This is a genomic window from Nonomuraea sp. NPDC049624 (genome assembly GCF_040675255.1).
In the GTDB taxonomy this organism is placed as follows: domain Bacteria; phylum Actinomycetota; class Actinomycetes; order Streptosporangiales; family Streptosporangiaceae; genus Nonomuraea.
The window spans coordinates 565,328-677,694 of the sequence record NZ_JBFAOR010000002.1; the positions used below are offsets into that span (position 1 = coordinate 565,328).

The window sequence follows — 112,367 nt, forward strand, 5'->3', positions numbered from 1 at the left end:
ACGCCGAGGCGCGGGCGATCCGCCGGCGCGCCGCCGGGCGGGGGCTCACCGTCCGCTGTCTGACGCCCGAGCAGGTGGCCTACCCCGTCAACCTGGCCTCGCCGGACAGCCGGCTGCGGGCCGCGAGCGTCGCGATGTTCCGCCGGGCCGCCGAGCTGGCCGCCGAGCTGGGGGCCGAGCTGCTGCTGCTGACCCCGGGCCGGGGCTTCGAGGACGAGCCGGTCGCCGCCGCCTGGCGGCGCTCGGCCGACGCGATCGGCGAGATCTGCGCCTACGCCGGCACGCTCGGCGTGTCGTGCGTGCTGGAGGCGTTGCAGCGGGTGGAGTCCAACCTGGTCAACGACGCGCCCACGCTGGCCCGCATGATCGACGAGGTGGGCGCCCCGAACCTGGGCGCGGTGCTGGACACCGTGGCCATGGCGGCGGCCGGGGAGAGCGTGGACGACTACTTCGACGCCCTCGGCGACCGGGTCAGGCACGTGCACCTGATCGACGGCTCCCCCACCGGGCACCTGGCCTGGGGCGACGGCAAGCTGCCGCTGGCGGCTTACCTGGCCGCGCTGGACCGCAGGGGCTACCGGGGGGCCATGACGTTCGAGCTGTTCGGGGCCGGGGACTACGCCTTCGACCCGCGTCCCGTGGTGGAGCGCTGCCTGGCCTCCGTACAGGCAGCGCTCCCGGGAGCCTCATAGCCCGCCGGCGGCTCCGGGCATGACCAGCTGTCCCTTGAACCCGCCGGGATAGCTGTTCACCAGCCTGGCCCGGCCGGTGCGGACGTCCACCGCGTAGGCCCGGGTGCTGTTCCCGACCTCGACGGTGAGCGTGACCTCCGACGGGCTCTGCCAGATCGTGGTGCCGTCGATGCCCGCCCTCTTCGGCAGGCCCTTGACCGAGACCTTCCGCACGGTGCGGCCGGTCCTGGTGTCGAGCAGGGTGAGCCGGCGGGTCATGTACTCGGGCGGGACCTTCTTGCCGGGCGGGAACTCGAAGGCGGCCACCGTGCGGCCGTCCGGGGCGAGCTCGCTGAACATGATGAAGACGCCGTCGAAGCGCACCGGCCGGCCGCCGCCGGCGACCGGCATGAACAGCAGGTCGGTCTTGCGGTAGCGGACCAGCTCGGCGACGCCGTCCTTGATGGCGACCGGCTCGTACACGCCGGGGACGGACACCGTCGCGCCGGTCCGCACGTCGATCAGCAGGCCGGGGTCCTTGGTGCCCTCGCGCGGGTCGAAGGCCAGGTGGCGGCCGTCGTCGGAGACCACCAGCATGGAGCCCATGCCGAGGCGTTCCGCCGCCACCTTCGCGGCGGAGACCGTCTCAGCGCCGGTCACCATGTCCCGGACGACGTGCGCCCCCGCGTCCTTGTCGTAGTAGGCGAACATGCGCCCGTCGCGGCTGAGGGCGACGGGCACGCGGTCGTTCCTGGCGGTCGTCCCGAGCGCCTGGGGCACCCGGTACGTCGTGCCGTCGCCGGTGACCACCCGCCATTCGCTGTCCACGCAGCCGGGCGGCGCGCTCTTCCCCCTGGGAGGCAGGCAGCTCTGCCGGTAGGCGTGGCTGAGCGTCCCCACCTTCCCCGCGGGCAGGACAGGCACGGCCGCGGCCGCGGCCTGCGGCGCGGCGGCGGGCACCCGTCGCGGCCCGGCCACCAGCACGGTCGCCGTCACCCCGGCCAGCACCGCGATCGTCGCGGCGGCCGCCAGCGTCGCCGAGGCCCGGCGTCTGCGCCGGTACCCCGCCACCGCCAGGTCGGCCAGGTTCACCGGCGGCGCCTCCTCGGCGATGCCGTTCAGTGCGTCACGCAGTCTGGTCATCGGGCCGCCTCCTGAGCGGGTCGCGAGTCCACGAGGTCGGGGGCCAGCGCGCGCAGGCGCGCCAGCGCGTGATGGGTCTGGCTCTTCACCGTGCCGACCGCGCAGCCGAGCACGTCGGCGGTCTGGGCCTCGGTGAGGTCCTCCCAGAAGCGCAGGACGATCACCGCGCGCTGCTTGCGCGTCAGCTTGTCCAGCGCCTGGCGCAGCACGATCCGGTCGAGCGCGTCCTCGTCGTAGGTGACCGCGCGCTCGGGCGGGTCGGCGCTGGGCAGCTCGGGGTTCGGCCGGCGCCGCCACGAGATGTACTGGTTGACCAGCGCCTTACGCAGGTACGCCTCGGGATTGCCGTCCCGCGCCAGCTTGTGCCAGTGCCGGACGACCTTGACCAGCACGCTCTGGAGCAGGTCCTCGGCCAGGTGAGGGTCGCCCACGAGCAAATAGGCGGTCCGCATCAGCGCCTGTTGCCGGGCGATGACGAACTCGCGGAAGCCGTCATGAGCGTCCAATGTGATGATCTCCCTTCGCCCGTTCCCAACGCGACCGGCCGGGCGGAGGGTTGCAGGGTTCGTCCCAGAATTCCCTACGGCCTCACCGGGCGCGCTGGGCGGGACGGCGGCCCCAGGTGGCCCAGCGCCACAACCATTCCAGCGGGCCGAAGCGGTACCGGCGCAGCCAGAGGGTGGACCACACCCACTGCAGAGCCAGGATGACGGCGGCGATCCCCGCGATCGTGGACAGCGTCCAGCCCTCCGGCGGGCCGCCGGCCAGCTTGCCGAGGACCAGGACCAGGACGGTGGCGCTCAGGTAGTTCGTCAGCGCCATGCGGCCCAGCGGGGCGAAGACGGCCCGCAACACCGGCCGCAACGGCGTCCTCAGCAGGACGAGCAGGACGCACACGTACAGACCGGCCATGAGCAGCCCGGACGCGGCCATCGGCAGGGGCACGGGCGTGCTTCCGGCCTGCCACATGAGCGCCGGGACGGTGGCCGCGGCGAAGCCCAGGGCCAGCAGCGCCGGGACGCGGGTGGAGCTGTCGATCCGGTCGATCACGCCGTACCTGGTGAGGGCCGAGCCCAGCAGGAACAGGCCGGGCACCAGCATCGTGCCGCCGCCGAAGACGACCAGCGCCGCGACGACGAGCACGGCGGCCAGCCCGGCCACGGCCCAGCGCGGCAACCACGTCGAGGGCAGCAGCACCACCAGGCCGACGACCGCGTAGACGGTCAGGATGTCGCCGCGCCACAGCAGGAACATGTGCGCCAGGCCCATGCAGGCCAGCAGGAGGAGCCTGCGCAGCAGCAACGCCCGCGGGTGGGGCACGCGGGCGGCGGCCGAGTCGAGCAGCAGCGAGAAGCCGACGCCGAACAGCAGCGAGAAGATCGGGAAGAAGCGCTGCTCGACGAGCAGGCCCAGCCAGCGGGCGGTGTCGTCGAGCGTCGCGTGCTGCGCGGTGACCGGGTCGGTGCCGGCGTGCGAGATCGGCTGGACGTTGGCCAGCAGGATCCCGCACAGGGCGAAACCGCGCACGACGTCGAGCGCGATGATGCGCGACCGCCCGGGCGCGGCGGGGGGCGTGCGGTCCTGGGGCAGGGCGCGGGCGGGCCGCGGGTCGTCATAGGGCATGGAACCTCATCGTGCGGTGGGCGGCGGGGCGCGGGGAGGGTCCAAAGCAGGGTTCGGGCCGCGGCGACCGTACTTTCGGCCGGTGTGCCGGGCGGACCGGCCTCCCTAGCCTGGGTGCGTGAACGTGCGGAACCGGCCGGAGCTCGCCTGGCCCGACGGGCGGCGGGCCGCGGCCGTGGCGGCGGAGGCCGCGCTGGCGGTGGCGGCCGTCGCCGTGCTCGTCTTCTGGGCCGGTCTGATCGCCGGCAGCTGGGGCGGCGGCTACTGGGTGTTCGACTGCGCGGCGGGGGCGGCGGTGTGCGCGCTGGCCCTGGCGCGCCGCCTGTCCCCGGTGTGGACGGCCGTGGGCGGGCTGGTGATCGCGGCCGCGGCCGTCCTGGTCGCCGCGTGGGCCGGGCTGCCTAACGAGCCGGGACCGGCCATGGTGCTGGGCCTGTCCGTGCTGGTCGGGTCGGCGGTCAGGACGCTTCCCGCACGGTCCGCCTGCGCCGTCGCGGCCGGCGGGCTCGCGGTCGCCGCGGCGAGCGTGCCCGGCGCGCACAACGGGGCCACGGTGGGGCTCAACGTGGCCGGCTGGCTGGCCGCCCTGGGCGTCGGGGGCGGCCTGCGGCTGCTGGCGGCGCGCCGCCTGTCGGCCGCCGATCACGTCCGGCACGACGAGCGCCGCAGGCTGGCCAGGGAGCTGCACGACGTGGCCGCCCACCATCTGACCGGCATCGTCCTGCAGGCCCAGGCCGCCCGGCTGCTGGCCCGCAGGGGGTCGGGCCCGCTGGAGGAGTCGCTGGAGGACATCGAGGACGCCGGCGCCGGAGCCCTGGCCGCGCTGCGCCGCGTCGTGGGCCTGCTGCGCGACGCCGGTGACGACGTGCCGGGGCCGCCCGGCCGGCTCGCCGACCTGGTCGGCGGCTTCGACGGCCCGCCCGTGACCCTGCGCGTCCCCGGCGAGGCCGAGAACTGGCCGCCGGAGGTGACCAGCACCGTCTACCGGATCGTCCAGGAGTCGCTGACGAACGTCGCCCGCCACGCGGCCCGCGCCCGCATGGTCACCGTCGAGGTCACGGTCGAGGCCGCCGGGCGGGACGGCGCGGTCGTGGTCGAGGTCGCCGACGACGCGCCGCCCGCGCCGCCGTCCCGGGGCCGCGGCGGCTACGGCCTGCTCGGCATGCGCGAACGCGTCGAGGCCCTCGACGGCACCCTGCGCGCGGGCCCCCGGCCGGAGGGCGGCTGGTCGGTCCACGCGACCCTGCCACTCACGGGGCCACTCACGGGGCCACTCACGGGGCCGCTCGGGAGGCGGCGATGACGATCGGCGTGCTGCTGGCCGACGACCAGGCGATGGTCCGCCGGGGCCTGCGGCTGATCCTGGAGGACCAGCCCGACATCCGCGTGGTGGCCGAGGCCCGGGACGGCGCCGAGGCCGTGGAGCTGGCCCGGCGGGTACGCCCCGACGTCTGCCTGGTGGACATCCTCATGCCCGGCATGGACGGCATCGCGGTCACCCGCGCCCTGGCCGGCGCCGGCGTGCCCGACCCGCTGCCGGTGGTCGTGGTCACCACCTTCGACCTGGACGAGTACGTCTACGACGCACTGCGCTGCGGCGCGGCCGGGTTCGTGCTGAAGGACGCCGGCCCGGCCCTGCTCGCCGAGGCCGTACGGGCGGCCAGCACGGGGGACGCCCTGATCTCGCCGTCGATCACGCCGCGCCTGCTGGGCCGCCTGGCCAGGCGGGCGCCGCGCGCGGCGGGGGCGGTGCACCCGCTGTCGGAGCGGGAGACCGACGTGGTGCGCGCCGTGGCCGCCGGACGCACCAACCAGGAGATCGCCGCCGCCCTGCACATCTCGCTGAGCACCGTGAAGGGCCACATCTCGGCCATCCTCGACAAGCTGGGCGTACGCAACCGGGTCGAGATCATCGCGTGGGCCTGGGAGAACGGGGTGGCGGGCTAGGGACGTCCTCAGCGCGGCTCGTCGCCCAGCCGCACGCTCGCGCGGGCGATGTCGGCCAGCGTGATGTCGGCCAGCATCATCTCCTCGTGGTCGCGCAGCGCGCTCCACACCTCGGCGAGCGGGCTGGCCACGCCGGGATAGCCGCCGTGGTCGCCGCCCTCGGAGACGCCTTCGACGATCAGCACGATGTCGGCGAGGGTGATCTCGCCGGCGGGCCTGGCCAGCCAGTAGCCGCCGTCGGGGCCGCGCTGGCTGTGCAGCAGGCCCGCCCGGCGCAGCTGCAGCAGGATGTTGTCGAGGAACTTGCGGGGGATGCCCTGGGCCGTGGCGATCTTCTCGGCGGGCATGGGGCCCGGCGGCGCTGCGGCCAGCTCGGCCGCGGCGCGCAGGGCGTACTGGGTTCTGGCGGAGATCCGCATGACCGTCTACTGCTCAGGTGCTCACCTGGTGCAGGCCCCAGCGGCGGCGCAGCGCGTCGTCCGCCAGGCCGAAGACGCGGTCCACCACGATGCCGATGACCAGGATGACGATCATGGTCGCGAGCAGGCCGGGCGAGTCGGCCAGCTCGCGGGCGTAGTGGAGCTGCTCACCCAGCGAGGCCTGGTTGGCGATGATGACCAGCAGCTCACCGGCCATCAGCGAGCGCCAGGCGAACGCCCAGCCCTGCTTGAGCCCGGCCAGGAACGACGGCAGCGAGGCCGGCAGGATGACGTGCCGGTAGAGGGCGATCCGGCGGAAGCCGAGCATGTGCCCGGCGCGCAGCAGGATCGGCGGCGTGTAGTCCACTCCAGTGATCAGGCCGTTGGCGATGGACGGCGCCGCGCCCAGCACCACCACGAACAGGATCGCGCTCTCCGACAGCCCGAACAGCAGGATGGCCAGCGGGAACCAGGCGATGGACGGCATCGTCTGGAGGCCGGTGATCAGCGAGCCCGTGGCGCGGCGCAGCGGCCCGATCCGCGAGACCAGCGCGCCGACGACCAGTCCGACGGCGATCGCCAGGGCGAACCCGGTGACCGCGCGGCGCATGGTGACCGTCAGCGCGGTGTAGAACTCGGGGTCGCCGAGCCGGTGCCCGAGCTCGGCGAGCGTGGTGACCGGCCCGGCGAAGACGTACTCGGGCCACCAGCCCGCCCACACCACGGCCTGCCAGACGGCCAGCACGATGAGCACGGCCGTGGCGATCGGCCACAACCCCGCCCACAGCCGGGAGGCCGGGCCGGCGCGGTGGCCGGTGCCCAGCTCCAGCGCGTCGAGCCCGGCGAGCTGCTGGGCGTGGGTGTCCGTCGTGGTCATGCGGGCTCCTCCTGACGGGCGTGGCGCAGGACCTCCTGGCGGAGGCGGCCGGTGATCTCCCCCGCCAGCTCGGCCACCTCGCCCGAGTCGGTACGGCGGGGCCGCGGCAGCGCGACGGGGAAGTCCTCGACCACCCGCCCCGGCCGGCTGGACAGCAGCACGACCCGGTCGCCGAGCCGGACGGCCTCGCGCACGTTGTGGGTGACGAACAGGACCGACAGGCCGCGTTCCCGCCAGATGCGTTCGAGCTCGTCGTGCAGCAGGTCGCGGGTCATGGCGTCCAGGGCGCCGAAGGGCTCGTCCATCAGCAGCACGTCGGCGTCCTGGGCGAGCGCCCTGGCCAGGGCGACGCGCTGGCGCATGCCGCCGGACAGCTCGTGCGGCCGTTTCCTGCCGAACCCGCCCAGGTGGACGATGTCGAGGAACTCGGTGGCCCGGTCCCGGCGTTCCTGCTTGCTCACGCCCTTGGCGCGCAGCGCCATCTCGACGTTGGCCGAGACGGTCAGCCAGGGGAACAGCGCGGGTTCCTGGAACATGAGCGCGACGCGGGCGTCGTCCACGTCGATCCGGCCGGCCGTGGGCCGGTCGAGCCCGGCGACCAGCGACAGCAGCGTGCTCTTGCCGCAGCCGGACGCGCCGAGCAGGCAGACGAACTCGCCGGGCGCCACCGACAGCGAGACCTGGTCGAGGGCTTGCAGGGCCGTCCGGCCCTGACCGTAGAGCTTGGAGACGGCCTCCAGCCGGATCGCGGGGCTCTGCCCCTCGACCCGGCCGGTGACCTGCTCCGTGAGCGGAGCGGACATCGCGTGCGCCTCCTACTTGTCGGAGATGGTCTGCTGGCCCTTGGCGGCGAGGACCTCGTTGAGGACCTTGAGGTCGTAGATGCCGTTCAGGTCGACCGGGTCGAGGAGGCCGACCTTGGTCGCGTGCTCGGCGCTGCCCACCAGCGACGAGGCGATCGGGTCGTTGGTGAAGGTGATGTTCTTGAACGCGCTGTCCAGCACCTCGGGCTTGAGCGGCTTGCCGGTCAGCTTCTGCAGGGCGGCGTTGGCGGTCTGCGCGGCGCCGGCCGGGTCCTTGGCGATGACGTCGTTGGCCTCGACGTGCGCCTCGATCAGCTTCTTGAGCAGGTCGGGGTGCTCCTTGGCCCACGCCTGGCGGACGATCAGGTGGGTGATCACGAACTGCTTGTTCGGCCACAGGTCGCGCTCGTCGACCAGCACCTTGCCGCCGCTCTCCTTGATCAGGCGGCTGGCGAACGGCTCGGGCACCCAGGCGCCGTCGATGTCGCCGGTGGCGAAGGTCTGGATGGTCTGGGAGTTCTCCTGGGGCACGATCGAGACCTCGCCGCCGCCCTTGGTGTCGGTCTTGATGCCCTTCTCGGTCAGCCAGTAGCGCAGCGCGACGTCCTGGGTGTTGCCGAGCTGCGGGGTGGCGATCTTCTTGCCCTTGAGGTCCTCCACCGAGTTGATCCCGGGCTTGACCACGAGGAACACGCCGCCGGACGCCGCGCCGGCGACGATCTTGATGGCCTGGCCCTTGGACTTCGACCAGGCGTTGATGGCCGGGTTGGGGCCGACGTAGGTGGCGTCGATGGCGCCGGAGAACACGGCCTCGATCGCCGCCGGGCCGGCGTTGAACGTGCTGGTCTTGGGCGCGGCGCCGAGGTGCTTGGCGTAGATGCCCTTCTCCACGCCGACCAGGGCGGTGGCGTGGGTGATGTTGGGGAAGAAGCCCAGACGCACCTGCGTGGCGCCGGCTCCCCCGCTCTTCGCGCCGCTGTCCGCAGGGCTGCCGCTGCCCCCACAGGCGGCCGCCATGGTCGTGAGCGCCAGGGCGGCCAGGGTGGCCACCGTTACGCGAACCCTGCGAGCGTTCATCTCTTCTCCCTATTTCCCACTTATTTAGTGGCTTTAGAGTGTTTATAGGAGCAAGGGAGGGTGCTCGTCAATCCCACTCTGGGTCACAGACTCTTCACGAAAGGCAGCGGGCCGCGCTTCGGACGGTCGTCCGGGTCGAAGCGCGGGGTGTAGCCGCCGGCCAGGTACAGGGCGACGGCCTCGGGCTGGCGGGGGCCGGTGGTCAGGTGGATCCGCAGGTAGCCGCGGCGGGCGGCCTCGCGTTCCAGCTCCCGTACGACGACCGCGCCCAGGCCGCGCCTGCGGTGGCCGGGATGCGTCCACACCCGCTTCAGCTCGGCCGTCTCAGCGTCGTAGCGGCGGAACGCCCCGCCCGCCACGGTCTCGCCGCCCACCACCAGGACGAGGAAGGCCCCGTCCGGCGGCGTGAACTCCTCGGCCGGGTACCGGTTCAGCTCGTCGTTGGCGCCGTACCGGCTGGTGTACTCCAGCGCGAGGTCCGCCAGCAGCGGCCGGACGGCGGGATCGTCCGGCGCGACCAGGCGGACCTCGAAGGCGGGCGCGCTCAACCGCGCTGCCTCGGCAGGCCCGGCGGGTTGACCCTGGACTCGGGGACCGCCTCGTTGGCCAGCCCCCACCGGTCGAGCACCTGCCGGTACGTCCCGTTCCCGATCACCGCGGCCAGCGCGTCGTGCACCGGCCCGACCAGGCCGTTGCCCTTCTTCGTCATCGCCGCGATGAGCCCCTGCAGGCCCGGCCCGGCGCCCGAGGCGGTGCCCACGATCCTGGAGCCGCCGCTGACCGCGACGTTGTAGGCGATGGTCGGGTTGGGGCCGAAGTACGCCTGCACGTGCCCGGACTTCAGGGCGAGCAGCACGTCGCCGTACTTCTGGTAGTAGAGGATCTCGACCGGCTTCAGGCCGGCCTTCCGGTTCTGGGCGTCCCAGTCGAGCAGGATCTTCTCCTGGTTGGTGCCCGAGCCGACCGAGACCCGCAGCCCGGCCACGTCGGCGGGCCCGGCGATCCTCCTGATCGGGCTGGAGGCGGGAACCTGCCAGGCGAGCTGGTCGATCCGGTACGTCGCGAAGTCGTAGACGTCCTTGCGCTCCTCGGTGACGGTGACGTTGTTGAACACGGCCTCGTACTTGCCGGACTTGGCCCCCAGGAACAGGTTCTCCCAGGAGGAGCTCTCCGGCTCCAGCTCCAGGCCGAGCACGTCCGCCACGAGCTGGGCGAGGTCGGTCTCCACGCCGATCAGCGTGACGTCGTCACTGGCCGGGAAGACCAGCGGCGGCGAGCTCTGGACGCTGAAGCCGACGGTGAGCCGGCCGTCCCGCGCGATCTCGGCGGGCACCCGGGCGGCGATGCTCGCGACCTTGCCGGTGCGCACCCGTTTCTGGTCGGGACCGGTGTCGACGGCGCGGCCGGTGACCGCGCCGTCGGCAGCGGTCCCCTCGCCGGCTCTGGGGACGAGCGCGGGTTCGGCCGCGCAGGCGGTGGTGGTGACGGTGGCGGACAGGATCAGCAGGAGTGCAGGCACGGCGGTGAGACGCATGGGGGTTCCTTGTGATCAGAGGACCTTGCCGAGGAAGGCGCGGGTGCGCTCGTGGCGCGGGGCGTCGAGGACCTGCGCGGCCGGGCCGCGCTCGACGATGCGGCCCTCGTCCATGAACACGACGGTGTCGGCCACCTCCCGGGCGAAGCCGATCTCGTGCGTGACGACGATCATGGTCGTGCCGCTGCGGGCCAGGTCCTTCATGACCTCCAGCACCTCGCCGACGAGCTCCGGGTCGAGGGCGGAGGTGGGCTCGTCGAACAGCACCACCTTGGGCTCCAGGGCCAGCGCCCTGGCGATGGCGACGCGCTGCTGCTGGCCGCCGGAGAGCGTGCGGGGGTAGGCCGCCGCCTTGCCGGCCAGCCCGACCCGGTCGAGCAGGCGCGCGGTCAGCTCGGCCACCTCGGCGCGCGGCCGGCGCTGGGCCGACAGCGGGGCCTCGGCGATGTTCTGGCTGACGGTGAGGTGGGGGAAGAGGTTGAAGTTCTGGAAGACGAAGCCGATGCTGGTGCGCTGGCGGAGGATCTCGCGTTCGGGCAGCTCGTACAGGTGGTCGCCGGCGCGCCGGTAGCCCAGCAGCTCGCCGTCGACCGTGACCGTCCCGCGTTCCACCTTCTCCAGATGGTTGATCACGCGCAGCAGGGTGGACTTGCCCGAGCCGGACGGCCCGAGCACCACCGCCACCTCGCCCTGGCGTACGCGCAGGTCGATGCCCTTGAGCACGTGCAGCGCGCCGAAGCTCTTGTGCACGCCGGCCAGTTCCACCATCATGAGCGGCCCCTGCCGTAGTGGCGCTCCACGAAGTGCTGCCCGACCGAGAGCGTGGTGGTCAGGACGAGGTACCAGACGGTCGCGACCAGCAGCAGCGCCATCACCCTGCCGTTGCGGTTGTAGATCACCTGTACCTGGTAGAACAGCTCGGGCAGGGCCATGATGTAGACCACCGAGGTGCCCTTGACCAGGCTGACGATCTCGTTGCCGGCGTTCGGCACGATCGTCCGCATGGCCTGCGGCAGGATGATCCGGAAGAACCGGCGGGCCCTCGGCACGCCCAGCGCCGCCGCGGCCAGCCGCTGCCCCGGATCGACCGACAGCAGGCCGCCGCGGACGATCTCGGCGGCGTAGGCCGCCTGGTGCAGCGCGAGCCCGAGCGCGGCGGCGGTGACCGGCCCGATCAGGTCCATCGTGCCGACGTCGAAGAAGGCCGGCCCGAACGGCACCCCGAACGACAACCTCGGGTACAGCAGCGCCAGGTTGTACCAGAACAGCAGTTGCAGGATCAGCGGCACCGAGCGGAACAGCCACACGTACCCCCAGGCCACCGCGGCCAGCAGCCGGTTGGCCGACAGGCGCATGAGGGCGAGCAGGGTGCCGAGCGCGAACCCGAGCCCGATGCCCAGCGCGGTCAGCTCCAGCGTGAGCAGCACCGAGCGCAGGACGGAGGGCGCGAACAGGTACATGGCGACGACGTCCCACTCCCAGGCGGGGTTGGTGACCAGGGCGTTGGCCGCCATCGCCAGCAGCACCAGCACGCCGAGGGCGGCCACCGTCCGTAACGGGCGGCGGGCGGTCACGACCTTCGGCGCGGGCTCCTCCCGCCCGGCGGCGGGCACGGCCGCGGCCGTGTCACGCAGCGCCATGGCCCGCACGCACGTCGTCGCGGGCGGCTTTGTCGCGGGCGGCGTCGCGCCGGGCCACTTCCGCGCGGACCAGCGGGATGACGTGCCGGCCGAAGTCGACGGCGTCGTCCAGGATCGCGTAGCCGCGCGCCGAGAGGATCTCCACGCCCAGGTCGTAGTAGTCGAGCAGGGCCTGCGCGACCGTCTCCGGGGTGCCGACCAGGGCGGTGGAGTTGCCGGCGGCGCCGGTGGCCGCCGCGGTGGGCGTCCACAGGACGCGGTCGTGCCGCTCTCCCCTGGCGGCCACCTCCAGCAGCCGCAGCGACCCGGCGTTCTGCGGCGGGCCCACGGGACGCCGCCGCGGGTTCGCCCGGGACTGTCGTAGCTCGCCCAGGATCCGGTGCGCCTTCTCCCAGGCCAGCTCCTCGGTGGGCGCGATGATCGGCCGGAAGGCCACCTGGATGCGCGGCACGTCGGCCCGCCCGGCCGCGCGGGCCGCCTCCTTGACCGAGGCGATCTGCTGCGCGGTCTCGGCCAGCGGCTCGCCCCACAGGCAGTAGACGTCGGCCTCGGCCCCGCCGGCCGCGTACGCCGCGGGCGACGAGCCGCCGAAGGACACCTGCGGCCGCGGCCGCTGGACCGGGAAGACGTCGGAGACGAAGTCCCTGAAGGAGTAGTGGGCGCCCTCGTGGTCGAACGGCTCCCTGGAGGTCCACCCCTTCTTGACGATCCGGATGTACTCCCTGGTCCTGGCGTACCGCTCGTCCTTGGTCAGGAGGTCGCCCTCCCTGCCCTGCTCGTGGTCGTTGCCGCCGGTGATGAAGTGCACGGTCAGGCGGCCGTCGCTGATCTGGTCGAGCGTGGCGAAGGTCTTGAGGGCGTACGTCGGGTACGACACGTTCGGCCGGTGGGCCAGCAGGATCCCCAGGTCCTCGACCCGGCTCGCGACGTACGCGGCCACCTGGGCCGGGTCGGGCGAGCCTGAGCCGTAGGCGAACAGCACCCGGTCCCAGCCGTGCTCCTGGTGGGCCCGCGCGAGCCGGAGCGTGTACTGCTTGTCGAAGGAGGGGCCCGAGCGGGGCGAGGTCTCCGAGCCGTCGTTGGTGCCACCGATACCGAGGAACTCCACAGGCATGTCGCGGCCTTTCTGGCGTCGTGAACGCCTTTCACCCCAGCACGGCGATCCTATTCCGTCAAGCCCTACCAATTTAGTTGGTTTTTATCTACGGTGGAGGCGTACGGAAGGAAGGACACCATGCCATCCCTGACCATCACCCCCGTCGCCGGCCGTATAGGAGCCGAGATCACCGGAGTGCGGCTCGCGCCCGATCTGCACCCCGATGTCGTGGCCGAGCTCCGCCAGGCCCTCCTCACCCACAAAGTGATCTTCCTGCGCGGTCAGGAGCACCTCGACGAGCAGAGCCAGGTGGGCTTCGCCCGGCTGCTCGGCGAGCCGACCGCCGCCCACCCGACCGTGCCCGCGCTGCACGGCAACGCCCACATCCTGGACCTCGACTACAGCAACGGCCAGAAGGTCGACCGCTGGCACACCGACGTGACGTTCGTGGACCGGCCGCCGCTGGCCTCGGTGCTGCGCGCGGTCGTCGTGCCGGAGGCGGGCGGCGACACGTTGTGGGCCAACACCGTCAGCGCGTACCAGAACCTGCCCGCCGAGCTGCGCGACCTGCTCGACCGGCTGCGCGCCGTGCACACCAACCAGTACGACTACGTCCGCACGGCCACGATCGACGAGCGCGCCCGCGAGCACGCCGAGGTGTTCGCCTCCACCCTGTTCGAGACCGAGCACCCGGTCGTGCGCGTGCACCCGGAGACCGGCGAGCGCTCGATCCTGCTCGGCGACTTCGCCAAGCGGCTGAGCGGCCTGTCGGGGCACACCTCCGGGTCGATCATCCGGCTGGTCCAGGAGCACGTCACCGAGGTGGAGAACACCGTCCGCTGGCGCTGGTCGCCCGGTGACGTGGCGATCTGGGACAACCGGGCCACCCAGCACCGCGTGGTGCACGACTTCGGCGACCGTCCCCGCCGCCTGCACCGGGTCACGATCGCCGGGGACGTGCCGGTCGGCGTGGACGGCCGGACCAGCACCGCGCTGAGCGGCGACGCCGCGACCTACTCGCCGATCGCCGCCTGACCCTCCCCGGGGCTGCCCCGGCCACGAACGTCGCCGTGGCCGGGGCCTCGCGGATCGGCCGAAGCCAGTGCGGGCGGGGTTGGCTGGGCCCCGCCCGCACCTCCCATCCCCCACCTGAAAGGCACGCCCATGAGCACCGGCGAATCCCCCACTGGACGCGAGAGCCGCGTCGCGATCAACGAGGACTGGGCCGCCACGGCCGTCGGCCTGGTCCTGCTCGTCCTCGTCCTCACCGGCGTCATCCCCGTCGGGCTGGTGCCCTGATGAGCGCCGAGACCGTCACCGCCGACCGCGCGACCTGGCGAGGGACGGCGCTCGGCGTCCTGGTCGTCCTCGTGCTGGCCGCCGCGACCCGGTTCCTGGAGAAGGGCGTGCCCGGCTGGTTCCCGGACTCCGGGCTGGCCAAGGCCGTCGAGTTCCCGATCTACGCGATCGCCCTCGGGCTGCTCGGCAACGCGCTGCTGACCGCGGCCGGGCTGCGGGAGCGGCTGGCCGGCGGGTTCCGCACCGAGTTCTTCATCAAGACCGGCCTGGTGCTGCTCGGCGCGTCCATCAACCTCAAGGTGATCGTGACCGCCGCCGGGCCGGCCGTGCTCCAGGCGATCGTGCTGATCAGCACGGTGTTCCTGTTCACCTGGTGGCTCGGCGGGCGGCTCGGGCTCGACGACCGGCTGCGCGCGCTGCTGTCGTCGGCCGTGTCGATCTGCGGGGTCAGCGCGGCCATCGCGGCGGCGGGGGCCGTCCAGGCCAGGAAGGAGCAGCTGGCCTACAGCGCGAGCCTGGTGATCGCGTTCGCGCTGCCGTCGATCTTCATCCTGCCCGCCCTGGCCTCGGCGTTCGGGCTGCCGCCCGAGGTGGCGGGGGCCTGGATCGGCGGCAACATCGACACCACCGCCGCCGTCACCGCCGCCGGCACGATCGCGGGCGAGGACGCCCTGGCCATCGCCACGATCGTCAAGGTCACCCAGAACGCGCTCATCGGCGTCGTCGTGGTCGCGCTGACCGCCTGGTTCGCCTTCCGGGTCGAGCGGCGGGCGGACGCCGAGCGGCCGGGGGCGGCCGAGCTGTGGCGGCGTTTCCCGAAGTTCGTGCTCGGGTTCGTCGCCGCGTCCGTGATCGCCACCTGGTGGCTCACGACGGTCCCCGCCGGCGAGGGCAAGGCGGTCATCGGGGTCGCCAACGACCTGCGGACCTGGTTCCTGATCCTGGCGTTCGTCAGCATCGGGCTGGAGTTCCGGGTGGCGGCGCTGCGGGCGGCCGGCTGGCGGCCGGTCGTCGTGTTCGCCGCCGCGACGGTGGTGAACGTGGTCGTCGCCCTGGCCCTGGCGCTGGCCCTGTTCTCCGGCTTCACAGCCGGCTGATCGGGCCGTTCCCCTGGGTCCAGGCCGGAGTTCCGCCGAGGACAGGGGGTCCGGTCGGGCGGCGCGTTCAGCGCTGGGACAGGGCCTTGCCCGCGTGGGCGCGCACGTCGGCGTCGGTGTCGGCGAGCGCATCCCGCAGGGCGGCGGCCACGTCCGGCGCCGCCGCCCAGGGGGCCAGCGCGAGCACGGCGGCCTTGCGCACGTCGAGGTTGCCGTCCGACAGCGCCGCCACCAGCGGTGCCGCCGCCGTCCGCGGGCCGGCGGCGGCCAGGCAGCGCGCCGCCCCCACCCGCACCTCCCACGCCGGGTCGGCCAGCCCTCGTACGGCCTCCCGCTCCAGCGGCTCACCCACCGCGCCCGACGCCTCCAGCGCGGCGGCCCTGACCAGCGGGTCACCGTCCCCGGCCAACGTCGCCAGCGCCGCCGACGGCTTCCCGACCGCCCCGATGCCCTTGGCCACCCACACGCGCACCTCCCGGGAGGGATCGCCGGCCGCCCCGGCCAGCAGGACGGACTCGTCCAGCGAGACCAGCCCGCGGACGGCCGCGATCCGCACCCGGTGGTCGCCGTCGGCGAGTGCGGCCGCGAACACCGGTGTGCCGCCGAGCCGCAGCGCGCGCAGCACGTCCAGGACCGCGGCGCGGACCAGGGCGTCGCCGCCGGTCAGCGCTCCGGTCAGCGCGCGGCCCAGCTCCGGGGTGGCCGGCAGCACCTCGACCAGCTCCACCAGGCCGGTCGCGGCGGCCCTGCGCACGGTGCCGTGCGGGTCGGCGAGCGCGGCGGCCAGCGCGGCGCCGGTCCCGTCCGGCACGGTCTCGGTGAGGGTGGCGATGGCGGCCCTGCGCACCTTGGGGTCGGGGTCGGCGAGGTAGGGGGCGAGGTCTTCGGCGGACGGCTGCTCCTCGGCCAGCCGGTTCAGCTCCAGGATGCGCGGCGAACGGCCGACGGCGGCGTGGCCCTGACGTGCCCGCGGCGCCCGTCGCACAGCGGCGGTGGCCGCGACCTCCAGCGTCACCGGCTCGGCGGCGACGGGCGCGAACTCCTCGACGGGCACCAGGTAGGGCTCGACGGGCCGCTTGACGAACTCCGTCGCGCCGTCCGGGCGCCTGCGCACGTTGAGGTGGAACAGCCAGCCCGCGTCGTCGCGGCCGGGCCGGTCGGCGCGCTCGTGGTAGAGCCCCCACCGGCTCTCGGTCCGGGTCAGCGAGGCGCGCGCGGCCAGCTCCGCGCAGTCGCGGATGAAGTCCACCTCGACGCAGCGCATCAGCTCGTGCGGCGTCCGCCCGCCCATGGCGGCGATCTCCGCCCGCATGCGCTCGAACGACTCCAGCGCGATCTCCAGCTTCGCCCCCGTCTTGGGCGGGGCCACGTAGTCGTTGACGAAGCGGCGCAGCTTGTACTCCACCTGCTGCTGCGGCGGCCCGTCCGGGTTGCGCAGCGGCCGGTAGACCAGCTCGTGGGCGGCGGCCACCTGGTCCTGCGGCAGGGTCGCCCCGGGGGGCCCGTGGTGGGCGGCGGCGTGCTCCCCGGCCAGGTCGCCGAAGACGAACGCGCCGATCATGTAGTTGTGCGGCACGCAGGCCAGGTCGCCCGCCGCGTACAGGCCGGGGACGGTGGTCGCGCCGTGCTCGTCCACCCACACGCCCGACGCCGAGTGGCCGCCGCACAGGCCGATCTCCGAGATGTGCATCTCCACGTCGTGGGTGCGGTAGTCGTGGCCGCGCCCGGCGTGGAAGGTGCCGCGGGTGGGGCGCTCGGTCGAGTGCAGGATGCCCTCGATGGCGCTGACGGTCTCGTCGGGCAGGTGGGACAGCTTCAGGTAGATGGGCCCCCTGGCCGAGGCGATCTCGGCGGAGACCTCGGCCATCATCTGGCCCGACCAGTAGTCGGAGTCGACGAACCGCTCCCCCCGGTTGTTGACCTGGTACCCGCCGAACGGGTTGGCCACGTACGCGCAGGCCGGGCCGTTGTAGTCCTTGATCAGCGGATTGATCTGGAAACATTCGAGGCCGCTCAGCTCGGCGCCGGCGTGGTAGGCCATGGCGTAGCCGTCCCCGGCGTTGGCCGGGTTCTCGTAGGTGCCGTAGAGGTAGCCGCTGGCGGGCAGCCCGAGCCGGCCGCAGGCGCCGGTGGCCAGGATCACCGCTCCCGCGCTCACGGTGACGAACCGTCCGGAGCGGGTGTCGAACCCGGCCACGCCGACCGCCCGTCCCTGCGAGGTGAGCACCCTGACCGGCATGACCCGGTTCTCGATGCGCACCTTGTCGCGGATGTGCCGCTGCCGCAGCACCCGGTAGAGCACCTTCTTGACGTCCTTGCCCTCGGGCATCGGCAGGACGTAGCTGCCCGAGCGGTGGACCCGGCGCACGGCGTACTCGCCGTGCTCGTCCTTCTCGAACTTCACGCCGTAGCGTTCCAGGCGGCGGACCATGGCATGGCCCCTGGTCGCGGTCTGGTAGACGGTCCGCTGGTTGACGACGCCGTCGTTCGCCCTGGTGATCTCGGCGACGTAGTCCTCGGGGGTGGCCTTGCCGGGGATGACCGCGTTGTTGACGCCGTCCATGCCCATGGCCAGGGCGCCGCTGTGCCGTACGTGGGCCTTCTCCAGCAGCAGCACCCGCGCGCCGCGCTCGGCGGCGGTGATCGCGGCCATGGTGCCCGCGGTGCCGCCGCCGACGACGAGCACCTCGCACTCCAGGTGCAGGCGGTCCTCGATCGGGGAGATCTCCATTCACAACTCCTTGAGGATCTGGTCGCGCAGGGCCGCCCGGTCGGCGCCGGGCTCGCGGGGGCCGGGCACCTCGATCACCGCGCGCACGCCGCCGTGGCCGAGCACCACGACCCGGTCGGCGAGCAGCAGCGCCTCGTCCACGTCGTGGGTGACGAAGACGACCGTGGCGCGGGTGTCGCGCAGCACGTCGAGCAGGAGCGCCTGCATGCCGGCGCGGGTCTGGGCGTCGAGGGCGCCGAACGGCTCGTCCATGAGGACCGCGCGCGGCGTCCCGGCCAGGGCGCGGGCGAGCTGCACGCGCTGGCGCATGCCGCCGGACAGTTCGCGGGGAAGCCGGTCGCCGTGCCCGGCCAGGCCGACGCGGGCCAGCCACTCCTCCGCCGCCGCCCGCCGCTCGCGCCTGGGCAGCCCGCGGATGCGCAGCGGCAGCTCCACGTTGCGCCGGACGGTACGCCAGGGCAGCAGGGCGTCGTCCTGGAAGACCATCGAGCGGTCGGGCGAGGTGGCGGCGATCTCCGTCCCGCCGGCCACGATCCGGCCGGCGTACGGGCGCAGCAGCCCGGCCAGCGCCCGCAGCAGCGTGGACTTGCCCGACCCGGACGCGCCGACCACGACCAGCACCTCGCCCGGGCGCACGGCCAGGTCGACCTGGCGCAGGACCGGTTCGCGGGCGTACCCGAGCGACAGGGACTCCAGCGTGATGCCGAGCGTCATGATCCGCCTCCGCCGGCGCGCGGCAGCCACCGCGTCACCCTGCGCCCGGCCAGCTCGACGGCGGCCGAGGTGAGCCAGCCGAGCAGGCCGATGGTGACCATGCCGACGATGACCGCCGGGTAGTCGACGATCGTGTACGACATCCAGGTGCGGTAGCCGACGCCGAACTCCCCGGAGATCATCTCGGCCGAGATCACGCAGATCCACGCGACGCCCATGCCGACGGACAGCCCGCCGAAGACGCCGGGGAGCGCCCCGGGCAGCACGACGTTCACCAGCACGTGACGGCGCCGGCCGCCGAGCGTCCTGACCGCGTCCTCCCACAGGGTGGGCAGCGCCCGCACGGCGTGGCGGGTGCTCACCATGACCGGGAAGAAGGCGGCGGTGAACGTGATGAACACGATGCCCTGCTCGTCGGCCGGGAACAGCAGGATCGCCATGGGGACCAGCGCGATGGCCGGCACCGGACGGACGGCTTCGAGCAGCGGGCCGAGCACGTCGCCCGTCCTGGGCGACCTGGCCACCAGCACGCCGACGGCGACCCCGGCGACGGCGGCCAGGCCGAAGCCGGTGAGGATCCTGATCAGGCTCTGGAGGAGGTCCAGGTAGTAGGTGCGGGTGGCGAGCTGGCGGGCGGCCTGGGCGGCGATCTCGTCCAGGCTGGGCAGCCGGTCGAAGCGCAGCCACAGGCGGGCGTCGGTGACGGTGAGCACCTGCCACGTCGCCGCGGCCACCGCCACCGAGGCGGCCCTGACCGCCCACCGCGCCCCTCTCCCGCCCCACGGGCCGGGCTCCTTCCGGGGAACGGCGGCGCCCGGGGAGGCGCGCCCTTCGGCAGGCCCGCCCACGACGGCCGACGCGCCGGAACCGGCGGGCGAGGCGGCGGGCGGAGTGGCGGGTGGGGTTTCGGTGCTGGTCATCGGGGGTCGCCGGCCTTTCCGGCGGCCTTCAGGGCGGCCTCGTAGGTGACGGGCCGGGTCCTGGGATGGGCCTTGCGGTAGGCGTCGGCGCCGTCCTGGGTGGTGAACGGGAGCAGGCGGGCGGTGGGGGCGGCGGCCGGGTCCGCCAGCCACACCGACCGGTCGGCGAACCACCGGGTGCCGGTCGCCGCGTCCGGGACGTACGCCGCGCGCACCTTCCCTCCGGCCCCGGCGACCTGCCGGAGCAGGCACGTGGGCGTGGCCGCGGGACGGGTGTCCGGCTCGCCGGTCAGCCAGAGCTCGGAGGCCGTCCGCGGATCGCCGGCCGGGATGCCGCAGGCGGCGTCGTGCCCGGTGACGGCGGCCGGGTTGGCGGTCGAGGCCCGGTCGGCGTCGTAGGCGGGCCCGTACGCCTTGCGCAGGTAGCTGTCGTCGACGAAGGAGGCGACGTCCACGCCGGAGAAGTCGGGACTGATCCGCTTGAGGTAGGTCACGTCGTGCTCGTGCGCCGCCTGGAGCCGCTGCTTCAGCGTGACGTCGAAGGTGGCGATGCCGCCCCGCCCGTTGTAGAGGTAGACCACCTCGGGCGGGAGCCCGGTCGCGACGGCCACCGACTCGGCCGCCGCCAGCGGGTGTTCGTGCAGGTAGCGGGTGGCGTCGATCTGAGCTTTGAGGAAGGCGTCCACGACCTGCGGATGCTGCTCGGCGTACGCCTGCCGCACCACCACGCCGTGGAAGGTCGGCACGTCCAGCGCGGAGCCGTCGTACAGCAGGCGGCCCTTGCCCTGGAAGGCGAGCAGGCCGGGCCAGGCCACGAACTGGGCGTACCCCTGGACGCCGCCCGACTCCAGTTGCGCGGCCCCGACCGCGGGCGTGTGGTTGACCGTCTCCACGTCCGTGACGCCCGCCCGCTCCAGGGCCTGGACCAGCGTCCCGTGCCCGGCGGAGCCGACGCTGGCCGAGATCTTGGCCCCGGCCAGGTCGGCCAGCGTCCTGGCCTTGGACGCGGGCGGCACGAGCACCATGTTCAGCCCGCCGCGCAGGTTGTAGCCGGTGATGGAGACCAGCTCGGTACGCGCCTCCGGGACGGCCTGCGTGCGGGCGGCGTTGATCAGCAGCGGGTAGTCGCCCATCGAGCCGATGTCGATCTTCCCGGCGACCATCTTGGCGGTGATGGGCGCCCCGGTGTCGTAGTCCTGCCATTCGACCGCGTACCCCGGGCCGAGCCGCTTCTCCAGGTAGCCGAGCGAGCGCAGCAGCGTGCCCGCGGTCACGGTGTTGATGGTCTTGGACTGGTAGCCGACGACGATCCTGATCCGGTCCTCGCCGCCGGTCGCGCCGGAGACCGAGCAGCCGGCCGCCGTCAGCGCGACGGCCGTCAGCGCGGCCGCCGTCAGAGCCTTACGCAGCATCGCGCTTCCTTCACCGCAGCAGGTAGGGGATGTTGATGGTGACCGCGTCCACCGGGCACCTGGCCGCGCACGGCCCGCAGTACCAGCACTCGTCCACGTGCATGTACGCCTTGCCGGTCGCCTCGCTGATCGCCAGGGAGTCCAGCGGGCACGCCTCGACGCACAGGGTGCAGCCGTCGATGCACAGGGCCTCGTCGATCGTCACGGGGACCTCGACGCGCTGGTTGACCAGGGTCATGACCGTTCCTCCTCCGGGGTTCTGCGCAGGTGCCCGCGCATCGTGAGCCGGTCGCCGCGGAAGCGCACGAACTCCAGGTCCACGGGCCTGCCGTCGGCCAGGTGCGTGAGCCGTTCGACCATGAGCAGGGCGGCGCCGCGGGGCGTGCCGAGCGCGGCGGCGGTGTGGGGGTCGGCGTTGACGGCTTCGAGGGTGAGCTCGGCCACGCCGAGGGGCTGCCCGGCGATCCGCTCCAGCAGCACGAAGATGTCGTTGTTGACCAGGTCCGCGGTGAACAGCGGCTCGCCGGCGTCGCGGACGAGGTAGGTGAGGTCGAGCGAGAGCGGCAGGCCGTTGAGGCTGCGCAGCCGTTCGAGGTAGACGACCTGCTCGCCGGGGGCGAGGCCGAGCCGGCGGCTCACCGGGGCGGGCGGCTCGATGAGGGTCATCGTGCGGACCTGGTTGACGACCTGGCCGTGCTCGTGGAGGGTCTCGGCCAGGCCCAGCAGGCGGTGCAGGCCGTGCGGGTACTTCTCGGCCGCGACGGTCGTGCCGACGCCGGGGCAGCGCTCGACCAGCCCTTCCGCCCGGAGCAGGTCGAGCGCCTGGCGTACGGTGTTGCGCGAGGCGCCGAACTCGCGGGCGAGCGCCGCCTCCAGCGGGAGCTGGCCCTGGGGGAAGCTGCCCTGGATGATCTGTCTTCTCAGCAGGTCGGCGACCTGGCGGGCACGATCCGCCCGAGGCCGCCGATCGTCGAGCGCCACCGGTTCCATGCCTTCAACCTAGTTCGCAGGTAGGTAAAAGGGGATAACGGTGGGATTGCGCCACTCGCGCCGGGCCGGAACCCGGCGCTGACCTGCTACGCGACGGGCAGCTGGGCGGGATCCGCCACCCGGACGATCGAGCCGCTGATCTCCTGCGGGTTGCGGATCAGGTTGAGGATCGGGCACACCCGCTCGACCTCGGCGTGCAGCTCGGCCAGCTGCTCGTCGGAGGCGGGCGAGCCGATCTGCACCTCGTAGCGGAAGTTGTGCGGGTACACCGGGACGCCCTGGTCGCCCGGGAGCTGGGCCCTCGGGTCGTACTCGGCGCGGACGTCCACCTCCAGGGAGTCGATCGGCACCTCCAGCTCGGCCGCCTTGATCAGGAAGATGTGCGTCACGCAGCTCCCCAGGACGCCGGCCTGCAGCTCGGGCGAGCCGGGGCCGAGGTCGTAACCGGCGAAGTCGGGGCCGCTGTCGCTGATGATCTGGAAGTCCCTGATCCTGATGCGCCGGATCCCGCTGCGGCCCTCGGCCGTGACGTGGGCGTGCAGCGGCACCGGGCCGCCCGCCGGGGCCTCCCGGCGGGCCAGCAGGGCGGCGCGCTTGTGCGACAGGTACTCGCGAAGGGTGCTCATGGGTCTTTCTCTCTCGAACGGGGTTCAGCTCAGGGTCACGTGGCCGAGCGGGGTGTCGAGGACGGCCCGCAGCGCGGGCTCCGGCCCCTCGGCGACGTCGAGCGTCACGTCCAGGGCGGCCAGGTCGCGGCGGAGCGCGCCGGGGTCGGGGTGGACGGCGGCGAAGGAGACCAGGCCGAGCTGCGGCAGGTCCGTGGCGGCCGGGTGGGTGGTCGTCCCCCAGTCGATGAGGAAGGGCACCGGCCGGACCGCGGCCGGGTCCTCGCGCCGGGTGAGCCGCCACTCCAGCAGCTCGCCGGACGGGGTGCGCCGGGACAGCGGCTGCACGTCGCCGGGGTCGTAGCCGCGCTCGCGGGCCAGCTCCACGGTCTTGTCCAGGTCCTGCGGATGCACGGCCCAGGCGGCCAGGCGCGGCTCGGTCAGCGTCGCCAGCCCGAACGCCCGCGGCCGCACCTCCGACTCGGGGTCCGGCCCGATGATCTCCAGGTACGCGGTCGGCCCGAAGCGCACCAGGTAGTTCGCGGTGCCACCGGGATGGCTGCCGCCCCGGACGGGCCGCACGCCGGTGCGCGCGGCGAAGTCCTCGACCCCCGCGAGCAGGTCGGGAACGGCATAGACGAGGTGGTCGAGGTGACGGTCGGTCATCGGTGGTCCTCCGGTTCGCCGAGTGAGAGCATGAGCCGGTTCGCCCAGTTGAAGAAGGCGGCGGCGTGGATGGTGTCGCTGATCGCCAGGTCGTCCAGCCCGGCCGCGCGCAGCGCCGCGATGTGCTCGGGCCCGAACTCCACGGGCGTGGCGGCCAGCGCGACCGAGGCGTCGACGACCGCCCGCCAGGTGCCGTCCTGCGGCGCGTCCACCCCCTCGTCGAGCAGGCGCTGCACGTCCTGGGGGCGCTTGGAGTGGTGGGCGGCGAAGCGGGCGTGCACCGACGCGCAGAACACGCAGCCGTTGCGCCGCGAGGTCGCGGTCGCGGCCAGCTCGCGCTCGGCGCGCGGCAGCCCGCCGTCGGCGTTGTAGAAGATGTCGTTGTCGGTCTTGGTGCGCGCGTGCAGGATCTCGGGGTCGCGGGCCAGCAGCAGGAAGTACGGCGACGACGCCCGCGCCCGGTCCACCAGCGCCTCGTAGTGGGCCTCGGTCAGCTCCTCCGGCGCGAGCGGCGGCAGCCAGGGCCGCCAGCCGAGCTGTTCCTGGGTGAATCCGATGCTCACGCCGCCACCTCCGCGTTGAGCAGCCGCAACCCGCCGACCACCCGGACCTGGAAGGCGAGGAAGGCGACGAGCTGCGACAACGTCACCACGCCCGTCGGGCTCCAGCCCGCCGCGGCCAGCGCCTCCAGGGCCTGCCCGCTGGCCTCGCGGGGCCGGAACACCAGCAGGTGCGCGTGCTCGAACGCGGCGGTGAGCCGGACGCCCAGCTCGTCCGGGTTCCGGACCCGGTAGCGCAGGCCCTCGTCGCTCTCGGCGGCCAGCGGCGCGGGGTAGACGCCGTACGGGCCGGTGGTGGCGCCCGCCTCGACCTCGGCCTCGACGGTCTTCAGCAGGCCGGGGGCCAGGTCGGCGAGCCGGTCGGCGTAGAAGCCGGCGACGACGGCGTCGCGGTGCAGCCCGGTCACGAAGGCCGCGACGGCGTCGCGTTCGACGAGGGTGACCTCGCCCTCCTCGTCGGGCGTGAAGAGCGCGTCGAAGCCGCGCTGGGCGTGCTCGCGGGCGGCGGGCCGCAGGTCGCGCAGCTTGTCGAGGCGGGAGCCCGGTCTTATCCCGGCCAGGTGGTCGATGACGTCGTCGATCATGTGGAGCTCATTTCGGTGGAGGGGAGCCAGCCGAGCGCGGGTGCGACCTCGGTCGCCAGCAGCTCGGTCGAACGAAGGATCAGCGGGTGCGGCGGGTCCACCGAGTGCACCTGGAAGACCAGGTCGGTGACCCGTTCGAGAGTCGGATCGGCGCGCAGGCTGTCGATGACGTCCTGCGGGGTGCCCACGTGCACGTCGAAGGCGGCGATGCGGCTGTCGAGGTCGCCGCCGGGCAGCTCCCACGGCAGCCGCCCCCGCCCGAGCCCCCGCTCGGCCCAGCGCAGCGCCTCGGCCCGGCTGTCGGCCACGAACGCGGTCCGCGAGGCCACGATGCGCGGGACGACGCCCGCCGGCAGGTTCTCGTAGTAGGCGTCCACGATCGGCCGTTGCAGGTCGGCCAGCGTCGCCTGCGGGTCGTCGGCCGGCCGGGGCTGGGTGCGCGAGAGCATGAGCCCGTTGCCCGCGCGGCCGGCACGGGCTCCGCCGGAGGGCGAGAACGTCGCCTCCCAGATCGCGCCGGGCAGCCGGGGCGCCGGCGGGTAGAGCCGGTTGCCGCCGCCCAGGTCCTCCCCCGACCAGGCCCTGAGCAGGATCGACAGGTGCTCGGCGTACAGGGCGGCGCGGTCGCCGCTGTCGTGCCCGAACGGCCCGAACGACGACGGCGTCCCGCCGCTGCCGACCCCGATCTCCAGCCGCCCGCCGGTGAGCAGGTCGAGCACGGCGGCGTCCTCGGCCACCCGCACCGGGTGCTCCAGCGGCAGCGTGATGATGCCGGTGCCGAGCCGGATGCGGCTGGTCCGGGCCGCCACGTGGGCGAGGAACACCAGCGGCGCGGGCAGCCCGCCCTCCTCGCCGTCGAAGTGGTGCTGGGCCACCCAGGCGGTGTCGAACCCGAGCGACTCGGCGTGCGCGATCTGCTCGGCGGCCAGCCGGTAGCGCTCCGCCGCGGGCGCCTCGTCCAGGACCCGGGTGAAGAAGCCGAGCCTCATCGCACCGGCTCCGGGATGGCGGCGAGCAGCTCGCGGGTGTAGTCGTCGGCCGGGTCGGTGAAGACCCGCCGGGTGGATCCTGATTCCACGATGCGTCCTTTGTTCATGACGGAGACGGTGTGCGAGATCTGCCGCACCACCGCCAGGTCGTGCGAGATGAAGAGGTAGGTCAGGCCGAGGTCGCGCTGCAACTGGCCGAGCAGGTCGAGGATCTGCGCCTGGACCGTGACGTCGAGCGCCGAGACGGCCTCGTCCAGCACGAGCACCTCCGGGCCTGCGGCCAGCGCGCGGGCGATGGCCACCCGCTGCCGCTGGCCTCCCGACAGCTCGCGCGGCCGGCGCGACGACACGTCCGCGGGCAGCGCCACCCGGTCGAGGAGCTCGGCGACGCGGGCCCTGCGGGCGGCCCGGTCGCCGAGCCGGAAGTTGCGCAACGGCTCCTCCACGATGTCGGCGATCGACTGCCGCGGGTCCAGCGACCCGTACGGGTTCTGGTGCACGAGCTGGACGTGCCGGCGGAAGCCGCGGCCGTCGGGGGCCCCGGCGACGGTGACCGTGCCCGACGTGGGCTCGGCGAAGCGCACCACCATGCGCGCGGTGGTGGTCTTGCCGGACCCCGACTCCCCGACGAGCGCGTGCGTGGTGCCGCGCGGCACCTCGAACGAGACGCCGTCCACGGCCCGGAAGGCCCGCCGGCCCGACCGGAACTCCTTGACCAGGTCGCGCACCACGATCGCGGGCTCGGCGGCCACCGGCTCGCGGAAGGGGCGGGCCGACAGCGCGGGGGCGTCGTGCAGCAGCCGCCGGGTGTAGTCCGCGCCGGGCGCCGCCAGGATCTCCCTGGTCGGGCCCTGTTCCTCGACGCGGCCGTCCTTCATGACGACCAGCCGGTCCGAGCGGCTCGCGGCCACGCCGAGGTCGTGGGTGACCAGCAGCACGGCGGTGCCGAACTCGGCGCGCAGGTCGTCGATGAGGTCCAGGATGCGCCGCTGGACGGTGACGTCCAGCGCGCTGGTGGGCTCGTCGGCGATGATCAGCCGGGGTTCCAGCGCGACGGCGATGGCGATCAGCACGCGCTGGCGCATGCCGCCGGACAGCTCGTGCGGGTACTGGCGGGCCCGCGTCTCGGGGTCGGGCAGGCCGACGCGGGTGAGCAGCTCGACGACCCGGCGCCGCACGGCGGCCCGGTCGCCGCGCTTGTGGATGCGCAGCACCTCGGCGATCTGCGCCCCGACCGTCTTGACCGGGTCGAGCGAGTTGGACGGGTCCTGCGGGACCAGCCCGATCTGGGCCCCGCGGACGGACTCCATCCGCCGCGGCGACCAGGTCGCCAGGTCGTTCTCCCCCAGCAGGACGCTGCCGCGGTCGAGCGAGGCGTTGCGCGGCAGCAGGCCGATGATCGAGTGCGCGGTCGTGGTCTTGCCGGACCCCGACTCGCCGACGACCGCGACCACCTCGCCCGGCTCGACGGTGAAGGAGACGCCGTGGACGGCCGGGCGGCCGTCGTAGGAGACCGCGAGGTCGCGGACGTCGAGCAGGCTCACGAGGACTCCTTGGCGATGGACCGGCTGATCCGGCCGGCGGCGAGCACGACCGCGACCACCACGGCCCCGGGCAGCGTGGTCAGCCACCACGACGTGGCCAGGTAGTTGCGGCCCTCGGCGATGAGCAGCCCCCACTCGGGGGTCGGCGGCTCGGCGCCGTAGCCGAGGAAGCCGAGCGTCGAGATGGCCAGGATGGCCACGCCGAACTGCAGGGCGGCCAGCGCGACGACGGGTCCGAGCGAGTTGGGCAGCACGTGCCGCCACAACACGGCGGTGAACCGGCCGCCGCTGCCGAACGCGGCCTCGACGTAGTCGGTGCGGCGCACCCGGACGACCTCCGACCGCGACAACCGGGCGAACGCGGCGACCGAGCCGACGCCGACCGCGACGGCCACGTTCACCGTCCCGGGGCCGAGCAGGATGATCACGACCAGGGCCAGGAGCAGGCCGGGGACCGACAGCAGCACGTCCACGACCCGCATGACGGCGGCGTCGGGCACCCCGCCGAGCGAGCCGGCCAGCAGCCCGAGCAACGTGCCGAGCAGCAGGCCGACCGCGACGGCGACGAACGCCCCCGACAACGAGTGCACGGCCCCGTGCACCACCCGCGCGAACACGTCCCGCCCGACGGCGTCGGTGCCGAACAGGTGCTGCCCGCTCGGCGCCTGCAGCTTCTCGACCGGCACGCCGGCGATCGGGTCGTACCCGGTGAACAGCCCCGGGACGACCGCCCACAACAGCGCCACGGCGATCACCGTCCAGGACAGGATCAGGCCCGCCCTCACGACGCCGCCTTCAGCCGCGGGTCGAGCACCGGGAACAACACGTCCACCACCAAGTTGACCAGGACGAACACCGCCGCGGCGAGCACCACGACGGCCAGCATCACCGGCGTGTCCTGGGCGGTGACGGCCTGCTCGGTGAGCCGCCCGACGCCGTTGCGGCCGAAGACGGTCTCCGTCACGACCGAGCCCGCGATCAGCTCGCCGAACGTCAGGCCGGCCACGGTCAGCGTCGGCAGGACGGCGTTGCGCGCCACGTGCCGCCACAGGATCCACCAGCGGGTGGCGCCCTTGGCCGCGATCACCGGCACGAACGGCTGCGCGTACACCTGGTCGATGCCGCGCGCCAGCACCTGCGCGATGGGCGCCGAGATCGGCACGGCCAGCGTCACCACGGGCAGGACGAGCTGCTGCAGCTCGCCGCCCCCGATGACCGGCACCAGCCGCAGCCGGAAGGAGAAGACCTGGATCAGCAGGATGCCCAGCCAGAACGCCGGGACCGAGATGAACAGCGACGGCACCGACAGCAGCGCCCCGCGCAGCCACGACGTCCGGCTGTAGCTCGCCACGAACGCGATCACCACGGCGAGCAGCACCGCCAGGACGAACGCCGCCGAGGCCAGCCGGGCCGTCTCGGGCAACGCCTCGCCCAGGCGCTCGACCACCGGGGTGCCGGTGTCGATCGAGTAGCCGAAGCCGCCGGTCAGGAAGCCGGTCAGGGTGCGCAGGTACTCGCCGATCGGCGAGCCGCCGCTGTAGTACGCCCGGATGTCGGCGATCTGCTGCGGCGACAGGCCCAGCTCGGGGTTCTGGAACTTGATCAGGATCGAGTCGCCGGGCAGCAGCTGCAGCAGCACGTAGCTCGCGGTGAAGGCGGCCCACAACACGAGCACCGCCTGCCCGGCCCGCGTCAGGAGATACCTGGTCATTGCTGGGCCTTCCACGTCGAGTAGAACCACGGCCGGGCGACCGCCTCGAAGGCCACGCCCTTGACGTACGGCGCGCCGCCGTACACCTGGGGCTCCTCGAACAGGGGGATGGCGTAGCCCTGGTCGATCACGTACCGCTGGATCTCGCCGACCTTGGCGTTGCGCTTGGCGTTGTCGGGCTCGGCGGACTCCTCCTCCAGCAGGGTGTCGAGCTTCTTGTCCTTGGACAGGATGACGTCGCGGTTCTGGCTGTGGAAGTGGCTCTTGATCACGTCCTGGTCGGCGCGGCCGACCATGCTGTGCGCGACGGCGGTCTTCTCGGCGTCCTTGATGTCCACGGCCTGGGTGCCGGCGTCGGCGGGGCGGATCTCCAGCTGCACGCCGAGCTTGGCCCACTGCTGGCCGACGAGTTCGAGCGTCTGCTTGGACAGCGGCTGCGGGCCGGCGACGAAGACGCCCAGCCGCAGCTTGACGCCGTCCTTCTCGCGCACGCCGTCGGCGCCCCTGGTCCAGCCGGCCTTGTCGAGCAGCGCGTTGGCCTTGGCCGGGTCGTAGGCCAGGTCCTTGGACAGGTCGAGGTAGCCCTGGGCGAGGTGGCTGAGCACGGAGGTGGCCCGCGGGTAGCTCGCGGTGAACAGGGTGTCGACGACCTCCTTGACGTCGGTGCCCGCCTGCAGCGCCTTGCGCACGTCGAGGTCCTTCAGGATGCTGTTGGACGGCCGCAGGTACAGGCCGTTGTTCACGCCCCTGGTCGGCTCGGCGTAGATCTGGAAGCCGGCGTCCTTGACGGTCTTCTCGTCGTAGGCCTGGACGTAGCGCACGAAGTCGGCCTGGCCGGAGGTCAGCGCGCCGACCCGGACGTTGTCCTCGGGCGTCACGATGATCTTGATCTCGTCCAGGTACGCCCGCCCCTGGTGCTTCGACGACGGCGGCGCCCAGTTGTAGTCCTTGCGGGCGGCCAGGTCCACCTCCTTGTCGACGATCTGCTTCTTCAGCGTGAAGGGGCCCGAGCCGACGATGTTCTTCAGCTGGCACTGCTGCTCGTACGGCAGCGAGATCGTCTTCTTCGACACCAGCCCGGCCCCGATGACCGAGGTGCCCTGGAGGAAGCCGGGAGAGGGCTTCTTGAAGTGGAACCTCACGGTCAGCGGGTCGACGACCTCGCTGCGCTCGTAGTTGTTGACGAACTCGGCGACCGGCAGCTTGAGCTCGGTGTTCCCGAGGCCGTACACGTCGAAGTTGGCGGCGACGGCGGCGGCGTCGAGCGGGCTGCCGTCACTGAAGGTCACGCCCTGGCGCAGGTGGAAGGTGTACTCCGTGGCGTCGTCGTTCACCTCCCACTTGGTGGCGATCCAGGGCTCGATCTCCAGCGTCTGCGGGTTCTGCCAGGTCAGCTTGTCGGTGATCTGGTTGAGGATGCCGCCGTTGGGATAGAAGCCGGCGGCCGGCAGGTAGAGGCAGGTGGGCGGCTGGTGCTCCAGGTAGGTCAGCGTGCCGCCGTACACCGGCTGACCGCTGGACGGCGCCGCGCCGGCAGCACCCCCTTGGCCGCCACAGGCGCCGAGGAGCCCAACGACGGCGAGCATGACGGCTGCGGTGCGCAGGCTGGATGAGGACATGGGGGTACTGCCTTTCAGACAAAACATACCTAAAAAGTAGGAAAAGGCTACAGCATGCGCGCGACCGAAGCCACCAGGGGTTTCGGTCCGAACGTGACGCGGGCACGCCGGGCTCCGGAGCTCACGGGCGCGTCCGCGTCACGGGCCTTCGGGCTTACGGGCGTTGCCAGGCTTCGGCGAGCAGTTCGTAGGAGCGCACGCGGTCGGCGGGGTCGTGGGTGATGGTGGTGACCAGCAGCTCGTCTGCCTCGGTGACCCGGCGCAGCACGCGCAGCCCCTCGGCCACGGCCCGCGGCGTGCCGACGAACCGGGTGTCGATCCGGTCCTTGACCAGCTCGCGGTCGGCCTCGGTCCAGACGTGCCGGGCCGCCTCCTGCGGCGTCGGGTACGGCATCGCGCCCGCCCCCGTCCTGATGCTGCGCACCCACAACCCGTACGGCGAGGCCAGCTCACGCGCCCTGGCCTCGTCCTCGGCCACCACCGCGTCGGCCGACACGATCACGTACGGCTCGGCCAGCTCGTCCGACGGCTTGAACGCCTCGCGGTACGCCTCCACGGCCTCCAGCACACTCGACGGGCTGACGTGGTAGTTGGCCGCGAACGGCAACCCGCGCTCCCCCGCCACCCGGGCGCTCTGCCCGCCGCTGCTGCCCAGGATCCACACCTGGACGTCGGCCCCCTCGCCGGGCGTCACGTGCGCCTCGTGGGTGCCGCCGAGCAGGGCCAGCACCTCGTCGACCTGGTCGGCGAAGTCGGGCGTCACCGCTCCGGGCTGCTGGAGCAGGCTCGCCTGGAAGGCCAGGCGAGGGATCCTGGCCAGCCGCGACCAGTCGAAGGGCGGCGGGATGAGCAGCCCGTCCACCACCCTGGCCTCCTTGCTCGCGGGACGTGCGGGAGCCGGCTCGGCCCCGCGCCGTCCCGAGCGGCCGATGCCCAGATCGAGCCGGCCCGGATGCAGCGCGTCGATGATCCCGAACTCCTCGACCACGGACACCGGCGTCCGGTGGCCGAGCTGCACGGCTCCCGAGCCCACCCTGATCGTCGAGGTGGCCGCCGCCACCAGCCCGATCAGCACGGCGGGGGCCGAGCCGGCCACGCCCGGGGCGAAGTGGTGCTCGGCCAGCCAGTAACGGGCGTAGCCGAGCTCCTCCGCGCGCCGGGCGAGCTCGATCGTGTCGCGTAACGCCTGGCCCGCGGTGCCGCCCGAGCTGATGGGGGCCAGATCGAGAATGGACAGAGTCATAACGCGCTCCCCGGGAACGGACGGCTGGGGATCTCCGCGCGCAGCGCCGGCGCGATCTCGGTCTGGAACAGCTCCAGCGTCTGCCGGTGCTGCCCCGGCGTCAGGCCGTCGGCGTCGGCGGGGATGTGCATGACCTCGTGCCCGAAGCGCTTGTGGTAGCGCAGCACCTTGTCGATGATCTGCTGCGGGCTGCCGACCAGGATCGAGCCGCGTTCGATGGCGTCCTCCAGGGTGGGGAAGACCGGCTCCACGCCGGCCCGCCGGAACGTCTCCAGGCGGGCCTGGTAGATCGGCCGGTACTCGGCCAGCGCCCGTTGCGAGGTGCGGGCCGCGTAGTAGCCCGCGCTGCCCGCCCCGACCAGGGCGTCGGCGGGGTCGTGGCCGTGATGGGCCCAGCGTTCGCGGTAGTGGTCGATCAGCTCGGCGTAGGGCTCGATGGGGTTGGTGACGTTGGCCGAGAACAGCGGGTCGCCGTGGCGGGCGGCCAGCTCGACCGACTCCTTGCTGGTCGCGCTGCCGTGCCAGACCCTGATCGGCTGTTGCAGCGGGCGCGGCCAGGTCTCGGCGCCGGTCAGCGCGGGGCGGAAGCGGCCCTGCCAGGTGACCCGGTCCTCCCGCCACAGGCGGCGGAACAGCTCGTACGCCTCGCGGTTCCGCTCCCACTGGTCCGCGGCGGTGACGTGGAAGAGCCTGGCCTGCGCCGCGCCGTTGCCCTTGCCGACGATCAGTTCGAGCCGGCCGCCGGACAGGTGGTCGAGCGTGGCGTAGTCCTCGTAGGCGCGGACCGGGTCGAGCAGGCTCAGCGTGGTGACCGCGGTGAACAGCCTGATCCTGGACGTCCTGGCGGCGATGTGGCTGAGCACGACCGGGGGCGAGGAGGAGATGAAGGGCCGTTCGTGCCGCTCGCCCACGCCGAAGCCGTCGAAGCCCAGCTCCTCGAAGAGCACGGCGGTCTCGACGACCTCGCGGAACCGTTCCGTGGGTGACCGGCCGTCGCTGTGGACGATCAATGTGATGCCCAGAAATTTCATGACACCTCCGCGTACCTGCTCGCCGGGCGCGGCAGGCCGAGCAGCCCGCGTAACGTCCGGGCCTCGTACCCGCTCCTGAAGGCCCCGCGCCCGCGCAGCTCGGCCGTCAGCTCCCGGCTGATCCGCTCCAGGTCGTACGGCACCGCCCCCGGCCGCAGCCGGAAGCCCTCGATCCCGGCCCGCCGCCACTCCAGCAGCAGGCCGGCCAGCTCCCCCGCGGTCCCGGCGAAGATGGCCGCGTCGGAGGTCAGTTCGGCCCCGTCCAGCTCGTCGAGCCGCGCCTTGCGCCGGGCCGCGTCCGGGCCCAGGAAGACCAGCAGGTCGGCGAAGATCCGCAGGTCGCCGGAGAGTCCCCGGACCTCCTCGACGATCTCCCGCGCGTGCTCGGCCGAGCGCGGCGTGACGAAGACGACGTCGGCCGCGCCCGCCGCGAACTCGTACGGCAGCCGCGCGTGGGCCAGCGCGGCCACCACCGGCTGCCCCTGCGGCGACCTGGGCGTGATGGACGGCCCCCGCACCGAGAAGAACCCGCCCTCGAAGTCGATGTGGTGGAGTTTGCCGCGGTCGACGAACCGGCCGGTGGCCACGTCCCTGATCTCGGCGTCGTCCTCCCAGCTGTCCCAGAGCCGCCGGGCCACCTCCACGGCGTCGGCGGCCTCGGCGAACAGGGCGCGGACGTGCGGGTCGGCCGACAGGTCCACCCCGCCGGGCCGGTTCAGCACAACGTCGAGCGGGGCGAACCGGCGGCGGCCGAAGTGGGCCGCCTCGCTCGCCCGCGCCGAGACCTGCGGCCGCCAGCCCGCCCGGCCGCCGCTGACGTGGTCGAGCGTGGCGATGCCGATGGCCACGTGGAACGGCTCGGTGTGGGTGGTGGTGGCCGTCGGGACCAGGCCGATCCGGGTGGTCAGCGGCGCCAGCCGGGCCGCGAGCAGCACCGCGTCGAACCGGCCGCGCACCTGGTCGGTGCGGTCGTCGGGGCCGTCGGGCCGGGTGGACTGCAGGCCCAGGGCGTCCTCGAAGGTGACGAAGTCGAGCAGCCCGCGCTCGGCCTCGGCGACCAGCCCCGCCCAGTGACCGGCCGAGAAGAGCCGCGCGGCGGGGGCCGCCCGCCAGGCGGCGGGGTGCCAGCCGGCGCCGTCCAGCGCCACGGCCAGGTGCAGCGTCATGACAGCTCCAGGTGCTCGCGCAGGGTGGTCCCGGTGTACTCGGCGCGGAAGACGCCGCGTTCGCGCAGCGCCGGCACCACCCGGTCGACGAACTCGTCCAGGCCGCCGGGGGTCAGGTGCGGGACGAGGATGAAGCCGTCGGCGGCGCCGGCCTGCACGTGCTCGTCCATCTGCCGGGCCACGCCCTCCGGGGTGCCGACGAACGTCTGCCGCCCGGTGACCTCGATCACCAGCTCGCGGATGCTCAGCCCCTTCTCCGCGGCCAGCGCCCGCCATTTGGCCGCCACCGCGGCGCGGTCCTTGATCGGCACCCGTCCCTGGGAGACGCCCTGGGTCAGGTCCGGCTCGACGTCGGGGAACGGTCCATCGGGGTCGAAGGCTGACATGTCGCGCCCCCACACCTGCTCCAGGAACGCGATCGCGGTCTGCGGCCCGACCTGCTGCCGCCGGATCCTGGCCGCGTTCTCGGCGGCCTTCTCGTCGGTGTCGCCCAGCGCGAACGTCACGCCGGGCATGATCTTGAGCTGGTGCGGCTTCCGGCCGTACCGGGCCAGGCGGCCCTTGACGTCGGCGTAGAAGCGCCTGCCGTCCTCCAGCCTGCCGTGCGGGGTGAAGACCACGTCGGCGTGGGCAGCGGCGAACTCGCGGCCGTCGTCCGAGTCGCCGGCCTGGATGATCACCGGGTGGCCCTGCGGGGAGCGCGGCAGCGTGAACCGGCCCTCGACGGTGAAGTGCCTGCCCCGGTGGCTGACCGTGCCGATCGCGCCCTCCCGCAGGAAGCGGCCGGCGTCCTGGTCGGCGAGCACGGCGTCCGGCTGCCAGGAGTCCCACAACTCGCGCGACAGCCGGACGAACTCCTCGGCCCGCCGGTACCGGTCGGCGGGGTCGAGGAAGCCGCCGCGGCGGAAGTTCTCGCCGGTGAAGGCGTCGGAGGTGGTCACCACGTTCCAGGCGGCCCGGCCCTCGCTCAGGTGGTCGAGCGTGGACAGCCGCCTGGCCAGCTCGTACGGCTCGTTGAAGGTGGCGTTGACCGTGCCCGCGAGCCCGAGCCGCGAGGTCACCGCGGCCAGGGCGCTGAGCACGGTCAGCGCCTCGGGCCTGCCGACCACGTCCAGGTCGTGGATGCGGCCCTTGAGCTCGCGCAGCCGCAGCCCCTCGGCCAGGAAGAAGAAGTCGAACGTGCCGCGCTCGGCCGTCCTGGCGAGGTGGACGAACGAGGCGAAGTCGATCTGGCTGCCCGACCGGGGGTCGGCCCACACGGTGGTGTTGTTCACGCCGGGGAAGTGCGCGGCGAGGTGCACCTGCCTCTTGCGCGTCACCGGCCCCGCCCGTGCGGCGTGTCCCAGGCGGCGGGCAGGCCCTCGATGGTCTCGCCGAACGCCGGGCGCTGGTAGAGGTCGCGGGCGTAGCCCCAGAGGTGTTCGAAGTCGGGCAGCTCGCGCTCGCTGATGAGGTGCTCGCGGTTGTGCAGCGCGTCGAACCTGGCCAGCGTCACCCACAGCCGCACGTCCGACTCGGTGATCGTGTCGCCGGTCAGGAAGCGCTGCTCGGCCAGGCGTTCGTCCAGGCGTTCCAGGGCCGCGACGACGCGGTGGCGCTCCTCCTCGCGGGCGGCCTCGGTGCCGGCGGGGGCCACCCGGGTGACGCCGGTGTTGACGTCGTGGTAGATCCACGCGTTCAGCTTGTCGATCTCGGCGCGCAGGTGCTCGGGGTAGAGGTCGACCGAGGTGTCGGCCCACTTCTCGAACTGGGTGGCCAGGTCGATCGTGATGTCGGGGAAGTTGTTGCTGACGATCCTGCGCCGCGCCCTGTCCCAGAGCACGGGCACCGAGATGTGGCCCGGGTAGCCCTTCTCGGTGGCGTCGTAGGCCTGCTCCAGGAAGGCGAACCCGTTGACCGGGTCCGGGCCCCTGCGCTCCCTGAAGGCCCAGCCCCGGCCGTCGCGCTCGTCGTCCACGTACGACAGCGAGACGACGTCCTCCAGGCGCTTGAGCTTGCGGACGATCGCGACGCGCTGGGCGTAGGGGCAGGTCCAGGCGGCATAGACGTGGTAGCGGCCGGGCTCGGCGCGGTAGCCGCTGGTGCCGTCGGCGGTGACGCGGTCCTGGAAGGGGTAGATCGGGCGGTCCCAGCCGGCCGACAGGTGCAGGCGGCCGGGGCCGTAACGGCCGTAGGCGACGCGGTCGAGCGGGCCGGCGTAGACCGGCGTGCCGGTGGTGGCGGTCACAGGTTCTCCTGGTGGGGTAGGAAGCGGCCGAACCGGCCCTGGTGGTAGAGCAGCGGGCGGCCGGCGCTGTGCGTGGCCGCCTCGGCCACCAGGCCGACGACCAGCACGTGGTCGCCGACCTCGACGGTCTCGTACGGCAGGCAGATCAGGTGGGCGGAGACGTCCTGGAGCAGCGGCGCGCCCAGCGGCCCCGCCCGCCACCGCGTGGGCGCGGCGAACCTGTCCACCCCCTTGCGCGCGAACCGCGCCGCCAGCTCGGCCTGGTCGCTGGCCAGGATGTTGACCGCGAAGTGGTCGGCCCCCTGCAGCCACGGCCAGGTGGTGGAGGACTGGTCCACGTAGAACGAGACGAGCGGCGGGTCGAGGCTGACCGAGGAGAACGAGGTGGCGGTGAGCCCCACGGGGATGCCGTCGCTCTGCGCGGTGATCACCACCACTCCGCTGGCGTGCACGGCGAGCGCCTGACGGAACACGTCGGCGCCGACGGCCTGCTGGTCGGGCAGGGTGTCGGTCATGCGCCGGCCTCCGCTCGTGCGTACCGGCGGAGGGGTCTGATTGCGATCACGGAAAGGCTCCTCACGGGAGAGAGGGCGTGCTCACGCCGCTCCCGGCGGCCGGGCCGGGAGCGCCGGGAAGGGGGCACGCAAGGGGTTCGTCAGCGGAGGCGTGGACGGCGTCGGCCACGCTGGAGCGCTCAAAGGAAGGCGGGCGGCTGCTGGTCCGTGATCAACGACACTGGGCGCTGGCGACGTGGCCGAAGTCCACGTGCGGGCGCCTGGTCAGGAGAGTGCCCTGGCTCATGCCAACGACGCTAGGCCGCCGCGAGCCTCAAGTCAATATTCCCTACTGGTTTTAAAGGGAATACCTTATTGGGATGAATCGCGAAGTTTGGCGGGTGGCACCGGGATCGCCGGGAAAGGGTTGTCCGGCAGCAGGATGACCCGGCGCGCCTGCCGGGGCTGCATGGCGGCGTCGAGGTGGAGCAGGGCGGCCCCGATGCCGGCCGCGCCGACCATGTACCCGGTGTCCGCGCTCACCTCGCCCGGCCGCAGCCGCCGGTACGCCTGGTACCAGCGGAACCCCTGGCCGTCGTGGTTGTCGCCGCGCCCGATGAGGTGCCCGGCGAGCACCTGGGCCTGCGCGAGGCGGGTTTCGTCGCCGGTGGCCGCCCACAGGCCGACGAACAGTTCGAGCAGCCCGGCCGCGCCGCAACACTGGCAGGCCACGTTCCAGAAGCCGTCGGTCTGCCGGAGGGGGGCGCCGCTCTCGACGACGCCGTGCGCGAGCCGTTCGACCCAGTCGAGGTGGCCGGGGTCGCCGGTGACCCGGTGCAGCTCGTAGAACATCCGGGCCACGCCCGCCGAGCCCGAGCAGAAGCCCAGGTAGTGCAGCTCGCGCCCCTGCGGCACGTGGTGCGGGACGACGGCGCACCGGCCCGCCACCGCGCTCACCTCGCGCACGAAGCCCGCGCCACGGGCGGCCGCCTCCAGGAAACGCCGCTCGCCCGTGACGCCGTAGAGCCTGGCCAGCAGGAAGGCGGTGCCCGCCGTGCCGGACAGGAAGCCCGGGGTGACGGCGTCGAGGGGCAGGTCGGCGCAGTCGCCGAAACGATGGCCGGGCACGGCGAGCCCGGCGATGCGCTCGCCCGCCGCCACTGCCGTCTCCTCGTAGCCGCGCACGCCGAGCGCGGCGGCGGCCTGGAGCAGCCCCAGGACGATGCCGCCGTCGCCGCGCTGGGCGGGCTCGCGCGTCCAGCCGGGGCCGCCGTCCAGCGGGCGCGCGGCGCGCACGATCGCGTCGGCCACCGCGACGGCCTCCTCCTCGAAGACGCCGTCGCCGAAGGCCCAGCCGGCCTCGATCAGCGCGACGAGCGTGCCGGTCAGGCCGTGGTAGAGGGTCAGGTCGGGGCGTTCGCGCCAGGTGGCGGCCAGGTAGCGGGCGCCTCTGCGGGCATCGTCCAGGTACGCCTCGTGGCCGGTCGCGGCGGCCAGTTCCAGGAAGAACAGCACGATGCCGGCCGCGCCCGCGTACAGGGACGCGGAGTCGCCGGCGGCGGCCGACCTGCCACGGGGGTCGGGGTTGGCACGCCAGTGACGGCCTCTGCCGTCGTCGACGGCGGCGGTGCGGATCCAGCGGCCCGCCATGATCGCGGCGGTCAGCGGAGTCTCGGCGCGCTCACTCGGCGAGCGGGTCCGGTCCAAGCCCATACTCCATTCTCCCACACTTCCGGTAGGAAAATCGGCCTTTCCCTCAAGGGTTCGCCTCCATCATCGCGGGTAACGGAACGGTGACGTCGAGTATCGAACGGGGAGGGCGTCGTGAAGCGTCCCATCATCTGCGCCGCGATCCTGGCCCTGGGCGTCACGGGCTGCACGAACACCGGCTACGACACGGGGCAGCACCTGCCGCAGAACGAGGGCGCGAACGCCGACGCCAAGGGCGTCATGCACGTGCGCAACGCCCACCTGCGGGCCGCCGCCGGCCAGGCGGCCACCCCGGCCTCGCCCGCCGCCGAGCAGAACCTCTACGCCGTGCTGATCAACGACGGCCACAAGCCCGACCAGCTCCAGCGGATCACCGTCGACGGCGGCGGCTCGGTGCAGCTCTCCGGCGCCGCCGCCGACATCCGGCCCGGCCAGCCCGTGGGCGCGGGCGACCAGCCGCTCGGCACGGTCACCGGCGTACGCGGCACCACCGTGCCGATGACCTTCACCTTCCGCGACGCCGGGGCCGTGCGCGTGCTCGTGCCCGTGAAGCAGAACGCGACCCAGTCCCCCGCCCATTCGACCGGCCCCGCGGCCACTCCGGCGGCGCCGGGCCACGCGCCGCCGCACGCCCCCCGTCACCGGACCGGCCACTCAACCGGCCACTGAGGGCCGCAGGGCCGACAGCAGCCGGTCCAGCTCGGCGGCGATCAGCGGCAGGTCGGCGTCCGGGTCGGCGGAGCGGGCCAGCAGCATGCCGCCCTCGCAGACCGCGCCGAACACGAGCTGCGCGCGGGCGGGCACGTTCCCGCCCTCGATCCGCCCGCCGTCGGCGGCCCGGCGCAGGCCGCCGACCAGCACGCGCAGCAGGTGGTCGTACTCGATCGCGCGGGCGGTCTCCCAGCCCAGCACCGAGGGCGCGTCGAGCAGCACGATCTGCCGGAAGCCCGGGTCGAGGCAGTGCTCCAGGAAGGTGCGCAGGCCCCGGCGCAGCGCCGCCAGCGGGTCGTCCTCCTGGGCTCCGGCGTGCTCCAGGGCCGCCGCGACCTCGGCCAGCTCGCCGGTGAACGCCGCCCGGAACAGCGCCGGCTTGCCGCCGAAGTGGTGGTACGCGGCCCCCTTGGTCACCCCCGCGCGGGCGGCGACGGCGTCGATCGAGGTGTCGGCGTAGCCGTTCTCGCCGAACAGCCGGCGCGCGGCGCCCACCAGGCGCGCCGTCGTCTCGTCCGTGCGTTCTGCCTGGGTGCGGCGGCTCATTGACTTCCATACTCCTAGTACGTATGTTCGAATCGCGTACCAGAAGTATGGAACACGGAGGCCCATCATGTCCGCAGAACCCATCGCCGTCTACGGAGCAAGTGGTCATACCGGACGCCTGGTGGCGGCGGAATTACGCGCCCGCGGCCTGGAGGTGATCCTGGCCGGCCGCGACGCCGCCCGGCTCAAGGCCGTCTCCGACGAGCTCGGCGGAGCCCGCGTGCACGAGGCCCCGCTCGACGACACCGACGCCCTGCGGGCCCTCACCGCCGAGGCCGGCGTGCTGGTCCACTGCGCCGGGCCCTTCACCGACACCGGCCGGCCCGTGGCCCGCGCCGCGGCGGCGTCCGGCTGCCACTACGTCGACCACGCCCTTGAGCAGCACCACACCAAATGGATGTTCGACACCATGGCCGAGCCCGCCGCGGCCGCGGGCATCACGATGATCACGGCCATGAGCTTCTACGGCGGCATGGGCGACCTGCTGGCCGCGGCCGTGTCCGCCGGGCTGACCGGCATCGACCGGGTGACCAGCGCGTACGCCGTGTCCGGCTGGCGGCTGACGACCGGCGCGCGCAAGACCGCCGAGCTGCTGTTCGCCGACACCCGCCGCATCACCTTCAGCGACGGCGCCCAGCACATCGGGTACGTCGAGCCGCGCAACGCCGTCTTCCCGTTCCCGCCGCCGCTCGGCCCGCGCACGATGATCGCGCCGATCCCGTCGTCGGAGGTCGTCACCGTGCCCAGGCACGTGCCGGCCCGCTGGGTCGAGGCGCAGCTCACCGCGCACACCTTCGAGGAGGAGGGCGCGTTCACCGGCGAGGCCGCCGACCCGGAGACCAGGGCGGCCTCGGAGTTCACCGTGGCCGTCCAGGTCGTCACCGAGGACGGCGGCGCGGCCGGCCGGATCACCGGCCGCGACCTGTGGCGGCTCAGCGCGCTGGCCTCGGTCGAGGCCGCCGTGCGGCTGGCCGCCGGGCACGGGCCGGGGGCCGGCGTCTTCGCCCCGGCCGAGGCGTTCCCCGCCGAGCCGTTCCTGCGCGACCTCGAAGCGCTCGGACTGCTCCGGCTCACCCTGCCGGGAAGGAGCGGGCGATGATCCTGGTCACGGGCGCGGCCGGCGGCCCCCAGGGCGGCACCGGCAGACAGGTCGCCGAGCAGCTTCTCCAGCGCGACCAGGCCGTGCGCGCCTTCGTGCACTCCGACGACGAGCGCGCCGGCGAGCTGCGCAAGCTCGGCGCGGACGTCGTCGTCGGCGACCTGCGCGAGATCAGGGACGTGCGGCCCGCGATGCGCGGGGTGCGGCGGGCGTACTTCACCTATCCGGTGACGGCCGGGCTGCTCGACGCGACCAGCGCGTTCGCGGCGGCGGCCAGGGAGGAGGGGGTCGAGCGGGTGGTCGAGGTCTCCCAGCTCGACGCCCAGCCCGAGGCCGGCACGCCGCGCATGCGCCGCCACTGGCTGTCGGAGCAGGTCTTCGACTGGGCGGGGGTGGGCGCGGTGCACCTGCGCGCGGCGGTCTTCTTCGAGAACCTGGCCGTCGTGGCGGACGCGTACGGCGAGCTGGCCCTCCCGCTGGGCCCGCCGGACACGCTGATCCCGCTCGTCGCCGCCGCCGACGTGGCGCGGGTGGGCGCGGGCCTGCTGCTGGACCCGGCGCCGGCCGACCCGGTGTGCCTGGTGACGGGCCAGCTGGCGACGGCCGCCGAGGCCGCCGACGCCCTCGGCGTGCGCTACGCGGACCTGCCGCCCGAGGAGTGGGAGCGGCGGGCGCACGACCTGTACCGCGACCCGTACGCCGTCGAGCACCTGACGCACCTGTGGGCGATCTTCCGCTTCATCGGCTCCGGCGACCACCCGCTCTACCGGGTCACCGAGAGCATCGAGCGCGTCGGCGGGCGTCGTCCGGTGACCATCGGCGAGTTCGCCGCCGCCCGGCGCTGATCCCGTCCTGACCGGCCGCCTCCACCGGGCCGGTCAGCGCAGGCCCGCCAGCACGCCGCGGGCGACGGCCTCCCGCCCGGCCTCCTCCTCGGCCGCCGCCGCCTGCTCGGCCGCCACCCGTACGTCGTAGGCTGCGCGGGCCGTGGCGATCTCGCCCTGGTGCTCCTCGGTCCAGGTGACCAGGGCGCGGATGGTGGCGTGCAACGTGCCGCCGAGGGGCGTCAGCGCGTAGTCCACGCGGGGCGGCACGGTCGGATGGACGGTACGGCTCACCAGGCCGTCGCGCTCCAGGTGACGCAGGGTCCTGGTCAGCATGCGCTGGCTCACGCCGTCGATCATGCGGCGCAGCTCGGTGAAGCGCAGGCTGCGCCGGTCGAGCAGCGCGATCACCTGCAGCGACCACTTGTCGGCGATCCGGTCGAGGATCTGCCTGACCTCGCAGTCCTCCCGCTGGTCCCATTGCAGCACGTCGTAGTCGGTATCCCCGCAGTGACCGAGGGACATCGAAGTTCCGTCTTCCATGGCTCCTAATGGTGACCAAAAATGCTGCTGGTTACAAGAAGGAACCGACCATTGTGGAAGGAATGCACCATGTCTCCCTCATCTCCCACGAATGATCGCATGGGGGCACGCGCGTGGAGCGCGCTGTTCGTCCTGGCGGGGGCCGTCTTCCTGGAAGGCATCGACGTGGCCATGCTCAACGTGGCGCTGCCGTCGATCCGGGCCGACCTCGGCCTGTCCACCGGCACGCTCAGCGGCGTGGTCAGCGCGTACGTGCTGGGTTACGGCGGGTTCATGCTGCTGGGCGGCCGGGCCGCCGACCTGCTCGGCCACCGCCGCATGTTCCTGACCTGGCTGACGGTGTTCCTGCTCTTCTCCGGCCTGGGCGGCCTGGCGACCGAAGGGTGGATGTTGCTGGTCGCCCGGTTCGTCACGGGGGTCGCCGCCGCGTTCATGGCGCCCGCCGGGCTGGCGCTGGTCACCGGCACCTTCCCCGAGGGCCCGCAGCGCACCAAGGCGCTCGGCGTGTACGCCGGGACCGCGGCGGGCGGCTTCTCGCTCGGCCTGGTCGCCGGCGGCCTGCTGGCCTCGATCGGCTGGCGCTGGGTGTTCTTCGCCCCCGTGGTGTTGTCGGCGGTGATCCTGCTGGCCGCCGTCCCGCTGGTCAAGGACTCCGGCGAACGGGCGCGGGGCTCGTTCGACCTGGCCGGGGCGCTGACCATCACCGGCTCGATGTTGCTGCTCGTGTACGGCGTGGTCCGCCTGGAGGCGCCCGCGGACGGCTCCGGCGCCACCGTCGCGACGTTCGCCGCCGGGCTGCTGTTGCTCGCCCTGTTCGTGCTGATCGAACGCCGCTCGGCCAACCCGCTGGTCCGGCTGGACATCCTGCGCTCGGGCTCGCTCGTCCGGGCCAACCTGGGCGCGCTGCTGTTCCTGGCCTCGTTCGCCGGGTTCCAGTTCCTGGCCACGCTCTACCTGCAGGAGGTGCGCGGCTGGAGCACCCTGCAGACCGGCCTGGCCATGCTGGTGATCGGCATCGACACGGTCCTGGCCCCCACGCTCACGCCGCGCCTGGTCAACAGGTTCGGCAACGCCCGCGTGCTGTTCGCCGGGATCGTGCTGTCGGCGCTGGCGTACGCGCTGTTCCTGCCGGTCGGCCCGGACTGGACGTACGCCGCCATGCTGCCCACCATGCTCCTGCTCGGCCTGGCCTTCTCGCTGACCTACGGCCCGCTGACCATGGCCGCGACCGAGGGCGTGGCGGAGGACCGGCAGGGCCTGGCCGGCGGCATGCTCTACACGGCGATGCAGTTCGGCACCGCGCTCGGCCTGTCGGCGGTCACCGCCGTGAACGTGGCCGCGCTCGGCGGGGGCGCCGCGCCGACCCTGGACTCGCTGCGGATCGCCCTGGCCGTCCCGGTGGCCGCCGCGGTGGCGGCGGTGCTGGTGACCGCGTTCGGCCTGCGGGCCCGCGCCGCCGCCGCGCCCGTCGAGAGCCCGGTGCCCGAGGCCGTCGGCTAGGACGGGCTCGCTCCCGGCTCCTTCCGCACCCGGGAGAGCTTGTCGGGGTTCGCGACCGTGTAGATGTCGCGCACCTGCGACCCGTCGGAGGTCAGATCGACGACCATGACGGCGAACGGCGCGTTCTCCACGAACACCACCGCCGAGGGGTCCCCGTTGGTCTCCCGGTACTGGATGTCCAGCCCGTCCATCGGCTGGGCGGTGCGCGCGACGAGCAGCCGGGCCACCTTGTCGCGGCCCCGGACCGGACGCGGCCCGCCCACCGCGGACTTGCCGCCGCCGTCGGCCCACAGGGTCACCTCCGGCGCCAGCAGCTCCATCAGCGCGTCGAGGTCGCCGCCACGAACCGCTCGGTCACCTCCTGCTGGACGTGCGCGTCCACCCGGTAACGCGGGCGCCGGGCCTGGACGTGCTCCCGGGCCCGGTGCGCGAGCTGGCGTACGGCGGCGGCGCTGCGGCCGAGCATGCCGGCGATCTCGGTGTGCTGGAAGGCGAACACCTCGTGCAGGACGAACACGGCCCGCTCCAGCGGGGTCAGCGTCTCCAGCACCACCAGCAGGGCCAGCGACACCGACTCGCCCCGCACCACGTCCTCCGCCCCGTCGGCCGGCCCGTCAGCCGCGGTGACCAGCGGTTCGGGCAGCCACGGCCCGACGTAGGTCTCGCGGCGGCGGCGCAGCGCCGACTGGTGGGCGAGCGCCTGGTTGACGGCGATGCGCACCAGGTAGGCGCGCGGGTTGCCGATCTCGTCCGGGTTCCGCGACGACCAGGCCAGCCAGGTGTCCTGGAGCACGTCCTCGGTGTCGGAGACGCTGCCGAGCATGTTGTAGACGATGGAGAACAGCAGCTCCCTGTGGCCGCCGAAAACGTCCGTCATTCCAGGCATCATGTCCTTTGAGAGCCTTCGTGGCCCCCGGGTGTGACATGAGCTGCGTCACACCAGGTAACGCAGCCACAGGTACGGCGTCGCCAGCGCGACCGTCGTCGCGGTGACGATCAGACCGTACTTCGTGAACTGCCAGAAGCTGATCGGGGTGCCGTTGCGGGCGGCGATGCCGAGGATGACCACGTTCGCCGCCGCGCCCACGGCGGTGGCGTTGCCGCCCAGGTCGGCGCCGAGCGCCAGGGCCCACCACAACACCTGCGCCGGGCCCTCGCCGCCGTTGGCCTGGACGAGGTCGGCGACGATCGGGCTCATGGTGGCCACGTACGGGATGTTGTCGACGATGGCGGAAAGGCCCGCCGAGGCCCACAGCAGGACCATCGTGGTCAGCCCGAGCCGGCCGTGCGTGGCCTGCGCGGCGGCCTGGGAGACCTGGGCGATGACCCCGGTCTCCACCAGCGCCCCGACCATGACGAACAGCCCCGCGAAGAACACCAGTGTGGGCCACTCGACCTCGGCGATCGCCTCCTCGGTGGTCACCTTGGTGAGCGCCACCAGCACGCCCGCGCCGAGCAGCGCCACCACCGACGGCTCGTAGTGCAGCACGGGATGCAGCACGAACGCCGCCATCACCACCGCGAGCACGGTCAGCGACTGCCACAGCAGCCTGCGGTCGGCGATGGCCTCGCGCTCGTCGAGCGTCATGACCTCGGCCGCCAGCTCGGGGTCGTAGCGGAACGACCGGCGGAACATCACCCGGCACAGCCCGATGAACACCACGAGCAGCACCACGATCAGCGGCGCGAGGTGCGCGAGGAAGTCGTTGAAGGTCAGCCCGCCGCGGCTGGCGATGATGATGTTGGGCGGATCGCCGACCAGGGTGGCGGTGCCGCCGATGTTGGAGGCCATCGCCTCGGCGATGAGGAACGGCGCCACCGGCAGCGCCAGCCGCTCGCAGACCAGGAACGTCACCGGCGCGATCAGCAGCACGGTGGTCACGTTGTCCAGCAGCGCCGACGCGCCCGCGGTGATCAGGATCAGCAGCACCATGAGCCGGAACGGGCGCCCCCTGGCCCGTTTGGCGGCCCAGATGGCCAGGAACTCGAAGACGCCTGTCTGTTTCAGCACGCCGACGATGACCATCATGCCGAGCAGCAGGAAGATGACGTTCCAGTCGATGCCGGTGTGCTCGTCGAAGAAGGCCGCGCCGCCGTCGGTGGCGTGCAGCACCAGCATGATCCCCGCGCCGCCGAGCGCAGCGGCGACCCGGTGCACCTTCTCGGTGGCGATCAGCGTGTACGAGACGAGGAAGACGGCGACCGCCAGCCACGCGGTGACGGTCACGGCGGACCACCCGGGAAAGCCTTCAAGGAGAACTCCGAGATCGACGACAGAATCGCCGACCAGACTTCCCGGCACACCTCAGGACAACCTACCAACAGGCGCGGCCGGACGGGACCGGCGGACTGGCCGCCCGTACGGGGCCAGGCGCCGGTCGCGCCCGGTGGGTGGCTGGTCAGCCGACGGTGAACTGCCCCTTGAAGTCCGCGTGCAGCACGCTGCCGGACGAGCCCGACACGCACGTGCCCGAACCGCCGAGCAGGTAGGTGTCGAACCGGCCGGTGAACGCCTTGCCCCTGAACGGCCCGGACTGGATCGTCCCCGACACCTTGGCCGTGTCGCGCACGATCTCGACGATGCGCGCGCCGGCCTTGCTGGTCTGCCTGGTGCCGTTGACGGTCCAGTCGATGGTGACCGTGCCGGTGCCCGCGGGCGCGGCGCTCCCGGCGGCGGCGGCGCGGTCGCGGATGACGCCGTCGGACTGCCCCCAGCGCTCCCGGTCGTAGACCACGCGGTCGGCCAGGTTGCGGCCGTCGCGGTCGTGGATGACGCGGTCGGCCAGGTTGCGCTCGTCCTGGTCGTGGACGATGCGATCGGCCAGGCTGCGGCCCTCGCGGTTGTAGACGATGCGGTTGGGCAGGCTGCGGCCGTCGGCGTCGCGGTCGGTGAACACCCGGTCGAAGGCGTCGCCGTCGCCGGACAGGCGCCCCCTGGTGCTGGTCGTGGTACGTCCGCCGCAGGTCGGGGTCACGCCGTTGAAGCTGGCTCTGAGCCGGGCCGCCGTGACGCCCGTGCCGCCGTGGTCGACGCAGTTCCACGGCTCCCGGCGGCTGACGGAACGTTCCAGGCGCAGCAGCCGCTGCGCCCCGGGCAGGTACTGTGCCTGACCGGACACGGTGCAGGAGATCACGGCCGCGGCGTGCGCGGCCCCCGGGACGACGGCCGGAGCCAGGACGGTCAGCCCGGCCGCGGCCAGGGCGGGCAGTGACGTGGCGAGAGTAGGCATGAGACTGCTCCTTTTCGAGGCAGGACGGGTCGGCGCAGCGGGCCGACCTGTCACGACAGGACGGGTCGACGCGAGCCGCCGGCCGGGCCCGCCATCGCTCTCCGGTGTGAGAGGTCCCGATCTCGGACGCTACGAGGCGAACCGCAAACATCGCCCCAAATGGCCGCCCGTGGCGTCCCAGATGTACGGACTCACCCCTGCCTGTCCGCCTCGGCCCCTCCGGCAGCGCAGGCGGTCACAGGAGGTCGTGCGCGCGGGCGGCGGCGGCCGCCTGGGTACGGGTGGAGACCTCCAGCTTGGCCAGGATGTTGGAGACGTGTACGCTCACCGTCTTCTGCGCGATGAACAGCCGCCCGGCGATCTCCTTGTTGGTCAGCCCCTCGGCGACCAGCCGCAACACCTCGACCTCGCGCGCGGTGAGCCCGCCCTCGGCCTGCCCGCCGCCGAACCGGGCCCGCCTGCCGAACTCCAGCAGCGCGGCCTCCAGCGGCGCGGCCCGCAGCCGGCCGGCCGCCTCCTTGGCCAGGGACCACTCCTGCTGCGCCGCCTCCCGCTCGCCCGCCGCGAGCAGCGCCTCGGCCAGCCGCCAGCGCGCCCTGGCCACCTCGTAGACGAAGCCGAAGTCGAAGGCCGCGACCACCTTGCGCCACAGCGCGACGTCGAGCCGCCCGTGGAGGCGGTGCCAGTCGGCCTCCACGCGCAGCGCCCACGCCTGCCCCTCGGGGCCGAGGTGGCCGCCGTCGCCGGTCGGCCCTCTCGTCGCGGCGAACCGGGCGCGGGCCAGCAGGTCGTCGGCCCCCTCCGTGGTGCCCAGCTCGGCCATCGCCCACAGGCTGACGGCGGCCAGCCGCAGCGTGCCGGACTCGCCCTCGTCGAGCGTGGCCATGGCCGCGTGGGCGTGGTCGAGCGCGGCGGCCGGGTCGCCGTTCCACAGGGCGTGCTCGGCGGCCATGCCCCGCGACATGTACGTGGCCAGCGGGTCGTGCCAGAACGGGCGCAGCCACCCCAGCCGCGCCTCGACCGCGGGCAGCCCCCGCCCCACCTCGATGAACAGGGCGAAGGACGACAGGATGGCCTCCGACAACGTGCCCACCCGCGCGCCGAACCCGGCGGCCACCGCCTCCGCGGCGTCCCACTCGCCGGCGACGTAGTGGATGAGCAGGCGCAGGAAGCGCAGGTCGGTGCCGTAGGTGCTCCAGTTGAGGCCGGTGTGGACGGCCAGCTTGATGCCGTCGTCGGCGACCTCGGCGGCCTGGGCCAGCAGGCCCTGCTCGTAGAGGATGCGGGCGTGGTGGAAGCGGGCCCGCAGGTCCATCGCCAGGTCGCCGGTCTCCCGGGCGGAGGCGCTCTCGACCAGCGAGTGGGCGCGGGCGACGTCGCCCCGCAGCTCGACGTAGCTGGCCAGCGTGAGCAGCGCGCCCACCTCGGCGTCGGCGGCGCCGCAGGCGCGGGCCGTCTCCAGGGCGCGCGCGGTCAGCGGCTCGACCTCGCGGTGGCGCGGCGTCCACAGCAGCGTGCGGGCCTGCGTGGCGAGGGCACGGGCGAGGCTCGGCTCGTCTTCGGCGCTCTCCACCGCCCGCTCGGCCGCCGCGATCGCGCCGGGCGGGTCGTTGGTCTCGTAGAGGTAGTACGCCAGCCGCTCCTCGACCTCGGAGGTCGAGGGCAGCGCGCGCAGCCGGTGGATCGCCCGGTGGTTGTCGCCGCTGTCGGCCGCCGCGACGGCGCTGCGGAAGGCCAGCGCGACCCGGCTCTCGCCGGCCAGCCCGGCGGCGCCCTCGACGCGGTCCCACAGGCCGAGCGCCTGGTCGTAGTGGTTGTGCGCCTCGGCGGGCGCGCCCAGCTGCTCGGCCTCGCGGCCCGCCTGCGCCGAGGCGGCGAGCGCCCCGGCCAGGTCGTGGCTGGCGAGGTGGTGGTGGGCCAGCTCGGCGGGCGAGGTGAGCAGCCGGGCGAAGTCGGCGTGGAGCCGCGTGCGCTCGCCGGGCAGCAGGTCGGTGTAGACGGCCTCCTGCAGCAGGGCGTGGCGGAAGGCGTAGCCATGGCCGTGCACCTTGAGCAGGCCGCGCGAGACGATCTCCCTGACCGCCTCCTCGAACTCGGCCAGCGGCAGCCCCGCCACCTCGCGCAGCAGGTCGTCCTCCACCCGGCGGCCGGCCACCGCGGCGGCGCGCAGCACCCGCTGCCCGGCCTCGGACAGCACCTCGACCCGCGACAGCAGCAGGCTGGCCAGCCCGTCGGGCAGGCTGTCGCCCTCGGACATGGCGGCGAACAGCTCTTCGGCGTAGAACGGGTTGCCCTCGGCGCGCGAGACGATGAGCCCGAGTTCCTGCGCGCCGACCTGCCCCAGAGTGGTGACATAGTCCGACATTTCGCCGGATTCCAGCGGGCCGAGCTCCACGTTCGTCACCGACGGCAGCCGCTTCAGCTCGGCCAGCACCGCGCGCAGCGGATGGCGGCGGTGGAGGTCGTCGGTGCGGTAGGTGCCGGCCACGCAGACGCGCTCGCTCTGGAGCATGCGGCTGAGGAAGACCAGCAGGTCGCGGGTGGAACGGTCGGCCCAGTGGAGGTCTTCGATCACGAACAGCACCGGCTGGACGTCGGCCAGCAGCCCGAGCAGCGACCCGAACAGCCGCTGCTGGGTGAGCCCGGCCGACGGCGCCCCGCTCTCCCGGCCCGGCAGGAGCTGGCCCAGCATGGGATGGGCGGCGACGGCCTCGCGCACGCCGGGCTCGGCCCCGCGCAGCGCGTCGGCCAGCGGCAGGTAGGGCAGCGCGTCGCCCAGTTCGGCGCACTGGCCGACCATGACGTGGAAGCCGCGCTCGCGGGCCTCGGCGACCAGCTCACCGGCCAGGCGGGTCTTGCCGATCCCGGCGTCGCCGCCGACGAGCGCGACCCCGGCCGTGCCCTCGGCCGCGGACTCCAGCACACGCACGAGCTTGGACAGCTCGGCCGAGCGCCCGACGAGAAGACCGTTCACGCCAGCAAGTGTGCCACGCGCCTGTGACATTCCATTGGTCCGCCCGGCCGCCCCGGAATTGGCCCTCATCGTGCTGCCGGGCCCCCTCTACGCTGCTCTTTCGTGATCTCCTTGACGACTTTCGTGCTCTTCACGACGGCCTCGCTCGCCCTGGTGCTCGTCCCCGGCCCCAACCACCTCTACATCGCCGCCAGGGGCCTGGCCCAGGGCAGGGCCGCCGGGCTGGCCAGCGCGCTCGGCGTGGAGACCGGGACGCTGGTGCACATCGCCGCCGCCGCGGCCGGGCTCTCGTACGTGATCTCGCGGTCGGCGACGCTGTTCGCGGTCGTCAAGTGGGCCGGCGTGGCCTACCTCGTCTACCTCGGCGTGCGCGCCTTCACCGCCAAGCAGGCGCGGGCCGGGACGCCGCCCGTGCAGCCGCTGTCCAAGGTGTTCCTGGAAGGGGTCCTGGTCAACGTGCTCAACCCCAAGGTGGCGCTGTTCTTCGTGGCGTTCCTGCCGCACTTCGTGGACCCCGGCGCCGGCTCGCCGGCGTTGCAGATCGTCGTGTTCGGCCTGACGCTGCTGCTCCTGGGGTTCGTATCCGACGTCGTGTACGCCCTCACCGCCGGCACCCTCGGCACCCGCCTGACCAGGGGCGCCAAGGCCCTGCGGTACGTCAGCGGCGTCGTCTACCTGGGGCTCGGCGTGGCCATGGCGTTCGCCGGGAGAAAATGACCTATGGCGCCGAGGAAGCAGCAGGAGATCTTCGACGCGACGTTGTGGATGGTCGCGGAGAAGGGCTACGACGGGCTGACCGTCGAGGGGGTCGCCGAGCGCTCGGGGGTCAACAAGACGACGATCTACCGGTGGTGGCCGTCCAAGGCGGCGTTGCTGGGGGCCGCGCTGGTCGAGTCCGGCGTGCTGGCGTTCGAGCCGCCGGACACCGGGTCGTTCCGCGGCGACCTGGTGGCGCTGGTCGAGCAGATCGGGCGGCTGCTCACCGAGCCGCCCGGCAGCGACATCGCGGTCGCGGCGCTGGCCGCCGCCGTGCGCCATCCCGAGCTCGACGCCGGCCGGTTCTTCGCCGACCGGTTCGCGCGGGAACGCGTGGTGTTCGAACGCGCGGTGCGGCGGGGTGAGCTGAGCGCGTCGGCCGACCCGTTGCTGATCATGGATCTGCTGGGCGGGGCCGTGTGGATGCGCACGGTCTTCCGCGGCCTGCCGCTGCCCGGCGGCTTCGCCGAGAAGGCCGTCTCGGCCCTGCTCGACACCTTGTGAGCGGCTGCGCCCGGGGTGAGCGGGGCCGGGCGGGTCAGCCGGCGGCGGCCAGGGCGGCCGGGATGCGGTCGAGCACCGGGTGCGGCACCAGACCGTAGGCGTAGAAGTCGACCGCCAGCGCGCCCGCCGCCTTCGCGCCCCTGGCCTTGGCCACCAGGCGGTCGGTCGAGTCGCTGTCGGGGTAGCCGGGCCGCAGCACCGCCCGCACCTCGCGGTCCTTGCCCACCGACCGCAGGTAGGCGCCCACGTCGTCGGCCACCCGCGCCGCGTCCCGCGCGTACGCCAGCACGCCGAAGGCGGGCACCAGGTCGCCCAGCGCCACCAGGTCCACGCCGAGCTGCCAGGCGTCGTGGGCGGCCAGGCCCGGCGTCGGCAGGCCGTCCCGGTAGCCCTTCACCGCTCCGGTCGAGTCGATGAAGACCAGCCTGGAGCCCTCTTCCGCGACCGCCGACGACACCTCGGAGACCAGCGTGGTGACGGTCTCCGAGCGCGCCCGCGCGTACGCCACCACCTCGGGCCCGGCGTAGGCGGTGAGCGCCGCCCTGGTCACCTCGCCCTGCGCGGCCGGGTCGCCGTCGAAGACGCCGCCCACGATCCGCGCGCACTCCTCCCGCGCCACCTCGGCGTTCACGCCCAGGTCGGTGGCCCGGCGCATGCAGTAGTCGCAGAAGCAGAGCCCGAACAGGAACGTGTCCATGGGGCCGAGCTGCACGAAGGAGCGCTGCGGCTCGACCGGCGTGAAGTGCAGCGCCTCGGCGACCACGCTCTCGACGCCCAGCCGGGCCACCGCCCTGGCCAGCGCGACGGAGTATTCGCGCACGTCGGGATGGGCCGGGCACAGGTCGACGAGCGAGCCGCGGTCGCCGAAGCAGTCGCGCACGGTCACGTCGGGGTGCTCGTTGCCGAGCGTGGCGTTGCGCAGGAAGACCGTCCAGCCGTGGAGCTTCAGGCCGCGCCCGGCGCACGCCTCGCGCAGCCCGTCGAGGGCGTGGACGTGGCCGGGCACGGGAGCGAGCCGGAGCCCGTCGAACAGCTCGGCCGGCGGGGTGAAGTGCACGCCGTCGTGCCTGACGGTCAGCCGGGACAGTCCGTGCGGGGTGACGTCGCGCGCGCCGTGGTGGACGGCGCCGACCGTGACCCCGCCCACGCCGTACGCGCTGATCCTGTCGAGCACCCGCTCGACGCCCTCACCGTGCAGGTCCTCGGCGAAGACGTATACCGAACTGTCCACGTGCAGACCTTACGCGCTCTTGTGCGCGACGAAGTCGATCTCCACCAGGATGTTCATGAGCTGCGAGCCCACCGTCGTCCGCACCGGGTACGGCTGGGTGAAGTACGACTTGTACACCTCGTTGTAGGCGGCGAAGTCCTCCTTCACGTTCTGGAGGTGGACCGTCGACTTGACGACGTCGTCGAAGCCCAGGCCGTGGGCGGCGAGGATGGCCCCGAGGTTCTTCATCACCTGGTGGGTCTGGGTGGCCACGTCGTCGCCGACGATCTCGCCGGTGTGCGGGTCGAGCGGGCCCATGCCGGAGGTGAAGACGAAGTCGCCCACCACGAGCCCCTGGGAGTACGCCCCGACCGGCGCGGCGCCCTCGGTGGTCTTGAGCTCTTTCTTCACGGAATCTCCCTAGAAATCGGTGTGAATCGTGCCGACGACACGGTAATCCCGGTCCACCAACGGCAGCACGCGCCACTTGTCGAACGCGGTGCACGGATGTGAGATCCCGAAGGCCAGCAGGTCGCCCGGCTTGAGCCCGTCGGCCCGGACGACGGTGTGCTGGTCCTGCATCTTCGTGACCGTGACGCCGCTGCGGCGCGGCACCGGCAGGCCCTCGTCGTAGGGCGCGTCGCGCTTGCCCATGCCCACGATCGCGAGGCCCGGCTCCGGCGTGGACAACACGTGCGCCCACACCTCGAGAGCCGGCCGCAGCTCGCCCGCCATCCGGTTGAACGGCGTGCGCTCCCGGTAGTAGCCGTCGTCGTGGGTGACGTACGCGCCGCTGCGCAGCAGGATCCTGGCGTGCGTGGTGACCAGCTCGCGGCCGATCACGTCGAACCACTGGCTGCCGCCGATCGTCAGGATCGGGTTGCGCACGCGGACGTGCTCGACGGCCTCCTGCAGCCCGCCCAGGTACCGCCGCACCTCGTCGGCGCTCTTCAGCGCCCCTTCGTACCCGGCGACGCCGGCCAGCTCGACGCCGGGCGTCTCCTGCGCGTACGCGGCCACCTTCAGCAGCTCGTCGAGCGTGCGGCAGCCGGCTCGTCCGCCTTCGTGCCCGAGCTCCACCAGCACCCGGAACGGCCGGGTCGAGGCGTGCCGGGCCAGGATGTCCACCCCGGCCTCGGAGTCGACGAAGCTGAGGAAGACGAAGGCGGGGTCGCGGTCGAGCTCTCCGGCGGCCCAGGTCAGCCCGGCGGTGTCGACGACCTGGTTGGCCACCATGATCCGGTCGCCGCCGTAGCCGCGGGCGATCCTGGCCTGCCGGGTCGTGGCGACCGTCAGCCCCCAGGCGCCCGCTTCGAGCTGCATCGCGGAGATCTCTGGCGACATGTGCGTCTTGACGTGCGGGGCCAGCTCCATGCCGTGGTCGCGGGCGAAGGCCGCCATCGTGGCCACGTTGTGCTCCAGCGCGTCGCGGTGCACGATCATCAGCGGAAAGCCGAGCTCGCCGTCGAGGACGGACTGCCCAAGGATCACCTGCACGACACCCCCTTTTATCCGCGTCTGACCTTATCCCAGGCGGGATCAGCGTGATCGAAGCGCCCGTCCGGGGTTGGCCCCGGTCAGCTCGCCGCCGGTCAGCACCCGTACGCCGGAGACGAGCACGTCGTCCACGCCGTGCGCGGGGGTGCGCGGATCGGCGTACGTCGACCGGTCCGACACCGTGAGCGGGTCGAACACCACCAGGTCGGCGACGTGTCCGGGGCGTACCAGCCCGCGCCGGTCGAGCCCGAACCGCCGGGCCGGGTGGGAGGCCAGGTGCACGACCGCCTGCTCCCACGTCCAGTCGCCCAGCTCGCGGACGTGCCGGCCGAGGAACCTGGCGAAGGCCCCGAACCCGCGCGGATGCGGATGACCGCCCACGTAGATGCCGTCGGAGCCGCCGGTGTGGGCGGGATGGCGCAGGATCCGGCGTACGGACTCCTCACCCGCCGGGCCCTCGTCGGGACGCGCGGAGACGCACCCGGCCTCCAGCCGCGTCGCCACCAGCAGGTGGCGACAGAACGCGGCGGGCGTCATGCCGGCCCGCTCCGCGGCGTCCGGCAGGGCGAGCCCTTCGGCCCATTCCAGGCCGGGCGCGTGGGAGACGGTCAGCCGGGGGTAGACCTCGCCGAGCCCCGCCCACCAGTCGTCCAGCTCGGGCGAGGCGATCATCTCCAGCGCCGCGTCGGTGTCGGCGCCCGGCACGGACGGCGGCAGCACCACCATGGCCAGGATCGTGCTGCCGCGCAGGTAGGGATAGGTGTCGAAGGTGAGGTCGACGCCGTCGTCGTGCGCCCTGCCGACCAGCGGCAGCAGCACGTCGGCCGGCCCGTGCAGGTGGGAGACGTGCACGGCCGCGCCGGAACGGCCGGCGATGTCCACGACCTCCGCCATGCCGACCCCGGCGTTCGCGCCGTAGGCCCGCATGTGGGTGACGTACGGCAGGCCGCCGAGCGGCGCGCACAGGGCGGCCAGCTCGGCGGCGTCGGCGTACCGGCCCGGCAGGTACTCCAGCCCGCTGGACAGCCCGACCCCGCCCTCGGACAGGCCGCGCTCGACCCGCTCGACCATCGCGGCCAGCTCCGCCCGCGAGGCCGGCTCCGGCGAGGGTCCGAGCACGTCGTAGCGGATCGTGCCGTGCGGCAGCAGGTAGGCCGTGTTCAGCGCCACCGCGCGGTCGTAGCCGTCGAGCAGCTCGGCCACGCTCAGCGGCCCCTCGTGCAGGGCGCCGTTGACGGCGGCGAAGTAGCGGGAGGCGTAGGCGACGGTCTCCGCCGACCCCGGCGCGAAGGACAGACCATCCTGCCCCAGGACGAACGTGGTCACCCCCTGCCGCAACGCCGCGAGCTGCACGGCCGGGTCGAAGACGGCGGCGTCGCCGTGGGCGTGGCAGTCGACGAAGCCCGGCGCGACGAACCGGCCGGTCGCGTCGATCACCGTACCGGCCTGCGCGCCGCCCAGCCGACCGACCGCCGCGACCTCGTCGCCCGCGATGCCCACATCCGCCCGGTACGGCGGCGCGCCCGTGCCGTCGAGCACCCGGCCGCCGCTGATGACTACGTCGAACCTCACACCAAGATTCAATCAGAGCCGCGCGAGGACGCCGATGGGCACGTCGTCGAGCGGACGACGGGCCGCTCGGCCAGCAGGTCCCTGGCCCGCGCGCGGGCGAGGTTCCAGCCGTTCCACGGGTCGGCGCGGTCGAGCCCGTTGGCGCTGACCACGTCGGCCAGCACGCAACTGCGCTGCGGCTCGGGCAGCCGGTCGAGCGCGGGCACGGCCTCCGCGCCGAGGTCGCCCAGGTAGTCGGAGTCCATGTTGGTCACGCCGCGCACCTCGACCTGGGTCTGCGCGACCTGCAGATCGGGGTTCACCATCGCGAACGCCCCCAGGCCGAGCCCGGTGACCAGGACGATCGTGCGCGGCAGCCAGCCGGAGCCGCGGCCCGCCAGGCGTACCGCCCCGGCCAGCAGCACCAGCGCGAACAGCGCGCCCAGCCACCACACCGTCGCCTGCACCGAGATCCGCAGCCGCGACAGGCCGTAGGCGTCGGTGTAGAGGCTCATCCGGTGCAGGGCCGAGGCCAGCACCACCAGGGTCAGCCCGCACAGCACGCCCAGCATGACGGCCAGCAGCCAGCGCTCGCCGCGCTCGGTCCGCAGCAGCCCCCCGGCCACCGCGACGATGCCCAGCACGAACACGCTGACCACCACGAGCTGGAAGAACCCCTGCCTGGCGTACTCGGCGTAGGTCAGGCCCGCCGTCCGCAGCACCCAGCCGTCGCCGCCGAACAGCACCCTGATCTGGACCGCCACGAACGCCGAGAACAGCAGGTTCACCCCGACCAGCGGCACCAGCCACACGATCCTGCTCACGCCGAACTTGTGCTCAGGACCGACCGGGTCGATCACCGGCCGCAGCGCGACCAGCACCGTCGCGGCCAGCAGCACGGCGACGAACCCGAAGACGAAGATCCGCAAGGGCGCCGAGTCGGCCCAGGCTGGGGTGCTGGTCAGGCGCTCGACGTACGCGGCGAACACCGCGTCGGCCGAGGCGAACAGCAGCCCGAACACCAGCACCAGCACGGCCGTGATGCCGAGCCCCGCGAGCACCGGCAGGATCCGCCGCCTGGCGGTCAGCTTCCGCAACGGCCCGGCGAGGAACCACGGCACCGGGCCGAGCGCGAGCACCACGGACATGCCGCCCCTGATCACGCCCAGCCATCCCGCCCCCGCCCCGGACACCGCCAGCGCGCCCAGCCCGGCCCCTGCCATGAGCAGGACCGCGACCAGCCAGTCCGCGTCGCGCACGGCCGTCATGGAGATCAGCCAGTACGCCGTCATCCCGAACGCCAGCGTCCAGGGGGTCATCCTGCGCAGCACGGCCGGCAGCGCCGCCGCGCCGAGCACCATCGCGACGAGCACGATCCCCAGCCCGACCTGTGCGTCGGGCAGCGCCACGGCGGCGAACACGCCCGCGCCGGCGGCGGCCGGCAGCAGCCAGCGCGGCGGGGCCGGCAGCTCGGGCCTGGGGAAGAGCGGCGGCGGCACGTACACCTGCCCACCCCCGCCCCCACCCCAAGCCGCGGCCCGCCCCGCCACCGCCCCTTGGTAGGCGGCGCCCTGGTGTGCCGCGCCGCTCTGGTGCGCCGTGCCTTGGTAGGCGGCGCCCTGGTTGGGGGTAGCTTCGTGCGTGGTGGCCCGGTACGCGGCGCCCTGGTAGGCGGCCTGGTAGGCCGCCGCCCTGCGTACCGAGCTCGCGCCCAGCGCCATGCCGAGCGCGCCGCCCAGGGCGGTCACCATGACAAGGGTGACGAGCGCGAGGCCGTCGCCGACGGTCATCGAGACCAGCACGGCCGCGAACAGACCGCCCAGGAAGCCGACGATCATCCCGAGAACCCCGCCGCCGACCATCCTGGCCAGCCCCCCACCCCCCACCGCCGAAGGAACCGCACCCGCCGACGCGGGCTGCGCCGGACCGGCTCCCTGATACGCCCCGCCCCCCGCGGGCAGGCCGGACCCTGCGGAGATGCCAGGCCCTGTGGCGGTCCCAGGCCCTGTGGGGGCCCCTCTGAGGGTGCCGGACTCTGCGGGTACGCCGACCCCTCTGGAGGTGCCGGACGCCGCGGGCGGGCCTGGGTCCGTCGTTGCGGAAGCGGGCGGCGGCGTGTCCTCGGCCGAGGACGGGCGAGCCGGCGTTCCTGAGGCTGCCGTGCCCTCCCCTGCCGCGTTCTCCCCCGCCACCGCGCCCTGAGCCGCCATCGCGCCCTGATCGGCCGTGATGCCCTGCTCCACCGCCATCCCCGGGCCCTCCGTGATGCCCTGTCCCACCGTCGTGTCCGGACCCGCAGTCGTACCCTGGCCCGCCGTCGCGTCCTGGCCCGCCGTCGCGTCCTGGCCCGCCGTCGTGCCCTGGGCCGCCGTCGTGCCCTGGCCCGCCGGGGTGCTGAGGGGCGGGGTGGGGACGGCGTGGTCGTCGCCGGGCGCGTTGGGGGCGGTGGCTGGGGGGAGGGGGTCCCTCAGGTGGTCGGTGCGGCCTCGGTTCGCCCCCGTGTCGAACGGTGTGTCCGTCATCGTCGTCCTTCCTGGTAGATCGACGACCATGCGGCACCCCGCGCAGTCGTCGATGCGGATCGACCCCCCGTGCAGCTCCACGACCTCCTTGACGATCGCCAGCCCCAGCCCCGCGCCCCCGGAGTCGGCCGCGCGCCCCGCGTCCAGCCGGGAGAACCGTTCGAACACCCGACCCCGGGCCGCCTCCGGGATGCCCGGCCCCTGGTCGGCCACCACCAGCCGAGCCCCGTCCCGCTCCGCGCCGCACGCCACCGTCACCACGCCCTTGGGAGGGCTGTGCCGTACGGCGTTGTCCAGCAGGTTCGCCAGCACCTGCGCCAGCAGGTCGGGATCGGCCCGCACGCCCAGCCCGCCGGGCACCGACGCCTCGATCGTGACGTCCTCGCGGGCCAGCGACGCCTCCCGCACGGCCTGCTCGACCAGCGGCGCCAGCGCGACGGCCTCGGGCTCGATCAGCCGGACGCCGGAGTCGAGCCTGGACAGGTCGAGGAGCTGGGCCACCAGACGGCCGAGCCGTTCGGTCTGGGCGAGCGCGGTCCTCATGGTGACCGGGTCGGGCGCGGAGACGCCGTCCACGACGTTCTCCAGCACCGCGCGCAGGCCGGTGATGGGGGTGCGCAGCTCGTGGCTGACGTTCGCGACGAGCTCGCGCCGCTGCCGGTCCACCGCGCCGAGGTCGGCGGCCATTGCGTTGAACGCCCTGGCCAGCTCGCCCACCTCGTCCCGCGAGGTGGCGCTGACCCGCAGGCCGTAGCTGCCCTTGGCGATCGTCTGGGCGGCCCTGGCCATCTGACGCAGCGGCTTGGTCATGCCCATGGCCAGCACCTGAACCATGATCAACGCGAGGATGACCGCGACCACGATCCGGACGTCCCGGGTGAACCCGGCGTTCAGCCCGACTTCGTTCACCACGAACGCGGTGCCCACCGCCAGCACGATGACGATGCCGAGCTTGACCTTGATGCGGCCGAGGAAGTCGAGCGGTCTCATTGCCGGACCAGGGCGTAACCCACGCCGTGGACGGTGCGCACCACGTCGGAGCCGAGCTTGCGGCGCAGCGCCCGGACGTGGCTGTCCACGGTCCTGGTCGCGGCGGCCTCGGAGAAGCCCCACACGTCCGACAGCAGCCGCTCGCGCTCGAAGACCTGCCCGGGGCGCTCGGCCAGCCGCCGCAGCAGGTCGAACTCGGTCCTGGTGAGCTGGGCCTCGATCCCGCCCACGAACACCCGGCGCGCGGCCGTGTCGATCTCCACCTCGCCGACCCTGATCACCGTGTCCTCGACGGCGAGCTGGGCCGCCCGCTCGACCCGGCGCAGCAGCGCGTGGATCCTGGCCACCAGCTCGCGCATGCTGAACGGCTTGGCCAGGTAGTCGTCGGCCCCCACCCCCAGCCCGACCAGCACGTCGGTCTCCTCGCCGAGCGCGGTCAGCATGAGGACGGGCACCGGCCGCGCCGCCTGCATCCTGCGGCACACCTCAAGCCCGTCCAGACCGGGCAACAGCCGGTCGAGGATCACCAGATCGGGCTCCGCCTTCCCGTACTGGACGAGGGCGTCCTGCCCGTCGCCCGCCACCCGGACGTCGAAACCCTCGGCGGCCAGCCTGTTCCGCACGGCCAGGGCGATCGTCACATCGTCCTCGACCACGAGGACGCGCCGCTGCTCTGCCACGCACGAAAGCCTAGAAGTGCGCTGTGCAGACGACACTCCATAATTTGTGCACATCTGGTGCAGACTTGCGGCGTGAACACCGCTGGCTACCTCAGCCGTCTGGGCCTGTCCCACCTGATAGACGCCCCCGCGAGCGCCGAGGGCCTGCGCGCGCTGCACGTCGCGCACGTCGAGAAGGTCGCCTACGAGGCGCTGGAGATCTGGCTCGGCCGCCCCACCTCCCTCGATCCCGTCGAGTCCGCCGAGCGCATCATCAGGGGCCGCGGCGGCTACTGCTACCACCTGAACGGCGCCTTCTCCGAGCTGATCAGGAGCCTCGGTTACGACGTCACGAGGCACGTCGGCGGCGTGCAGAACCCCGGCAGCGAGCCCGGCGTCACCGGCAACCACCTCGTGCTGACCGTGCGCGGCCTGCCGAGCCACGACAACCCGGGCGGCGAGTGGCTGGCCGACCTCGGCCTCGGGGACGGCGTGCACGAGCCGCTGCCGCTGGTCGCGGGCGCGTACCGGCAGGGGCCGTTCACGTACGTCCTGCGGCCGTCGCAGGTCGCGCCCGGCGGATGGCGGTTCGACCATGACCCGAGCGGTTCGTTCGTAGGGATGGATTTCGAGCGGACCCCAACAGAGATGTCCGCCTTCGCTGATATGCACAACCATTTGTCGACGTCGCCGTCGTCGGGGTTCGTGCGCACCGCCGTCGTGCAGAGGCGCGACGCCTCGGGCGTGGACACGCTGCGCGGGCTCGTCCTGACCCGCGTCGGCGCCGGCAGCCACTCGATCACCCTGGACACGGCGCGCGACTACTACGCGGCGCTGGCCGACGTGTTCTCGCTGACCTTCGACGACCTGACCGACCAGGACGCGGAGCGGCTCTGGAGCAGGCTGCACGACGCCCACGAGGCGTGGCTGACCGGCCGGACCGCGTGATGGCCGGGCGGGCCGGGCGAGCGCTATCGTGCACTCGACATGGCTGAGACCAGGAAGCTGGCCGGGCGCTACCGGCTGCTCAACCCCCTGGGCGCGGGGTCCGTACGGCTGGCCTTCGACGAGACGGAACACCGCGACGTCGCGGTCAGGGAGCTGCGCATCCCGCCCGAGCTGCGCGAGTCCGCGCTGCACGAGGCGCGCCGGGCCGCGGGGCTGCGGCACGCCTCGATCGCCCGGGTGCTCGGCGTGCTGGTCGAGGACCGCGTGCCGTGGCTGGTCATGGAGTTCGTCTCGGGGGTGTCGCTGGAGCAGGCCGTACGCGCCCGGCAGCCGCTGCCCGTCGTCCAGGTGGCCAGGATGGGCGTCTGCGTGTTGTCGGCGCTGTCCGTGGCGCACGCGGCCGGGATCGTCCATGGGCAGGTCAGCCCCGGGAACGTGCTGCTGACCAGCACCGGGAGGGCGGTGCTCACCGGGTTCGGGGTGCCGAGCCTCAGCATGCGGCCCTCGGCCGACCTGTGGTCGCTGGCGGCCACGCTGCACTTCGCCGTCGAGGGCCGTCCGCCCGGCCAGGTGCCCGCCGAGGGCGCCGACCCGCTGCGGTCGCTGATCCGCGCCATGCTGCATCCCGCCGGGTCGCCGCCGGTGGAGGTGGTCCGCGAGACGCTGGAGCGGCTGGCTCTCGACCAGCCGCTCGACCAGGTCGTCCGCGCCCTTGGACCGCTCCCGCCCGCCGAGGTGGCCGAGATCGGGCTCGCCCTGCTCGACCAGCTCCAGGCCATGGGCGGCCGGCACGGGGCGGTGCAGCCGAGCGGCGTGCTCATCTCCGACCAGGGGCGGGCCACGCTGGTCGCGCCGCTGCGGTCGGGCACCGTCCCGGCGTACACGGCTCCGGAGGGGGTGGCGAGCCCGGCCGCCGACCTGTGGTCGCTGGGCGCCACCCTGTTCATGGCCGTGGAGGGGGTGCCGCCCGCGCCGGGGGCGTCGCTGGCGCGGGCCGGGGCGCTGGCTCCCGTCCTGGTGCGCCTCCTGTCGGGCAATCCGGCCGACCGTCCCGCCCCCGAAGTCCTCCGGCACGAGCTGCGGGCGGTCATGGGCCCGCGCCGGTGACCGGCGCGCCCGTCCTGCCGCGCCTCGCCGGCGCCCGCGCCCCCACGCGGGACGCCGGCCGGTGGTGGCCGGTCGTGCCCGCGGCCGTCGCCGCCGCGGCCGGGTTCTGGGGGTTGTCGGTGCCGTCGTTGTGGCGGGACGAGTCGGTCAGCGCGCTGGTCGCGCGCATGCCGTTCGGCGAGCTGCGCCGTTTCCTCGCCGACCTCGACGCCGTCCACGCCCTCTACTACCTGCTCCTGCGGCCCTTCGCCGCGCTTCCCTGGCCGCCGGAGATCGCCGTCCGCCTGCCCTCGGTGCTCGCCTTCACGGCCGCCGCGCTCGGGGTCGCGGCCCTGGGCCGCCGCCTGGCCGGCACCCCCGCCGGCCTGTACGCCGGTCTGCTGTACGCCCTCACCCCCATCGCCGCCCGGTACGCCCAGGAGGCCCGCTCGTACGCCCTGGTGAGCGCGGTCGCCGTGCTGGCCACGTGGCTCCTGGTCAAGCTGCTCGACCGTCCCGGCGCGGGGGTTTGCGCGGCCTACGGCGCGAGCGTGGCCCTGCTCGGCTGGCTGCACCTGTACGCCCTGCTGCTCGTCCCCGCCCACCTGCTCACCGCCTGGCTGCCCGCCCTCCGCCGCCCGCTCACGAACCCGATGCCCGCCGTCGTGCGGTCGGCGGTCGCGGTCGGCGCGGCGGGGGCGGCTCTCGTGCCGCTGCTCGTCCTGGCCGCCGGTCAGCGGGACGCCCAGGTGTTCTGGCTCAGGACCCCCGGCTGGGCCGAGCTGGCCGCCTTCCCCGGCGACGTCGCGGGGGCGGGCGCGGTCGTGCTGTTCGCCGCCGCTGTGTGGGGAGCCGTACGCGCCCCGGCCGTGGCGGTGTGGGCGGTGCTGCCGGTGGCGCTGTCGTTCGCGATCTCCCAGGTCCAGCCCGTCTACCATCCGCGTTACGTGCTCTTCGCGGTGCCGCTGCTGGCGTTGCTCGCCGGGATCGGCCTGGCCGGGGTGCGGTGGCGGGCCGTGCCGGTCGCCGTCCTGGTGTTGTTCGCCGTGCTCGTGTTCCCCGCGCAGGCGGCGATGAGGCAGCCCGCCGCCCGTCCCGACGACCTGCGTACGCTGGCCGCCACGCTGGCCGCGGAGGAACGTCCGGGCGACCGGGTGTTGTTCGTGCCGCAGCGCTTCCGGCTGTTCGTGGCCGTGTACGGCGCCCCGTACGACCGCCTGACGGACCTCACCCGCGCGCCCGGCGCGCCCGGCCCGCGCACCGCCGCCGAACTGGACGCGGCCCTCAAGGGCGTGGACCGGGTCTGGCTCATCTCCCCCAGGATCGGGACGAAGTACGCCGACGACGAGCGCTACCGCACCCTCAAAGGAACGCTCGTCCCAGGACAGACCCGCACATACGGCTCGATCCACCTCACCCTCTGGTCCCGCAACAATTGAGATACATCGCGTCATGGAACCTCAGGCACGGGTCCACTCGTTGGACGGGCGACGCAGAATGTGGGAGAGGCGGGGCGCGGGCTCCGCGTTCGGAGGAAGCCAGGGATGTCGCCAGTTCAGAAGTACGTCATCGGCGCAGGCGCCGCGGTTCTGCTCTCGCTGATCTTCTTGCCGGGCTGGATCACCCTGCTGGTGGTGCTCGGCGCGGTCGCGGCGCCGGTGGTCGGCTACCTCATGCTCGACCCGTCGCAGCGCGAGCGGCTCAAGCGGGCCCGCAGGCGCGGGATCGGCGGCTGAGGCCCGCGGGCCGCGGCGGGGGTCGTCAGGCCCTCGCCGCGCTCAGCTCCGACCGCACCCGGCTGTGCACCCTGCGCTCCACGTAGAACGACAGGAACGGGACCGTGCCGCCGAGCATGACCCCGAGCATGTACGGCCAGCTCCAGCGCGCCTTCATGCCCAGATTCATGACGGTGATGAGGTAGATCATGTAGAGGCCGCCGTGGATGGGCGCGACGATCTTCGACAGCTCGGCGGCGCCGAAGCCGTAGCGCAGCACCATCGCGACGCACAGGATGAGCAGCATGACGCCGACCACGTAGGCGAGCACCCGGAAGGGCTTGAGAGCCGATTCCACCGTTAACCTTCCAGAACCATCTCGGGGGACTTGTCGCGGTCCCGATCCGCCCGTACGGCGTCGCGTACGAAGTGGAACCACATGAAGACGGCGAATCCAGCGAAGATCCACCAGTTTGCGGCATAAGCCAGGTTACGCCAGGTCAGCGTGCCGCCGACCTCCGGCGGCCGGATCTTCACCTGCGTGAGCGAGCCGGACGGCGGCTGCGCCACCATGAAGCCGGTCCGCAGCTTCTGCCCGGCCCACAGGTTGATCAGCTCGCCGGTGGACACGGTCTGCACCTGACCCGGAGGCAGCCCCTCGGCCCGCCGCTGGACGCTGTCGGTGCCCTGCTGGCCCCGCAGCCGCCCGTGCACCGTGACCCGGCCCTGCGGCACGGCGGCGACGCCCGGATCGTCCGCGCCGGCCGCCCAGCCGCGCACGACCGGCATCAGCGTGCCGTCGTCGAGCCTGATCGGGGTGAGCACCCAGTAGCCGTGGCCGCGCGAGACGTTGCCGCCGGGCGCGTCGACGTCGGGCCGCCGGTCGGCGACCAGGAGCTGCCGGGCGGCCTCGTACGTGCCCTCGGCGGCGACCCTGCGGCCGACGGCCTCGCCGTCCATCTGCCCGCCCACCTGGGCCAGCGTGGCGACCCCCACGGGAGCCGGATCGACGGCCGCGTGCGGCTTGCCGGAGTCCTGGAACACGCCGAGCTGCCAGCGGCCGAGCAGGATGAAGGCGACGAGGACCCCGATCGTCAGCAGATGCAGCCCCACGACGCGGGGTGAGAGCAGGGTCCGGAGCATGCCTCAAAGCTATCCGCCGGGTGGAGTGGTCCCCTCATCAGCCCATGCCTATAGGTAGTGGCAAAGGGGTGCAAATGGACCATGTCATGGCGCTAGGCTGCTGGCCATGTCTGACCAGCATATCGATCCCGCGGGCAACACCCAGCAGTTCCGCGCCTTCGCACAGCGCCAGGAGCAGGAGGCCGCGGCGGCCCCCAAGAAGTCGCCGCTGGTGCCGATCCTCGCGGTCGCCGTGGCCGTCGTGATCATCGGCGTCGCCGCCTTCCTGCTGCTCCGCTAACACCCAACCGCATACGGTCACCCCACCCGCCCCGACGCCGTGGCGGGTCTTTGCCGTTTCCGCACATGCTGGACATACCGGCCAGTCGGTTTGGCGGGCTCATATCTGGACACCCCCTGGACCGGCAGCCAGCGGCTGACTACATTGGACAACATGTCCAATACACCGGACATCGAGCCGGTCAGGAGGTTCAGTGGCTGAGCCAGGAGTGGTGATCATCGGCACCGGCTTCGCCGGGATCGGCATGGCGATCAAGCTCAAGGAGGCGGGCTACCACGACTTCGTGATCCTGGAGAAGGCCGCCGACCTCGGAGGCACCTGGCGGGACAACACCTACCCCGGGTGCGCGTGCGACGTGCCGTCGCACATGTACTCCTACTCGTACGAGCTCAACCCCGGCTGGACGCGGATGTTCGCCCCGCAGGCCGAGATCCGGGACTACGTACGCACGTGCGCGGACAAGTACGGAGTGACCCCCCACATCCGCTACAACAAGCACGTCACGTCCCTGGAGTACGACGACGACCGCCGGAACTGGACGGTCACCACGGACGACGGCGCAACCATGCGGACGAACGCCATCGTTTCCGGCATCGGCGCCCTCCATATCCCGAAATTTCCGGAAATTGTGGGGAGGGAATCCTTCGCCGGCCCCTCCTTCCACTCCGCCGAATGGGACCACTCGGTCGACCTCACCGGCAAGCGCGTCGCCGTCGTCGGCACCGGCGCCTCCGCCGTCCAGTTCGTCCCCCAGCTCGCCCCCCGGGTGCGCGAGCTGACCGTCTTCCAGCGCACGCCGCCGTGGATCCATCCCAAGCCCGACTTCGCCTTCTCCCCCGCCGCCCGGCGCGTCCTGGCCCTGCCGGGCATGGCGCGGGCCCTGCGCGCGGCCGTCTACTGGGCGCTGGAGAGCCGGGCGCTCGGCTTCGCGGTGCACCCGCGCCTGATGAAGGCGCACGAGGCGCTGGCGCTCAGGCATCTGGCGGCGCAGGTGCCCGATCCGGGCCTGCGCCGCAGGCTGACGCCCGACTACACGATCGGCTGCAAGCGCGTGCTGATCTCCAGCGACTACTACCCGGCCCTGACCAGGCCGGACGTCACCCTCGTCACCGACGGCATCGCCGAGATCCGGCCCCGCTCGATCGTGACCGAGACCGGCGAGGAGCACCCGGCCGACGTGATCGTCTACGGCACCGGCTTCAAGGTCGTCGAGGCCCTCCACGAGCAGCGCATCACCGGCCGGAACGGCCTGAAGATCCAGGACGCCTGGCAGAACGGCATAGAGGCCTACCACGGCATCACCACCGCGGGCTTCCCGAACCTGTTCTTCCTGCTCGGCCCGAACACCGGCCTCGGGCACAACTCGGTCGTCTTCATGATCGAGTCGCAGGTCCGCTACGTCATCGAGTGCCTGCGCCTGCTCTCCAGGACCCAGGCCAGGGCGCTGGACGTCAGGAAGGACGCCCAGGACGCCTTCAACCGCCGGCTGCGCGCGCGCCTGGACCCGCTCGTGTGGAACGCGGGCGGCTGCCGCTCCTGGTATCTGGACGAGCACGGAGTGAACCGGACGATCTGGCCGGGCTTCACCTTCGAGTACTGGGCCCGTACGCGGAAGGTGCGGCCGGAGGCGTACGAGCTCATCTACTGAGGAGTCACCTGCGGCCCAGCGCCTTGAGCTGGACGGGGGTGAGCGCGGAGACGTTCTGGTCCACCGGCGCGTCGGCGTACTGGTGGATGGTCCAGGTCTTCCAGTCGGCGGGGGCGGTCACCTGGCCGGGGCCCTTGCCGTAGCGGGCCACCCACAGCGGGTACCGCTGGAGGCCGTGGCCGTACTCGTCAGGCGGTTCCGCCCGGCGGCATGGCGCGTCGCGATGCCCGTTACAACCCCGTGACCTGGGCAAACATTCCCTCATGCCGGAGTCAAGCCGAGACTCCCGGCGAGGGCGGCGGCCCGCGGGGGGCCGCCGCCGTGCGCGCTAGCGCGGGTTCACGACCAGGGCGCTGCCGCCGCCCCGCCGTACGGGCTCGGCGACGGCCTGGACCAGGCCGTGGCCGCGCAGTTCCAGCGCCGTGGCCGCGCCGATCTCCGGGTTCAGCACGAAGCCGTGGCCCTTGGCCTCCAGCTCGGTCCGGTACTTGTCGAGGAACGCCTGCTCGGCCTGCGTCTGGGCGGTGTTGCGCTGCGTGGCCCGCGGCGCGGCGAGCGCGTCGGGCAGGCTCATGCCGAATTCGTACCGGTTGACCAGGATCTGCAGCACGGTCGTGATGATCGTCGAGCCGCCCGGCGAGCCCGCGGCCAGCACCGGCCTGCCGTGGTCGAACACCAGCGTGGGCGCCATCGACGAGCGCGGCCGCTTGCCGGGGCCGGGCAGGTTGGGGTCGCCGGGGGCGGGGCCGAAGGTGAAGTCGGTCAGCTCGTTGTTGAGCAGCACGCCGCGGCCCGGCACCACGATGCCGTTGCCGCCGGTCGACTCGATGGTGAGGTTGTAGGCGACCACGTTGCCCCAGCGGTCGGCGACGACCAGGTGCGTGGTCTCCGGCCCCTCGTCCGCGATCGGGGTCGCGGTGCCGGTCGGGGTGGCGCAGGCGCCGTACGTGCCGTCGGGGCTGCCGGGGGCGACCGGGCTGGTCAGGGCCCGGTCGCCGATCAGGCAGGCGCGCTCCTTGGCGAACCCGTCGGACAGCAGCTCGCGCAGCGGCACGCCGGGGATGTCGCCGACGTAGGCGTTGCGGTCGGCGAAGGCCAGCCTGGACGCCTCCAGGTACTCGTGCAGGCCCACCTTGGGCAGGGCTTCGAGGATGTTGAGCGCCTCGCCGACGGTCGAGCCGCCCGAGGACGGCGGGGCCATGCCGTAGACGTCCATGCCGTTGTAGGAGATCTTGGTGGGCTCGCGCAGGAGGGCGCGGTAGTCCCGCAGGTCCGACAGCTCCATCAGGCCGGGCCTGACGTTGCGGGTGCTGCCGGGGGTGACCGGCGGCTTCTTCACCGTGGCCACGATCTCCGCGCCGAGCCCGCCGCCGTACAGCCAGCCGGGGCCGCGCCGGGCCAGTTCCCGGTACGTGTTCGCCAGCTCCGGGTTCTTGAACACCGAGCCGACCGGCGGCGGGGCGCCGTTCGGCAGGTAGAGCCGGGCCGTCGAGGCGATGTCCTTGAAGCGGCCGGCGTTCGCGGCGGTCTGGTCGTGGAACGTCTGGTCCACGACGAAGCCGCGGGAGGCCACCTCGATGGCGGGCTGGAGCGCCTGGCCGAGCGAGAGGGTGCCGAACCGGCGCAGGGCCAGGTCCCAGTGCGCCAGCGTGCCGGGCACGCCCGCCGACAGGCCGCTGGTGACGCCCTCGTCGAACGGGATGCCCTCGAAGCTGGACGCGGTCATCGCGCGCGGGGCGGTCTCGCGGCCGTCGATGGTGACGACCTTGCGCTGCCTGGCGTCGTACAACACCATGAAGCCGCCGCCGGTCAGGCCGGCCGAGTACGGCTCGGTCACCCCGAGCACGGCTCCGGCGGCCACGGCCGCGTCGACGGCGTTGCCCCCGCGTCTCAGCACGGAGATCGCGGCCTTGCTGGCGTCGAGGTCGACGGTGGCGACGGCGCCTCCGTACCCCTCGGCGACCGGGGCCTTCTGCTGGGGGCCCACCGACGCGTGGGGGCCCGCCGACGCGTGGGGGCCCGCCGACGCGTGGGGGCCCGCCGACGCGGGCGCGGCGGGCAGGAGTGAGATGAGGACTGCTGCTGCGGAGAAGATCACACGGCGCATGGTGTCCACGATGACCCAGCTACGCCCGTCGTGGTAGGGCCCCCTCGGACAAGGGGATGATGTCGCGGGCGCCGCAGGTGGCCTAGCGTGGAGGCGTGCGCTGGAAGTCCGGTTTCGACCCTTATCTCGCCCTGATCGTGGCGGTCGCCCAATTGGTGATCGCCCAAGGTGCGACGTGGGGCCAGCAGCGCCTCCTGCGGGAGCCGCTCGACCCCTACGCGTACGCGTTGCTGCTGGTCGGGCCGCTGACCATCCTCTTTCGCAGGCGGTTCCCGCTGCTGACGGTCTCCGTCGCGCTCGCCGCGATGGACCTGTTCCTCATCGGCGGCTACGCCTACGGCCCCGCCTTCCTCAGCCCGGGCGTCCTGCTGTTCCTCCTGGTCACGGGGGGAAGGCGGCTGATGGCCTGGACGATGGCGACCATGACGGTGGCCTCGCTGCTCAGCTACGCCTGGTGGGTGGGCAACCGCGACCTGTTCCACAGCGTGGCGATCCTGGCGTTCATCCTGCTGTTCATGGTCGTGGCCGAGCTGGTCAGGATCGTCAGGGAGCGCCAGGCCGAGCGCGAGCGCGTCGCGGAGGAGGAGGCCAGGCGGCAGGCCAGCGAGGAGCGCCTGACCATGGCCCAGGAGCTGCACGACGTGCTCGCGCACAACATCTCGCTCATCCACGTGCAGGCCAGCACCGCGCTGCACCTCATCGACGCCAACCCCGAACAGGCCCGCTCGGCCCTGGCCACGATCAAGACGGCGTCCAAGGAGGTGCTGGGCGAGATGCGCTCGGTGCTCAACGTGCTGCGCGAGGGCGCCCCGCGTTCCCCGACGGCCGGGCTCGACCGGCTCGACGACCTCGTCCAGCGGTCGGGGATGGAGGTCTCGCTCAGGCGGGTGGGGTCGCGGCCGCTGCCGCCGCAGGTCGAGCGGGCCGCGTACCGGATCGTGCAGGAGTCGCTCACCAACGCCGCCCGCCACGCGCCCGGCTCGCGGGTGTCGGTACGCCTGGAGTACGGCGCCGCGGAGCTGGTCATCGTGGTCGCCGACACGGGGGCGACCAAGCCCGCCGTGCTGTCGGAGGAGGGCAGCGGCAACGGCATCCCCGGCATGCGCGAGCGCGCCTCCGCCCTGGGCGGCACGCTCGTCGCCGGCCCGTCGGGCGGCGGCTTCCAGGTCGAGGCCCGCCTGCCCCTACCCGAGGAGAACCCAACGTGATCAAGGTGTTGCTCGCCGACGACCAGGCGCTGGTCCGGGCGGGCTTCAAGGCCCTGCTGGACGCCCAGCCCGACATGACCGTGGTGGCCGAGGCGGCCGACGGCGCGGAGGCGGTGCGCCTGGCCGGCGAGCACGCCCCGGACGTCGTGCTGATGGACATCCGCATGCCCGGCACCGACGGCCTGACCGCCACCCGCCGGATGCCGCCCGGGCCGCACATCATCATCCTGACCACCTTCGAGCTGGACGAGTACGTCTTCGAGGCGCTGCGCGGCGGCGCGTCCGGCTTCCTGGTCAAGGACACCGAGCCGGCCGAGCTGATCCAGGCCGTGCGGGTGGTGGCGGCGGGCGAGGCGCTGCTGTCGCCGAGCGTGACCCGGCGGCTGATCGCCGAGTACGCCTCCCGCGCCAAGGAGCCGGTCGCCACCCAGGGCCTGGACCAGCTCACCGAACGCGAGCGCGAAGTGCTCTCCCTGGTCGGCACGGGCATGACCAACGACGAGATCGCCGCCAAGCTGTTCATGTCGCCGGCCACGGCCAAGACCCACGTCAGCCGGGCCATGATGAAGCTGCACGCCCGCGACCGCGCCCAGCTCGTGGTCATCGCCTACGAGTCCGGGCTGGTCAGGCCGGGCTGGCTCTGACGGCGGCCGGTCCCGCCCCGAACCAGGCCCGCGCCGCCTCGGCCAGGCCGCCGGTCCCGGCCCAGGCCACGTACCCGTCGGGGCGGACGAGCAGCACGTCGGCGGGCGGCTCGGCGCACCGCGCCCGCACCACGTCGATCCACCCGCCCTCGGGCAACGCGGGGGCCGGTCCGTCGCGGAGGTCGAGCAGCACCGGCCGTCCGGCCCGCAGCAGCCCGGACAGCCGCTGCTCCCCCGCCGTGCTCAGCGGCAGGTCGGGGAGGAACCGGCCGGCGAGCGGGTGCGGGTGCTCCAGCCCGCGCGCGGGCGGGTAGCGGGTGTCGGAGCCGTGCAGGAGCGCGGCGAGCCGGCGCAGCGGCTGCTCGTCGGCGAACAGCTCGGCCAGCAGCGCACGCAGGGCCTCGCCGTCCTCGCCGGGGGCCCGTTCCAGGGCCGCCTGGGCGCGGGTCTGCGCGAGTGCCCGCGCGGCCACCGGACGGCGCTCCTCCTCGTAGGTGTCGAGCAGCCCGGCGGGCACCCGTCCGAGCAGCACGGCGGCCAGTTTCCAGGCCAGGTTGGCCGCCTCCGTCAGGCCGACGTTGAGCGCCGACCCGCCGGCCGGGAACAGGTGGGCGGCGTCCCCGGCCAGGAACACCCGTCCGGCCCGGTAACGGTCGGCGAGCCGGGCCTGCGCGACCGTGCCGGACAGCCAGATCGGCTCGCCCAGCGGCAGGTCCCGCCCGATCACCCGGCGTACGGCCGCGCGGAAGTCGTCCGGCGTCACCGGGCCGCCGGGCAGCGTGCCGCGCTCGCGCACGCCCGCGATGAGCACGCCGGGCCGCAACGAGGTGAGCAGCAGGCGGCCGGCCGGGGTGCGGTTCCAGCCGGGTTCCAGGCCCTCGACGCGCGGCGCCTGGAACGGGCCCTGCTCGTCCCGGGCGAAGTGGCCGAGCCGCAGCACCTCGTCGTCGGTGGTGCCGGGGAAGCCGATGCCCGCCAGGGCGCGGACGGTGCTGTGCCCGCCGTCGCAGCCGACCACGTACCGGGCACGGGCCCGGCCGGTGGACAGCTCCAGCGTGACGCCCTCCTCGTCCTGGGCCAGGCCGCGGACCTCGTGGCCGCGCCTGATCTCGGCCCCGAGCCGGGCGGCCCGCTCGGTCAGCAGCCGTTCCAGCCGGGGCTGCTGGATCAGCAGCAGCCGCAGCGGCATGTCGTCGTGCCCGGCGAAGCGCAGCGGCACCTGCCCGAACGGGAACCCCGGGGCGGGCCCGGCGAAGCCGCTGCCCTCGGCGAGGAGGCCGAGCAGGCCGCGGTGGCCGAGCAGCTCCACGATCTGCCCGGCGAGCCCGTTGGCCTTGGGCAGCTCGCTCGGCTCCGGGCGTTTGTCCAGCACGATCGGGCGTAAGCCGGCCAGCGCCAGCTCGCCCGCGAGCATGAGCCCGACCGGGCCCGCTCCCACGATCATCACGTCGTCCATGCCTGTCAGGCTAGATTGACAGAATCGGCCCTGTCAATCTAGCCTGACAGCGTGGACATGGAAGAGCTGTCTCAACGCATCAGGTCGAACGACCCCGCTCTCGGCCTGCGGGCGGTGGGCGCGCTGCACCGGCTGGCCGAGCAGGTCGAGGCGGCGTCGGTGGCCGCGGCCAGGGAGCAGGGCTGGACCTGGGAACAGATCGGCGACGCGCTCGGCATGTCGCGGCAGTCCGTGCACGCCAGATACGGAAAGTGAGGATCGCCATGTTCGGCAAGGAGAAGAGCCCCTTCGCCGCCGTCGTCAGCGCGGCGCTCGACGAGGCCAGGCAGCGCGGCGACCGGCGGCTCGGCACCGAGCACCTGCTGCTCGGCCTGCTGCACGATCCCGCCGCCGAGCCGGCGCGGGCGCTCGGCGTCGACCTGGCCGGGGCGCGCGCCGCGCTCGACGAGCTCGACCGCGAGGCGCTGCGCTCGATCGGCCTCGACCTCGGCCAGGCACCGCGCGCGACGCCCCGCCGGCATCCGCCGGTGCCCGGCACCGCGCTCACGTCGAGCGCCCGCGCGGTGGTCAACGCCGCCATCGGGGCCACCCGCCGGAAGACCAGGCCGCAGGCGCCCCGCCACCTCCTGCTCGCCCTCCTGGAGCGCGATCGCCACGACCCGGTGGCCCGGCTGATCGACCAGCTCGGGATCGACCGGGCAGCCGTCCGCGCCCGGGTCGCCTGATCGGCGACACGGGGGAAATCCGGTTGAAGCCGCGGCCCGGGCGCTGACATGGTCGGAGGATGCGGCGTACATACGATGACCTGGTCGAGGAGGCCGACACGGTGTCCGTGGCCGGCTGGGACTTCTCCTGGCTGGAGGGCCGGGCCACCGAGGAGCGGCCCTCGTGGGGCTACTCCCGTCTGCTGGCCGGGCGGATGGCGGGGGCGCAGGCGGCGCTCGACGTCCAGACCGGCGGCGGCGAGATCCTGGCCGGGCTGCCCACGTTGCCGAAGGTGACGGTGGCGACCGAGTCGTGGCCGCCCAACCTGGCGCTGGCCGCCGCCCGGCTGCGCCCGCGCGGGGCGTACGTGGTGGCCGACGACGACGAGCCGCGCCTGCCGTTCCGCGACGGCGTCTTCGACCTGGTGGTCAGCCGCCATCCGGTGGCGACCTGGTGGTCGGAGATCGCCCGGGTGCTGCGTCCCGGAGGGTCGTACTTCTCGCAGCAGGTCGGCCCGCGCAGCGTGTTCGAGCTGACGGAGTTCTTCATGGGCCCGCAGGACGGCTCGGCCCGCGACCCGCGCCAGGCCGTGGCGGAGGCGGAGGCGGCCGGGCTGGAGGTGGTCGACCTGCGGGCCGAGCGGCTGCGGATGGAGTTCCGCGACATCGGCGCGGTGATCTATTTCCTGCGCAAGGTGATCTGGATCGTGCCGGGCTTCTCGGTCGGCCGCTACGGCGACAGGCTGCGCGAGCTGCACGAGCTCATCGAGGCCGAGGGCCCGTTCGTCGCCCATTCGTCCAGGTTCCTCATCGAGGCCCGGCGGCCCGAGGCGCACCCGTCCTTCGGACGATGAGACGCACCGGCGCGCTACCTCCTCGGGCGTACGCCGGGGCCGCCTGAGCACTCCCCCGGGCGCAGCGGCGGCGGCTCCCGGCGGGCGATGCGCCGCGCCGCCGGAGGGCGGACCCTGGAGGCAGGACGAAGGAGGAAGTCATGCATCCGCATCTCTGGCCGGTCTTCCCGGTCTTCTGGGGCCTGTTCTGGGTCGCGCTCATCGCGCTCGCCGTCACCGCCCGCCGCAAGGGCTGGTGGGGGCGTCGCCCGGCGGCCGTGCCCGACCGGCCCACCGCGTCGGCGGAGCGGATCCTGGCCGAGCGGTACGCCCGTGGCGAGATGGGCGACGACGAGTTCTTCGAGAAGATGTCCGTGCTCAAGGGCGCAACCACCTAAACATCACTAAGGGTACAAGAACTGTCACTGGCCGCATCCGGCCTGCCGCGTTACGTTTCCCCCGAAAGCATCGTGAGCGAGCACGGGGAGGGCTGGACGTGGAGGCGGTCACCCTGTTCGCCGGGGGCGTGGCAGCCGGGCTGGTGGCCGGCACCGCCTCGTGCACGGCCGCCCAGGGCGGGCTGCTCGTGGGCCTGGCCGGCCACCGCCCCGGCCGCGACCCGGCGCTGGTGGCCTGGTTCCTGGCCGGCCGGCTGGCCGCGTACACGCTGGTGGGGGCGCTGCTCGGGCTGCTCGGCTCGGCGGTCGGCCTGCCGCCGCGGGCGCGGGCCGTGCTCCTGGTCGCGGGCGGCTGCGCCGTGATCGTGTTCGCGATCCGGCTCATGCGCGGCGGGGGGCACGCGTGCGCCGAGCCCGTCCGGCCGTCCGGTTACCGGGCGCCGCTGCTGGGGGCGGCCACCGTCCTCGTGCCCTGCGGGGTGACGATCGGCATGGAGATGCTCGCCGTCTCCAGCGGCTCGCCGCTGGCGGGCGCGGCGGCCATGGCGGGGTTCGTGGTCGGCACGGCGCCGGCGTTCGCGCTGCTCGGCTACGTGCTGCGGCGGATCTCCCGCACCCGGCTGGCCAGGTACGCCGGGGTCGTCGCCGTCGCCGCCGGGCTCTGGACCGTCGTGGCCGGGCTCAACCTGGGCGGCTGGACGTGGGAGGCAGCACCGGCCGCCGCGGGGCCCGCCGCCCGGACCGTCACCGTCTACGCCACCCGCGAGGGCTACCGGCCCGCCGCCGTGTCCGTCCCGGCGAACGTACCGGTCGAGGTCATCTTCAAACTGGTCGATCCGGGCTGCACGGGCACTCTCACCATCGACGGGCGCGACGTGGCGCTGCCCGCCACCGTACGGCTGCCGCCCCACCGCCCCGGCTCGCTGCGTTACGTGTGCGGGATGGGGATGTATTCGGGGTTCATCAGGTTCTCCTAGGGCCGTTGTCTGCGATTACGGTTCGCGAACGTATGATCACGTGCCACTCTGTCGCCATGGCCTGGTGGCAGGGAGAGGTGGCGACGCCGGCCGTTCCGGCGCCACGGGTGGGTGACGAGCCGGAGTTGCTGGTGGCCGCGCAGCAGGGCGACGCCCAGGCGGCCCACCGGCTCGGCAAGCTCTACGCCCAGCGCGGCGACCGCGCGGCGGCCCGGCTCTGGTGGGAGCTGGCGGCCGCGGGCGGCAACGTCGACAGCGCCTACAACCTGGGCGTCTGGCACGAGAAGCACGGCAGCCTGGAGGAGGCGGTCATCTGGTACGAGACCGCCGCGGCCACCGGCGACGCGGAGGCCGCCGCCAATCTCGCCACGCTCCTGCTGGAACAGCGCGGCGACGCCGGGGCCGCCAGAGCCTGGTTCGAACGCTCGGCCCTGGCCGGGTCACGTTCCGCAGCCCGCCGGCTGGCCCTGCTGTGCGAGGACACCGGCGAGACCGGCGTGGCCCGCGAGTGGCACCGCAGGGCGGCCGACGACGGCGACCTGGCCTCGGCCCACGACCTCGGCTTCCTGGCCTACTCGGCCGGCGAGGACGAGGAGACCGTGCGCTGGTGGGAGTACGCCGCCCGCGGCGGCCACGCCGATTCCGCCCACTGCATGGGCCTCTACCTGCACGCCAGCCGCGACCCCGAGGGCGCCGAGGCCTACTACCGGCTGGCCGCCAAGAACGAGCACCCGGGCGCCGCCTCCCGGCTCGGCGCCATCGCCCTGTCCCGCGGCGACCTGCGTACGGCCCGCGCCTGGTACGAGCGGGCGGCCGCGGCCGGGCGGCTGGAGGACCAGCGCATGGCCGGGTTCGTCTGCGTGGAGCTCGGCGACACCCCGGCCGCCAGCCACTGGTTCGGCAGGGCGGCGGCGGGCGGCGACGCCGAGTCCGCCTTCAACTACGGCCTGCTGCTGATCGCCGAGTTCGGCGATCTGGCCGGCGGCCGCCACTGGTTCCGCCAGGCGGCGCGGGCGGGCCACCACGGCGCGGCGGTCGAGCTGGGCGGGCTGCTGACGGTGGCCGGCGAGCTGGGCGAGGCCGAGGAGTGGCTGGCCGACCCGCCGCCGCAGGCGTGGGCGCGCACCGCCGAGCCCGAGCTGGCCGCCCGCGCCGAGCTGGCCGCGGCGGCCACCGGCCGCAGGGGCGGCGTGCCGCTGTCGGTGCCCGACCTGACGGAGGTGCTGGGCACCTGGGACCTGGTGACCAGGCCGCTGCACGACCACTCCGACGTGGTCGGCTGGCTGGTGGAGCGGAGCGGGGTGCACCGCAGCGCGGTCGAGCACCTGGCGTCGGTGCGCGGCACGCTGCTGCGCCCCGGCAGCGCGCCGTGGCCGGGCACCGGCGAGATCCAGCACGTCCTCGCCACCGCCCGTGACCTGCGGCGCCGCCTGGGAGTGTGTTAGGGGCGCGACCGCCGGCCGCGCCCCTGGAGGACGATCAGAGAACGTCGGCGACCGGCGTGTACGGCAGCCCCAGCGCCTGGGCGACCGGCTCGTTGGTGAGCACGCCGTCATGGGTGTTCAGACCGCCCGCGAGGCCCTGGTCGGCCTTCAGCGCGTCGCGCCAGCCCAGGTTGGCCAGCTTGACCGCGTACGGGAGCGTCGCGTTGGTCAGGGCGTAGGTGGAGGTGTTGGCCACCGAGCCGGGCATGTTGGCCACGCAGTAGAAGATCGACCCGTGCACCGTGTACGTCGGCTCGGCGTGCGTGGTCGGCCGCGAGTCCTCGAAGCAGCCGCCCTGGTCGATGGCGATGTCCACGAGCACCGAGCCCGGCTTCATCCGCGCGACCAGGTCGTTGGAGACCAGCGTCGGGGCCTTGGCGCCGGGGATCAGCACCGCGCCGATGACCAGGTCGGCCTGCAGCACCTCGCGCTCGATCGCGTACGAGGTGGACACGAGGGTCTTCAGCCGGCCCTGGTAGATGGCGTCGATGTGGCGGAGCCGGTCGATGTTGGTGTCGAGCACGGTCACGTCCGCGCCCATGCCGACGGCGATCTGCGCCGCGTTGAGGCCCGAGACGCCGCCGCCGATGACGACGACCTTGGCGGGGGCCACGCCGGGCACCCCGCCGGGCAGCACGCCCCGGCCGCCGTTGAAGCGCATGAGGTTGTAGGCGCCCACCTGCGGCGCGAGCCGGCCCGCGACCTCCGACATCGGGGCGAGCAGCGGCAGCGTGTGGCCCACCTGCACGGTCTCGTACGCGATGCCGGTCGTCCTGGCGGCCAGCAGGGCGTCGGTGCACGGACGGGAGGCGGCCAGGTGCAGGTAGGTGAACAGCACCAGGCCCTCGCGCAGGCGGTGGTACTCCTCGGCGATGGGCTCCTTGACCTTCAGGACCATGTCCGCCCCCGCCCAGACGGCGTCGGCGTTGTCGAGGATCTTCGCGCCCGCGGCGAGGTACTCCTCGTCGGTGATGTGTGAGCCGAGGCCGGCACCTCGCTGGACGGTGACGTCGTGACTGTTCCGCACCAGCTCGTGAACACCGGCGGGGGTGACCGCCACACGGTATTCGTGGTTCTTGACCTCGGCAGGGACGCCGATCTTCATCGTAGGGATCCTTTCGGAGACCGGCACTTCGTCGTACCGGGTGGGGAGGGTGTTAGAGGCGCGCCCACGCTTCCGAGAGCACGCCCCGCAGGATGGATCCGATCTCGTCGAACTCCTTCTGCCCCGCGATCAGCGGGGGCGCGAGCTGGATCACGGGGTCGCCGCGGTCGTCCGCCCGGCAGTAGAGTCCGGCGTCGAACAGCGCCTTGGACAGGAATCCGCGCAGCAACCGCTCGGACTCCTCGGCGTTGAACGTCTCCTTGGTGGCCTTGTCCTTGACCAGCTCGATGCCCCAGAAGTAGCCCGAGCCCCGCACGTCGCCGACGATCGGCAGGTCGCGCAGGTCGTCGAGGGCGGCCTGGAAGAGGGGCTCGTTCTTGGTGACGTGGCCGAGCAGGTCCTCGCGCTCGAAGATGTCGAGGTTGGCGAGGGCCACGGCGGCCGACACGGGGTGGCCGCCGAAGGTGTAGCCGTGGGCGAACATGTTGTCGCCCTGCTTGAACGGCTCGAACAGCCGCTCGTGCGCGATCATGGCGCCGATGGGCGAGTAGCCGCTGGTCATGCCCTTGGCGCAGGTGATGATGTCGGGCACGTAGTCGAACTTCTGGCCGCCGAACATGGTGCCGAGGCGGCCGAAGGCGCAGATGACCTCGTCGGAGACGAGCAGCACGTCGTACTCGTCGCAGATCTCGCGAAGGCGCTGGAAGTAGCCGGGGGGCGGCGGGAAGCAGCCGCCGGCGTTCTGGACGGGCTCGGCGAAGACGGCGGCCACCGTGTCGGGGCCCTCCATCTCGATGGCGCGGGCCACGCGGTCGGCCGCCCAGATGCCGTATTCCTCCGGCGACATGCCGGGCACGCCGCTGATCTCGTCGGCGCGGTAGTAGTTCGTGTTCGGAACGCGCACCGAACCGGGCACGAGGGGCTCGAACATCTGCTTGAACGCCGGGATGCCGGTGATCGACAGGGCGCCCTGCGGGGTGCCGTGGTAGGCGATCTGGCGGCTGATGACCTTGTGCTTGAGCGGCTTGCCGACGAGCTTGTAGTACTGCTTGGCCAGCTTCCACGCGGTCTCGACGGCCTCGCCGCCGCCGGTGGTGAAGAAGACCCGGTTCAGCTCGCCCGGTGCCTGCTCGGCCAGGCGGGTGGCCAGCTCGGCCGCCTTGGGGTGCGCGTAGGACCACAACGGGAAGAAGGCCAGCTCCTGCGCCTGCTTGGCGGCGGCCTCGGCCAGCTCGGCACGCCCGTGTCCGACCTGGACGACGAACAGCCCGGCCAGGCCGTCGAGATAACGCTTGCCGTGGATGTCGTAGATATAGGACCCCTCACCGCGCACGATGGTCGGGATCTCGTTCTCCTGGTAGGCGCTGTGCCTCGTGAAGTGCAACCACAGGTTGTCCTGCGCGGCCTTCAGGACGTCGTTTTCCGGCTGCGTCATGGTTATCTTCCCTCGTGTCGAACTCCCCACAGTGTGCATCTTCACCTGCGGTTTGCCAAGCGAATCGGTCGCAGCACTATGCAAGAAAATCGAGATCCGCAGAACCGTTGTGTAACCGCAACGAAATCCGCAGGTAGATTAACGCGCGGGTCATGCCCGTTTCCATACGGTGGAACCTTCTGTGATCCAATGAGACCAAACTGTCGAGAACGACCCCCGGGGGACCGTCCCGTGACTCCTGACCAGATCGAGAGCGCCGTCGCCGCCGCGATGCCCCGAGCCATCGAGGAGCTCAAGCGGCTCGCCGCCATTCCGTCCGTGGCCTTCCCCGGGCACCCGGAGGAGCCGGTCCTCGCCGCCGCGGCGGTGACGGAGGAGCTCGTGCGCTCGGCGGGCCTGCCGCACGTCCAGCAGGTCGCCGTCGAAGGCAGCTTCCCCGCGATCTACGGCGAGGCCCCGGCCCCTCCCGGCGCGCCCACCGTCCTGCTGTACGCGCACTACGACGTGCAGCCCGCCGGCGACCTGGCCGCCTGGCGCACGCCGCCGTTCGAGCCCACCCTGATCGACGGCAAGCTGTACGGCCGCGGCTGCGCCGACGACAAGTCGGGCATCATCTCGCACATCGCCGCGCTGCGCGCCTTCCAGGGCCGGTTCCCGGTGGGCATCAAGGTCATCATCGAGGGCCAGGAGGAGTACGCGGGCGAGCGCCTGGAGGCCTTCGTCGAGCGCAACCCCGAGCTGCTGCGGGCCGACGCCATCGTGGTCGCCGACACCGGCAACCCGCGCGTCGGCGACCCGGCGGTCACGACGTCGCTGCGCGGCATGGCGGCCTTCACCATCGAGGTGCGCACGCTGCGCGAGGCCGTGCACAGCGGCTCGTTCGGCGGCGCCGCCCCCGACGCGCTGGCCGCCCTGATGCGCATGCTGACCGCGCTGCACGACGAGAACGGCGACATCCGGGTGCCCGGCCTGCCGCGCGGCAGCTTCCTCGGCCAGGGGCCCTCGGAGGAGGAGTTCAGGAAGACCGCCGGCGTGGCGGACGGCGTCTCGCTGGTCGGCTCCGGCTCGCTGGCCGACCGGCTGTGGGCCTCGTACGCCATCACCGTCACGGGCCTCGACGTGCCGACCGTGTCGGGCGCCGTGAACGCGGTCCAGCCGGCGGCGCGGGCCCGGGTGACCGTCCGGGTGCCTCCGTCCGGCGACCCGAAGACCACGGTCAACGCCGTGGTGGAGTTCCTGCGCCAGGTGGCGCCGTGGGGCGTGCAGGTGTCGTTCGACGACTTCACCGTCGGGTCCGGCTTCCAGGCCGACTCCGGCGGCAAGGCGCGGTCGGCGCTGAACCGGGCGATGGAGCGCGCGTTCGGCCGCCCGCCGCGCGACGTGGGCGCGGGCGGGTCGATCCCGCTGGTGAACACGCTGCTCAAGCAGTACCCGGCGGCCGAGATCCTGCTGTTCGGCGCCGAGGACGAGGACGCCGCCATCCACGCTCCCAACGAGCGGGTCGACCTCGACGAGCTGCGCCGGGTGGCCACCGCCGAGGCGCTGTTCCTGCAGGAGCTGAGCCTGCCGTCGGCGCTCGGCGTCTGAGCTTCGCCCCCGGGCGGAAATTGCGTTGCCCCTCCTGGCCGCCGTTCGTCAGACTGCACGACGTTCCGCGGAAATCACCAGGAGGGGCTGCGCATGTTGACCGACGAGCAGATCGAGTCGTTCGTCGAGGACGGATTCGTCCGGCTTCCCGGCGCGGTTCCCCTGGAGACCGCCGAGCAGTGCCGGGCCGAGCTGTGGGCGGCCAGCGGCTGCGACCCCGACGACCCGTCGAGCTGGACCCAGCCGGTCGTGCGGCTGGGCTGGATGGCCAGCCCGCCGTTTCGCGCGGCGGCCAACACTCAGGAGCTGCACGAGGCCTACGACCAGCTCGTGGGCGCCGGGCGCTGGACCGGGCCCATGGGCCTCGGCACCTTCCCGCTGCGTTTCCCCAGCGACAAGGAGCCCGGCGACGACGGCTGGCACCTGGAGGCGAGCTTCTCCGGCGACGCCGGCGAGTACCGGGTGAACCTGCGCTCGCGCGGCCGGGCCTTGCTCATGCTGTTCCTGTTTTCCGAGGTCGGCCCCGACGACGCCCCCACCCGGGTACGCGTCGGCTCACACCTGGACGTGCCCGCCCTGCTCGCCGATTCCGGGGACGAAGGGCGTGAATGGTTCTCGCTGTGCGGGGACGCCGTGCCGCTCAGCGAGGGGCGCCGGGAGGTCACCGTCACCGGCTCCCCCGGCGACGTCTTCCTGTGCCACCCGTTCCTGATCCACTCGGCCCAGCCGCATCGCGGCAGCGTGCCGCGCTTCATGGCCCAGCCGCCGCTGATGCCGACCGGCCTGCTCGACCTCACCGGCACCGCGCCGACGCCGGTCGAACGCGCGGTCCTGAAGGGCTTGAACGGGACGGCTCCGGCTTAGAACGCCCGGCGGTCCGGGCGTCGCGGACCGGGCGTCGCGGACCGGGCGTCGCGCCAGGGGTCGCGGGCCGGGCGGGTCAGGCGTGGTGGTCCGCCGTCAGGCGCGGTGTCTGCCTGGTCCTGCCGCGGCTGACCAGGCGCAGGCCGGTCTCCACCAGGGCCCGGCCCAGCCGCCGTTCCCAGGCGCGGGCGAGCGTCCCCGGGTGCGGCCGGCGCGGCGGGCCGGTTCGGGCTGTCCGGCCTGTCCGCTCTGTACGGCCTGTCCGGTCTGTACGGCGGCGGCTCTGGGAGGCGGCGCGCAGTTCCTGTGCGCGTACTCGCTCGACAAGTAGGTATAAGTCGGGGTTCATCCTGGTCTCTCCTCACGTCGTGAACGGGAACCCGTACAGGTGCACGGCCACGTTCTCGCGGCCCTCGGTGTCACCCGCCTCGCCGGCCGCCCGGCCGCGGGCCGTCCACTTCGCGACCACGTCGTCGATCTCCTGCCGGAGGTCGCGCAACTCCTCCGCCGTCAGCGACAGCAGGAACTCCGACCCGAAGGACGAGTCCTGCCAGGCTTCGCTCCAGGCCCACTGCGCGTCGAGGTAGCCCTCGTACATCTCGGAGAGCTGGCGGGCGTGCAGGCGGGACAGGGTCTGGTGGACCACGACGCCCTCGGGGCTGTCGCGGAAGTCGGAGTTGCGGGTGGAGAAGCTCTCCGCCGACGTCCGCCACCAGCGCTCCCGGGCGTCGCCCCGGCCTCCTTGCGTCTCCTCGATGAGGCCGTGCGAGGCCAGCTTGCGCAGGTGGTAGCTGACCAGGGAGACCGCCTCGTCCACCTGCTCGGCGAGCTGCGAGGCGGTCGCGAGCCCGGCGACCTTGAGCGCGCGGTACAGCTACGTTTTCTGTCTTACCTCCTCGCCATACTGCGTCGTGAACAGGGACACCGACGATGGGAGCAAGAGCCATGAGCGAGGCACCGCGGGGCGTTTCCGGCACGACGGCGCGGGGGTGAGTCGGGTGGCGACGTTCGCGCTGATCCACGGCGGCGGCAGCTCCGCCTGGGACTGGCACCTGGTCGAGGCCGAGCTGCGCGCCCGGGGCCACCGCACGGTGGCCGTCGACCTGCCGATCGAGGACGAGTCGGCCGGCCTGGCCGACTACGCCGACACGGTCGCGCGATCCGTCGGCGAGGCGGACGAGCTGGTCGTGGTGGCCCACTCGTGGGGCGGCTTCGTCGCCCCGCTGGTCTGCGAGCGCCTGCCCGTGAAGCTGCTCGTGCTGGTCACGGCCATGATCCCGGTCCCGGGCGAGCCGCCGGGCGAGTGGTGGGCCAACACCGGATACCAGGGCGCCGACGGCCTGGACACGATCGCGCAGTTCATGCACGACGTCCCCGAGGAGCTGGCGGAGGAGGAGTTGTCGCGGGGGCGTGCGCAGGCGGAGAAGTCGTCCGTCGAGCCGTGGCCGGGCGCGGCGTGGCCCGACGTGCCGACGCGGTTCCTGCTCTGCCGGGACGACCGGTTCTTCCCGCCGGAGTTCATGCGGAAGGTGGTCCGGGAACGGCTCGGTGTCATACCCGACGAGATCGGGGGCAGTCACATGGTCATGTTGTCGCGGCCGAAGGAGCTGGCCGAGCGGTTCGAGGCGTATCTCACAGTGTGACGCGCCGCATCACGAGGTAATCTTTTGTACTGACCAGTCAGTTCAAGAGATGGGGTTGTGGTGATCGTCGCGGAGGGCTTGTCGATCGAGGGGGTGTACCCGGCGGTCTCGCTGAAGGCGGGCCCCGGCACGCTCACGGCGGTCGCCGGGCCGGCGGGCAGCGGGCGTACGAGCCTGCTGCTCACGCTGGCCGGCCGGATGAAGCCGACCACGGGCACACTCTCCGTCGCCGGGCACACCAGGCCGCGGGCCATCCGCAAGGCGGCGGCGCTCGCGCTGGTCGACGGCGTGACGGATCTCGACAGAGCGCTGACGGTCAAGGAGCACCTGCGCGAGCGCAGGCGCAAGCCGTACCGGGAAGTCCTGAAGCGGGCGGGGCTCACGGCGCCGGACACGACGCCGGTGAGCCAGCTCGACCGCGAGCAGCAGGTGCGCCTCGGCGTCGCCCTGGCCCTGCTGGACGAGCCCGCGGTGATCCTCGCCGACAACGTGGACGCGGGCCTGCCCGACGACCGCGTACAGAAGCTCTGGGACCTCCTGCGCGACCTCGGCGCCGGCCTCGGCACGGCCGTGGTCGCGACCTGCGTGCGCCCGCCCGCCCGCTACGACCACCTCGTGGAGCTGTGATGAAGGGCATGCTGCGGTCCCGGTTGACCCGGGCTGCGCTGGCGGCGGTGATCGTGCTGCCGCTGCTGTACGCCGGACTGTACCTGTGGTCGTTCTGGGACCCCCAGGGCAACCTCGACCGGGTCCCCGTCGCGCTGGTCATGGAGGACCGCCCGGCCACGGTCGACGGCAAGACCCTGCACGCGGGCCAGGACCTGGCCGACGAGCTGCGCGAGCGCAGGACGTTCGCCTGGCACGAGGCCACGCCCCGGCAGGCGGCCGACGGGGTGGCCGACGGCAGCTACTACCTGTCGCTCACCGTGCCCGCCGACTTCAGCGCCCGCCTGGCCTCCCCGTCCGACGACACGGCCACCCCGACCCCCGCCCAGCTCGGCCTGCGCGTGGACACCGGGCGCAGCTACATCGTCGGCAGCATCTCCGACGCGGTCTTCAACGAGGTACGCGCCGCCGCCGAGCGCACGGCCATCCACGACTACTTCGACAAGGTCTTCGTCTCGATCGGCGACATCCATGACGCCACCACCGAGGCCGCCGACGGCGCCGGCAAGCTGCACGACGGCGCGGTCAAGGCCGGCGACGGCGTCTCCCGGCTCAACTCCGGCCTCGGCACCGCCGAGAACGGCGCCCAGCAGCTCTCCGTCGGCCTGAACAGCGCCAACACCGCCACCGGCAAGCTGCGGAACGGCTCGGCCCAGGTCACCGGCGGCATCGGCAAGGCGCAGCAGGCCATCGGCGAGCTGCGCGACGGCCTGCGCAAGCTCCGCAGCGAGGGCACCTCGGAGCTGCGGAAGGGCACCCGGAAGGCGGCCGACCAGGTCCACACCCAGACGCGCGCGGTCAACCAGCTCGCCGACAAGTACGTGCCGGTGCTGAACGAGTGGGGCCCGAAGGTCGCCGACGCCGCCGAGCAGGTGGCCGACGCCGCCGACCGGCTGGCGGACGGCTCCGGCACGAGCTCCGGCACGGGCGCCGGCGCGACCCGTGCGGCGGGCAGCGCCCGCGAGGCCGCCTCGCAGGCGCAGGCCGCGCTCGACCGTCTCGGCGCGGACGCCGACCCCGAGGTGCGCTCCCTGCTGCGCAGCGCGGCGAAGGCCGCGGAACGCGCCGCCGAGCAGGCCGGCTCGGCCGGCGCCGGCGGCACGGGCGGCGGCACGGGCGGCGCCTCCGCCCTGTCCGCCCAGGCCCGCGAGCTGGCCAGGAACGCCAGGAAGATCGCGGCCGTGGCCCCGCAGATCGGCCCCAAGGTCGACCAGGTCAGGACCCAGGTGAACGCCCTGGACGACGGCCTGGCCAAGCTGGCCGCGGGCGCGGCGACCGTGGACGCGAGCCTGGCCAAGGCCGGCACCGGCGCGGGCACCCTCTACCAGGGCGCGGCCAAGCTGCACGACGGCTCGGCCCAGGTCACCAGCGGCCTCGGTCAGCTCGGCGGCGGGCTGGTCAAGCTCAGCGACGGCGCGAGCACCCTGCGCACCGGGGTCGGCCGGCTGCACGACGGCGCGGGCCAGGTGGACAAGGGCATGGACCAGCTCGCCAAGGGTTCGAAGGACCTGGCGGGCGGGCTCGGCGAGGGTGCGGAGAAGATCCCCGACTACGACGCCCAGCAGCGGGCCGCCCGCGCCGACGTGATGAGCGACCCGGTGCGGCTGGCCAAGACGGTCGACAACGAGGTCCCCAACTACGGCACCGGCTTCGCGCCGTTCTTCCTGCCGCTGGCGTTGTGGGTGGGCGCGATGATCACGTTCATGGTGCTCAAGCCGCTGAACCAGCGGCGGCTGGCCGGGACCCAGGGCGCGGTGCGCATCGCGCTGGCCGGCTGGCTGCCCGCGGTGGCGCTGGGCGCGGCCCAGGTCGGCGTGCTGGCGGCGGTGCTGCGGTTCGCGCTCGGCCTGGAGGCGGCCCACTGGCTCGGGGTGATCGGGCTGCTGCTGCTGGCGGCGGCCGCGTTCCTGGCGGTGGTCCAGGCGGTCAACGCGCTGCTCGGGCCGCCCGGCCGGGTGGTGGGGCTGGCGCTGCTGATGCTCCAGCTCACCTCGGCGGCGGGGACGTACCCGATCGAGACCTCGCCCGGGTTCTTCCAGACGATCTCGCCGTGGCTGCCGATGAGCTGGGTCGTCTCGGCACTGCGCAGGCTGATCAGTGGTGGCGATCTGACCGTGGTGTGGCAGGCTTGCGGCGTGCTGTCCGCATTCCTCGTGCTCGGGCTCGCGCTGACCACCCTCGCGGTGGAGCGGGGCCGCGTCTGGTCCATGAAGCGCCTGCACCCCGAGCTGTCGCTGTGAGCAGGCAGGACACCCGGGCGAAGGTGTTCACGGCGGCGGTCGAGCTGATCGCCGAGCAGGGCTACGCGGCCACCACGGTCGACGCGATCGCCGAGCGCGCCGGGGTGGCCAAGGGCACCGTGTTCTACAACTTCGGCAGCAAGGAGGGCCTGTTCTCCGCGCTGCTGGAGCACTCGATCGAGCGGCTGGCGGGCGCGCTGGCCGCCGCCGACACCGGCGGGAGCGGCCTGGCCGCCCTCGACTCGGTCGTGCTGGGCCAGCTGCGCTTCTTCGAGGAGCACGGCCCGTTCGCCCGGGTGTTGCTGGCCGAGATGTGGCGCACCGCCTGGCAGGAGGCGGTGGCGCGGCTGCGCGAGAGCGCGCTCGGCGTGTACGCGGGCGTGCTGCGCAGGGCGGCGGCCGGTGGCGAGATCCGCGCCGACCTCGACGTGGAGACGGCGGCGACCGCCCTGTTCGGCATGGTCCTGACGGTCGCCATCGAGCGCCGCGCCCTCTACCCCGAACGGCCGATCGAGCAGACCCACCAGACCCTGGTCGAGCTGCTCCACGGCCGCATCAGGTGAGGCGGGCTCAGCGCACCGGCAGCTCGTAGACGCGGCGCACGCTGCTGCCCAGCTTGCCGACGTCGGCGCCGTACACGTGCAGCGACACCCCGACCTCGTCGCTGGTGTTGCGCACCATGTGGATGTCGCCGGGCGGGGCGAAGCCGCTGACCTCGCCCGGCCGGTTGTCGGCGCGTCCGATCTCCAGCAGGTGGTCGCCCATGTCGCGGTAGAGCGTCTCGTGCTCGATGCCGCTGAGGATGCCGAACGTGCACCAGGACACGTGGTCGTGGATCACCGTGTACTGGCCGGGACGCCACACGACCGCCACGATCGAGAACTCGTCCTGGGCGTGCAGCAGGTGGGAGGCATAGCGGTCGGGCGTGCCGAGGCGTTCCTCGGGCGTGAGGATGTCCATGCCGGGCAGCCGGTCGCGCAGCAGGTCCGCGACGGCGAACGCGGTCTCGCGGGCGACGAGCTTCCTGGCCACGATCTCGGAGATGCCGGACACCAGAACGTCGAGCCCTGGCCTGGTGGTAGTCGCGACCATGTTCACGGTGTCCCCCTAGAGAGAATGTGGCAATTTGTCCTCCCTCTCTACGGTGGCCCATGGCGATCGATAGGTCCAACAGAAGTCTTCTGGCCCATTGATAGATACGATTGATGAATGCTCGACGTCGCCCGGCTCCGCGTCCTCGTCGCGGTGGCCCGCAAGGGGTCGCTCACCGCGGCCGCCAAGGAGCTCCACTATTCCCAGCCGTCCATCAGCCACCACCTGGCCCGGCTGGAGGCCGAGACCGGTGCCAAGCTCGTCCAGCGGGTGGGGCGCGGCATCCGGCTGACCGAGGCGGGCCGGCTGCTGGCCGACCGCGCCGCCGACATCATCGGCCGGATCGACGCCACGGCCGAGGAGCTGGCCGCCCACGTGGGCCTGCGCGAGGGCCGGGTGCGGCTGGCCGCCTTCCCGTCGGCGCTCGGCACGTTCATCCCGTCGGCCGTCCGCCGCCTGTCGGCCGCCCATCCGGGGCTGCGCCTGGAGCTCACCGAGACCGAGCCGCCCGAGGCCCTCAGGCTGCTGCGCGCCGGCCGCGTCGACGTCGCCGTCATGTTCCGGTACGACGACACCGCCCCCGAGGACGCCGGCCTGCACCTGATCCACCTCCTCGACGACCCCAGCTACCTGGTCTCCGCCGAGCCGGGCGGCGAGCTGGCCGACCACGCCGACTCCCCCTGGATCGCCGGCTGCGACCGCTGCCGCAGCCACCTGCTCGACATCTGCGCCAAGGCCGGGTTCGAGCCGCGCATCTCCTTCACCAGCGACGACATCGTGGCCGTGCAGGCGCTCGTGGCGGCCGGCATGGGCCTGACCGTCCTGCCCGGCCTGGCGCTCAGCGCCCACCGCAACCCCGACGTCGAGGCGACCCAGGTGCCCGGCTCCACCAGGCACGTCTACGCCGCCGTCTACGGCGAGCCGCCGCACCCGCCCGCCACCGGCGCCCTGCTCGAAGCGCTCGGCGCGAGCCTGACGCCCGCCCGGGAAAGCCGTTGACGGTGTCCTTACCATGAGCACATGCCGGACATCACGCATATCGCGCTGTTCTGCGCGGCCACGCTGGGACTGCTCGTGGTCCCCGGCCCCGCGGTCCTCTACATCGTCACCCGCAGCGTCTCCCAGGGCCGGTCCGCCGGGTTGGTCTCGGTGCTGGGCGTGCACGCCGGCTCGCTGGTCCACATCGGCGCGGCGGCCGTCGGCCTCAGCGCGCTGATCGCGGCCTCGGCGACCGCGTTCACGGTCGTCAAGTACGTGGGCGTGGCGTACCTGCTCTGGCTCGGCCTGCGCAAGCTGATGAAGCGCGGCGGGGAGTCCGAGGAGGTCGTCGAGCTGAAGGTGCAGTCCAGGCGGCGGCTGTTCTGGGAGGGGTTCGTGGTCAACGTGCTCAACCCGAAGACGGCCGTGTTCTTCCTGACCTTCCTGCCGCTGTTCACCGTCCCGGCGGCGGGGCCGGTGGGGCCGCAGATCCTCCTGCTCGGCGGGTTGTGGCTGGTGCTGGGGATGGCCAGCGACGGCATGTACGCGCTGCTGTCGTCCACGCTGGCCGGACGGCTGCGCGGGTCCGTACGCGCGCGGCGGCGGCTCGACGTGGGCAGTGGCCTGGTGTACCTCGGGCTGGCCGCGTGGCTCACAACTGAGAAGGCATGACAAGCCGCGAAATTTCCCGCTCTTAATGCGATAGTGAGATCGATCGGGGGACGAAAAGCCGGGACGTAGCAGCTAGGCGGACCCATGGACGCGCCACCGCACCGCCTCGGCCTCGAACGAGTCGTCGAGGTCTACTCGGGTCACGACGACGTGGTCGGCGTGACCGCGACCGGCCATGTGATCGGCACGGATCTCGTGCTGACCGCGTCCCTCGTGGTGGACCCCGGCGCGCCCTGCCAGGTGCGCCCGCCGTGGTCGTCCCGGTGGGCGTCGGCCGAGCAGGTCTGGCGCGGGCACGGCGCGGCGCTGCTGCGGGTGCCCGGAGAGCCCTGGGCCGACGTGCCCGGCATCGGGCACGTCCGGTGGGCGGCGCCGACCGGGGAGCGGGTGCCGTGCCTGGCCATGGGGTTCCCGCAGGCGCCCCGGCGGTCGGGGTTCAGGGACGTCCGGGTGTTGTCCGGAACCACCGCCGCCCCCAGGGGCCCGGCGTCGCGGACGCTCAGCATGGACGTGCCAGGCCCGCCGCCTCCCCTGCAGGTGTGGGCGGGCCTGACCGGGGCCGCGCTGCTGGCCGAGCCCGCCGGGCAGGTCGCCGCCGTCGTCACGGCCTCGGCCGCCGGGCACGCCCGGGGGCGGCTCGACGCGGTGCCGGTGGGCGTGCTGCTGGGCGACGACCGGTTCCGCGAGCTGACCGGGGCTGCGCCTGGCGCGGTGGAGAGCGTTTCCGCCGGTGACGGGCGGGTGGTCCTGGCCGGGCTGCTGTTGCCGGCGCGGGAGCCGTTGCCGTCCGACTGCCCGGACTGGCGGCTGCTGCTGCCGCGGCACGCCGTGGTGCCGTACTCCGGGAGGGACGGGCAGCTCGCCGCGCTGCGGGCCTGGGCCGGGGAGCCGGCCGCGCTGTCGGTCGCGGTGGTGACCGGGCGGAGCGGCACGGGCCGTACCCGGCTGGCCGGGGAGTTGTGCGAGGAACTGCGGGAAGCGGGCTGGGACGCCGGTTTCCTGTCCCTGGACGCCGCGCTCGCCGCCCTGTCCGGGCGCGCGGCGGTGTCGCTGGAGGCGGTGCGGCCCTCGCTGGTGGTCGTGGAGTCGCCGGAGCCGTCCGCTCCGCTGGTGGGCGAGCTGGTACGGCGGCTGGCCAAGCACGGGCACAACCCCCGCGTACGGGTGTTGCTGCTGGCCCGCGAGCCCGGCGAGGCGGAGTGGTGGCGGCGGCTGGACACGGCGGCGGGCGGCTGGCTGCGCCGGCTCAACACCACGACCGTGCAGCTCAACCAGCACCCGCTCACCCTGAACGAGCGCACCGAGCACGCGTTCACGGCGATGAAGTCGTTCGCGCCGAGCCGGGCCGCGCTCCCCACGCCGCCGCGCCTGGACGACCCCGAGTACGGCCTGCCGCTCCGCGTCCACCTGGCGGCCCTGCTGCGGCTGCGCGGCGGCGAGACGGAGGTCCTGCCCGCGCCCACCGTCCCGGACGCCCTGCCCGGCGGCGGGATCGGCGCCCCGCCCTACCGGACAGCGCCCGAGCCCCGCCCCGGGACGTCCTGGAACGCCTTCCGTCCCGGCGGCCGGAGCGGGACCAGGACGCGCGCGGTGGTGACCGTCGGCGAGGAGCTGCTCAGCCGCTTCCTCGACCGCGAACGCGACCAGTGGGCCACCGTCTGGCCCGCCGGCCGCGCCCAGGTGGACGAGACCACCGCCCGGCAGTCCGTCGCCCTGCTCACGCTCACCGCCCCCACCCCCGCCGAGCTGCCCGGCCTGCTGTCGGCCGTGCCCGCCCTGCACGGCGACCCGCAGGCCGCGGCGGTCGTCGCCGACTGGCTGGGACGCGTCTTCCCCGGCGTGGACCGGCTGTGCCCGCTCGGCCCGGACCTGGTGGCCGAGCAGGCGCTCGCCGAGACCGAGGACCTGGACGCGCTGGTCCTGGCCGTGCACGACCACGAGCGGCGGACGGCCGGGCACCTGGCACGCCTGCTCGACGTGCTCCGCCTGGGCGCGGAGCGGGCGGAGGTGGGGCGGGCGCTGCGTTCGCTGGTGACGTCCAGGCTCGGGGCGCTGGTCGCGGAGGCGGCGGCGAACCCCGCCACCCGGCTCGGCGACCTGCTCAACGCCGCGCTCACACAACTGCCGGCCGACCGGACGACGGCCGCGGCGGCGGCCGCGCTGACCCTCGAACCGCAGGCGGAGCCGCTGGTGGATGCGCGGGGGGATGCGCAGGGGAATGCGCAGGTGGATTCCCGGGCGGATTCATGGGGTGGTTTCCGGGCTGGGCCGCCGCTCGGGTTGCGGGCCCTTGAGGTGACGCTGGCCGAGCTGGCCGTACGGCACTTCCGTGCAGGTGGCAGGCGGACCTCGCTGGCGGGGGCGCTGGCCCGGCTGTCGTCCCGGTTGTCGGCCGTGGGACGGGTGGGTGAGGCGGTGGTGGCCGCCGCCGAGGCCGTGGAGATCTTCGCGGCCGCTCCCCCGTACGAGGAGGCGGCCGGTCAGGCGGAGGCGCTGTTCGTCCTGGGGGCGTGCCTGCTGCTCGCGGGCGAGTCCGGGAGCGCGCTGAGGCCCGTCCAGGAGGCGGCGACCCGGTTCCGCATCCTGGCCGAGGACGCCCCCCGGTACGCGGGACGGGCCGGGCAGGCGTACCACAACCTGGCGTGCGCGCTGCTGGACTCGGGGCGGACGGCCGAGGCAGTGGAGGCGTTCGCGGCGGCGGGCGGTTCCGGCGAGGTCGCCACAGCCCTGACCGACGTCCTCACCGCGAACGCCTTCCCCACCAGCCCCATTTCTGCTCCCCTGCCCCAACCCCCCAAACCCACCGCCCTTCCGTTACCCAGCCTCGAACCGACCACCACACGCGACGCGGTCCCGCCCACCATGCCCGAGTTCACCGGACCACCCGCCACGCCCAGCGCCGGACAGCCCCCTCCGTCCCGCGCCACCGGACCGACCACCACGCCAGGCACCGCCCACCCGCCAGTGCCCCACGGCTCCGGACCGGCCACCACGCCAGGTGCCGGGCCGCCCGCCATCCCCGTTGCCGGACAGCCCCCCATGCCCCACGGCTCCGGACCGGGCACGGCGCCAGGCGCCGGACCGGCCGCCATGCCGGGCGTCGTCAGGCGGGTGCCAGCGCCCGTCCCGCCGTTCGCCTTCGCCGACACCGGTACCGAGCCGGAGGCGTTGCCCGAGTTGGCCGCCTGTCTCACCGTGGCGGTCACCGCCGCCGTGGCGGGCGCGGCGCCGACCGACAGGGATCTGGCTGAGCGGTTGTGCCTGCTGGCCCGGTGGCTCGGCGAACACGGCAGGGCGGCCGAGGCCGTCGCACCCGCCGCGGAGGCCGTCGTACGGCTGCGCGGCCTGGCGGACGAGGAGCCGGGCCTGCGGCTGATGCTGGCCGAGGCCGCGGGCCTGCTGGCCGGATTCCACCGCGAGCTGGACGACCTGGACCAGGCCGAGCGGTTCGCCGCCGAGGCGGTGCGGAACCTGCGCTCGCTGGTCGCGCTCGAACCCGACGAGCACCGCCCGGCCCTGACCGCCCAGCTCCTCGACCTGGGCGAACTGCTGCTGACCGACGCGCGCCCCCGCGAGGCGCTCGACCCGCTCCAGGACGCCGCGATCCTCGCCGCCGAACTGGACAAAGTGGACGAACGACACACGGCCGCCAGGGCCCGCTCCAGGCACCTGCTCGCCCTCTGCCTGGCCGAACTCGACCGCCCCGCCGACGCCCGAGCCCACCTGGAGGCGGCGGCCGCCCTGTACGACGCTCTGAGCACCGCAGACGCGTCCTACCGGCGACACCGGGAGGAGATCCAAGCCTGGCAGGACTCGACGACCGACCCCACCGCCGCGGCCGCCGGAGAACCCGAACAGCCCTGGATGACCACCCTGATCACCCCGCCACCCGACGTGACCAGAGCCGAACGAACCCTGACCGAACGCCGCGCCGCCCTGGAACCCGCGGACACCCCCGCATTCGCCACCGGCCCTGCGGCCCTGGAAGGCCCACAAGCCATGGGCGGCCCGAGCTCCCTGGAGGACCCGCAACTCCCCACCGGACCACAGCCCACGAATGGTCCGCAGACCCCGAACCGGCCGCAAACCGCAGACAGGCCGCATGCCCCGAACGGACCGCAAACCGGAGACAGGCTCCAGTCTGCGAACGGGCCGCAAGCCGTGAGGGTGCAAGCGTTCGTCGCCGCCCAGGCAGCGCTGGCACGCGCCTGGGCCGAAACCGGACGCGCCCGCGACGGCCTCCGCCTCGCAACCCAGGCCGCCGACCTCCTACGACGCCACGCGGCACCTGACGACCCCGGCGACGGGAACGGCGCGAACGGCGCAGGTGGCGCGGGCCTGGACGGCGCGCGACTGAGCGGCGCGGGCGGCGGGGGCGTGGGCGACGGGGGCGTGGGCGACGGGGGTACCAAGGGGGCTAGAAGCGGCGGCGGGATGTTGGGTGGGGCGGTGGTGAGTGGGCCCACCGCAGGCGCGCCCACCGCAGGAGGGTCCGTCGGGGGTGGCCCCGTCGCAGGAGGCCCCGTCGCAGGAGGCCCCGTCGCAGGAGGCCCCGTTGTGGGTGGGGCTGTTGTGGGGGCGGTTGGGCGGGCGCTTGTGGGGTTGGGGCGGTACCAGGAGGCGGTGCCGTACCTGCGGGGTGCTGTCGAGGCGTGTGGGCCGCAGGCCGAGGTCAGCTTCGTGGTGCAGCAGGAGCTGGCCAAGCTGCTCGTCCTGGAGGTCGTGGCGCTGGAGGCCACGGGCCGCCTGGAGGCGGCCGACGGCAAGGCGGAGCGGCTGGTCACGGTGTGTGAAGGGCTGGTGGCCGAGCGGCTGGAGTCCCCGGTCGTGCTCGCAGGCGCGCTGCGTCTGCACGCGGGTCTCCGGCTGGCCGCCGGGAACGTGGCAGGAGCGCTCCAATCGGTCACCCGCGCGCTGGACATCCTGGTGCCCGAGCCGCCCGAGCGCACCCGCCTGCTCACCGCCACCTGCCTGGAGCTCAGCGGCCTGTGCCACGCCGACCTGGACGAACGCGACCTCGCCGCCGCCGAGCTGGCCAAGGGCATCGCCCTGATGGCCGAGGAGGGCCCGCTCACCCGGGACCTGGCCGGCGTGCACGTACAGGCGCTGGCCCGGCTGGCCCGGCTCCGGGTGACCGGTCACGGCCCGTCCGCCGGAACCGACCTGTACGCCCAGATCCTCCGGGTACGCCCCCTACCCCGCCCCGACGTGCTCATCAAGGCCGTGGACGAGCTGTCCGCCCACCTGACCACCCCGAGGACGGCCGCCAGGCTGCTGCCGCTGCTGACGGCGTTCGCCGAGGCGTTGGAGCGCGAAGCCCCGGTGAGCGAGAACCCGCTGCTCCACGAGCGGTTCGGCCACTGCCTCATGCTCAGCGGCGCGACGGCGGCTCCGGCCGTACGCGTCCTCAAGGGGCTGGCCGCGTTCGACGCCCGCCACCGGCATTCGCTGGGCCTGGCGCTTGCCGCGCTCGGCGACGCCGACCTGACCGTCCTTGAGCAGGCCGTGGACCTGTTGTCCGAGGACGGGAGGGCGCTGGCCGACACGCTGAACAGGTACGCGGTCAGGCTGTTGGAGGCCGGTCGGCCGGTGGAGGCTCTGGCCCACTCGGAACGCGCCGCCGACCTCTGCGACGAACTGGACGAGCCCGCCGTCGCCGCCGTCACGTACGCCCAGCTCGGCGCCGCTCTGGCCGCCCTGGACCGCCCGCAGGCCGCGCTGGAGGCGGTGACCTGGTCGCTGGCCGAGCAGGAACGCGCCGCCGAGGCGCGGGGCGGCGAGGCCGGGCTGCTCGGCGTGCGCGCGCAGGCGATCCAGGTGCGGGGGCAGGTGCTGCGCGCGTCCGGCAGGACGCAGGAGGCGCTGGCCCACCTGGTGGAGGCCATGCGGCTGCACGTCCGGCTCGCCCGGCCCGCGGCGGCGGCAGAGGTGGCCGGGACGGTGGCCGACGACCTGCTGGCCGCCGGGCGTCCCGAGGAGGCCGCCGAGTACGCCAGGATCGCCGTCACCGGCCTGCCGCCGCGCACGCTCAGGCATGCCCTGGCCACCCAGCGCCTGGTCAGGTGCCACATGATGCTGGGCGAGGCGCGGGAGGCGGGCGCGCTGGCCGAGGAGCTGATCCGGCTGGCCAGGCGGTCGCCGGGCGAGCTGACGTACCGGGCGATCCTGGCTGATTCGCTGGCGCAGAGCTCGGAGCTGCTGCCCTTGCTGCGGCCCGGCGCGGCGGCGGAGGCCGAGCAGCGGGCCCGCGAGGCCATCGCGATCTACGACGAGCTGCTGACCACGGGCATGAACGCCGAGGCGCTGCACGTCAGCCGGGCCGGTGCCGGGCTGACGCTGGCCGCCGCGCTCCGGCTGCGCGAGCAGCCGGCGGCGGCGGTGGGGCCGCTGCGCGAGGCCGTCGCCACGCTGGAACGCCACGCCCCCGCCAACCCCCTGCTCGGCGGCATCCTGTCCCGCGCCATGCTCATGCTGGGCGACGCGCTGATGGAGTCGGGCCGGGCGCTGGAGGCGAGCCTGGTCTTCCATCGCGGCGCCCAGGTCATCGACGACGAGCCGGCCGCCGCCGTCGCCCACGCCCGGCTCGGCTTCTGCCAGGAGGAGCTGGGCAGGGACGACGCGGCCGACACCGCCCTCCGGGTCGCGCACGGCCTGCTGCGCGGCCTCCTGACCGCCGGCGGCCCCGCCACGAACAGCGGAGCCGGCGCGAACGGCGCGAACGGCGCGAACGGCGGGACCGGCGAGCTCACCGAGCTCACCGAACTGCTGCGCGACGTGCTGCGCGGCCGGCTGCGGCTGCTGGAGAAGGCCGGCAGGCGCGAGGAGGCGGCCCAGGTGGAGGCCGAACTACGCACGACGTAACCCTCCCCTGCGGCCGGAACCGGCGAGCGACGCCCCCGAGACAGGAGGAAGGCGAGCCCCTGCGAGGGCGCGCGGGCCACGCGGTGGGGGTGGGGTGGTCAGGGCGTGCGTTGGGGTGGTCAGGGGGTGGCGGTCTCGGCGGTCTGCCTGGCCCAGCGGTAGTCGGCCTTGCCGGCGGGCGAGCGGACCATCTCCTTCACGAACGCGTACGAACGCGGCACCTTGTACCCCGACAACGACGCCCGGCAGTGGGCGTCCAGCTCGGCGGCGGTCACCTCGACGCCGGGACGCGGCTCGACCACGGCCGCCACCCTGCTCCCCCACCGCTCGTCCGGCACGCCGGTCACCACCGCGTCGAACACCCCTGGATGGCCCTTGAGCACGGCCTCGACCTCCTCCGGGAACACCTTCTCGCCGCCGGTGTTGATGCACTGCGAGCCGCGGCCGAACACGTGCACGGTGCCGTCGGCGTCCACGGTCGCCAGGTCGCCGGTGAGCAGCCAGCGGGTGCCGTCGGGGTCGGTGACGAAGGTGCGCGCCGACTTGTCCGGGTCGTTGTAGTAGCCGAACGCCACCCGCCCGGACCTGGCCACCGTCCCCATCTGCCCCGAACCCGGCGGAACGGGACGTCCCCGCTCGTCCAGGACGCTGATCCTGGCCGACGGGTTGGGCTGGTAGCGCAGCCCGGTCTCGGGCGTGGAGCCGGGCAGCGCGGAGGCGGTGTAGCCGGACTCCGTCGAGCCGAAGCTGTCCACGATCATGACGTCGGGCAGCAGGCCCTGGAGCCGGTCGCGGACCGCGCCGCTCAGGATCGCGCCGGTGGAGCTGACGACGAACAACGACGACAGGTCGTACGTGCCCGTCTCCAGCGCCTCGGCCAGCGGCCTGGCCATGGCGTCGCCCGTGATGCTCATGGTGAGCACGCGCTCGCGCTCGACCGCCCGCCACACCTCGCCGGCGTCGAACTTGGGGACGAGCACCATCGTCCCGCCCGCCCACCAGCTGATGAAGGTGGCCATCTGCGCGGCGCCGTGCATGAGCGGCGAGGTGGCCATCATGATCATGGGGGTGGCCTTGACGGCCTCGTCGATGACCTCCTGCGGGGTGGTGCGCGGGTCGCCGTACGGGTTGCCGCCGCCGAAGGCCATGAACAGGTCCTCGACGTGCCACATCGCGCCCTTGGGCATGCCGGTGGTGCCGCCGGTGTAGATGATGTAGACGTCCTGGCCGGTGCGCGGGGGGAAGCCGCGTTCCGGCCTGCCGCGCTCCAGCGCCGCCTCGTACGGCACCGCCGAGGCGATCGACGACTCGCCGCCGACCGCGATCAGGTGGTCCAGCAGCGGCGCCTGGTGCGCGACGGCGGCCACACGGGGGTCGAACTCGACGTCGTAGACCAGCGCGCGCAGGTCGGCGTCCTGGTAGAGGTAGAGCAGCTCGGCCTCGACGTACCGGTAGTTGACGTTGATCGGCACGGCCCGGATCTTGAGCGCGGCCAGCAGCCCGGCCAGGTACTCCACGCCGTTGTACAGGTGCAGCCCGACGTGCTGGCCCGGCCGCACGCCCAGGTCGGCGAGGTAGTGGGCGAGCCGGTTGGCCTCGGCGTCCAGCTCGGCGTAGGTGCGCCGCCGCTCGCCGCAGATGACGGCGGTGCGGTCCCCGATCGTGTCGGCGAGTGCTTCGAACAGGTCCGCGTGGTTGAACTCCATCAGGGTCTCTCCCGTCCGACGATCCACATCGCGAAGAACTGGGCTCCGCCGCCGTAGGCGTGGCCGAGCGCCGTGCGGGCGCCGTCCACCTGGTGCTCGCCGGCCTGGCCGCGGACCTGGAGGGCGGCCTCGGCGAACCTGATCAGCCCCGAGGCCCCGATCGGGTTGCTCGACAGCACGCCGCCGGAGGCGTTCCACGGGATGTCGCCGTCGAGGGCCGTGGCGCCGGACTCGGTCAGCTTCCAGCCCTCGCCTTCCGCCGCGAATCCCAGGTTCTCCAGCCACATCGGCTCGTACCAGGAGAAGGGCACGTACACCTCGGCCACGTCGATCTCGCGGCGCGGGTCGGTGACGCCGGCCTGGCGGTAGACGTCGGCGGCGCAGTCCTTGCCGCCCTGGGGGCTGACGGTGTCGCGGCCGGCCCGGAAGATGGGCTCCGAGCGCATGGCGGTGCCGTGCACCCAGGCGGGGGTGCCGGTGACCTTGTGCTCGGCGGCCAGGACCATCGCGCACGCGCCGTCGCTGGACGGGCAGGTCTCCAGGTAGCGGATCGGCTCCCAGAGCATCGGCGTGGACTCGACCATCTTCTGGTCGATGCCGGGGATCCTGAGGTGGGCGTAGGGGTTCTTCAGGGCGTTGAGCCGGTCCTTGACCGCGACCAGCGTGCCGATGTGACCGGGCGCGCCGGACCTGCGCATGTACTCGCGGATGTGCGGCGCGAAGTAGCCGCCGGCGCCGACCACGAGCGACGCGCTGAAGGGCAGGTGCGTGGACAGCGCCCAGGTGGCGTTGGACTCCGACTGCTTCTCGAAGGCCACCACGAGCACCCGCTCGTGCACGCCGCCCTGGATCAGGCTCGCGCCGACCAGCGCCGTCGAGCCGCCGACGCTGCCCGCGGTGTGCACCCGCATCATCGGCTTGCCCGCCGCGCCGAGCGCGTCGGCGAGGTACGCCTCGGGCATCATCACGCCCTCGAACAGGTCGGGCGCCTTGCCGACCACGACGGCGTCGATGTCCTTGAACGTCAGCCCGGCGTCCTCCAGGGCCCGCAGCGCCGCCTCGCGGACCAGGCCCGCGATGGAGACGTCCCTGCGCTTGGTGGTGTAGTGCGTCTGCCCGACCCCGATCACCGCGCAGCGGTTGCCCATGATTCACGCCTCCAGGACCGTGACGAGGTTGTGCTGCAGGCAGGGGCCGCCGGCGGCGTGCCCGACGGTGCGGCTCGCGCCGCCGTCGAGGATGTGCCGCGCGGCCTCGCCGATGCGGATGAGCCCCGTGGCCATGACGGGGTTGGCGGCGAGCGGCCCGCCGGACGGGTTGATCACCGTGTCGCCGCCCAGTTCGAGCGCCTCGCGCAGGATGAGCTCCTCGTGCGGGAACTGGGCGTGCAGCTCGGCCACGTCGACCGGGCCCTTGCCGACGCCGGCGGCCCGTGCGGCGTCGGCCGCGGAGGCCGATCTGGCCAGTTCCCGCATGCCGAGGTAGTGCGGCTCGATGCGGTGGGCGATGCCCTTGACGAAGGCGGGGCGGCTGGTGAGCCGTCCGGCCAGTTCCGCCGTGGCCAGCACGATCGCCGCCGCGCCGTCCGTGACGGGCGGCACGTCCGTCTTTCTGAGGGGTTCGACCGCGACCTCCTCGCCGTCCGGTTCGGGCAGGTCGAGCGCGTACGGGTTGCTCCTGCCGTCCGCCCTGGACCGGCGGACGATCTCGTCGAGCTGCTTCCTGTCCGCGTCGAGCGCGTTCGCCTGGAGTGCGGCCAGGGAGAGCTGGTCGAGGCCGAGGGGTTCCAGGTAGTAGGGGTCGAGCTGGAGGGTCATGATGGTGCGCAGGTCGCCGAGCGACGACTTGCCGAAGCCGTAGACCAGGGCCGAGTCGATGTCGCCGTGCTGGAGGCGGACCCACGCCTCGTACAGGGCCCAGGCGCCGTCCATCTCGACGTGGCTCTCGGAGATGGGCGGCCAGGCGCCGAGCGCGTCCAGGGCGCTGACGAACGAGAACGGCGCCCCGGCCAGGTAGTCGCAGCTCCCGGAGCAGGTGAAGCCGAACCTGGTCAGCCCGGTCCGCTCCTTGACCTCGCTGATCACGGGCAGGATCAGCTCGGGCTCGGTGAGCCCGGTGTCGTGGTCGGTGTGGACGGTCTGCGCGAACGCGACGATCGCGACCTCTCTCATGACAGCTCCACGTCGGGCTCGCCGGTGGGGGCGAACCAGCGGATGTTCGCCATGGACTTGCTCCGCTCCTCCTCGGGCACCCAGACGGCCCTGACCCGCATGCCCTGGCGCACCTCGTGCGCGGGTACGTCGCCGATCAGGGCGATCATGGGGATGTCGGCGTGGTCGAGCAGGATGTAGGCGGAGACGAACGGCACTTCGGGCGCGCGCGGATCCGGCAGGTTGTTGATGGCGAACGTGGTGATCGTCCCGGTGTCGGGGAGTTCGAGCGTCTCCGGGATGAGACCTCCGCACTGGGGGCAGGACATCCGGTACGGCACGTACACCTGGTCGCACTGCTCGCAACGTCCGCCGAGGAAGACGCCGCGCTCGACGCCCTCCAGGAAGACGCGGAGCGAGCCGCCCGCCTGGAGGCGGTACTCGGCCCGCACGTTGGACACGATCTTCGTGACCTCGGGTGCGAAGTGGGCGATGTCGGTGATGTGGCCCGTGGGCCGGTCGCGCCACACCGGCCAGACGCGGGAGCCCTTCGACAGCGCCTTGGGGCCGTCGGCGGCGACGGCGTGCACGAGCGCGGTGTCGGCGCCGTCCAGCAGGATCGTGGCCCAGGCGAAGGGCCGGTCGAGCGGGTGGTTCGCCAGGGGCTCGGGCACCCAGGCCCAGGAGGTCACCGTGCCGGCCGGGCCGACCTCGACGTACTCGGAGGTGACGGGGTCGCCGGTGGCGGGGTCGTATTCGAGGGGCGGCACGAGCACCTTGCCCTCTTTCGTGCGCACTCCGACGATGCGGCGGCCGCGCAACTCGGTGAGGAAGCGCCCGATCACCGGCCCGGTGGTCCGGGTGTAGCCGCCGGGGAACTCCAGGACGTGCTGGGCGACCAGCGGATCGTCAGATGGCACGGTCGTGACCCTCCCAGTACGGTGCGCGGAGCTTGCGCTTGAGCAGCTTGCCGTTGGGCTCGCGGGGCATCTCGGCGATGAAGTCGACGCTCTTGGGCCACTTCATCCGGGCCAGGCGGCCCTCCAGCGAGGCGATCAGCTCGGCCGCGAGCTCGGGACCCGGCGCGACGCCCGGCGCGGGCTCGACGACGGCCTTGATCTGCTCGCCCCAGTCGTCGTCCGGGATGCCGAACACGGCCACGTCCGCGACCTTGGGGTGGATCATGAGCTCGTTCTCGATCTCGGCCGGGTAGATGTTCGTCCCGCCGGAGATGATCATGTCGGCCTTGCGGTCGCAGAGGAAGAGGAAGCCGTCCTCGTCCAGGTATCCGATGTCGCCGACCGTGAAGTAGTCCTTGAGCCGGTTCGCGGCGGTCTTGTCGGGGTCGCCCTTGTACTCGAAGGGCACGCCCATCATCTTCATGTAGATCGTGCCGGGAGTGCCGGTCGGTACGGGTTCGCCCTCGTCGTCCGCGATCAGCAGCTCGCTGATCGGCCAGGCGGAGCCGACCGTGCCCGGATGCGCCTTCCAGCCCTCGGGCGTGGCCAGGGTGCCGCCGCCCTCGGTGGCCGCGTAGTACTCGTAGATGCAGTCGCCCCACCACTCGAACATCGCCCATTTGACCGGGACGGGGCAGGGGGCGGCGGCGTGGATCATCCACCTGAGCGAGGACAGGTCGTACTTGGCCCTGGTGGCCTCGGGGAGCGCGAGCAGGCGCTTGAAGTGCGTGGGAACCATGTGGGAGTTCGTGACGCGGTAGCGCTCGCACAGCCGGAGCGTCTCCTCGGCGTCCCATCTGTCCATGTAGACGAGGGTGTGGCCCATGTGCAGGGCGCTGCCGCCGAACTGGGTGACGGCGGTGTGGTAGCTGGGCGAGGTGACCAGGTGCGCGTTGGGCGGCCCGGCCGTGATGCCGAACAGGCCGAGCAGGAAGGTCATCAGCTCGGCGCCGTCGTCGGGGTCGAGGCCGCTCAGCGTGCGCCTGACGCCCTTGGGCCGGCCGGTGGTGCCCGAGGTGTAGTGCATGGTGGCGCCGGCCGTGCGGCCGGGCGGCGCGGTGTCCGGCTGCCCGGCGGTCAGCTCGCTCGCCGGGCGGAAGCCGTCCCGGCCGCCGTCCCCGCCGCCGTCCCCGCCGCCGTCTCCGAGGAGGAAGCGGCGGTGCGGCTCGATCGCCTCGGCTCCCCTGGCGCCCTCCTGGAGGAAGCGGGGGTGGACGAAGAACGCCTTGGCCTCGCTGTCGGAGACGATGTAGCCGATCTCCGGGCCGGTGAGGTGCCAGTTGATCGGCGTGTAGTACCAGCCGGCCTGGAGCGCGGCCAGGTAGAGGACGAGGCCGTCCGCGCCGTTCGGGACCAGGCCGCAGATTCCGTCGCCCGGCTCCAGGCCGAGCTCGCGTAACCCGTGGACGAGGCGGTTCGAACGGGCCAGGAGGTCACCCGCGCGGTGCTCCGTGCCGTCGGGGTCGACGGCCGCGATCCACTCGGGATCCGCCTGCGCCAGCCTCCAGAAACCGAGCGTGCCCATCTGATCTCCTCAGCTCAGGCGTAGCAAAACAGGAACTTGTTCTCGTTTGCTGTGCGGAGCGTATCCCGCGGGTAAAGTGCGGAGCAAGCGCTTGATTCATTGCTTCTGGGATTCGGGAGGCGTACATGGAGCTTCTGCCGATCAGCACCCCGCACTGCCGGGTGGAACGCGACGGCCACGTCCTGACCGTCACGATGAACCGGCCGGAGGCCCGCAACGCCCTCTCCTCGGACATGCTGATCGGGCTGGCCTCGGCGTGGGCGTACGCGTCGGCCGAGCCCTCGATCCGGGTCGCGATCCTGACCGGGGCGGAGGGCACGTTCTGCGCCGGGGCCGACCTCAAGGCCATGGGCCAACCCTCGACCGATCCCGAGGTTCAGGCAAGGGCCGCCCAGATCCCGAATTTTCACTGGAAGGGGCTGCTGAGGGAGGACCTGCCGACCAAGCCGATCATCAGCGCTGTCGAGGGGTACGCGGTCGCCGGCGGCACGGAGCTGCTGGTCGGGACGGACCTGAGAGTGGTCGCCGAATCGGCCACCCTGGGGCTGTTCGAGGCCAAACGCGCACTCTTCCCCATGGGCGGCTGCGCCGTCCGGCTGCCCCGCCAGATCCCCTACTGCCACGCCATGGACCTGCTGCTCACCGGCCGTTCCGTGACCGCCGCCGAGGCCCTGGCGATGGGGCTGGTCAACCGGGTGGTGCCGGACGGGCGGGCGCTGGAGACGGCCCGGGAACTGGCAGCGGACATCGCCGCCTCCGGGCCGCTGGCGGTCCAGGCCATTCTGCGGACGTACCGGGACACCCTGGGCATGCCGGAGCCCGAGGCCCTGAAGGTGTCGGACGAGCTCGGCTGGCCGGTGATCGGCTCGGAGGACGCCAAGGAGGGCACTCGGGCGTTCCGCGAGAAGCGCCCGGCCCGCTACGAAGGCCGCTGACCACTCCCCAGGAGGAGAGACGCACGTCACATCCGTTCCTGTCACATCCCGTCGGGCTGCCCCGTCCCAGAGGTGGAAGCAGTCGACGACGACAAGGAGCGCGTCATGGAAGCCCGTCTGAACGTCTTCGAGAACCAGGTCGCGACCAAGGCTATGAAGCACCTCATCAGCACCAACAAGGTCATCATGGACTCGGGCCTGCCCCACGCCACGCAGGAGCTCGTGAAGATCCGGGCCAGCCAGATCAACGGCTGCGGCTTCTGCACCGACATGCACACCAAGGACGCCGCGCACGCCGGCGAGACCTCGATCCGGCTCAACCTGGTCGCCGCCTGGCGCGAGGCCAAGGTGTTCACCGAGGCCGAGCGGGCCGCGCTGGAGCTGGCCGAGCAGGGCACCCGCATCGCCGACGGCGCCGGCGGCGTCCCGGAGGAGGTCTGGGCGAACGCCGCCAAGCACTACGACGAGGAGCAGCTCGGGGCGCTGGTGTGCCTGATCGCCCTGATCAACGCCTTCAACCGGGTGAACGTCATCGTCCAGCAGCCCGCGGGCGACTACGTGCCCGGCATGTTCGGCTGACGGAGAGCTGCCGGAGAGCTGCCGGGAGAGCCGCCGGAACCGCGGCCTGCGGGAAGGGAGTCAGTCCCGCAGGCCGCCGAGGCCCGTCCGCACCAGGCGCTCGCGGACGCCGCCGGGCAGCGGCGCGTCCCCACGGCGACAGCCGGGCGGTCAGTCCCGGGTGATGCGGTCGAGGCGTTCCAGGGCCTCCGCGTACTCCTCCACGAGCCCGAACACCACGTCCTTCGTCGAGCGCACCTGGTTGGTGAGGCCGATGACCTGCCCGGCGGGGAACGTGGCCAGCTCCGAGGCGTCCGAGCGGCCGATCCGGCGCAGGGCGTCCGAGACGAGCATGAACTGCAGCGGCATCGGCAGCGTGCCCGGCGACTCCTGCGACTCCCACGCCTCGGTCCACTCGTTCCTGAGCAGGCGGGCGGGCTTGCCGGTCCAGCTCCGGGAGCGCACGGTGTCGCGCGAGGTGGCCTCCAGGATGCGGCGTTTCGCCATCTCGGGGGTGTCGGCCTCCTCGACGGTGAGCCAGAGGGAGCCGGTCCAGACGCCCTCCGCGCCCAGCGCCATGCCGGCCGCCATCTGCCGGCCGTTCCCGATGCCGCCCGCCGCGAGGACGGGGACGTCCACGGCGTCCACCACCTGCGGGATGAGCACCATGGTCGAGATCTCGCCGGTGTGGCCGCCGGCCTCGGTGCCCTGGGCGACGACGACGTCCACGCCGACCTCGACCTGCTTGAGCGCGTGCCGCGGGGTCGAGGCCAGGGCGGCGACCTTGACGCCGTGCCGGTGGGCGAGGTCCACGACGTCGGCCGGGGGCGGCCCGAGGGCGTTGGCCAGCAGGGCGATGGGATGGCGGAGCGCGACCTCGACCTGGGGACGCGCGGTGGCGTCGGTCCAGCCGAGCAGCACCCGGCCGGGGTCGGCGTCGGACGACAGCGGCGGCACGCCGTGCCTGCCCAGCAGGTTCTCGACGAACGCGCGGTGCCCCTCGGGGATCATCGCCTGCAGGCGGCCGACGAGCTCCTCGGGGGCGAAGTCGGCGCCCTCGTAGGAGGCGGGCATGACCACGTCCACGCCGTACGGTCTGCCGTCGACGTGGTCGTCGATCCACTTGAGCTCCATCTCGAGCTCTTCCGGGGTGAAGTAGAGCGCGCCGAGCACTCCCATGCCGCCCGCGCGGCTGACCGCGGCGACCACGTCCCTGCAGTGGCTGAAGGCGAAGATCGGGAGCTCGATTCCGAACATGTCCGTGACCCGTGTCCGCATAGCCCGACGATAAGCCGCGCCGCAGCCGAACTGCAACGTGTTCTACTCTAGAACCTTTCGTCGGTCGGCCTCCGGGCCTGGGACGCGTTCTAGCGCGGCAGCCGCCGCCAGAGCGGCCGCGGCAGCAGGCGCAGCAGGCCGAACGCCGGGCCGAGGGCCCGCGGCACCCACACGGACGACGCGCCCTCGCGCAGCGCGCGCACGGTGGCCAGGGCCACCTGGCGGGGCGTCGAGGAGAGCGGCGCCGGCGGCAGGCCCTTGGTCATCCGCCCGACCACGAAGCCCGGACGCACGATCAGCACGCGCGCGCCCGAGCCGTGCAGCGCGTCGCCGAGCCCCTGCGCGAACCCGTCGAGCCCGGCCTTGGCCGAGCCGTAGACGAAGTTGGCCTTGCGCACCCGGGCCCCTGCGACCGACGAGAGCACCACGAGGGTGCCGTGCCCCTGCTCGCGCAGGACCCTGGCGGCGTGCAGGTCCACCGAGACGTGGCCGCCGTAGTTGACCGCGACGGCCTCGGCGGCGGCGGCCGGGTCGGCGTCGTAGTCGTCCTGGCTGCCGAGCACGCCGAACGCGGAGATCACCACGTCGAGGTCGCCCACCAGCTCCACGGCCCCGGCCAGGACGGCGGCGTGCGACCCCACGTCCAGCGCGTCGAACGGCAGGACGTGCACCTCGGCGGCGAGGTCCGCCGGCGGCGTGAGCTCGCCCCTGGCGGCCAGCACGACCCGGCTCGCGCCCAGCCCGACCAGCAGCCGGACGATCTCCAGGCCGATCTCGCTCCGCCCGCCCAGCAGCAGCACGCTGTCCACGGCCCCGAGCGCGTTCCTCACGACGCCCCCCGCCCCGGAGCGGCGGCCGCCCGGCTCGCGTCAGAAGTGGTGGTCACAGTCGTAGTCTCCTGGACAGGTCCGAGCGGAACAGGCCCTCCGGGTCGGCCTCGTCCCTGATGCTCCGCCATCGTTCCAGTTCGGGGTACATCGCCGCCATCATGTCGGCGCGCAGCCGGGCGTCCTTGGCGAGGTACACCCGTCCCCCGGCCTGCGCGACGCGCTCGTCGAAGCCGCGCAGGAGCCCGCTCAGGCCGCGCTGACCGGCCGGGATGTCCAGGGCCAGGGTCCAGCCGGGCACGGGGAAGGACAGGAACCCGCCCGAACCGGGACCGAACCGCTTGAGCACCGTCAGGAACGACACCGTCCCGTGGGCCGACAACGACCCGACGACGTCGCGCAACGTCTCCTCCGCGCCGAACGGCACCACGAACTGGTACTGCACGAAGCCGCGCGAGCCGTACATGCGGTTCCAGCCCTCGACGAAGTCGAGCGGGTGGAAGAACGGCGCGATGCCCTGCGTGACCGTCGCGCTCCGCGGCGCCCTGCGGTACCAGAGCTCGTTGAAGGCGCGCACGCTGAGCCCGTTGAGCAGCCCGTCCGGCACCCACGGCGGCGCGTGCAGCCGGGCGCGCGGCGCGAAGACCGGCGGCGGCTTCTCCGCGTCGCGGGGCGCGTGGTCGCCCCTGGTCAGGACGCTGCGGCCCATCCGGCGGCCGCGGGCGAGCAGGTCGATCCAGGCCACCGTGTAGCGGTAGCGGTCGTCGGTGCGGGCCATGACGTCGAGCGTCTCGTCCAGGTCGGCGGTGCGCCGTACGTCCACCCGCATCAGGGACGACTCGACCGGCACGCAGCCGAACGTCGCCTCGGCCACCACCCCGGTCAGGCCCATGCCGCCGACGGTCGCCCGGAAGAGCGGGTCGCCGGGGCGCAGCACCCTGGCGGCGCCGTCGGCGGTCACCAGGGTGAGGGAGCGCACGTGCGCGCCGAAGGAGGAGTCGCGGTGGTGGTTCTTGCCGTGCACGTCGGCCGCGACGGCCCCGCCGACCGTGACGTGCCTGGTCCCGGGGCTCACGGGCACGAACCAGCCGCGGGGCACCAGCGCCGTCATCACCTCGTGCAGGCTGACCCCGCCCGCCGCGGTCACTTCGCCGGTGCGCTCGTCGAGGCTCCAGGCGTCCAGGCCGGTGCAGTCGAGGACGAGGCCGCCGGCGTTCTGGGCGGCGTCGCCGTACGAGCGGCCGAGCCCGCGGGCGACGACACCGCGGGCCGGCGCGGCCGCGACCAGGTCGCGCAGCTCGTCCAGGGAACGGGGGCGGCGCAGCACGGCGGGGGTGGGCGAGGTGCGGCCCCAGCCGGTGAGGAACGTGCTCACGCGTAGATCCCGAGCCCCACCAGGACGACCAGCGCGGCGGCGAAGACGAGGGTGGGCCGGTCGCGGATCACCAGCTCCTCGGGCTCCTCGCCGCCGCCCCGCTCGACCAGCAGGTTGTGCCGGAGCACGAGGAGCAGGAACGGGACGATGCTCAGCCCGTAGAACACGTTCTCGTGCGCGTTCAGCGCCCACAGGCAGTACGTGACGATCATCGCCCCGGACGCCATGATCCGCACGTGCGTGAGGTACGCGGCCGGGTAGGCGGCCAGCGTGGCCCGCGTCCCCGACACGCCCCGCGACCGCAGCTCGGCCTCGCGCTTGCCGGCCACGAGCTGCAGCGCGGCCAGCGAGACGACCACGAGGAACCAGCCGGTCACCGGCACCCCGACGGCGACGGCCCCGGCGTAGGCCCTGATCACGTGGCAGCCGGCGACCGCGATGAGGTCCACGACCTCCTGGTGCTTGAGCCAGGTCGTGTAGGCCAGGGTCAGGGCGACGTACCCGGCGACGACCGCGGGCGCCTGCCAGCCGCCGGCGAGCGCGGCGACCGCGGGCCCGGAAACCAGCAGGACGACGCCCGCCACCCGGGCCGTGCGCACCGACACCGCGCCGGAGGCGACGGCCCGGCGGCGCTTGCGCGGGTGCAGCCGGTCGGCCTCCACGTCGGAGGCGTCGTTCAGCAGGTAGGAGCCGCTGGCGGCCAGGCAGAAGGCGGCCAGGACGAGCAGCGCCGCGAGCAGGCGGCCCGGCTGACCGAGCACCCCGGCCGCCATGGGGGCGGCCAGGACGAGCAGGTTCTTCAGCCACTGACGCGGCCGGGCCGCCCTGACCAGCGCCAGCGCGGGCGCGGGCGACCAGGGCCGGGCGACCACGCCCTGGCTCATGCGGACCGGCGGCCGCGCAGGGCGAGCAGCAGGCCGCCCAGGAGCAGGACGACCCCGACCACGCCGAGCACGATCGGCAGCGTGGTCCTGATCAGGTTGATCTGACTCTTGCCCTCGGCGGCGCTGTCCACCAGGCCCTTGACCGTGTCGTCGGTCATCTTGGCGGTGGCCACGAACGCCTTGGAGCGCTCGATGCCGTCCTGGCTCTTGAGCACCTCGTTGCGCACCTGCTCCTGCTTGACGGGCGCGCCGGTGGTGGGCTCGATCCAGTAGGTGACGGTGCCGGAGTAGAACCGGTTCAACTGAACGTCGCCCGAGGTGCCCATGCCGAACCAGGCGGCGGGCGCGTTCAGCGTCTGCGTCCTGGTCTCGGGGACGGTCTGCTCGAACTTGTACGTGGGCAGCCCGTTGACCTGCTCCTCGCCGACGAACCTGGCGTCGAACGCCTTGCCCGCGCTGGCGTTGAAGACCTGGTAGGTCTTCTTCTCCACGTCGAACGGGAACTTGTAGATCTGGCCCTGGAGCTGCACCGGGGCCTTGTCGATGCTGGCGCCGCAGCAGTTGAGGCCGACGCCGGAGCGCTTGTCGAAGGCGCTGCGCCGCTCGCTGAAGTTGATGCCCGGCTTGCTGTTGGTGACGTCGTTGACGGCGGTGAACTCGTCCCAGACGACGCGGTCGTCGTTGGCTTCCTTAACATCGCCGCGGGTGGTCACGATGATGTCGAGGTCGGCGGTGAGCACCTTGCCGTCCGGGATGCTGAAGTACTGGGCGCCCGTCGCGTGCAGTTTGCTGATGCTGTACTGGTCGCCCTTGGCGGCCATGAAGGCGGGCGCGACCTGGAGGCGCACCAGGGGAGCCAGAACGATGAGGAATGCCCCGACGGCGATGAGGACGCTGCCAACGACGACCCGGTTCATGGACCCTCCATGTGCGCAGGTGCACTGACGCCTGTTTGGGTGGTTAAGTACTGAAACGAACTACCTACTCGCCGGTATGTTATTGCGACGAGTGACCGACGTCACCAGGGATGCGGAAACGTGACCGAAACAGGTTCTACTTCGGGCGGGGTGCCGGTGGTCTCAGGACACCAGACCTCGCTCGACGGCGTGCGCGCCGTGGCCGCCTTCGCCGTCCTGCTGTTCCACGTGTCCATGGAGGCGGGGACGGCGCTGGACCCGGGGTTCCTGGGCGGCGTGCTGTCCAGGGGCGAGATCGGCGTGCCGATCTTCTTCACGCTCTCCGGCCTGCTGCTGTACCGGCCGTGGGCGGCCCAGGTCCTGCTCGGCGACCGGGCCCCGGACACCCGCCGCTACCTGTGGAAACGCTTCTTCCGGATCATGCCGGCGTACTGGCTGGTGGTCGCCGTGGCGCTGCTGCTGTGGGGCGACGCGCACCGCGCGGACCCCTGGACGTGGGCGCAGATGTTGTTCCTCGTGCACACCTACGACATCACCCCCTGGTGGTACGGCCTCGGCCCCAAGGGGCTCGGCCAGATGTGGAGCCTCGCGGTCGAGCTCACCTTCTACCTCACGCTCCCGCTGATGGCGGCGGTGCTGCGCAGGTTCGCCCTGCGCGGCGACCCCGACCTGCGGACCAGGGGACGGCGGCTGCTCATCGGCCTGGCCGTCTTCGGCGCGCTGTCCTACGTGTACACGGTCTTCGAGTACTTCCCCGACTACCGGCCCTGGATGAACGTGTGGCTGCCGCGCTCCTGGACGTTCTTCGTGCCCGGCATGGCGCTGGCCGTGCTGACCGTCTGGGCCAGGGCCGAGGACGGCCGCGCCCGGCGGCTGAGCGCCGCGCTGGCCTCCTCGTGGGGCACGTTGTGGGTCATCGCGGGCCTGGCCTACCTCATCGCCGCCACGCCGCTCACCGGGCCGCGCGCGGTCGGTCTGGGCAGCATCTGGACCGCGTTCACCGAGCAGGGCCTCTACACGCTCGTCGCCTTCTGCCTGGTCGCCCCCGCCGCGCTGGCGGCCGGACGGCCCACCCGGGTGCACGAGCTGCTCGGCGGCCGGGTGATGAGCTACCTGGGCCAGATCTCCTACGGCGTCTTCCTGTGGCAGTTCGTCATCCTCTACCTCTGGTACGACTTCACCGGCCAGCGGCCGTGGACCGGCAACCTCCTGGTCAACCTGGTCGCCGTCACCGCCATCACGGTCACCATGGCCGGGCTCACCCACCGCTACGTGGAGGAGCCCGCCAGGCGGCTGATCCGCCTGGTGCCTCAGCGCGCCGCCGGGCCCGGCTCGCCGAAGGCCACCGCCCTGAGGCAGAACGCCTGACCCTGCGCCCCGGCCGCGGTGATCCGCATGCCCTTGCCCGGCCCGTCGTGCGGCACGTAGAACAGCGCGCCCATGGCGCCGGTCGCGGGCAGCGTGGCCGCCCGCTGGGCCTCGCCGACCTCCACCACGACCTGCACGGGCCGCGGGCTGACGTACGACATGGCCACCACCACGCCGGGCCCGCCGAAGGACTCGACGGGGAACTCCTTGCCCGCCGGGAAGCACTTGCGCCCCTTGACCGCGTCGAAGAACGGCACCACCCGCCCCACCAGGACGAGCTTGCCCGTGTCGTCCAGCACGTACGGCTCCGACGAGGGCCGCGGGTCGCGCATGCGCTCCCTGGTCGCGTCGTCGGCCAGCGGCGCCAGCACGTACGAGGTCATCCGGCGCTCCCCGTTCCACGGCAGGACGATCTCCGGCGGCACCGGACGGGCGTAGATGTCGGCCTCCCCCGCCGCCGCGGCCAGCGAGGCCTTCGCGTTCTCCAGGTACGTCCTGACCCGGTCGCCGGTGAGCGTGTCGCCGAAGGTGTTGATCGAGATCAGCGACACGACGAGGAAGACGGCGGTCAGCACGCCGCCGACGGCCGGCATGCTCGCCGGCACCGGCCGGCGCAGGACGTCGGGCTCGTCCTCCACCGGCATGACGGCCAGCGCCAGGCAGAGGGCGAAGAGCACGGCGGCGTCGGCGACGTACCGGGTCTCGGCCCCGATCAGGTCCCAGGCGGTGGCCCGCGCGATCACGGTGGGCACCGCGTCGGCGACCACCACGTAGACCGCCAGGATCGCCCACGCCCGCCAGGCCCGCCTGCGGTACACGCAGGTGACCACGACCAGCGCGGCGAGCACCGCCCACGCCACGGCCACGGTCACCGGGGCCGGGTCGGCCAGCCCGCCGGTCGAGGTGACGCCGCCCCAGCGCAGCGGGCCGCCGACGGCCCCCGTCGGGAAGGTCTCGCCCAGCAGCCTGCGCAGCAGCCCCGGGACCACCTCGGCCTTCGGGCCGGTCAGCGCGTCGGCCCCGGCGGTGTCGCGGCGCAGCCAGTAGAGCAGCGCGTACCCGGCCAGCAGCAGGCCGTGCGCCCACCAGACCGGCCTGCGCAGCTCGGCGAGCAGGGCGCGGGCCCACAGGCCCCGGCCGAGGTAGGCACTGCTGACGCCGAGCACCACGAACGGGATGAACACCCCCTTGGTGGAGAAGGCCATCCCGACGGCGGTCCAGGCCAGGGCCCGCCAGCGGCCCTGGCCCTCGCGTACGTACCTGACGTGCGCGGCCAGCGCCGCGATCAGCGCGAGCTGCAGCGGCACGGCGTTGAGCGCCGCCGACCACCAGCTCATGGCGGGCACGGTGAGCGGCGCGAACGCGTAGACGGTCAGCGCGGCGAGCACCGCCGCCCGGTCGCCGAACAGCCGCCGCAGCAGCACCAGGAACATGACCGAGGCGGCCCCCTGGATCGCCACGGTCACGAACGACACCAGCGCCCAACTGTACGGCGCGAGCGACGTGAGCAGCCACACCAGGCCGAGCGCGCCCGGCATGAGGTGCCCCTTGTGCACCCTCATCAGGTACTCCCAGGTCGGCCCGCTGTCGCCGGCCCCGGCCACGAAGAGGAAGTCGTCCTCGACGAAGTAGGCCTTGCTGAGCAGGCTCGCCCGGAACACCAGCGAGATCAGCACGATCAGCAGGCCCACGCCGATGACCGGCCCGGTGCGCACCGCCGGGATGGTGATCTGGAAGGGCTCGGCTCGCTTGACGTCTTCAGCCATGGACGTATCCCTCCACTGCAGTAAGCTCCGCGCCGTGGACACCGAACCGTTCCGAGCGGATCTCGGCAGATCCGTCCGGTTGCTGCGCGCCTTCCGTCTGGAGCAGAGCGACCCCGACTTCTTCTACGGCACCCTGGCCAGGGACACGGTGGCCCAGCTCGCCACCTACACCGACCTGGCCGGCGCGACCGTGGCCGACATCGGCGGCGGCCCCGGCTACTTCGCCGACGCCCTGCGCGCGGTCGGCGCGCGGCCGCTGTGCGTCGACTGCGACGCCGGTGAGATGCGCCTGCGCGACGGCGTGCCGCCCCGCGACGCCGTGCTCGGCAGCGCGCTCGACCTGCCGCTGGCCACCGGCTCGGTGGACGTGTGCTTCTCCTCCAACGTGCTGGAGCACGTGCCCGACCCGCTGCGGATGGCCGACGAGATGGTCCGGGTGACCCGGCCGGGCGGCGTGGTCTACCTGTCGTACACGATCTGGTTCTCGCCCTGGGGCGGCCACGAGACCTCCCCCTGGCACTACCTCGGCGGCCACTACGCCGCCCGCCGCTACGCCCGCACCCACGGCAAGCCGCCCAAGAACGTCTTCGGCGAGAGCATGTACGCCATCGGCGTGGCCAAGCCGCTGGCCTGGGCGCGCAGGAGGCGCGACGTGGAGGTCCTCGACGCGATCCCCCGCTACCATCCACGCTGGGCCAGGCACGTCGTCCACCTACCTGGCATCCGCGAGCTGGTCACCTGGAACCTGCTCCTCGTCCTGCGCCGCAGGTGAGCGCCGCCGCGACAACCACAGGGCGGCCGCCACGCAGCCCGCGCCGAGCAGGCCGCCGCCGATCGGCGCCACCGTGCCGAGCAGCAGGATCCAGCGCTTGTAGGCGGCCGCCGTCGCCAGGGCCGCGGCGACGTCCGGCTCGGCGGTGCGGAAGTCGGCGTCGAGTGCGGTCAGGCGGCCCCGGCCGTCCGCGGTGACCAGCGTCTCGGTCACCTCCTCCAGCGTCCTGACGGGCAGGCCGCTGACCGGTTCGACCCAGTACGTGCGCCGGATCTCGGCGTAGCGGCCGAGGCCGACGTCGCCCTTGCCGGGCAG

At 73.3% G+C, this 112,367-nt stretch carries 107 protein-coding genes (2 of these 107 running past the window's edge); 39 read left to right on the top strand and 68 right to left on the bottom strand.

Features of this window, described 5'->3' with window-relative positions:
• Positions 1–692 carry the 3' portion of a TIM barrel protein gene (locus AB0J76_RS08875; protein WP_352324798.1) on the top strand. The gene continues 151 nt to the left of window position 1, outside the view, so 692 of the gene's 843 nt are visible here — the last part of the coding sequence; the start codon falls outside the window, past its left edge; the stop codon is at positions 690–692.
• Here AB0J76_RS08875 and AB0J76_RS08880 read toward each other — a convergent pair.
• The 3 genes from AB0J76_RS08880 to AB0J76_RS08890 all read right to left on the bottom strand — a co-directional run bounded on the left by AB0J76_RS08880 (position 687) and on the right by AB0J76_RS08890 (position 3,437).
• Complete coding sequence (locus tag AB0J76_RS08880; protein WP_352324797.1) at positions 687–1,814, bottom strand: hypothetical protein; 1,128 nt, start codon at positions 1,812–1,814, stop codon at positions 687–689. The genes AB0J76_RS08875 and AB0J76_RS08880 overlap by 6 nt on opposite strands.
• Positions 1,811–2,320, bottom strand: a complete 510-nt coding sequence (locus AB0J76_RS08885; RefSeq protein WP_352324796.1) for a SigE family RNA polymerase sigma factor — start codon at positions 2,318–2,320, stop codon at positions 1,811–1,813. The genes AB0J76_RS08880 and AB0J76_RS08885 overlap by 4 nt, the downstream gene beginning before the upstream one ends.
• Before the next feature lie 82 nt (positions 2,321–2,402).
• Entirely contained in the window at positions 2,403–3,437 is a 1,035-nt protein-coding gene (locus AB0J76_RS08890; RefSeq protein ID WP_352324794.1) for a DUF418 domain-containing protein, read from the bottom strand.
• Positions 3,438–3,555: 118 nt separating this feature from the next.
• Here AB0J76_RS08890 and AB0J76_RS08895 point away from each other — a divergent pair, with 118 nt between their 5' ends.
• Both AB0J76_RS08895 and AB0J76_RS08900 read left to right on the top strand, forming a co-directional pair.
• Positions 3,556–4,740: a histidine kinase gene (locus AB0J76_RS08895; RefSeq protein ID WP_352324793.1), complete on the top strand. Its 1,185-nt coding sequence runs from the start codon at positions 3,556–3,558 to the stop codon at positions 4,738–4,740.
• Positions 4,737–5,384 carry a response regulator transcription factor gene (locus tag AB0J76_RS08900; RefSeq protein WP_352324792.1) on the top strand — a complete coding sequence of 216 codons (648 nt, stop codon included), beginning with the start codon at positions 4,737–4,739 and terminating at the stop codon, positions 5,382–5,384. Before AB0J76_RS08895 ends, AB0J76_RS08900 begins: the two co-directional genes overlap by 4 nt.
• Before the next feature lie 8 nt (positions 5,385–5,392).
• Here AB0J76_RS08900 and AB0J76_RS08905 read toward each other — a convergent pair whose 3' ends face one another.
• The 9 genes from AB0J76_RS08905 to AB0J76_RS08945 all read right to left on the bottom strand — a co-directional run bounded on the left by AB0J76_RS08905 (position 5,393) and on the right by AB0J76_RS08945 (position 12,848).
• Positions 5,393–5,803: an Rrf2 family transcriptional regulator gene (locus AB0J76_RS08905; RefSeq protein ID WP_352324791.1), complete on the bottom strand. Its 411-nt coding sequence runs from the start codon at positions 5,801–5,803 to the stop codon at positions 5,393–5,395.
• A 13-nt stretch (positions 5,804–5,816) separates the two neighbouring features.
• Complete coding sequence (locus AB0J76_RS08910; protein WP_352324790.1) at positions 5,817–6,680, bottom strand: ABC transporter permease; 864 nt, start codon at positions 6,678–6,680, stop codon at positions 5,817–5,819.
• Positions 6,677–7,483 (bottom strand): ABC transporter ATP-binding protein, encoded by an 807-nt coding sequence (locus AB0J76_RS08915; RefSeq protein ID WP_364389181.1) that lies wholly within the window; start codon positions 7,481–7,483, stop codon positions 6,677–6,679. The genes AB0J76_RS08910 and AB0J76_RS08915 overlap by 4 nt, the downstream gene beginning before the upstream one ends.
• A 12-nt stretch (positions 7,484–7,495) precedes the next feature.
• A complete protein-coding gene (locus AB0J76_RS08920; RefSeq protein ID WP_352330906.1) occupies positions 7,496–8,560 on the bottom strand; it encodes an ABC transporter substrate-binding protein in 1,065 nt (354 codons plus the stop codon).
• 83 nt (positions 8,561–8,643) lie between these two features.
• A complete protein-coding gene (locus AB0J76_RS08925) occupies positions 8,644–9,108 on the bottom strand; it encodes a GNAT family N-acetyltransferase (protein ID WP_352330907.1) in 465 nt (154 codons plus the stop codon).
• The gene (locus tag AB0J76_RS08930) at positions 9,105–10,094 is read right to left on the bottom strand and encodes an ABC transporter substrate-binding protein (RefSeq protein ID WP_352330909.1); all 990 of its coding nucleotides are present in this window, start codon (positions 10,092–10,094) and stop codon (positions 9,105–9,107) included. The genes AB0J76_RS08925 and AB0J76_RS08930 overlap by 4 nt, the downstream gene beginning before the upstream one ends.
• 15 nt (positions 10,095–10,109) lie before the next feature.
• On the bottom strand, positions 10,110–10,865 hold the full coding sequence (locus AB0J76_RS08935) for an amino acid ABC transporter ATP-binding protein (RefSeq protein WP_364389184.1): 756 nt from the start codon (positions 10,863–10,865) through the stop codon (positions 10,110–10,112).
• Positions 10,862–11,734: an amino acid ABC transporter permease gene (locus AB0J76_RS08940; RefSeq protein ID WP_352330032.1), complete on the bottom strand. Its 873-nt coding sequence runs from the start codon at positions 11,732–11,734 to the stop codon at positions 10,862–10,864. The genes AB0J76_RS08935 and AB0J76_RS08940 overlap by 4 nt, the downstream gene beginning before the upstream one ends.
• Positions 11,721–12,848 (bottom strand): LLM class flavin-dependent oxidoreductase, encoded by a 1,128-nt coding sequence (locus AB0J76_RS08945; protein WP_352330033.1) that lies wholly within the window; start codon positions 12,846–12,848, stop codon positions 11,721–11,723. Before AB0J76_RS08945 ends, AB0J76_RS08940 begins: the two co-directional genes overlap by 14 nt.
• 120 nt (positions 12,849–12,968) lie before the next feature.
• Between AB0J76_RS08945 and AB0J76_RS08950 the strand changes: the two genes are divergently transcribed.
• The 3 genes from AB0J76_RS08950 to AB0J76_RS08960 all read left to right on the top strand — a co-directional run bounded on the left by AB0J76_RS08950 (position 12,969) and on the right by AB0J76_RS08960 (position 15,226).
• Positions 12,969–13,865 carry a TauD/TfdA family dioxygenase gene (locus tag AB0J76_RS08950; RefSeq protein WP_352330035.1) on the top strand — a complete coding sequence of 299 codons (897 nt, stop codon included), beginning with the start codon at positions 12,969–12,971 and terminating at the stop codon, positions 13,863–13,865.
• A gap of 129 nt (positions 13,866–13,994) precedes the next feature.
• A complete protein-coding gene (locus AB0J76_RS08955; RefSeq protein WP_352330037.1) occupies positions 13,995–14,129 on the top strand; it encodes a hypothetical protein in 135 nt (44 codons plus the stop codon).
• A complete protein-coding gene (locus AB0J76_RS08960; RefSeq protein WP_352330038.1) occupies positions 14,129–15,226 on the top strand; it encodes a putative sulfate exporter family transporter in 1,098 nt (365 codons plus the stop codon). The genes AB0J76_RS08955 and AB0J76_RS08960 overlap by 1 nt, the downstream gene beginning before the upstream one ends.
• Before the next feature lie 67 nt (positions 15,227–15,293).
• On the opposite strand, the gene AB0J76_RS08965 is transcribed toward AB0J76_RS08960, so the two are convergent.
• From AB0J76_RS08965 to AB0J76_RS09070, 22 genes are all read right to left on the bottom strand, one after another.
• Positions 15,294–17,957, bottom strand: coding sequence for a fumarate reductase/succinate dehydrogenase flavoprotein subunit (locus AB0J76_RS08965; RefSeq protein ID WP_364389187.1), 2,664 nt, complete (start codon positions 17,955–17,957; stop codon positions 15,294–15,296).
• Positions 17,958–18,671, bottom strand: a complete 714-nt coding sequence (locus AB0J76_RS08970) for an ABC transporter ATP-binding protein (RefSeq protein ID WP_352327903.1) — start codon at positions 18,669–18,671, stop codon at positions 17,958–17,960.
• A complete protein-coding gene (locus tag AB0J76_RS08975) occupies positions 18,668–19,591 on the bottom strand; it encodes an ABC transporter permease (protein ID WP_352327902.1) in 924 nt (307 codons plus the stop codon). Before AB0J76_RS08975 ends, AB0J76_RS08970 begins: the two co-directional genes overlap by 4 nt.
• Complete coding sequence (locus tag AB0J76_RS08980) at positions 19,588–21,003, bottom strand: ABC transporter substrate-binding protein (RefSeq protein ID WP_352327901.1); 1,416 nt, start codon at positions 21,001–21,003, stop codon at positions 19,588–19,590. Before AB0J76_RS08980 ends, AB0J76_RS08975 begins: the two co-directional genes overlap by 4 nt.
• A 10-nt stretch (positions 21,004–21,013) precedes the next feature.
• Positions 21,014–21,241 (bottom strand): 4Fe-4S dicluster domain-containing protein, encoded by a 228-nt coding sequence (locus tag AB0J76_RS08985; RefSeq protein ID WP_352327900.1) that lies wholly within the window; start codon positions 21,239–21,241, stop codon positions 21,014–21,016.
• Complete coding sequence (locus AB0J76_RS08990) at positions 21,238–21,993, bottom strand: GntR family transcriptional regulator (RefSeq protein ID WP_352327899.1); 756 nt, start codon at positions 21,991–21,993, stop codon at positions 21,238–21,240. Before AB0J76_RS08990 ends, AB0J76_RS08985 begins: the two co-directional genes overlap by 4 nt.
• A gap of 86 nt (positions 21,994–22,079) precedes the next feature.
• On the bottom strand, positions 22,080–22,619 hold the full coding sequence (locus tag AB0J76_RS08995) for an OsmC family protein (RefSeq protein WP_352327898.1): 540 nt from the start codon (positions 22,617–22,619) through the stop codon (positions 22,080–22,082).
• Positions 22,620–22,643: 24 nt separating this feature from the next.
• The gene (locus AB0J76_RS09000) at positions 22,644–23,264 is read right to left on the bottom strand and encodes a VOC family protein (RefSeq protein WP_352327897.1); all 621 of its coding nucleotides are present in this window, start codon (positions 23,262–23,264) and stop codon (positions 22,644–22,646) included.
• Positions 23,261–23,827 (bottom strand): alkylhydroperoxidase domain protein, encoded by a 567-nt coding sequence (locus AB0J76_RS09005; RefSeq protein ID WP_352327896.1) that lies wholly within the window; start codon positions 23,825–23,827, stop codon positions 23,261–23,263. The genes AB0J76_RS09000 and AB0J76_RS09005 overlap by 4 nt, the downstream gene beginning before the upstream one ends.
• Entirely contained in the window at positions 23,824–24,408 is a 585-nt protein-coding gene (locus tag AB0J76_RS09010; RefSeq protein WP_352327895.1) for a CMD domain protein, read from the bottom strand. Before AB0J76_RS09010 ends, AB0J76_RS09005 begins: the two co-directional genes overlap by 4 nt.
• Entirely contained in the window at positions 24,405–25,397 is a 993-nt protein-coding gene (locus AB0J76_RS09015) for a putative FMN-dependent luciferase-like monooxygenase (RefSeq protein WP_352327894.1), read from the bottom strand. Before AB0J76_RS09015 ends, AB0J76_RS09010 begins: the two co-directional genes overlap by 4 nt.
• Positions 25,394–26,941, bottom strand: coding sequence for an ABC transporter ATP-binding protein (locus tag AB0J76_RS09020; protein WP_364389192.1), 1,548 nt, complete (start codon positions 26,939–26,941; stop codon positions 25,394–25,396). The genes AB0J76_RS09015 and AB0J76_RS09020 overlap by 4 nt, the downstream gene beginning before the upstream one ends.
• A complete protein-coding gene (locus tag AB0J76_RS09025; protein ID WP_352322612.1) occupies positions 26,938–27,726 on the bottom strand; it encodes an ABC transporter permease in 789 nt (262 codons plus the stop codon). Before AB0J76_RS09025 ends, AB0J76_RS09020 begins: the two co-directional genes overlap by 4 nt.
• Positions 27,723–28,652, bottom strand: coding sequence for an ABC transporter permease (locus tag AB0J76_RS09030; protein WP_352322613.1), 930 nt, complete (start codon positions 28,650–28,652; stop codon positions 27,723–27,725). The genes AB0J76_RS09025 and AB0J76_RS09030 overlap by 4 nt, the downstream gene beginning before the upstream one ends.
• Positions 28,649–30,271 (bottom strand): TIGR04028 family ABC transporter substrate-binding protein, encoded by a 1,623-nt coding sequence (locus tag AB0J76_RS09035; RefSeq protein WP_352322614.1) that lies wholly within the window; start codon positions 30,269–30,271, stop codon positions 28,649–28,651. Before AB0J76_RS09035 ends, AB0J76_RS09030 begins: the two co-directional genes overlap by 4 nt.
• A 154-nt stretch (positions 30,272–30,425) precedes the next feature.
• A complete protein-coding gene (locus tag AB0J76_RS09040) occupies positions 30,426–31,514 on the bottom strand; it encodes an LLM class flavin-dependent oxidoreductase (RefSeq protein ID WP_352322615.1) in 1,089 nt (362 codons plus the stop codon).
• Positions 31,511–32,545: an LLM class flavin-dependent oxidoreductase gene (locus tag AB0J76_RS09045; protein WP_352322616.1), complete on the bottom strand. Its 1,035-nt coding sequence runs from the start codon at positions 32,543–32,545 to the stop codon at positions 31,511–31,513. The genes AB0J76_RS09040 and AB0J76_RS09045 overlap by 4 nt, the downstream gene beginning before the upstream one ends.
• Positions 32,542–33,711 (bottom strand): LLM class flavin-dependent oxidoreductase, encoded by a 1,170-nt coding sequence (locus AB0J76_RS09050; RefSeq protein WP_352322617.1) that lies wholly within the window; start codon positions 33,709–33,711, stop codon positions 32,542–32,544. Before AB0J76_RS09050 ends, AB0J76_RS09045 begins: the two co-directional genes overlap by 4 nt.
• Positions 33,708–35,030: an NtaA/DmoA family FMN-dependent monooxygenase gene (locus AB0J76_RS09055; RefSeq protein ID WP_352322618.1), complete on the bottom strand. Its 1,323-nt coding sequence runs from the start codon at positions 35,028–35,030 to the stop codon at positions 33,708–33,710. The genes AB0J76_RS09050 and AB0J76_RS09055 overlap by 4 nt, the downstream gene beginning before the upstream one ends.
• A complete protein-coding gene (locus AB0J76_RS09060) occupies positions 35,027–35,938 on the bottom strand; it encodes a glutathione S-transferase C-terminal domain-containing protein (protein ID WP_352322619.1) in 912 nt (303 codons plus the stop codon). The genes AB0J76_RS09055 and AB0J76_RS09060 overlap by 4 nt, the downstream gene beginning before the upstream one ends.
• Positions 35,935–36,453: a flavin reductase family protein gene (locus tag AB0J76_RS09065; RefSeq protein ID WP_352322620.1), complete on the bottom strand. Its 519-nt coding sequence runs from the start codon at positions 36,451–36,453 to the stop codon at positions 35,935–35,937. Before AB0J76_RS09065 ends, AB0J76_RS09060 begins: the two co-directional genes overlap by 4 nt.
• Before the next feature lie 351 nt (positions 36,454–36,804).
• A complete protein-coding gene (locus AB0J76_RS09070; protein ID WP_352322621.1) occupies positions 36,805–38,145 on the bottom strand; it encodes a lanthionine synthetase LanC family protein in 1,341 nt (446 codons plus the stop codon).
• Between the two features lie 111 nt (positions 38,146–38,256).
• Here AB0J76_RS09070 and AB0J76_RS09075 point away from each other — a divergent pair, with 111 nt between their 5' ends.
• Positions 38,257–38,811 carry a hypothetical protein gene (locus AB0J76_RS09075; RefSeq protein ID WP_352322622.1) on the top strand — a complete coding sequence of 185 codons (555 nt, stop codon included), beginning with the start codon at positions 38,257–38,259 and terminating at the stop codon, positions 38,809–38,811.
• On the opposite strand, the gene AB0J76_RS09080 is transcribed toward AB0J76_RS09075, so the two are convergent.
• Positions 38,797–39,399, bottom strand: coding sequence for a TetR/AcrR family transcriptional regulator (locus AB0J76_RS09080; protein WP_352322623.1), 603 nt, complete (start codon positions 39,397–39,399; stop codon positions 38,797–38,799). The two genes, AB0J76_RS09075 and AB0J76_RS09080, sit on opposite strands and share 15 nt — an antisense overlap.
• Positions 39,400–39,466: 67 nt before the next feature.
• Between AB0J76_RS09080 and AB0J76_RS09085 the strand changes: the two genes are divergently transcribed.
• Both AB0J76_RS09085 and AB0J76_RS09090 read left to right on the top strand, forming a co-directional pair.
• Positions 39,467–40,498 carry a saccharopine dehydrogenase NADP-binding domain-containing protein gene (locus AB0J76_RS09085; protein WP_352322624.1) on the top strand — a complete coding sequence of 344 codons (1,032 nt, stop codon included), beginning with the start codon at positions 39,467–39,469 and terminating at the stop codon, positions 40,496–40,498.
• Positions 40,495–41,343 (top strand): NAD(P)H-binding protein, encoded by an 849-nt coding sequence (locus AB0J76_RS09090; protein ID WP_352322625.1) that lies wholly within the window; start codon positions 40,495–40,497, stop codon positions 41,341–41,343. The genes AB0J76_RS09085 and AB0J76_RS09090 overlap by 4 nt, the downstream gene beginning before the upstream one ends.
• Positions 41,344–41,376: 33 nt before the next feature.
• Here AB0J76_RS09090 and AB0J76_RS09095 read toward each other — a convergent pair whose 3' ends face one another.
• Positions 41,377–41,865, bottom strand: a complete 489-nt coding sequence (locus AB0J76_RS09095; protein ID WP_352322626.1) for a helix-turn-helix domain-containing protein — start codon at positions 41,863–41,865, stop codon at positions 41,377–41,379.
• Between the two features lie 99 nt (positions 41,866–41,964).
• Here AB0J76_RS09095 and AB0J76_RS09100 point away from each other — a divergent pair, with 99 nt between their 5' ends.
• Positions 41,965–43,365: an MFS transporter gene (locus AB0J76_RS09100; protein ID WP_352322627.1), complete on the top strand. Its 1,401-nt coding sequence runs from the start codon at positions 41,965–41,967 to the stop codon at positions 43,363–43,365.
• Here AB0J76_RS09100 and AB0J76_RS09105 read toward each other — a convergent pair.
• The 5 genes from AB0J76_RS09105 to AB0J76_RS09125 all read right to left on the bottom strand — a co-directional run bounded on the left by AB0J76_RS09105 (position 43,362) and on the right by AB0J76_RS09125 (position 49,569).
• Positions 43,362–43,685 (bottom strand): hypothetical protein, encoded by a 324-nt coding sequence (locus AB0J76_RS09105; protein WP_352322628.1) that lies wholly within the window; start codon positions 43,683–43,685, stop codon positions 43,362–43,364. The genes AB0J76_RS09100 and AB0J76_RS09105 overlap by 4 nt on opposite strands.
• Positions 43,685–44,242 carry a sigma-70 family RNA polymerase sigma factor gene (locus AB0J76_RS09110; RefSeq protein WP_352322629.1) on the bottom strand — a complete coding sequence of 186 codons (558 nt, stop codon included), beginning with the start codon at positions 44,240–44,242 and terminating at the stop codon, positions 43,685–43,687. The genes AB0J76_RS09105 and AB0J76_RS09110 overlap by 1 nt, the downstream gene beginning before the upstream one ends.
• Before the next feature lie 57 nt (positions 44,243–44,299).
• Positions 44,300–45,592, bottom strand: a complete 1,293-nt coding sequence (locus tag AB0J76_RS09115; RefSeq protein ID WP_352322630.1) for an ArsB/NhaD family transporter — start codon at positions 45,590–45,592, stop codon at positions 44,300–44,302.
• 172 nt (positions 45,593–45,764) lie between these two features.
• Positions 45,765–46,595, bottom strand: a complete 831-nt coding sequence (locus AB0J76_RS09120) for a hypothetical protein (protein WP_352322631.1) — start codon at positions 46,593–46,595, stop codon at positions 45,765–45,767.
• Positions 46,596–46,830: 235 nt separating this feature from the next.
• The gene (locus AB0J76_RS09125; RefSeq protein ID WP_352322632.1) at positions 46,831–49,569 is read right to left on the bottom strand and encodes an AAA family ATPase; all 2,739 of its coding nucleotides are present in this window, start codon (positions 49,567–49,569) and stop codon (positions 46,831–46,833) included.
• Positions 49,570–49,671: 102 nt separating this feature from the next.
• Between AB0J76_RS09125 and AB0J76_RS09130 the strand changes: the two genes are divergently transcribed.
• Together AB0J76_RS09130 and AB0J76_RS09135 are read left to right on the top strand one after the other, a co-directional pair.
• Positions 49,672–50,286 carry a LysE family translocator gene (locus tag AB0J76_RS09130; protein ID WP_352322633.1) on the top strand — a complete coding sequence of 205 codons (615 nt, stop codon included), beginning with the start codon at positions 49,672–49,674 and terminating at the stop codon, positions 50,284–50,286.
• A gap of 3 nt (positions 50,287–50,289) precedes the next feature.
• Positions 50,290–50,829, top strand: coding sequence for a TetR/AcrR family transcriptional regulator (locus tag AB0J76_RS09135; protein WP_352322634.1), 540 nt, complete (start codon positions 50,290–50,292; stop codon positions 50,827–50,829).
• A gap of 34 nt (positions 50,830–50,863) precedes the next feature.
• Here the strand turns inward: AB0J76_RS09135 and AB0J76_RS09140 are convergent, their stop codons facing one another.
• The 6 genes from AB0J76_RS09140 to AB0J76_RS09165 are packed head-to-tail and all read right to left on the bottom strand — an operon-like array spanning position 50,864 to position 59,255.
• On the bottom strand, positions 50,864–52,060 hold the full coding sequence (locus AB0J76_RS09140) for a hypothetical protein (RefSeq protein ID WP_352322635.1): 1,197 nt from the start codon (positions 52,058–52,060) through the stop codon (positions 50,864–50,866).
• A gap of 9 nt (positions 52,061–52,069) precedes the next feature.
• On the bottom strand, positions 52,070–52,450 hold the full coding sequence (locus AB0J76_RS09145; RefSeq protein WP_352322636.1) for a Rid family detoxifying hydrolase: 381 nt from the start codon (positions 52,448–52,450) through the stop codon (positions 52,070–52,072).
• A 9-nt stretch (positions 52,451–52,459) separates the two neighbouring features.
• Positions 52,460–53,536 (bottom strand): alanine racemase, encoded by a 1,077-nt coding sequence (locus AB0J76_RS09150; protein WP_352322637.1) that lies wholly within the window; start codon positions 53,534–53,536, stop codon positions 52,460–52,462.
• 42 nt (positions 53,537–53,578) lie between these two features.
• A complete protein-coding gene (locus tag AB0J76_RS09155; protein WP_352322638.1) occupies positions 53,579–55,108 on the bottom strand; it encodes an amidohydrolase family protein in 1,530 nt (509 codons plus the stop codon).
• An 8-nt stretch (positions 55,109–55,116) separates the two neighbouring features.
• The gene (locus AB0J76_RS09160) at positions 55,117–58,599 is read right to left on the bottom strand and encodes a DUF4153 domain-containing protein (RefSeq protein WP_352322639.1); all 3,483 of its coding nucleotides are present in this window, start codon (positions 58,597–58,599) and stop codon (positions 55,117–55,119) included.
• Positions 58,596–59,255 carry a response regulator transcription factor gene (locus AB0J76_RS09165; protein WP_352322649.1) on the bottom strand — a complete coding sequence of 220 codons (660 nt, stop codon included), beginning with the start codon at positions 59,253–59,255 and terminating at the stop codon, positions 58,596–58,598. The genes AB0J76_RS09160 and AB0J76_RS09165 overlap by 4 nt, the downstream gene beginning before the upstream one ends.
• A 96-nt stretch (positions 59,256–59,351) precedes the next feature.
• Here AB0J76_RS09165 and AB0J76_RS09170 point away from each other — a divergent pair, with 96 nt between their 5' ends.
• From AB0J76_RS09170 to AB0J76_RS09185, 4 genes are all read left to right on the top strand, one after another.
• Entirely contained in the window at positions 59,352–60,206 is an 855-nt protein-coding gene (locus AB0J76_RS09170) for an arylamine N-acetyltransferase (RefSeq protein ID WP_352322640.1), read from the top strand.
• A gap of 39 nt (positions 60,207–60,245) precedes the next feature.
• Positions 60,246–61,313 (top strand): protein kinase, encoded by a 1,068-nt coding sequence (locus AB0J76_RS09175; RefSeq protein ID WP_352322641.1) that lies wholly within the window; start codon positions 60,246–60,248, stop codon positions 61,311–61,313.
• Entirely contained in the window at positions 61,310–62,731 is a 1,422-nt protein-coding gene (locus tag AB0J76_RS09180) for a glycosyltransferase family 39 protein (protein ID WP_352322642.1), read from the top strand. Before AB0J76_RS09175 ends, AB0J76_RS09180 begins: the two co-directional genes overlap by 4 nt.
• 105 nt (positions 62,732–62,836) lie before the next feature.
• A complete protein-coding gene (locus AB0J76_RS09185; RefSeq protein ID WP_352322643.1) occupies positions 62,837–63,028 on the top strand; it encodes a hypothetical protein in 192 nt (63 codons plus the stop codon).
• Between the two features lie 25 nt (positions 63,029–63,053).
• Here AB0J76_RS09185 and AB0J76_RS09190 read toward each other — a convergent pair whose 3' ends face one another.
• Both AB0J76_RS09190 and AB0J76_RS09195 read right to left on the bottom strand, forming a co-directional pair.
• A complete protein-coding gene (locus AB0J76_RS09190) occupies positions 63,054–63,365 on the bottom strand; it encodes a DUF3817 domain-containing protein (protein ID WP_352322644.1) in 312 nt (103 codons plus the stop codon).
• A gap of 2 nt (positions 63,366–63,367) precedes the next feature.
• Complete coding sequence (locus tag AB0J76_RS09195) at positions 63,368–64,150, bottom strand: SURF1 family protein (RefSeq protein WP_352322645.1); 783 nt, start codon at positions 64,148–64,150, stop codon at positions 63,368–63,370.
• 106 nt (positions 64,151–64,256) lie between these two features.
• Between AB0J76_RS09195 and AB0J76_RS09200 the strand changes: the two genes are divergently transcribed.
• Entirely contained in the window at positions 64,257–64,430 is a 174-nt protein-coding gene (locus AB0J76_RS09200; protein WP_352322646.1) for a hypothetical protein, read from the top strand.
• A 193-nt stretch (positions 64,431–64,623) separates the two neighbouring features.
• Positions 64,624–66,078 carry an NAD(P)/FAD-dependent oxidoreductase gene (locus AB0J76_RS09205; RefSeq protein ID WP_352322647.1) on the top strand — a complete coding sequence of 485 codons (1,455 nt, stop codon included), beginning with the start codon at positions 64,624–64,626 and terminating at the stop codon, positions 66,076–66,078.
• 4 nt (positions 66,079–66,082) lie between these two features.
• Here AB0J76_RS09205 and AB0J76_RS09210 read toward each other — a convergent pair whose 3' ends face one another.
• Positions 66,083–66,229 (bottom strand): hypothetical protein, encoded by a 147-nt coding sequence (locus tag AB0J76_RS09210; RefSeq protein WP_352322648.1) that lies wholly within the window; start codon positions 66,227–66,229, stop codon positions 66,083–66,085.
• A 177-nt stretch (positions 66,230–66,406) separates the two neighbouring features.
• Positions 66,407–68,185 (bottom strand): gamma-glutamyltransferase family protein, encoded by a 1,779-nt coding sequence (locus tag AB0J76_RS09215; protein ID WP_364389203.1) that lies wholly within the window; start codon positions 68,183–68,185, stop codon positions 66,407–66,409.
• A gap of 95 nt (positions 68,186–68,280) precedes the next feature.
• Here AB0J76_RS09215 and AB0J76_RS09220 point away from each other — a divergent pair, with 95 nt between their 5' ends.
• Complete coding sequence (locus tag AB0J76_RS09220; RefSeq protein ID WP_352326951.1) at positions 68,281–69,393, top strand: sensor histidine kinase; 1,113 nt, start codon at positions 68,281–68,283, stop codon at positions 69,391–69,393.
• Positions 69,390–70,037: a response regulator transcription factor gene (locus AB0J76_RS09225; RefSeq protein WP_352326950.1), complete on the top strand. Its 648-nt coding sequence runs from the start codon at positions 69,390–69,392 to the stop codon at positions 70,035–70,037. Before AB0J76_RS09220 ends, AB0J76_RS09225 begins: the two co-directional genes overlap by 4 nt.
• Here AB0J76_RS09225 and AB0J76_RS09230 read toward each other — a convergent pair.
• Complete coding sequence (locus AB0J76_RS09230) at positions 70,018–71,493, bottom strand: FAD-dependent monooxygenase (protein ID WP_352326949.1); 1,476 nt, start codon at positions 71,491–71,493, stop codon at positions 70,018–70,020. The two genes, AB0J76_RS09225 and AB0J76_RS09230, sit on opposite strands and share 20 nt — an antisense overlap.
• 57 nt (positions 71,494–71,550) lie before the next feature.
• Between AB0J76_RS09230 and AB0J76_RS09235 the strand changes: the two genes are divergently transcribed.
• The 6 genes from AB0J76_RS09235 (at position 71,551) to AB0J76_RS09260 (ending at position 75,850) form a co-directional block, all read left to right on the top strand.
• Entirely contained in the window at positions 71,551–71,748 is a 198-nt protein-coding gene (locus AB0J76_RS09235) for a helix-turn-helix domain-containing protein (protein ID WP_352326953.1), read from the top strand.
• Positions 71,749–71,756: 8 nt separating this feature from the next.
• Positions 71,757–72,218, top strand: a complete 462-nt coding sequence (locus AB0J76_RS09240; protein WP_357970469.1) for a Clp protease N-terminal domain-containing protein — start codon at positions 71,757–71,759, stop codon at positions 72,216–72,218.
• Positions 72,219–72,277: 59 nt separating this feature from the next.
• Positions 72,278–73,051: a class I SAM-dependent methyltransferase gene (locus AB0J76_RS09245; RefSeq protein WP_352326947.1), complete on the top strand. Its 774-nt coding sequence runs from the start codon at positions 72,278–72,280 to the stop codon at positions 73,049–73,051.
• Positions 73,052–73,191: 140 nt separating this feature from the next.
• Positions 73,192–73,428, top strand: coding sequence for an SHOCT domain-containing protein (locus AB0J76_RS09250; protein ID WP_352326946.1), 237 nt, complete (start codon positions 73,192–73,194; stop codon positions 73,426–73,428).
• 98 nt (positions 73,429–73,526) lie between these two features.
• Complete coding sequence (locus AB0J76_RS09255; RefSeq protein ID WP_352326945.1) at positions 73,527–74,405, top strand: sulfite exporter TauE/SafE family protein; 879 nt, start codon at positions 73,527–73,529, stop codon at positions 74,403–74,405.
• Positions 74,406–74,461: 56 nt separating this feature from the next.
• A complete protein-coding gene (locus tag AB0J76_RS09260) occupies positions 74,462–75,850 on the top strand; it encodes a tetratricopeptide repeat protein (protein WP_352326944.1) in 1,389 nt (462 codons plus the stop codon).
• A gap of 34 nt (positions 75,851–75,884) precedes the next feature.
• Here AB0J76_RS09260 and ald read toward each other — a convergent pair whose 3' ends face one another.
• Both ald and AB0J76_RS09270 read right to left on the bottom strand, forming a co-directional pair.
• Entirely contained in the window at positions 75,885–76,994 is a 1,110-nt protein-coding gene (gene ald / locus AB0J76_RS09265; protein WP_352326943.1) for an alanine dehydrogenase, read from the bottom strand.
• Between the two features lie 52 nt (positions 76,995–77,046).
• On the bottom strand, positions 77,047–78,429 hold the full coding sequence (locus AB0J76_RS09270; protein WP_352326942.1) for an aspartate aminotransferase family protein: 1,383 nt from the start codon (positions 78,427–78,429) through the stop codon (positions 77,047–77,049).
• 231 nt (positions 78,430–78,660) lie between these two features.
• Between AB0J76_RS09270 and AB0J76_RS09275 the strand changes: the two genes are divergently transcribed.
• Together AB0J76_RS09275 and AB0J76_RS09280 are read left to right on the top strand one after the other, a co-directional pair.
• On the top strand, positions 78,661–80,016 hold the full coding sequence (locus AB0J76_RS09275) for a dipeptidase (protein ID WP_352326941.1): 1,356 nt from the start codon (positions 78,661–78,663) through the stop codon (positions 80,014–80,016).
• A 93-nt stretch (positions 80,017–80,109) separates the two neighbouring features.
• On the top strand, positions 80,110–80,880 hold the full coding sequence (locus AB0J76_RS09280) for a phytanoyl-CoA dioxygenase family protein (RefSeq protein ID WP_364389208.1): 771 nt from the start codon (positions 80,110–80,112) through the stop codon (positions 80,878–80,880).
• 361 nt (positions 80,881–81,241) lie between these two features.
• On the opposite strand, the gene AB0J76_RS09285 is transcribed toward AB0J76_RS09280, so the two are convergent.
• Entirely contained in the window at positions 81,242–81,754 is a 513-nt protein-coding gene (locus AB0J76_RS09285) for a helix-turn-helix domain-containing protein (RefSeq protein ID WP_352323108.1), read from the bottom strand.
• Between the two features lie 124 nt (positions 81,755–81,878).
• Between AB0J76_RS09285 and AB0J76_RS09290 the strand changes: the two genes are divergently transcribed.
• From AB0J76_RS09290 to AB0J76_RS09305, 4 genes are read left to right on the top strand one after another with little or no spacing between them, the layout of a single operon-like run.
• Complete coding sequence (locus AB0J76_RS09290) at positions 81,879–82,523, top strand: alpha/beta hydrolase (RefSeq protein WP_352323082.1); 645 nt, start codon at positions 81,879–81,881, stop codon at positions 82,521–82,523.
• Positions 82,524–82,580: 57 nt separating this feature from the next.
• Positions 82,581–83,150 (top strand): ATP-binding cassette domain-containing protein, encoded by a 570-nt coding sequence (locus AB0J76_RS09295; RefSeq protein ID WP_352323083.1) that lies wholly within the window; start codon positions 82,581–82,583, stop codon positions 83,148–83,150.
• Positions 83,150–85,429, top strand: a complete 2,280-nt coding sequence (locus tag AB0J76_RS09300) for a YhgE/Pip domain-containing protein (protein ID WP_352323084.1) — start codon at positions 83,150–83,152, stop codon at positions 85,427–85,429. The genes AB0J76_RS09295 and AB0J76_RS09300 overlap by 1 nt, the downstream gene beginning before the upstream one ends.
• Positions 85,426–85,992: a TetR/AcrR family transcriptional regulator gene (locus AB0J76_RS09305; protein ID WP_352323085.1), complete on the top strand. Its 567-nt coding sequence runs from the start codon at positions 85,426–85,428 to the stop codon at positions 85,990–85,992. Before AB0J76_RS09300 ends, AB0J76_RS09305 begins: the two co-directional genes overlap by 4 nt.
• A 7-nt stretch (positions 85,993–85,999) precedes the next feature.
• Here AB0J76_RS09305 and AB0J76_RS09310 read toward each other — a convergent pair whose 3' ends face one another.
• Positions 86,000–86,521 carry a cysteine dioxygenase family protein gene (locus AB0J76_RS09310; protein ID WP_352323086.1) on the bottom strand — a complete coding sequence of 174 codons (522 nt, stop codon included), beginning with the start codon at positions 86,519–86,521 and terminating at the stop codon, positions 86,000–86,002.
• A gap of 117 nt (positions 86,522–86,638) precedes the next feature.
• On the opposite strand from AB0J76_RS09310, the gene AB0J76_RS09315 reads away from it, so the two are divergent.
• The 3 genes from AB0J76_RS09315 to AB0J76_RS09325 all read left to right on the top strand — a co-directional run bounded on the left by AB0J76_RS09315 (position 86,639) and on the right by AB0J76_RS09325 (position 95,032).
• A complete protein-coding gene (locus tag AB0J76_RS09315; protein ID WP_352323087.1) occupies positions 86,639–87,520 on the top strand; it encodes a LysR family transcriptional regulator in 882 nt (293 codons plus the stop codon).
• 21 nt (positions 87,521–87,541) lie between these two features.
• On the top strand, positions 87,542–88,171 hold the full coding sequence (locus AB0J76_RS09320) for a LysE family translocator (protein ID WP_352323088.1): 630 nt from the start codon (positions 87,542–87,544) through the stop codon (positions 88,169–88,171).
• 84 nt (positions 88,172–88,255) lie between these two features.
• Positions 88,256–95,032: a hypothetical protein gene (locus AB0J76_RS09325; protein ID WP_352323089.1), complete on the top strand. Its 6,777-nt coding sequence runs from the start codon at positions 88,256–88,258 to the stop codon at positions 95,030–95,032.
• A 119-nt stretch (positions 95,033–95,151) separates the two neighbouring features.
• Here the strand turns inward: AB0J76_RS09325 and AB0J76_RS09330 are convergent, their stop codons facing one another.
• From AB0J76_RS09330 to AB0J76_RS09350, 5 genes are read right to left on the bottom strand one after another with little or no spacing between them, the layout of a single operon-like run.
• Positions 95,152–96,738, bottom strand: coding sequence for an acyl-CoA synthetase (locus tag AB0J76_RS09330; protein WP_352323090.1), 1,587 nt, complete (start codon positions 96,736–96,738; stop codon positions 95,152–95,154).
• Positions 96,738–97,886: a thiolase domain-containing protein gene (locus AB0J76_RS09335; protein ID WP_352323091.1), complete on the bottom strand. Its 1,149-nt coding sequence runs from the start codon at positions 97,884–97,886 to the stop codon at positions 96,738–96,740. The genes AB0J76_RS09330 and AB0J76_RS09335 overlap by 1 nt, the downstream gene beginning before the upstream one ends.
• Before the next feature lie 3 nt (positions 97,887–97,889).
• Positions 97,890–98,909 (bottom strand): thiolase domain-containing protein, encoded by a 1,020-nt coding sequence (locus tag AB0J76_RS09340; RefSeq protein WP_352323092.1) that lies wholly within the window; start codon positions 98,907–98,909, stop codon positions 97,890–97,892.
• Positions 98,906–99,808, bottom strand: a complete 903-nt coding sequence (locus tag AB0J76_RS09345; RefSeq protein ID WP_352323093.1) for an OB-fold domain-containing protein — start codon at positions 99,806–99,808, stop codon at positions 98,906–98,908. Before AB0J76_RS09345 ends, AB0J76_RS09340 begins: the two co-directional genes overlap by 4 nt.
• Complete coding sequence (locus AB0J76_RS09350; protein WP_352323094.1) at positions 99,798–101,372, bottom strand: acyl-CoA synthetase; 1,575 nt, start codon at positions 101,370–101,372, stop codon at positions 99,798–99,800. Before AB0J76_RS09350 ends, AB0J76_RS09345 begins: the two co-directional genes overlap by 11 nt.
• A 125-nt stretch (positions 101,373–101,497) precedes the next feature.
• Here AB0J76_RS09350 and AB0J76_RS09355 point away from each other — a divergent pair, with 125 nt between their 5' ends.
• A complete protein-coding gene (locus tag AB0J76_RS09355) occupies positions 101,498–102,307 on the top strand; it encodes a crotonase/enoyl-CoA hydratase family protein (protein WP_352323095.1) in 810 nt (269 codons plus the stop codon).
• Positions 102,308–102,412: 105 nt separating this feature from the next.
• Entirely contained in the window at positions 102,413–102,886 is a 474-nt protein-coding gene (locus AB0J76_RS09360) for a carboxymuconolactone decarboxylase family protein (protein ID WP_352323096.1), read from the top strand.
• Positions 102,887–103,036: 150 nt separating this feature from the next.
• On the opposite strand, the gene AB0J76_RS09365 is transcribed toward AB0J76_RS09360, so the two are convergent.
• From AB0J76_RS09365 to AB0J76_RS09385, 5 genes are all read right to left on the bottom strand, one after another.
• On the bottom strand, positions 103,037–104,143 hold the full coding sequence (locus AB0J76_RS09365) for a nitronate monooxygenase family protein (RefSeq protein ID WP_352323097.1): 1,107 nt from the start codon (positions 104,141–104,143) through the stop codon (positions 103,037–103,039).
• A gap of 89 nt (positions 104,144–104,232) precedes the next feature.
• Positions 104,233–104,973, bottom strand: coding sequence for an SDR family NAD(P)-dependent oxidoreductase (locus AB0J76_RS09370; protein ID WP_352323098.1), 741 nt, complete (start codon positions 104,971–104,973; stop codon positions 104,233–104,235).
• 52 nt (positions 104,974–105,025) lie between these two features.
• Positions 105,026–106,345 (bottom strand): FAD-binding oxidoreductase, encoded by a 1,320-nt coding sequence (locus AB0J76_RS09375; RefSeq protein ID WP_352323099.1) that lies wholly within the window; start codon positions 106,343–106,345, stop codon positions 105,026–105,028.
• A complete protein-coding gene (locus tag AB0J76_RS09380; protein WP_352323100.1) occupies positions 106,342–107,229 on the bottom strand; it encodes a decaprenyl-phosphate phosphoribosyltransferase in 888 nt (295 codons plus the stop codon). The genes AB0J76_RS09375 and AB0J76_RS09380 overlap by 4 nt, the downstream gene beginning before the upstream one ends.
• Positions 107,226–108,146 carry a DUF3068 domain-containing protein gene (locus tag AB0J76_RS09385; protein ID WP_352323101.1) on the bottom strand — a complete coding sequence of 307 codons (921 nt, stop codon included), beginning with the start codon at positions 108,144–108,146 and terminating at the stop codon, positions 107,226–107,228. The genes AB0J76_RS09380 and AB0J76_RS09385 overlap by 4 nt, the downstream gene beginning before the upstream one ends.
• A gap of 120 nt (positions 108,147–108,266) precedes the next feature.
• On the opposite strand from AB0J76_RS09385, the gene AB0J76_RS09390 reads away from it, so the two are divergent.
• Positions 108,267–109,514, top strand: a complete 1,248-nt coding sequence (locus tag AB0J76_RS09390; RefSeq protein WP_352323102.1) for an acyltransferase — start codon at positions 108,267–108,269, stop codon at positions 109,512–109,514.
• On the opposite strand, the gene AB0J76_RS09395 is transcribed toward AB0J76_RS09390, so the two are convergent.
• The gene (locus AB0J76_RS09395; protein ID WP_352323103.1) at positions 109,457–111,280 is read right to left on the bottom strand and encodes a hypothetical protein; all 1,824 of its coding nucleotides are present in this window, start codon (positions 111,278–111,280) and stop codon (positions 109,457–109,459) included. The two genes, AB0J76_RS09390 and AB0J76_RS09395, sit on opposite strands and share 58 nt — an antisense overlap.
• Between AB0J76_RS09395 and AB0J76_RS09400 the strand changes: the two genes are divergently transcribed.
• Complete coding sequence (locus AB0J76_RS09400; protein WP_352323104.1) at positions 111,279–112,052, top strand: methyltransferase domain-containing protein; 774 nt, start codon at positions 111,279–111,281, stop codon at positions 112,050–112,052. The two genes, AB0J76_RS09395 and AB0J76_RS09400, sit on opposite strands and share 2 nt — an antisense overlap.
• Here the strand turns inward: AB0J76_RS09400 and AB0J76_RS09405 are convergent.
• Positions 111,993–112,367, bottom strand: partial view of a DUF3068 domain-containing protein gene (locus AB0J76_RS09405; protein WP_352323105.1) — the end only. The gene runs 603 nt beyond the window's last position; 375 of the gene's 978 nt are visible here — the last part of the coding sequence; the start codon falls outside the window, past its right edge — the gene reads right to left on this strand; it ends in the stop codon at positions 111,993–111,995. The genes AB0J76_RS09400 and AB0J76_RS09405 overlap by 60 nt on opposite strands.

Coding starts and splice junctions, on each gene's coding strand:
- AB0J76_RS08940 (WP_352330032.1), bottom strand. CDS start 11,734: ATGGCGCTGCGTGACACGGCCGCGGCCGTGCCCGCCGCCGGGCGGGAG.
- AB0J76_RS08995 (WP_352327898.1), bottom strand. CDS start 22,619: ATGAGCACCCTTCGCGAGTACCTGTCGCACAAGCGCGCCGCCCTGCTG.
- AB0J76_RS09350 (WP_352323094.1), bottom strand. CDS start 101,372: ATGGGCACGCTCGGTTTCTGGAGGCTGGCGCAGGCGGATCCCGAGTGG.
- AB0J76_RS09065 (WP_352322620.1), bottom strand. CDS start 36,453: ATGACCGACACCCTGCCCGACCAGCAGGCCGTCGGCGCCGACGTGTTC.
- AB0J76_RS08955 (WP_352330037.1), top strand. CDS start 13,995: ATGAGCACCGGCGAATCCCCCACTGGACGCGAGAGCCGCGTCGCGATC.
- AB0J76_RS08960 (WP_352330038.1), top strand. CDS start 14,129: ATGAGCGCCGAGACCGTCACCGCCGACCGCGCGACCTGGCGAGGGACG.
- AB0J76_RS08900 (WP_352324792.1), top strand. CDS start 4,737: ATGACGATCGGCGTGCTGCTGGCCGACGACCAGGCGATGGTCCGCCGG.
- AB0J76_RS08980 (WP_352327901.1), bottom strand. CDS start 21,003: ATGCTGCGTAAGGCTCTGACGGCGGCCGCGCTGACGGCCGTCGCGCTG.
- AB0J76_RS08905 (WP_352324791.1), bottom strand. CDS start 5,803: ATGCGGATCTCCGCCAGAACCCAGTACGCCCTGCGCGCCGCGGCCGAG.
- AB0J76_RS09280 (WP_364389208.1), top strand. CDS start 80,110: ATGTTGACCGACGAGCAGATCGAGTCGTTCGTCGAGGACGGATTCGTC.
- AB0J76_RS08990 (WP_352327899.1), bottom strand. CDS start 21,993: ATGGAACCGGTGGCGCTCGACGATCGGCGGCCTCGGGCGGATCGTGCC.
- AB0J76_RS09230 (WP_352326949.1), bottom strand. CDS start 71,493: ATGGACGACGTGATGATCGTGGGAGCGGGCCCGGTCGGGCTCATGCTC.
- AB0J76_RS08965 (WP_364389187.1), bottom strand. CDS start 17,957: ATGGAGATCTCCCCGATCGAGGACCGCCTGCACCTGGAGTGCGAGGTG.
- AB0J76_RS09105 (WP_352322628.1), bottom strand. CDS start 43,685: ATGGAGCTGCTGGCGCCGGAGGTGACCCTGTGGGCCGACGGCGGCGGC.
- AB0J76_RS09315 (WP_352323087.1), top strand. CDS start 86,639: ATGCTCGACGTCGCCCGGCTCCGCGTCCTCGTCGCGGTGGCCCGCAAG.
- AB0J76_RS09355 (WP_352323095.1), top strand. CDS start 101,498: ATGGAGCTTCTGCCGATCAGCACCCCGCACTGCCGGGTGGAACGCGAC.
- AB0J76_RS09400 (WP_352323104.1), top strand. CDS start 111,279: ATGGACGTATCCCTCCACTGCAGTAAGCTCCGCGCCGTGGACACCGAA.
- AB0J76_RS09050 (WP_352322617.1), bottom strand. CDS start 33,711: ATGACGCTGCACCTGGCCGTGGCGCTGGACGGCGCCGGCTGGCACCCC.
- AB0J76_RS09135 (WP_352322634.1), top strand. CDS start 50,290: ATGGCGCCGAGGAAGCAGCAGGAGATCTTCGACGCGACGTTGTGGATG.
- AB0J76_RS08970 (WP_352327903.1), bottom strand. CDS start 18,671: ATGACGCTCGGCATCACGCTGGAGTCCCTGTCGCTCGGGTACGCCCGC.
- AB0J76_RS09240 (WP_357970469.1), top strand. CDS start 71,757: ATGTTCGGCAAGGAGAAGAGCCCCTTCGCCGCCGTCGTCAGCGCGGCG.
- AB0J76_RS09325 (WP_352323089.1), top strand. CDS start 88,256: ATGGACGCGCCACCGCACCGCCTCGGCCTCGAACGAGTCGTCGAGGTC.
- AB0J76_RS09245 (WP_352326947.1), top strand. CDS start 72,278: ATGCGGCGTACATACGATGACCTGGTCGAGGAGGCCGACACGGTGTCC.
- AB0J76_RS08930 (WP_352330909.1), bottom strand. CDS start 10,094: ATGCGTCTCACCGCCGTGCCTGCACTCCTGCTGATCCTGTCCGCCACC.
- AB0J76_RS09395 (WP_352323103.1), bottom strand. CDS start 111,280: ATGGCTGAAGACGTCAAGCGAGCCGAGCCCTTCCAGATCACCATCCCG.
- AB0J76_RS09310 (WP_352323086.1), bottom strand. CDS start 86,521: ATGGTCGCGACTACCACCAGGCCAGGGCTCGACGTTCTGGTGTCCGGC.
- AB0J76_RS09010 (WP_352327895.1), bottom strand. CDS start 24,408: ATGATCGACGACGTCATCGACCACCTGGCCGGGATAAGACCGGGCTCC.
- AB0J76_RS09095 (WP_352322626.1), bottom strand. CDS start 41,865: ATGGAAGACGGAACTTCGATGTCCCTCGGTCACTGCGGGGATACCGAC.
- AB0J76_RS09200 (WP_352322646.1), top strand. CDS start 64,257: ATGTCTGACCAGCATATCGATCCCGCGGGCAACACCCAGCAGTTCCGC.
- AB0J76_RS08975 (WP_352327902.1), bottom strand. CDS start 19,591: ATGACCAGCACCGAAACCCCACCCGCCACTCCGCCCGCCGCCTCGCCC.
- AB0J76_RS09035 (WP_352322614.1), bottom strand. CDS start 30,271: ATGTCCTCATCCAGCCTGCGCACCGCAGCCGTCATGCTCGCCGTCGTT.
- AB0J76_RS09185 (WP_352322643.1), top strand. CDS start 62,837: ATGTCGCCAGTTCAGAAGTACGTCATCGGCGCAGGCGCCGCGGTTCTG.
- AB0J76_RS09235 (WP_352326953.1), top strand. CDS start 71,551: ATGGAAGAGCTGTCTCAACGCATCAGGTCGAACGACCCCGCTCTCGGC.
- AB0J76_RS08920 (WP_352330906.1), bottom strand. CDS start 8,560: ATGAACGCTCGCAGGGTTCGCGTAACGGTGGCCACCCTGGCCGCCCTG.
- AB0J76_RS08945 (WP_352330033.1), bottom strand. CDS start 12,848: ATGCCTGTGGAGTTCCTCGGTATCGGTGGCACCAACGACGGCTCGGAG.
- AB0J76_RS09385 (WP_352323101.1), bottom strand. CDS start 108,146: ATGAACCGGGTCGTCGTTGGCAGCGTCCTCATCGCCGTCGGGGCATTC.
- AB0J76_RS09120 (WP_352322631.1), bottom strand. CDS start 46,595: ATGCCTACTCTCGCCACGTCACTGCCCGCCCTGGCCGCGGCCGGGCTG.
- AB0J76_RS08890 (WP_352324794.1), bottom strand. CDS start 3,437: ATGCCCTATGACGACCCGCGGCCCGCCCGCGCCCTGCCCCAGGACCGC.
- AB0J76_RS09110 (WP_352322629.1), bottom strand. CDS start 44,242: ATGACGGACGTTTTCGGCGGCCACAGGGAGCTGCTGTTCTCCATCGTC.
- AB0J76_RS09100 (WP_352322627.1), top strand. CDS start 41,965: ATGGGGGCACGCGCGTGGAGCGCGCTGTTCGTCCTGGCGGGGGCCGTC.
- AB0J76_RS09175 (WP_352322641.1), top strand. CDS start 60,246: ATGGCTGAGACCAGGAAGCTGGCCGGGCGCTACCGGCTGCTCAACCCC.
- AB0J76_RS09160 (WP_352322639.1), bottom strand. CDS start 58,599: ATGAGACCGCTCGACTTCCTCGGCCGCATCAAGGTCAAGCTCGGCATC.
- AB0J76_RS09040 (WP_352322615.1), bottom strand. CDS start 31,514: ATGACTCTGTCCATTCTCGATCTGGCCCCCATCAGCTCGGGCGGCACC.
- AB0J76_RS09090 (WP_352322625.1), top strand. CDS start 40,495: ATGATCCTGGTCACGGGCGCGGCCGGCGGCCCCCAGGGCGGCACCGGC.
- AB0J76_RS08950 (WP_352330035.1), top strand. CDS start 12,969: ATGCCATCCCTGACCATCACCCCCGTCGCCGGCCGTATAGGAGCCGAG.
- AB0J76_RS09300 (WP_352323084.1), top strand. CDS start 83,150: ATGAAGGGCATGCTGCGGTCCCGGTTGACCCGGGCTGCGCTGGCGGCG.
- AB0J76_RS09000 (WP_352327897.1), bottom strand. CDS start 23,264: ATGACCGACCGTCACCTCGACCACCTCGTCTATGCCGTTCCCGACCTG.
- AB0J76_RS08985 (WP_352327900.1), bottom strand. CDS start 21,241: ATGACCCTGGTCAACCAGCGCGTCGAGGTCCCCGTGACGATCGACGAG.
- AB0J76_RS09320 (WP_352323088.1), top strand. CDS start 87,542: ATGCCGGACATCACGCATATCGCGCTGTTCTGCGCGGCCACGCTGGGA.
- AB0J76_RS09195 (WP_352322645.1), bottom strand. CDS start 64,150: ATGCTCCGGACCCTGCTCTCACCCCGCGTCGTGGGGCTGCATCTGCTG.
- AB0J76_RS09045 (WP_352322616.1), bottom strand. CDS start 32,545: ATGAAATTTCTGGGCATCACATTGATCGTCCACAGCGACGGCCGGTCA.
- AB0J76_RS09080 (WP_352322623.1), bottom strand. CDS start 39,399: ATGAGCCGCCGCACCCAGGCAGAACGCACGGACGAGACGACGGCGCGC.
- AB0J76_RS09250 (WP_352326946.1), top strand. CDS start 73,192: ATGCATCCGCATCTCTGGCCGGTCTTCCCGGTCTTCTGGGGCCTGTTC.
- AB0J76_RS09215 (WP_364389203.1), bottom strand. CDS start 68,185: ATGCGCCGTGTGATCTTCTCCGCAGCAGCAGTCCTCATCTCACTCCTG.
- AB0J76_RS09365 (WP_352323097.1), bottom strand. CDS start 104,143: ATGCGGACACGGGTCACGGACATGTTCGGAATCGAGCTCCCGATCTTC.
- AB0J76_RS09335 (WP_352323091.1), bottom strand. CDS start 97,886: ATGGGCAACCGCTGCGCGGTGATCGGGGTCGGGCAGACGCACTACACC.
- ald (WP_352326943.1), bottom strand. CDS start 76,994: ATGAAGATCGGCGTCCCTGCCGAGGTCAAGAACCACGAATACCGTGTG.
- AB0J76_RS08915 (WP_364389181.1), bottom strand. CDS start 7,483: ATGTCCGCTCCGCTCACGGAGCAGGTCACCGGCCGGGTCGAGGGGCAG.
- AB0J76_RS09270 (WP_352326942.1), bottom strand. CDS start 78,429: ATGACGCAGCCGGAAAACGACGTCCTGAAGGCCGCGCAGGACAACCTG.
- AB0J76_RS09380 (WP_352323100.1), bottom strand. CDS start 107,229: ATGAGCCAGGGCGTGGTCGCCCGGCCCTGGTCGCCCGCGCCCGCGCTG.
- AB0J76_RS09030 (WP_352322613.1), bottom strand. CDS start 28,652: ATGACCAGGTATCTCCTGACGCGGGCCGGGCAGGCGGTGCTCGTGTTG.
- AB0J76_RS09070 (WP_352322621.1), bottom strand. CDS start 38,145: ATGGGCTTGGACCGGACCCGCTCGCCGAGTGAGCGCGCCGAGACTCCG.
- AB0J76_RS09260 (WP_352326944.1), top strand. CDS start 74,462: ATGGCCTGGTGGCAGGGAGAGGTGGCGACGCCGGCCGTTCCGGCGCCA.
- AB0J76_RS08935 (WP_364389184.1), bottom strand. CDS start 10,865: ATGATGGTGGAACTGGCCGGCGTGCACAAGAGCTTCGGCGCGCTGCAC.
- AB0J76_RS08910 (WP_352324790.1), bottom strand. CDS start 6,680: ATGACCACGACGGACACCCACGCCCAGCAGCTCGCCGGGCTCGACGCG.
- AB0J76_RS09330 (WP_352323090.1), bottom strand. CDS start 96,738: ATGGAGTTCAACCACGCGGACCTGTTCGAAGCACTCGCCGACACGATC.
- AB0J76_RS09360 (WP_352323096.1), top strand. CDS start 102,413: ATGGAAGCCCGTCTGAACGTCTTCGAGAACCAGGTCGCGACCAAGGCT.
- AB0J76_RS09085 (WP_352322624.1), top strand. CDS start 39,467: ATGTCCGCAGAACCCATCGCCGTCTACGGAGCAAGTGGTCATACCGGA.
- AB0J76_RS08880 (WP_352324797.1), bottom strand. CDS start 1,814: ATGACCAGACTGCGTGACGCACTGAACGGCATCGCCGAGGAGGCGCCG.
- AB0J76_RS09340 (WP_352323092.1), bottom strand. CDS start 98,909: ATGAGAGAGGTCGCGATCGTCGCGTTCGCGCAGACCGTCCACACCGAC.
- AB0J76_RS09015 (WP_352327894.1), bottom strand. CDS start 25,397: ATGAGGCTCGGCTTCTTCACCCGGGTCCTGGACGAGGCGCCCGCGGCG.